Source organism: Acinetobacter sp. 18QD2AZ41W (genome assembly GCF_009829025.1).
Taxonomy (GTDB): Bacteria; Pseudomonadota; Gammaproteobacteria; order Pseudomonadales; family Moraxellaceae; genus Acinetobacter; species Acinetobacter pseudolwoffii.
In genome coordinates this window covers 1-115,343 of record NZ_WURP01000002.1, presented here as the reverse complement: position 1 = coordinate 115,343, position 115,343 = coordinate 1, and the positions used below count along the sequence as shown (strand labels likewise).

The 115,343-nt window shown below is 42.4% G+C and carries 114 protein-coding genes (1 of these 114 running past the window's edge); 56 read left to right on the top strand and 58 right to left on the bottom strand.

The window, feature by feature from the left end; translation table 11 throughout:
• A protein-coding gene (locus tag GVV58_RS03515; RefSeq protein WP_159516016.1) for an aldehyde dehydrogenase family protein crosses the window boundary here: on the top strand, positions 1-1,071 show its 3' portion. 378 nt of this gene lie to the left of the window's left edge; 1,071 of the gene's 1,449 nt are visible here — the last part of the coding sequence; the start codon falls outside the window, past its left edge; the stop codon is at positions 1,069-1,071.
• Between the two features lie 83 nt (positions 1,072-1,154).
• The gene (locus GVV58_RS03510; RefSeq protein WP_159516015.1) at positions 1,155-1,817 is read left to right on the top strand and encodes an SOS response-associated peptidase family protein; all 663 of its coding nucleotides are present in this window, start codon (positions 1,155-1,157) and stop codon (positions 1,815-1,817) included.
• 76 nt (positions 1,818-1,893) lie between these two features.
• Here GVV58_RS03510 and GVV58_RS03505 read toward each other — a convergent pair whose 3' ends face one another.
• Positions 1,894-2,358 carry a MarR family winged helix-turn-helix transcriptional regulator gene (locus GVV58_RS03505; protein ID WP_005097294.1) on the bottom strand — a complete coding sequence of 155 codons (465 nt, stop codon included), beginning with the start codon at positions 2,356-2,358 and terminating at the stop codon, positions 1,894-1,896.
• 739 nt (positions 2,359-3,097) lie between these two features.
• On the opposite strand from GVV58_RS03505, the gene GVV58_RS03500 reads away from it, so the two are divergent.
• The gene (locus tag GVV58_RS03500; protein ID WP_005097293.1) at positions 3,098-4,621 is read left to right on the top strand and encodes a TerC family protein; all 1,524 of its coding nucleotides are present in this window, start codon (positions 3,098-3,100) and stop codon (positions 4,619-4,621) included.
• 565 nt (positions 4,622-5,186) lie between these two features.
• Here the strand turns inward: GVV58_RS03500 and thiM are convergent.
• The 3 genes from thiM to GVV58_RS03485 form a co-directional block, all read right to left on the bottom strand.
• Positions 5,187-6,035 carry a hydroxyethylthiazole kinase gene (thiM, locus tag GVV58_RS03495; protein WP_171063326.1) on the bottom strand — a complete coding sequence of 283 codons (849 nt, stop codon included), beginning with the start codon at positions 6,033-6,035 and terminating at the stop codon, positions 5,187-5,189.
• A gap of 32 nt (positions 6,036-6,067) precedes the next feature.
• Positions 6,068-7,228 carry a hypothetical protein gene (locus GVV58_RS03490; protein WP_159516014.1) on the bottom strand — a complete coding sequence of 387 codons (1,161 nt, stop codon included), beginning with the start codon at positions 7,226-7,228 and terminating at the stop codon, positions 6,068-6,070.
• Between the two features lie 160 nt (positions 7,229-7,388).
• Positions 7,389-7,646 (bottom strand): hypothetical protein, encoded by a 258-nt coding sequence (locus GVV58_RS03485; protein WP_005097289.1) that lies wholly within the window; start codon positions 7,644-7,646, stop codon positions 7,389-7,391.
• 357 nt (positions 7,647-8,003) lie between these two features.
• Between GVV58_RS03485 and pepN the strand changes: the two genes are divergently transcribed.
• Together pepN and GVV58_RS03475 are read left to right on the top strand one after the other, a co-directional pair.
• A complete protein-coding gene (gene pepN / locus GVV58_RS03480; protein WP_159516013.1) occupies positions 8,004-10,610 on the top strand; it encodes an aminopeptidase N in 2,607 nt (868 codons plus the stop codon).
• 220 nt (positions 10,611-10,830) lie between these two features.
• Positions 10,831-11,040, top strand: a complete 210-nt coding sequence (locus GVV58_RS03475; RefSeq protein WP_005097285.1) for a hypothetical protein — start codon at positions 10,831-10,833, stop codon at positions 11,038-11,040.
• A gap of 34 nt (positions 11,041-11,074) precedes the next feature.
• On the opposite strand, the gene GVV58_RS03470 is transcribed toward GVV58_RS03475, so the two are convergent.
• Together GVV58_RS03470 and GVV58_RS03465 are read right to left on the bottom strand one after the other, a co-directional pair.
• Positions 11,075-11,521, bottom strand: coding sequence for a universal stress protein (locus tag GVV58_RS03470; RefSeq protein ID WP_005097283.1), 447 nt, complete (start codon positions 11,519-11,521; stop codon positions 11,075-11,077).
• Positions 11,522-11,656: 135 nt separating this feature from the next.
• Positions 11,657-12,100 (bottom strand): universal stress protein, encoded by a 444-nt coding sequence (locus GVV58_RS03465; RefSeq protein ID WP_005170452.1) that lies wholly within the window; start codon positions 12,098-12,100, stop codon positions 11,657-11,659.
• Positions 12,101-12,376: 276 nt separating this feature from the next.
• Between GVV58_RS03465 and GVV58_RS03460 the strand changes: the two genes are divergently transcribed.
• Entirely contained in the window at positions 12,377-13,366 is a 990-nt protein-coding gene (locus GVV58_RS03460) for an alpha/beta hydrolase (RefSeq protein ID WP_100329631.1), read from the top strand.
• An 84-nt stretch (positions 13,367-13,450) separates the two neighbouring features.
• Positions 13,451-13,798, top strand: coding sequence for an SMR family transporter (locus GVV58_RS03455; protein WP_005097280.1), 348 nt, complete (start codon positions 13,451-13,453; stop codon positions 13,796-13,798).
• 59 nt (positions 13,799-13,857) lie between these two features.
• On the opposite strand, the gene GVV58_RS03450 is transcribed toward GVV58_RS03455, so the two are convergent.
• The 4 genes from GVV58_RS03450 to GVV58_RS03435 all read right to left on the bottom strand — a co-directional run bounded on the left by GVV58_RS03450 (position 13,858) and on the right by GVV58_RS03435 (position 17,796).
• Complete coding sequence (locus GVV58_RS03450; protein ID WP_074383234.1) at positions 13,858-15,033, bottom strand: benzoate/H(+) symporter BenE family transporter; 1,176 nt, start codon at positions 15,031-15,033, stop codon at positions 13,858-13,860.
• A 75-nt stretch (positions 15,034-15,108) separates the two neighbouring features.
• The gene (leuE, locus tag GVV58_RS03445; RefSeq protein ID WP_005097277.1) at positions 15,109-15,765 is read right to left on the bottom strand and encodes a leucine efflux protein LeuE; all 657 of its coding nucleotides are present in this window, start codon (positions 15,763-15,765) and stop codon (positions 15,109-15,111) included.
• 73 nt (positions 15,766-15,838) lie between these two features.
• Positions 15,839-16,816: a transaldolase gene (gene tal, locus GVV58_RS03440; RefSeq protein WP_005170457.1), complete on the bottom strand. Its 978-nt coding sequence runs from the start codon at positions 16,814-16,816 to the stop codon at positions 15,839-15,841.
• A gap of 89 nt (positions 16,817-16,905) precedes the next feature.
• Positions 16,906-17,796 carry a LysR family transcriptional regulator gene (locus GVV58_RS03435; protein WP_005170459.1) on the bottom strand — a complete coding sequence of 297 codons (891 nt, stop codon included), beginning with the start codon at positions 17,794-17,796 and terminating at the stop codon, positions 16,906-16,908.
• 99 nt (positions 17,797-17,895) lie between these two features.
• Between GVV58_RS03435 and aceI the strand changes: the two genes are divergently transcribed.
• On the top strand, positions 17,896-18,327 hold the full coding sequence (gene aceI, locus GVV58_RS03430; RefSeq protein ID WP_100357946.1) for a chlorhexidine efflux PACE transporter AceI: 432 nt from the start codon (positions 17,896-17,898) through the stop codon (positions 18,325-18,327).
• 173 nt (positions 18,328-18,500) lie between these two features.
• Positions 18,501-20,696, top strand: a complete 2,196-nt coding sequence (locus GVV58_RS03425; RefSeq protein WP_159516012.1) for a beta-propeller fold lactonase family protein — start codon at positions 18,501-18,503, stop codon at positions 20,694-20,696.
• 57 nt (positions 20,697-20,753) lie between these two features.
• Here GVV58_RS03425 and GVV58_RS03420 read toward each other — a convergent pair whose 3' ends face one another.
• Positions 20,754-22,271 (bottom strand): acetyl-CoA C-acetyltransferase, encoded by a 1,518-nt coding sequence (locus GVV58_RS03420; RefSeq protein ID WP_159516011.1) that lies wholly within the window; start codon positions 22,269-22,271, stop codon positions 20,754-20,756.
• A gap of 240 nt (positions 22,272-22,511) precedes the next feature.
• On the opposite strand from GVV58_RS03420, the gene GVV58_RS03415 reads away from it, so the two are divergent.
• From GVV58_RS03415 to dnaX, 5 genes are all read left to right on the top strand, one after another.
• Positions 22,512-23,903, top strand: a complete 1,392-nt coding sequence (locus tag GVV58_RS03415) for a 3-oxoacyl-ACP reductase (protein WP_159516010.1) — start codon at positions 22,512-22,514, stop codon at positions 23,901-23,903.
• 148 nt (positions 23,904-24,051) lie between these two features.
• Positions 24,052-24,906, top strand: coding sequence for a MaoC/PaaZ C-terminal domain-containing protein (locus GVV58_RS03410; protein WP_005170469.1), 855 nt, complete (start codon positions 24,052-24,054; stop codon positions 24,904-24,906).
• Positions 24,907-24,965: 59 nt separating this feature from the next.
• Positions 24,966-26,231 carry a serine hydrolase domain-containing protein gene (locus GVV58_RS03405; protein ID WP_159516009.1) on the top strand — a complete coding sequence of 422 codons (1,266 nt, stop codon included), beginning with the start codon at positions 24,966-24,968 and terminating at the stop codon, positions 26,229-26,231.
• Between the two features lie 78 nt (positions 26,232-26,309).
• Positions 26,310-26,753 carry a copper resistance protein NlpE N-terminal domain-containing protein gene (locus GVV58_RS03400; RefSeq protein WP_034608473.1) on the top strand — a complete coding sequence of 148 codons (444 nt, stop codon included), beginning with the start codon at positions 26,310-26,312 and terminating at the stop codon, positions 26,751-26,753.
• 133 nt (positions 26,754-26,886) lie between these two features.
• Entirely contained in the window at positions 26,887-29,004 is a 2,118-nt protein-coding gene (gene dnaX, locus GVV58_RS03395) for a DNA polymerase III subunit gamma/tau (RefSeq protein WP_100355356.1), read from the top strand.
• An 8-nt stretch (positions 29,005-29,012) separates the two neighbouring features.
• Here the strand turns inward: dnaX and GVV58_RS03390 are convergent, their stop codons facing one another.
• Both GVV58_RS03390 and GVV58_RS03385 read right to left on the bottom strand, forming a co-directional pair.
• On the bottom strand, positions 29,013-29,447 hold the full coding sequence (locus tag GVV58_RS03390) for a thioesterase family protein (RefSeq protein ID WP_005170474.1): 435 nt from the start codon (positions 29,445-29,447) through the stop codon (positions 29,013-29,015).
• Positions 29,448-29,491: 44 nt separating this feature from the next.
• Complete coding sequence (locus GVV58_RS03385; RefSeq protein WP_100329602.1) at positions 29,492-30,652, bottom strand: iron-containing alcohol dehydrogenase; 1,161 nt, start codon at positions 30,650-30,652, stop codon at positions 29,492-29,494.
• Between the two features lie 120 nt (positions 30,653-30,772).
• On the opposite strand from GVV58_RS03385, the gene GVV58_RS03380 reads away from it, so the two are divergent.
• From GVV58_RS03380 to GVV58_RS03365, 4 genes are read left to right on the top strand one after another with little or no spacing between them, the layout of a single operon-like run.
• Positions 30,773-31,279 (top strand): low molecular weight protein-tyrosine-phosphatase, encoded by a 507-nt coding sequence (locus GVV58_RS03380; protein ID WP_005170478.1) that lies wholly within the window; start codon positions 30,773-30,775, stop codon positions 31,277-31,279.
• Between the two features lie 3 nt (positions 31,280-31,282).
• Positions 31,283-32,323, top strand: a complete 1,041-nt coding sequence (murB, locus tag GVV58_RS03375; protein ID WP_159516008.1) for a UDP-N-acetylmuramate dehydrogenase — start codon at positions 31,283-31,285, stop codon at positions 32,321-32,323.
• Between the two features lies 1 nt (position 32,324).
• On the top strand, positions 32,325-33,464 hold the full coding sequence (locus GVV58_RS03370) for a YdcF family protein (protein WP_100535329.1): 1,140 nt from the start codon (positions 32,325-32,327) through the stop codon (positions 33,462-33,464).
• A complete protein-coding gene (locus tag GVV58_RS03365; RefSeq protein ID WP_005097254.1) occupies positions 33,464-34,507 on the top strand; it encodes an alpha/beta hydrolase in 1,044 nt (347 codons plus the stop codon). Before GVV58_RS03370 ends, GVV58_RS03365 begins: the two co-directional genes overlap by 1 nt.
• A 63-nt stretch (positions 34,508-34,570) precedes the next feature.
• Here GVV58_RS03365 and GVV58_RS03360 read toward each other — a convergent pair whose 3' ends face one another.
• Both GVV58_RS03360 and GVV58_RS03355 read right to left on the bottom strand, forming a co-directional pair.
• Positions 34,571-36,241 carry an FMN-binding glutamate synthase family protein gene (locus tag GVV58_RS03360; protein WP_005097253.1) on the bottom strand — a complete coding sequence of 557 codons (1,671 nt, stop codon included), beginning with the start codon at positions 36,239-36,241 and terminating at the stop codon, positions 34,571-34,573.
• Between the two features lie 497 nt (positions 36,242-36,738).
• Positions 36,739-37,746 (bottom strand): WYL domain-containing protein, encoded by a 1,008-nt coding sequence (locus tag GVV58_RS03355; RefSeq protein ID WP_074383229.1) that lies wholly within the window; start codon positions 37,744-37,746, stop codon positions 36,739-36,741.
• A 239-nt stretch (positions 37,747-37,985) separates the two neighbouring features.
• Here GVV58_RS03355 and GVV58_RS03350 point away from each other — a divergent pair, with 239 nt between their 5' ends.
• From GVV58_RS03350 to GVV58_RS03330, 5 genes are all read left to right on the top strand, one after another.
• Positions 37,986-39,545: a circularly permuted type 2 ATP-grasp protein gene (locus GVV58_RS03350; RefSeq protein ID WP_159516007.1), complete on the top strand. Its 1,560-nt coding sequence runs from the start codon at positions 37,986-37,988 to the stop codon at positions 39,543-39,545.
• A gap of 22 nt (positions 39,546-39,567) precedes the next feature.
• Positions 39,568-40,170 (top strand): alpha-E domain-containing protein, encoded by a 603-nt coding sequence (locus GVV58_RS03345; RefSeq protein ID WP_005097250.1) that lies wholly within the window; start codon positions 39,568-39,570, stop codon positions 40,168-40,170.
• Complete coding sequence (locus GVV58_RS03340) at positions 40,167-40,946, top strand: transglutaminase family protein (protein WP_159516006.1); 780 nt, start codon at positions 40,167-40,169, stop codon at positions 40,944-40,946. Before GVV58_RS03345 ends, GVV58_RS03340 begins: the two co-directional genes overlap by 4 nt.
• A gap of 13 nt (positions 40,947-40,959) precedes the next feature.
• The gene (locus GVV58_RS03335; RefSeq protein ID WP_159516005.1) at positions 40,960-41,694 is read left to right on the top strand and encodes a proteasome-type protease; all 735 of its coding nucleotides are present in this window, start codon (positions 40,960-40,962) and stop codon (positions 41,692-41,694) included.
• 81 nt (positions 41,695-41,775) lie between these two features.
• Positions 41,776-42,207, top strand: coding sequence for a BLUF domain-containing protein (locus GVV58_RS03330; RefSeq protein WP_159516004.1), 432 nt, complete (start codon positions 41,776-41,778; stop codon positions 42,205-42,207).
• Positions 42,208-42,254: 47 nt separating this feature from the next.
• Here GVV58_RS03330 and alr read toward each other — a convergent pair whose 3' ends face one another.
• From alr to ppsA, 12 genes are all read right to left on the bottom strand, one after another.
• Positions 42,255-43,325, bottom strand: a complete 1,071-nt coding sequence (gene alr / locus GVV58_RS03325; protein WP_100535297.1) for an alanine racemase — start codon at positions 43,323-43,325, stop codon at positions 42,255-42,257.
• A gap of 48 nt (positions 43,326-43,373) precedes the next feature.
• Entirely contained in the window at positions 43,374-44,816 is a 1,443-nt protein-coding gene (gene dnaB, locus GVV58_RS03320) for a replicative DNA helicase (RefSeq protein ID WP_005097243.1), read from the bottom strand.
• 216 nt (positions 44,817-45,032) lie between these two features.
• On the bottom strand, positions 45,033-45,479 hold the full coding sequence (gene rplI, locus GVV58_RS03315; RefSeq protein ID WP_004645413.1) for a 50S ribosomal protein L9: 447 nt from the start codon (positions 45,477-45,479) through the stop codon (positions 45,033-45,035).
• Between the two features lie 9 nt (positions 45,480-45,488).
• A complete protein-coding gene (gene rpsR, locus GVV58_RS03310; RefSeq protein WP_005097242.1) occupies positions 45,489-45,716 on the bottom strand; it encodes a 30S ribosomal protein S18 in 228 nt (75 codons plus the stop codon).
• Between the two features lie 12 nt (positions 45,717-45,728).
• On the bottom strand, positions 45,729-46,115 hold the full coding sequence (gene rpsF / locus GVV58_RS03305; RefSeq protein ID WP_004278789.1) for a 30S ribosomal protein S6: 387 nt from the start codon (positions 46,113-46,115) through the stop codon (positions 45,729-45,731).
• A gap of 433 nt (positions 46,116-46,548) precedes the next feature.
• On the bottom strand, positions 46,549-47,427 hold the full coding sequence (cyoE, locus tag GVV58_RS03300; protein WP_005097240.1) for a heme o synthase: 879 nt from the start codon (positions 47,425-47,427) through the stop codon (positions 46,549-46,551).
• A 10-nt stretch (positions 47,428-47,437) separates the two neighbouring features.
• The gene (locus tag GVV58_RS03295) at positions 47,438-47,764 is read right to left on the bottom strand and encodes a cytochrome o ubiquinol oxidase subunit IV (RefSeq protein WP_005097239.1); all 327 of its coding nucleotides are present in this window, start codon (positions 47,762-47,764) and stop codon (positions 47,438-47,440) included.
• Complete coding sequence (gene cyoC, locus GVV58_RS03290) at positions 47,764-48,381, bottom strand: cytochrome o ubiquinol oxidase subunit III (RefSeq protein ID WP_005097238.1); 618 nt, start codon at positions 48,379-48,381, stop codon at positions 47,764-47,766. The genes GVV58_RS03295 and cyoC overlap by 1 nt, the downstream gene beginning before the upstream one ends.
• 4 nt (positions 48,382-48,385) lie before the next feature.
• On the bottom strand, positions 48,386-50,374 hold the full coding sequence (gene cyoB, locus GVV58_RS03285) for a cytochrome o ubiquinol oxidase subunit I (protein WP_005097237.1): 1,989 nt from the start codon (positions 50,372-50,374) through the stop codon (positions 48,386-48,388).
• Between the two features lie 3 nt (positions 50,375-50,377).
• Positions 50,378-51,481 (bottom strand): ubiquinol oxidase subunit II, encoded by a 1,104-nt coding sequence (cyoA, locus tag GVV58_RS03280; RefSeq protein ID WP_005097235.1) that lies wholly within the window; start codon positions 51,479-51,481, stop codon positions 50,378-50,380.
• A gap of 300 nt (positions 51,482-51,781) precedes the next feature.
• On the bottom strand, positions 51,782-52,576 hold the full coding sequence (locus GVV58_RS03275; protein WP_005170506.1) for an RDD family protein: 795 nt from the start codon (positions 52,574-52,576) through the stop codon (positions 51,782-51,784).
• Positions 52,577-52,976: 400 nt separating this feature from the next.
• Positions 52,977-55,355, bottom strand: a complete 2,379-nt coding sequence (gene ppsA, locus GVV58_RS03270; RefSeq protein ID WP_005097232.1) for a phosphoenolpyruvate synthase — start codon at positions 55,353-55,355, stop codon at positions 52,977-52,979.
• A 154-nt stretch (positions 55,356-55,509) separates the two neighbouring features.
• Here ppsA and GVV58_RS03265 point away from each other — a divergent pair, with 154 nt between their 5' ends.
• On the top strand, positions 55,510-56,346 hold the full coding sequence (locus GVV58_RS03265) for a pyruvate, water dikinase regulatory protein (RefSeq protein WP_005097231.1): 837 nt from the start codon (positions 55,510-55,512) through the stop codon (positions 56,344-56,346).
• A 233-nt stretch (positions 56,347-56,579) separates the two neighbouring features.
• Here the strand turns inward: GVV58_RS03265 and GVV58_RS03260 are convergent, their stop codons facing one another.
• The 4 genes from GVV58_RS03260 to GVV58_RS03245 form a co-directional block, all read right to left on the bottom strand.
• Positions 56,580-57,143, bottom strand: a complete 564-nt coding sequence (locus GVV58_RS03260; RefSeq protein WP_159516003.1) for a flavoprotein — start codon at positions 57,141-57,143, stop codon at positions 56,580-56,582.
• A 296-nt stretch (positions 57,144-57,439) separates the two neighbouring features.
• Positions 57,440-58,444 carry an LLM class flavin-dependent oxidoreductase gene (locus GVV58_RS03255; RefSeq protein WP_100355348.1) on the bottom strand — a complete coding sequence of 335 codons (1,005 nt, stop codon included), beginning with the start codon at positions 58,442-58,444 and terminating at the stop codon, positions 57,440-57,442.
• 154 nt (positions 58,445-58,598) lie between these two features.
• A complete protein-coding gene (locus GVV58_RS03250) occupies positions 58,599-59,051 on the bottom strand; it encodes a hypothetical protein (RefSeq protein ID WP_005097226.1) in 453 nt (150 codons plus the stop codon).
• A 232-nt stretch (positions 59,052-59,283) separates the two neighbouring features.
• Complete coding sequence (locus GVV58_RS03245) at positions 59,284-59,715, bottom strand: glycine zipper 2TM domain-containing protein (protein ID WP_005097225.1); 432 nt, start codon at positions 59,713-59,715, stop codon at positions 59,284-59,286.
• Positions 59,716-60,061: 346 nt separating this feature from the next.
• Here GVV58_RS03245 and prfA point away from each other — a divergent pair, with 346 nt between their 5' ends.
• Positions 60,062-61,150 carry a peptide chain release factor 1 gene (gene prfA / locus GVV58_RS03240; protein WP_005097224.1) on the top strand — a complete coding sequence of 363 codons (1,089 nt, stop codon included), beginning with the start codon at positions 60,062-60,064 and terminating at the stop codon, positions 61,148-61,150.
• The gene (prmC, locus tag GVV58_RS03235) at positions 61,150-61,968 is read left to right on the top strand and encodes a peptide chain release factor N(5)-glutamine methyltransferase (RefSeq protein WP_005097223.1); all 819 of its coding nucleotides are present in this window, start codon (positions 61,150-61,152) and stop codon (positions 61,966-61,968) included. The genes prfA and prmC overlap by 1 nt, the downstream gene beginning before the upstream one ends.
• Before the next feature lie 61 nt (positions 61,969-62,029).
• On the opposite strand, the gene GVV58_RS03230 is transcribed toward prmC, so the two are convergent.
• The 6 genes from GVV58_RS03230 to GVV58_RS03205 form a co-directional block, all read right to left on the bottom strand.
• Positions 62,030-62,857, bottom strand: a complete 828-nt coding sequence (locus tag GVV58_RS03230) for an ABC transporter permease (protein ID WP_159516002.1) — start codon at positions 62,855-62,857, stop codon at positions 62,030-62,032.
• A complete protein-coding gene (locus GVV58_RS03225; protein ID WP_159516001.1) occupies positions 62,857-63,828 on the bottom strand; it encodes an aliphatic sulfonate ABC transporter substrate-binding protein in 972 nt (323 codons plus the stop codon). The genes GVV58_RS03230 and GVV58_RS03225 overlap by 1 nt, the downstream gene beginning before the upstream one ends.
• 275 nt (positions 63,829-64,103) lie before the next feature.
• Positions 64,104-64,985, bottom strand: coding sequence for an IS982 family transposase (locus GVV58_RS03220; RefSeq protein ID WP_159516000.1), 882 nt, complete (start codon positions 64,983-64,985; stop codon positions 64,104-64,106).
• A 147-nt stretch (positions 64,986-65,132) separates the two neighbouring features.
• Complete coding sequence (locus GVV58_RS03215) at positions 65,133-65,486, bottom strand: hypothetical protein (RefSeq protein WP_159515999.1); 354 nt, start codon at positions 65,484-65,486, stop codon at positions 65,133-65,135.
• 240 nt (positions 65,487-65,726) lie between these two features.
• On the bottom strand, positions 65,727-66,608 hold the full coding sequence (locus GVV58_RS03210; RefSeq protein ID WP_159515998.1) for an IS982 family transposase: 882 nt from the start codon (positions 66,606-66,608) through the stop codon (positions 65,727-65,729).
• Between the two features lie 87 nt (positions 66,609-66,695).
• Positions 66,696-67,718, bottom strand: coding sequence for an AraC family transcriptional regulator (locus tag GVV58_RS03205; protein ID WP_180001141.1), 1,023 nt, complete (start codon positions 67,716-67,718; stop codon positions 66,696-66,698).
• A 137-nt stretch (positions 67,719-67,855) separates the two neighbouring features.
• Between GVV58_RS03205 and GVV58_RS03200 the strand changes: the two genes are divergently transcribed.
• The 3 genes from GVV58_RS03200 to GVV58_RS03190 all read left to right on the top strand — a co-directional run bounded on the left by GVV58_RS03200 (position 67,856) and on the right by GVV58_RS03190 (position 71,924).
• Positions 67,856-68,626, top strand: coding sequence for a 3-hydroxyacyl-CoA dehydrogenase (locus GVV58_RS03200; RefSeq protein ID WP_005097220.1), 771 nt, complete (start codon positions 67,856-67,858; stop codon positions 68,624-68,626).
• A 247-nt stretch (positions 68,627-68,873) separates the two neighbouring features.
• On the top strand, positions 68,874-70,010 hold the full coding sequence (locus GVV58_RS03195; protein ID WP_100355343.1) for an acyl-CoA dehydrogenase family protein: 1,137 nt from the start codon (positions 68,874-68,876) through the stop codon (positions 70,008-70,010).
• A 267-nt stretch (positions 70,011-70,277) separates the two neighbouring features.
• The gene (locus GVV58_RS03190; RefSeq protein ID WP_159515997.1) at positions 70,278-71,924 is read left to right on the top strand and encodes an AMP-binding protein; all 1,647 of its coding nucleotides are present in this window, start codon (positions 70,278-70,280) and stop codon (positions 71,922-71,924) included.
• A 255-nt stretch (positions 71,925-72,179) separates the two neighbouring features.
• On the opposite strand, the gene GVV58_RS03185 is transcribed toward GVV58_RS03190, so the two are convergent.
• Positions 72,180-72,710 (bottom strand): pyridoxamine 5'-phosphate oxidase family protein, encoded by a 531-nt coding sequence (locus tag GVV58_RS03185; protein WP_005097216.1) that lies wholly within the window; start codon positions 72,708-72,710, stop codon positions 72,180-72,182.
• A gap of 481 nt (positions 72,711-73,191) precedes the next feature.
• Here GVV58_RS03185 and GVV58_RS03180 point away from each other — a divergent pair, with 481 nt between their 5' ends.
• The 4 genes from GVV58_RS03180 (at position 73,192) to GVV58_RS03165 (ending at position 76,263) form a co-directional block, all read left to right on the top strand.
• Positions 73,192-73,962 (top strand): HesA/MoeB/ThiF family protein, encoded by a 771-nt coding sequence (locus tag GVV58_RS03180; RefSeq protein ID WP_159516161.1) that lies wholly within the window; start codon positions 73,192-73,194, stop codon positions 73,960-73,962.
• 58 nt (positions 73,963-74,020) lie between these two features.
• Positions 74,021-75,319 carry an AarF/UbiB family protein gene (locus GVV58_RS03175; RefSeq protein ID WP_005097212.1) on the top strand — a complete coding sequence of 433 codons (1,299 nt, stop codon included), beginning with the start codon at positions 74,021-74,023 and terminating at the stop codon, positions 75,317-75,319.
• A gap of 169 nt (positions 75,320-75,488) precedes the next feature.
• Positions 75,489-75,869: a dihydroneopterin aldolase gene (folB, locus tag GVV58_RS03170; RefSeq protein ID WP_074383219.1), complete on the top strand. Its 381-nt coding sequence runs from the start codon at positions 75,489-75,491 to the stop codon at positions 75,867-75,869.
• On the top strand, positions 75,826-76,263 hold the full coding sequence (locus tag GVV58_RS03165) for a 2-amino-4-hydroxy-6-hydroxymethyldihydropteridine diphosphokinase (RefSeq protein WP_100355339.1): 438 nt from the start codon (positions 75,826-75,828) through the stop codon (positions 76,261-76,263). Before folB ends, GVV58_RS03165 begins: the two co-directional genes overlap by 44 nt.
• A gap of 596 nt (positions 76,264-76,859) precedes the next feature.
• On the opposite strand, the gene GVV58_RS03160 is transcribed toward GVV58_RS03165, so the two are convergent.
• Positions 76,860-77,561, bottom strand: coding sequence for a VIT family protein (locus tag GVV58_RS03160; RefSeq protein ID WP_159515996.1), 702 nt, complete (start codon positions 77,559-77,561; stop codon positions 76,860-76,862).
• A gap of 277 nt (positions 77,562-77,838) precedes the next feature.
• On the opposite strand from GVV58_RS03160, the gene GVV58_RS03155 reads away from it, so the two are divergent.
• Positions 77,839-78,540, top strand: a complete 702-nt coding sequence (locus tag GVV58_RS03155) for a DUF1003 domain-containing protein (protein ID WP_074383218.1) — start codon at positions 77,839-77,841, stop codon at positions 78,538-78,540.
• A 142-nt stretch (positions 78,541-78,682) separates the two neighbouring features.
• Here GVV58_RS03155 and coq7 read toward each other — a convergent pair whose 3' ends face one another.
• Together coq7 and GVV58_RS03145 are read right to left on the bottom strand one after the other, a co-directional pair.
• The gene (gene coq7 / locus GVV58_RS03150; protein ID WP_159515995.1) at positions 78,683-79,318 is read right to left on the bottom strand and encodes a 2-polyprenyl-3-methyl-6-methoxy-1,4-benzoquinone monooxygenase; all 636 of its coding nucleotides are present in this window, start codon (positions 79,316-79,318) and stop codon (positions 78,683-78,685) included.
• A 3-nt stretch (positions 79,319-79,321) separates the two neighbouring features.
• The gene (locus GVV58_RS03145) at positions 79,322-80,641 is read right to left on the bottom strand and encodes an MFS transporter (protein ID WP_100535308.1); all 1,320 of its coding nucleotides are present in this window, start codon (positions 80,639-80,641) and stop codon (positions 79,322-79,324) included.
• A 174-nt stretch (positions 80,642-80,815) separates the two neighbouring features.
• Here GVV58_RS03145 and GVV58_RS03140 point away from each other — a divergent pair, with 174 nt between their 5' ends.
• The 4 genes from GVV58_RS03140 to GVV58_RS03125 all read left to right on the top strand — a co-directional run bounded on the left by GVV58_RS03140 (position 80,816) and on the right by GVV58_RS03125 (position 89,186).
• Positions 80,816-83,572: an autotransporter assembly complex family protein gene (locus GVV58_RS03140; protein ID WP_159515994.1), complete on the top strand. Its 2,757-nt coding sequence runs from the start codon at positions 80,816-80,818 to the stop codon at positions 83,570-83,572.
• A gap of 36 nt (positions 83,573-83,608) precedes the next feature.
• Entirely contained in the window at positions 83,609-88,132 is a 4,524-nt protein-coding gene (locus tag GVV58_RS03135) for a translocation/assembly module TamB domain-containing protein (protein WP_159515993.1), read from the top strand.
• 336 nt (positions 88,133-88,468) lie between these two features.
• On the top strand, positions 88,469-88,669 hold the full coding sequence (locus GVV58_RS03130) for a hypothetical protein (protein WP_005097200.1): 201 nt from the start codon (positions 88,469-88,471) through the stop codon (positions 88,667-88,669).
• Between the two features lie 313 nt (positions 88,670-88,982).
• Positions 88,983-89,186 carry a hypothetical protein gene (locus tag GVV58_RS03125; RefSeq protein WP_005097198.1) on the top strand — a complete coding sequence of 68 codons (204 nt, stop codon included), beginning with the start codon at positions 88,983-88,985 and terminating at the stop codon, positions 89,184-89,186.
• An 88-nt stretch (positions 89,187-89,274) separates the two neighbouring features.
• Here the strand turns inward: GVV58_RS03125 and xseB are convergent, their stop codons facing one another.
• Positions 89,275-89,469 (bottom strand): exodeoxyribonuclease VII small subunit, encoded by a 195-nt coding sequence (gene xseB / locus GVV58_RS03120; protein ID WP_005170556.1) that lies wholly within the window; start codon positions 89,467-89,469, stop codon positions 89,275-89,277.
• Positions 89,459-90,730 carry an exodeoxyribonuclease VII large subunit gene (gene xseA / locus GVV58_RS03115; protein WP_074383211.1) on the bottom strand — a complete coding sequence of 424 codons (1,272 nt, stop codon included), beginning with the start codon at positions 90,728-90,730 and terminating at the stop codon, positions 89,459-89,461. The genes xseB and xseA overlap by 11 nt, the downstream gene beginning before the upstream one ends.
• A 365-nt stretch (positions 90,731-91,095) precedes the next feature.
• Here xseA and GVV58_RS03110 point away from each other — a divergent pair, with 365 nt between their 5' ends.
• The 7 genes from GVV58_RS03110 to GVV58_RS03080 all read left to right on the top strand — a co-directional run bounded on the left by GVV58_RS03110 (position 91,096) and on the right by GVV58_RS03080 (position 98,731).
• Entirely contained in the window at positions 91,096-91,530 is a 435-nt protein-coding gene (locus GVV58_RS03110) for an I78 family peptidase inhibitor (RefSeq protein ID WP_100329581.1), read from the top strand.
• A 114-nt stretch (positions 91,531-91,644) separates the two neighbouring features.
• Entirely contained in the window at positions 91,645-92,004 is a 360-nt protein-coding gene (locus tag GVV58_RS03105; protein ID WP_005097193.1) for a hypothetical protein, read from the top strand.
• Positions 92,005-92,218: 214 nt separating this feature from the next.
• A complete protein-coding gene (locus tag GVV58_RS03100; RefSeq protein ID WP_005097192.1) occupies positions 92,219-92,488 on the top strand; it encodes a hypothetical protein in 270 nt (89 codons plus the stop codon).
• 297 nt (positions 92,489-92,785) lie between these two features.
• Positions 92,786-95,425, top strand: a complete 2,640-nt coding sequence (locus GVV58_RS03095) for a bifunctional aconitate hydratase 2/2-methylisocitrate dehydratase (RefSeq protein ID WP_074383209.1) — start codon at positions 92,786-92,788, stop codon at positions 95,423-95,425.
• A 462-nt stretch (positions 95,426-95,887) separates the two neighbouring features.
• Positions 95,888-96,109 carry a hypothetical protein gene (locus GVV58_RS03090; RefSeq protein ID WP_100357038.1) on the top strand — a complete coding sequence of 74 codons (222 nt, stop codon included), beginning with the start codon at positions 95,888-95,890 and terminating at the stop codon, positions 96,107-96,109.
• Positions 96,110-96,233: 124 nt separating this feature from the next.
• Entirely contained in the window at positions 96,234-97,457 is a 1,224-nt protein-coding gene (gene gltS / locus GVV58_RS03085; RefSeq protein ID WP_100357037.1) for a sodium/glutamate symporter, read from the top strand.
• 254 nt (positions 97,458-97,711) lie between these two features.
• Positions 97,712-98,731 (top strand): site-specific integrase, encoded by a 1,020-nt coding sequence (locus tag GVV58_RS03080; RefSeq protein WP_159515992.1) that lies wholly within the window; start codon positions 97,712-97,714, stop codon positions 98,729-98,731.
• Here the strand turns inward: GVV58_RS03080 and GVV58_RS03075 are convergent.
• From GVV58_RS03075 to GVV58_RS03005, 15 genes are all read right to left on the bottom strand, one after another.
• The gene (locus GVV58_RS03075; protein ID WP_004731408.1) at positions 98,724-99,017 is read right to left on the bottom strand and encodes a hypothetical protein; all 294 of its coding nucleotides are present in this window, start codon (positions 99,015-99,017) and stop codon (positions 98,724-98,726) included. The two genes, GVV58_RS03080 and GVV58_RS03075, sit on opposite strands and share 8 nt — an antisense overlap.
• Positions 99,017-99,331: a hypothetical protein gene (locus tag GVV58_RS03070; protein ID WP_159515991.1), complete on the bottom strand. Its 315-nt coding sequence runs from the start codon at positions 99,329-99,331 to the stop codon at positions 99,017-99,019. Before GVV58_RS03070 ends, GVV58_RS03075 begins: the two co-directional genes overlap by 1 nt.
• Complete coding sequence (locus GVV58_RS15525) at positions 99,324-99,743, bottom strand: hypothetical protein (RefSeq protein WP_216070543.1); 420 nt, start codon at positions 99,741-99,743, stop codon at positions 99,324-99,326. The genes GVV58_RS03070 and GVV58_RS15525 overlap by 8 nt, the downstream gene beginning before the upstream one ends.
• On the bottom strand, positions 99,743-99,985 hold the full coding sequence (locus GVV58_RS03060) for a hypothetical protein (RefSeq protein WP_159515990.1): 243 nt from the start codon (positions 99,983-99,985) through the stop codon (positions 99,743-99,745). Before GVV58_RS03060 ends, GVV58_RS15525 begins: the two co-directional genes overlap by 1 nt.
• A 130-nt stretch (positions 99,986-100,115) precedes the next feature.
• The gene (locus GVV58_RS03055; RefSeq protein WP_159515989.1) at positions 100,116-101,108 is read right to left on the bottom strand and encodes a recombinase RecT; all 993 of its coding nucleotides are present in this window, start codon (positions 101,106-101,108) and stop codon (positions 100,116-100,118) included.
• Positions 101,109-101,126: 18 nt separating this feature from the next.
• Complete coding sequence (locus tag GVV58_RS03050) at positions 101,127-102,107, bottom strand: lambda-exonuclease family protein (protein ID WP_159515988.1); 981 nt, start codon at positions 102,105-102,107, stop codon at positions 101,127-101,129.
• A complete protein-coding gene (locus GVV58_RS03045) occupies positions 102,104-102,343 on the bottom strand; it encodes a hypothetical protein (protein ID WP_159515987.1) in 240 nt (79 codons plus the stop codon). Before GVV58_RS03045 ends, GVV58_RS03050 begins: the two co-directional genes overlap by 4 nt.
• A gap of 343 nt (positions 102,344-102,686) precedes the next feature.
• On the bottom strand, positions 102,687-102,926 hold the full coding sequence (locus GVV58_RS03040; RefSeq protein WP_159515986.1) for a hypothetical protein: 240 nt from the start codon (positions 102,924-102,926) through the stop codon (positions 102,687-102,689).
• Between the two features lie 241 nt (positions 102,927-103,167).
• Complete coding sequence (locus GVV58_RS15595) at positions 103,168-103,695, bottom strand: hypothetical protein (RefSeq protein WP_252721252.1); 528 nt, start codon at positions 103,693-103,695, stop codon at positions 103,168-103,170.
• A 46-nt stretch (positions 103,696-103,741) separates the two neighbouring features.
• Positions 103,742-104,683, bottom strand: a complete 942-nt coding sequence (locus GVV58_RS03030; protein WP_159515985.1) for a sensor domain-containing diguanylate cyclase — start codon at positions 104,681-104,683, stop codon at positions 103,742-103,744.
• Between the two features lie 225 nt (positions 104,684-104,908).
• Positions 104,909-105,262, bottom strand: coding sequence for a hypothetical protein (locus tag GVV58_RS03025; protein ID WP_159515984.1), 354 nt, complete (start codon positions 105,260-105,262; stop codon positions 104,909-104,911).
• Between the two features lie 206 nt (positions 105,263-105,468).
• Positions 105,469-105,804, bottom strand: a complete 336-nt coding sequence (locus GVV58_RS03020) for a hypothetical protein (protein ID WP_159515983.1) — start codon at positions 105,802-105,804, stop codon at positions 105,469-105,471.
• A gap of 82 nt (positions 105,805-105,886) precedes the next feature.
• Positions 105,887-106,471, bottom strand: coding sequence for a hypothetical protein (locus tag GVV58_RS03015; protein ID WP_159515982.1), 585 nt, complete (start codon positions 106,469-106,471; stop codon positions 105,887-105,889).
• A gap of 15 nt (positions 106,472-106,486) precedes the next feature.
• On the bottom strand, positions 106,487-107,530 hold the full coding sequence (locus GVV58_RS03010; RefSeq protein WP_159515981.1) for a hypothetical protein: 1,044 nt from the start codon (positions 107,528-107,530) through the stop codon (positions 106,487-106,489).
• Positions 107,531-107,664: 134 nt separating this feature from the next.
• Positions 107,665-108,324: a S24 family peptidase gene (locus tag GVV58_RS03005; RefSeq protein WP_005171435.1), complete on the bottom strand. Its 660-nt coding sequence runs from the start codon at positions 108,322-108,324 to the stop codon at positions 107,665-107,667.
• 112 nt (positions 108,325-108,436) lie between these two features.
• Between GVV58_RS03005 and GVV58_RS03000 the strand changes: the two genes are divergently transcribed.
• From GVV58_RS03000 to GVV58_RS15425, 11 genes are all read left to right on the top strand, one after another.
• The gene (locus GVV58_RS03000; protein WP_005171434.1) at positions 108,437-108,637 is read left to right on the top strand and encodes a helix-turn-helix transcriptional regulator; all 201 of its coding nucleotides are present in this window, start codon (positions 108,437-108,439) and stop codon (positions 108,635-108,637) included.
• A gap of 56 nt (positions 108,638-108,693) precedes the next feature.
• On the top strand, positions 108,694-109,173 hold the full coding sequence (locus GVV58_RS02995; RefSeq protein WP_159515980.1) for a phage regulatory CII family protein: 480 nt from the start codon (positions 108,694-108,696) through the stop codon (positions 109,171-109,173).
• Between the two features lie 47 nt (positions 109,174-109,220).
• Complete coding sequence (locus GVV58_RS02990; protein ID WP_252721251.1) at positions 109,221-110,195, top strand: replication protein; 975 nt, start codon at positions 109,221-109,223, stop codon at positions 110,193-110,195.
• Entirely contained in the window at positions 110,192-110,935 is a 744-nt protein-coding gene (locus GVV58_RS02985; protein ID WP_159515979.1) for an ATP-binding protein, read from the top strand. Before GVV58_RS02990 ends, GVV58_RS02985 begins: the two co-directional genes overlap by 4 nt.
• The gene (locus GVV58_RS02980) at positions 110,932-111,408 is read left to right on the top strand and encodes a class I SAM-dependent methyltransferase (RefSeq protein WP_159515978.1); all 477 of its coding nucleotides are present in this window, start codon (positions 110,932-110,934) and stop codon (positions 111,406-111,408) included. The genes GVV58_RS02985 and GVV58_RS02980 overlap by 4 nt, the downstream gene beginning before the upstream one ends.
• A complete protein-coding gene (locus GVV58_RS02975; RefSeq protein WP_159515977.1) occupies positions 111,405-111,662 on the top strand; it encodes a hypothetical protein in 258 nt (85 codons plus the stop codon). Before GVV58_RS02980 ends, GVV58_RS02975 begins: the two co-directional genes overlap by 4 nt.
• Positions 111,659-112,069: a DUF559 domain-containing protein gene (locus GVV58_RS02970; protein WP_159515976.1), complete on the top strand. Its 411-nt coding sequence runs from the start codon at positions 111,659-111,661 to the stop codon at positions 112,067-112,069. Before GVV58_RS02975 ends, GVV58_RS02970 begins: the two co-directional genes overlap by 4 nt.
• Complete coding sequence (locus GVV58_RS02965) at positions 112,066-112,554, top strand: antiterminator Q family protein (RefSeq protein WP_159515975.1); 489 nt, start codon at positions 112,066-112,068, stop codon at positions 112,552-112,554. The genes GVV58_RS02970 and GVV58_RS02965 overlap by 4 nt, the downstream gene beginning before the upstream one ends.
• Before the next feature lie 703 nt (positions 112,555-113,257).
• Positions 113,258-113,725: a hypothetical protein gene (locus GVV58_RS02960; RefSeq protein WP_159515974.1), complete on the top strand. Its 468-nt coding sequence runs from the start codon at positions 113,258-113,260 to the stop codon at positions 113,723-113,725.
• 489 nt (positions 113,726-114,214) lie between these two features.
• Positions 114,215-114,397, top strand: coding sequence for a hypothetical protein (locus GVV58_RS02955; RefSeq protein ID WP_005171414.1), 183 nt, complete (start codon positions 114,215-114,217; stop codon positions 114,395-114,397).
• 610 nt (positions 114,398-115,007) lie between these two features.
• On the top strand, positions 115,008-115,181 hold the full coding sequence (locus tag GVV58_RS15425; protein WP_171502625.1) for a hypothetical protein: 174 nt from the start codon (positions 115,008-115,010) through the stop codon (positions 115,179-115,181).
• Positions 115,182-115,343 lie beyond the last annotated feature (162 nt).

Below are 115,343 nucleotides of genomic sequence, written 5' to 3'. Positions count from 1 at the left end.
GAACAGCTCGAAAGCAAAGATCCAGTACGGAAAAGTTTGGTCTTGCGTAAACCTTTAGGCGTGATTGCAGTCATCAGCCCATGGAACTTTCCATTTCATCTGTCCTTGCGTTCAGTGGCGACAGCGATTGCCTGTGGCAATACGGTTGTCTTGAAACCAGCCAGTGATACGCCGGTGACTGGCGGTACATTAATCGGGAAATTATTTGAAGAAGCCGGTTTGCCTCCGGGTGCATTGAATATTATTACCGGTGCTGGCAGTGAAATCGGGGATTATTTTGTCGAGCATTCAGTGCCAAAAATGATTTCATTTACCGGCTCGACTGAAGTGGGGAAAAGTGTCGGCAGTAAAGCTCTGGCCAGTTCCAGAATCAAACGTTTGGCACTGGAACTGGGCGGCAATGCACCCTTGGTGATTCTGGATGATGCCGACCTTGATCTGGCGGTTGAACTGACCTTGATGGGGCGTTTTATGCATCAGGGACAAATTTGCATGAGCACCAATCGGGTTGTTATCGATGCATCTATTCATGATGCTTATGTGGATAAGCTTCTGGATCGGGTCAAAATGATTCCAGTGGGCGATCCGAATCTGGAAGATACCATCATCGGGCCGATCATTAATCGGAGTCAGGTCAAAAAGCATCAACAGATCATTCAGACAGGCAGCGAGCAGGGCGCACAGCTGGTATATGAGGGCGGAATTGAAGGAAATCTGGTCTATCCGCATATTTTCATTAACGTCGCAGCCGATTCTGATTTAGCACAACAAGAAAGCTTCGGTCCGATTTTACCGATCTTAAAAGCACGTGATGAGGCCCATGCTTTAAATCTAGCCAATGCAACAGAGTTCGGTTTGTCCAGTGCAGTCTGTACATCAAATATCGAACGCGGCAGCGCTTTTGCGGCACAACTGGATATTGGCATGACCCATATTAACGGGATCAGTGTTGCAGATCAGTCTAATGCACCCTTTGGCGGCGAGAAAAACTCAGGACTAGGACGTTTTAATGGTCGCTGGATTTTTGAGGAGTTTACCCGGACACACTGGTTGACCATACCGAATTCATGATACTCAAATCTATATCAATATTACAGGTTTGGCTCAGACATCAGGTTATAATCGAGTGGTCGAATGATTTACATTAATCCGCCATGTGTGCCAACTTTAAACCTTTAAGCTTAGAACAATTGCATAATCTGGGGTTGCCCGAAATTCCCTTTGAATATCCGGAAGAGGTCTATCCCAATTATGCTACACCGCTGTTATTTCATTCAGCTCAAGGACTGGAATGGCGGTTGGTAAATTTTGGCCTGATTCCAAAATGGGCAGAAGATAAAAGTATAGCTACCAAGACCTATAACGCCAGAAATGAAACTTTATTGCAAAAGCCAACCTTTGCTGAAGCCACTGCCAAATGTCATTTTGGGGTCATTCCTGTTGCCGAGTTTTATGAGTCCAAATATTTTGACAATAAACCACAGCGTTGGGGTGTAAGACGTCAAGATGGTCAGGCGACTTTTATTGCGGCAGTATATGAGATTACACGAGTACAAGGGGAAATTGTACGATCTGCCAGCATGATTACGATGGATGCCATTGACCATCCGATGATGAAAGAATTTCATGAGCCTGGAAACATCAAACGTTCGGTGATCGTAATTCCACATGAGCGACTACAAGAATGGCTGACACTGAGTCATCCGGATATTCGGAGTTTTGTACACGGCTTTCCGGAAGAAGAGTTTGAATGTTCACATGTTCCCAAAGAAAAAATCAAAAAAGCCAGCCCACAACTGAACTTTTTTGATTCTTAGAAAGCTCCGGTGAATTATTTATTATTGAAAGTATGCCAATTCGCCAGCGTCTATTTAAAAATAAAAAGTAGGACTTTTAACGAGCCAGATTTTTAAAAATATGACGTAAACTTTCCATGGTTTTTTCAATTTGCAAAGGCGTCAAGCCTTCAAATGACTGCTCTAGTACTATATTGGTCAGATCATTGATCTTATGTGTCATTTGCATGCCTTTTTCGGTCAAAAATACCCGGGTAATTCGTGCATCATCTTCACATGAATAAGTCTCAACCAGACCTTCATCTTTTAAGCGATAAACGATTTTAGTGGTGGTCGACATTTTAGATACGACCATCTCTGATAAGTCGGATACACTCGCATGCGGTTTGGATTTTAAGGCAAGAAGGATACGGCGGCGCGAATTGTCTACACCATATTTTTTAAGTGCGTGATCGACATTAAGTACATATTGAGCATGAACCTGAGTAACCCAATAATAGGGAAAGTTTTCTAAATTAAATTCTTCCGTACACGGTAAAAATTTTGCATATTTCTTAGTCATGAAATGTTCCTTGTATTTATTTTTCTAGGGCCCGTCCATTTTATGAAAAAGTTTATGCATGTTTCAACCTTTATTTTAAAAATGTTAAAGAGATTGCACTTTTTAGTTTTTCTTAATAGCCCCAGAAGTCGAGCAGTTCTGCATATGCGCTGATTCAGGACAGAGAATGGCCATTTTAAATCGGATGAAAGGCAATAATATTTTGTGTAAAATTAATACTTAATTGTATATTTCTGAGGCGGAATCATTTTCCGCAATGGTTTGTCATTCGACAGCATGATTCGCTTATCGGCCAAAATGCAATCACTCTGATTTTAATCAACCAGACAATTTTGCTGATGGATCTATGCAGTTATGCGGAGGAATTTCCCCATCAAAAAATTCAAGCCCTATTTTAACTGATTGCTTTTTTAATCGGTATATATTTGATGGCTGAATTTTTAGTTCACTTTAAAAGTGGTTGAGCTAATGAATGGTAATTACTGCATATTTTTAATTAAAGTAAAATAATTTGTGAAGAAAAAATTAAGTTTAATGCGTTTTATACACACTGATTAATGAAAAAAGTCTAAGGAAAATCATAATCATGTAATTTTTTTATAAATTAATACATTACAAAATACTCAGTTTATGCATAATGGAATGGTCTTAAGTTACATAGGTTAAATTTAATGGATCCCTCGCCGTGCGTTGATCTTCCATCTCTATTTCTAGCTTACTCGAACGGGGTAGTTCTCTAATGGAATTTTTATTAGATCCCGGAATTTGGGTAGGTTTAATTACTCTTATTATTCTTGAAATCGTTTTAGGTATTGATAACCTAGTCTTTATTGCCATTCTGGCTGAAAAACTTCCTCCTGAACAACGTGATAAAGCTCGTGTCATCGGTCTTTCACTCGCATTATTGATGCGTCTGGGCCTGTTGTTTGCCATTGCTTGGCTGGTCACTTTGACTCAGCCGTTGATCACCCTGTTTGACTGGACCTTCTCCGGTCGGGACTTGATCTTGTTATTTGGTGGCTTGTTCTTGGTGTATAAGGCCGTCACAGAGTTACATGAAAAGATAGAAGGTAAGCCTGAAGTCAAATTGACCACTAAGGTGGTTTATGCAAGTTTCACTGCTGTTGTTGCCCAAATTGTTGTTTTAGATGCTGTATTCTCTTTAGATTCAGTGATTACTGCAATTGGTATGGTCGACAATATTTACGTCATGATGGCTGCAATGATTGTTGCGATGGGTGTAATGCTACTGGCATCGAAACCATTGACCAGTTTTGTAAACCGTCATCCAACTGTGGTGATTCTGTGTCTAAGCTTCCTGCTTTTGATTGGTATCAGTCTGATTGCAGAAGGTTTTGGTTTCCATATTCCAAAAGGCTATATCTATTCAGGTATTGGTGTCGCGATCTTGATCGAAGCGTTCAACCAGTTCGGCCAGCGTAATGCAGCAAAGCATGAATCTAAGATTCCTTTGCGTCATCGTACGGCTGATTCTATTTTGAAGTTAATGGGCGGCAAGCTGGAAACCACTGATACTGACAAAAATGAAGCTCAAGAAGCCTTTGCAGATGAAGAACGTTACATGATTGGCGGGGTATTGACCCTTGCAGAGCGTTCAGTCGCTTCGATCATGACACCGCGCAGTCAGATTTCATGGGTCGATCTAGAGGATAGCCCGGAACAGATCCGTGAAAGAATTCTATCTGTTCCCCACAGCCTGTTTCCGGTATGTCGTGGCAGCCTGGATAAGGTGATTAGCATCGTACGTGCCAAGGAATTACTGGATGTGCTGGAAGAACCGGAAGAGTTAAAAGCCCTGATCAAACGCCATCGTCCAATTTATATCTTTGAAAAGATGAAAGTTATTGATGCGATCAATACTTTGCGTACATCTAAAGGCTCTTTGGTCTTGGTGAGCGACGAGTTTGGTAATGTACAGGGTTTGATCTCACCACTAGATGTATTTGAAGCCATTGCCGGTGAGTTCCCGGATGCAGACGAACAACTTGATTTGGTCAGAATTGACGATTCCCACTGGATCGCTTCAGGTATGCTGGATCTGTATCAGCTTGAGCTTGAACTCGGCATGATTGATCTGATTGATGAAGATGCTGGTTATATCAGTGTTGCGGGTCTGATTCTGGATAAAACCAACAGTGTGGTCGAAGTCGGTACTGAATTGGATTATCAAGGTGTACAGTTCAAAGTCACTGAAATTGAAAGCAATCGTATCAAATCAGTCAGTATTCATTACGCGGCTTAAACACTTGCTTTGTTCAAATCTTGAAGGTCAGTTGCTCTAGTGGCAGCTGACTTTTTTTAATGCATCTTTTCTCAATTGTCCTTATTAAAACAAAGTGAGGTCATTGTTCAGACAGATTTTTTATCATTCGATGCAGACTATCACTCAAGTTGGATATTGAGCTGAATGGCTTGATATTGCACTAGAGTTTTAAGTCTAAAAGCCAGATTCGTAATGCAGCATAAGCAGAATCACATACTGGATATTGATCAATAGAGCCTGTTAATTAAAGCTTAAAAGTAACATTCAAATCCTGCTGAATAATTAAATTATAATTCACATGATTTCAGCTGGGATCATGTGAAAACAGATCAAACAAAAGTTTGATTCCTTTGGTGGAAATCGGTAGTTAAGTTATATGAAGCCTACTCAGTTAACCACCGATCATGCTCAAAATAGTTTCAGCGTAGGATTCAGAAGCAACCTATCTCTTCAGAAATTAGTAGAAGATGTGAGCGATGTACAGCTAAAAGTGGGGTGTCAGGTCTATGCAAACCTGCAAACACCCCTTAAAGCTGCTAGCAAACTAAACTGCTCCCGGCAAAATTTGAAAGTTGGCGTATTGTCGAATGCTTTCAGTATTAAGTTGATGGACTTCATCCAGAAAAGCCACATTAAAACGGCCAAGCTGTGGCGCACGTTCAAAAGCCCGTTGACCTGCAATTGCAAAATGCACATGTGCAGCGAGTGCCGCGATTGCGGGAGAACTTACAGCACTATAGGCTGCAATCAGTGCACCAAGTGCACAACCGGTGGCCGTGACTCGCGGTTGTAAATATGATCCGCCTGATACTTGTATTACCGGATAATCTCTGGAAATGATGTAATCAGATTCACCGGAAATCGCGACACAGTCACAATGCGCCAATAAGCTTTGTGCCTGTAAATAAACATCGGCACTATTGATGGTACTGTCCACACCTTTGGATTCGATCCGCTTGCCGGCCAAAGCACCAATTTCAGAGGCATTGCCCCGTAAAATTGTCGGATGGGAATTGAGTAACTGATCTACCGTATTCGAGCGCCAATGCAGTACCGTTCCATAACCAACCGGATCCAGTACCCATGGTTTTTTCAGACGATGTGCCGTTTCCGCAGCAATGTGCATGGCCTGTACTTGTTCGGTGGTCGGTGTACCCAGATTGAGATTGATCGCAGCTGCAATTTTGGCAAAGCTTTCGGCCTCAAAAGGATTATCGATCATGGCGGGGGAAGCATTGGCAGCCAGCACCACATTGGCCACATAATTACTGGCCACGGCATTGGTCATGATATGCACCAATGGCTGATGTTGCTGTAACTTTAACCATGCCTCGCAGATTTGATCCAGAAGCGTGTGCTGTAGTGCTTGCGTAGAAGTATTCATAATGATCATCTGTCAAAAAGTAATCTAAGTCGTATCTTCGCTCAGCGGGTAAAATAATGGTCCTGATGCTTACAGCTACGGCAGAACAGGCTGACATAGTCACTGGCATCATAATCCACCGAAAGCTCCTGTGAACCGCAGTGCATACAACGTTTCTGCGAATAAAATTTCAGGCGCGGTTCAATTTTATGCCATGAGCGCCAGACCGGCTGAAAGAAAATATTCTCATCATAACCCAGGAAGCGATAAAACAGGATTTCACTCATCTTGCTGAAGGCCAGTTGTGGCGGGCGTGGCAGGGTAGAGGTTTCCCATTTTTCCGTGACAGAACGTTCCCGATACTGTTGTAAGGTTTTTTTCAGCAGATTGGTATTAATAAAATTTTCATTGCGTGGCTTAAGCGCTTTTTGCTTATATAGATATTCCAGTGCGGTCTGTACCAGATAATAAATCTGCCCCACTGCCAAGACATCTAAAAGGCGATAGCAAAAGGTCTGAAAGCTCTGATTTCCGGCAATCTGCACATTCCAGCTACGACAGTAAAATTGCGCAAACTGAATGATCTCCTCATATAGCAGACAATACAGGGCATCTTTGACTTCATCTGCACTTTTAAAGGGCACACCTTGACTCAGGTTCTGATAAAACCAGTTGCGTAGTTGCTGGGTAATGCTGAACAGGCTCGGTTCAGAATAGCCATCCAGACGTACATTAATATAATAGTGCTGATTTTCCTGTTGCACATCTTTGGGAATTAAAATCTGTTCTCTGAGCATATTTTTGACCAGACAATGTTGAAACAGATAGTTCGGACTGATGGAAAAATAGCGAATTTGATGCCAGTCGATATATTCGCGGTGCTGGCTATATTCCTGTACTTGTTCATCTAAAATCGAAAGTAGAAACAGTTTATTGATAAAACTGAGCTGATTGAGCTCAGGAACCGGCCGGTCCTGTTTTTTATGATAGAGACGATTTTCCTGTAAACGGACTTCCTTGAGCATGCGTTTACGTTGGGCCAGACACTGTGCGCAATAACAATTATTTTTTTGATCCGGATGAAGCTGATGCTGGCAATGGCTGCATTCATGGTAACTCATCTCCTGATCATACTGTTCCGCCTCAATCCAATACATCGATGCCTTACATAGCGGGCAGTGGGTGCTTTCATCAAGCTGTTTTTGCAGAACACTGAATACCATGGGCGCGAGCAACTTTAGAATGGACGGGCATTTGATTATACACCGCTGATGCGAGGCAAATGTAGTTGACTGATGCTATTTTACGTCAGCAAAAAATATACGCGCACATGAAAAGAGCTACCGAAGTAGCTCTGATCTTAAAAACATGAAATGACGGGTTTTAGACTGGGCATGGTAAGGTTTCGTCTTGTTGTCCGCGATGTTTGGCGTGAATTAAGGCTTGAACTTTTTTAGATGGAACTTTCTTGGTACCGAGGGCATCGTAGCTGTTGAGAATGGCAGTCACTTCATGTGCCTGAAGAGGAATACCTTCACAGCTCATCAAGAGTGCAATGACTTTATGGTCAATATTGGCCTGATCCAGTGTTTGCAGGGTTTTGATATTTTCCATTCGTACAATATGTTTTTTTAAGTACATGGCTCACCTCATGGTTATCATTATTCTTTAATTTTAAGGGCGGGGAAATACAGCTTAACTCTAGCAAGAAGTGTGCTTATTTTTTAATCTGTATTTGTGAAGTGTAATTTGGATATCAATATATATCTTTAAATCAAATATTTATAATAATGTAAGAAATTATGATTCTGGCTGTTTATTTGGCATAGATATTTCTTAAGCTTAATCGAATGCTGCACAATTAGGCAAAATGCATTGAAAGTGGTGCGTACAATGCCCATATTAGAGCGAACAATACAAATGCACAGACAGCGTTTAAAACTTGGCGTATGATTTTGACATGAACAATGTCGAATAAGATAAAGATTAGGACAGGACATGAATATTGCGGCAAACCCGGTGATCGAAGCGGATCAAACCATTTATTTAAAAGACTACCAAAAACCCTCCTTTATCGTCGATTCTATCGAGCTGAATATTCAGGTCTATGCGGATCATACGCTGGTCAGCAGCAAACTGCAGATGCAGCGTCAAACTGCCGGTGATCTGGTCTTGCTCGGACGAGATCTGGAACTGCAATCGATTCAGTTAAATGGTCAAATACTCAATGCCAGTGACTACAGTCTGGATGCTGAGCAACTGCTGATTGCCAATGCACCTGATCAGGTATTGCTTGAAATCGTGGTGAAAATTCATCCGGAAAGCAATACTATGCTGGAAGGTCTGTATCAGGCCAGTTCAGATCTGTTTGTAACCCAAAATGAGCCAGAAGGTTTCCGTAAAATTACCTTCTATCCAGACCGTCCGGATGTGTTGTCGGTCTTTACCACACGTGTCGAAGCAGACAAGAAATATCCTGTTTTACTCGCCAATGGTAACCTGCTGGAAACCGGGGAAGTTGATGCCAACCGTCATTACGCCATCTGGCAGGACCCGACCAAAAAGCCAAGTTATCTCTTTGCCTGTGTCATTGGTGATCTGGCGGTGATGAAAGATTCCTATGTTACGTCAGAAGGCCGCAATGTGGCACTGGAAATCTATGCAGAAGAAAAAGATATTCCAAAATGCAAGATTGCCATGGAAGCGCTAAAACATTCCATGCGTTGGGATGAAGAGCATTATGGCCTGCCATATGACCTCGACAATTACATGATCGTGGCGACCAGTGCATTTAATATGGGTGCCATGGAAAACAAAGGGCTGAATATCTTCAATACCTCATGTGTGCTCGCCGATGAAGAATTTACCACTGATGCTGCGATCATGCGGGTACAGTCGGTGATTGCCCATGAATATTTTCATAACTGGACTGGTAACCGGATTACCTGCCGTGACTGGTTCCAGCTCTGCTTGAAAGAAGGCTTGACCGTGTTCCGTGACCAGTCTTTCTCGGAAGATTTACAGTCGGCTGCGGTACAGCGTATTGATGATGTGGCGGTTCTGAAGGCACATCAGTTCCCGGAAGATTCTGGCCCGCTATCCCATCCACCACGCCCGGATCATTTTGTCGAAATTAACAACTTCTATACCGCAACCGTGTATGAAAAAGGGGCGGAAATTAACCGCATGATGGCGACCTTGCTGGGCAAGGAAAAATTCCGCCAAGGTACCGATGAGTATTTCCGCCGTCATGATGGTCAGGCGGTAACGGTGGAAGACTGGGTGGCCGCGCTCACCGCAGGTTCAGGGGTGGATCTATCCAACTTCCTGACCTGGTATAACCAGCCGGGTACACCGAAACTTGAAGTAAAAGCCGAATATGATATTGAAATGCAAACTTATCGTCTTAGCTTGAAGCAAAGCCTGAAAACCCATGCCAAATATCCGAATCTGAAAGCGGTACCTATTCCAGTGGCTTTGGCGCTGTTTGATGCCGAAACCGGTGAGCAGTTAAAGTTGAACTCTGAAGCACTCTTTGAAAATGGCGTGAAAGATGGGGTGTATCTGTTTGATCAGGAACAAGCCACGATTGAATTTAGCGGCATAAGCAGCAAACCGGTGGTGTCCTTGTTGCGTAATTTTTCTGCGCCAGTCAATCTGGACTTTGACTATTCAGAACAAGAATTGGCCTTCCTGCTGCAATATGAGACCAATGGTTTCAACCAGTGGCAAGCCACTCAAACGTTATTAGAGCGTATCTTGCTGGATGATCAGCCTGCGGATATTTATATCGCGGCGATGCTGAATACCTTGCCGGGTGTGATAGAAAAAGATCCACTGTTGGCATCACGTCTGTTTGATGTACCGTCTGAAGGTTATTTGGGCAGCCGTATTGATCAGGACTATAATCCGGTCATGATTCAGGAAAAGCGTGAGGCTTTGCTGCATACGCTGGCACGTACCTTTGGTGAAACAGCCAAAGAGACGTATCTCGATCTGGATCCTGATCTGCAATCTGAATTCTCGCAAGCGATGGGTGTACGTGCTTTAAGAAACATCATGCTGACGATGATCGCCCGTCAGGGAGATGCATCTGCCTTTGATTTGGCCTATGAACAGTACCACACAGGTAATATGTCTGAACGTTTGGGCGCCCTGAAAGTTCTGGTCTGGAACGATGCACCACAAGCAGAAGAAGCTTTGGCAGACTTTTATAGCCGCTTTGAAGACGAAGCCCTGTCTTTAGATCAGTGGTTTATGGTGCAGGCAGCGCATCCAAAAGCAACCGATGCAACCATTGCCTATCTGACCCAGCATCCTGATTATGATCTGGCTGTACCAAACCGGATCCGTGCTGTGAGCGGTGGTCTGAACGCCAACCCGGTGAATACCTGGAGCTTTGGTGTGCAGCATTTTATTGGTCTGGCGAAATATCTAGATCAGAAAAACCCAATTGTGGGCTCACGTCTGCTGCAAGTATTGTCACGCTGGTACACCCTTGCTGAGCCGCAACGCAGTGAAGTCAAGGCGCAACTTGAAGTATTGAAGCCACTGGTCAAATCTAAAAATGTGTCTGAGACATTAAATAGTATGCTAAGCATATAAAATTCAGTCTGTATAAAAAAAACCGGATCATCAAGATCCGGTTTTTTTATCTGTTTTGATCTCAAATGGCCGGTTTAGATACATTTGAAATACGCTGATGCACTATGTGGCAACCAAAGCGTGTACAGTATTGCTATACCGACAAGAGTACTGATTTATTAAGCTGTAAGCAGGGGGTAAAAGGATCTTAGAGATCCACTTACTGGAGGTCATTTAAGATATGTTAGTGAAAATTGAAGATGGTTTTTATTTAAATAGCCAGCATATTATTGCCGTGCATGTCAGCAAGAATCCTGAAAATGGCTTACTTGAAATCTCGATTCAATATACGCCTCATTCTGTTCAGCAGGTCGGGGAATACAAGAAAGTATTTCAAAGCCAGCTTGATGCAGAAATCTTCTTGAGTGAGCTGAATCAAAAGCTTCGCTAAAAGCCTGCTCAGCTCAGGCTTTCATCAATACCTGTTATTGTCTGACCACCAGTACTGGAATATCAGAAAGTGCCAGCACATTTTGCGCCACACTACCCAGCATGAGTTTTTGCAAACCTTTACGGCCATGTGAACCCATAATAATGACATCAGTCGGTGATTCATTTGCAGCCTGTAAGATTCCTTCTGAAGGTGCCATACCATGCAGGATTTTTGTCGTGACCTGTATGCCTTCACGAACAAAGCTCTGTTTCAGGTCATTTAAGCGATCAAGCGCATTTTGTTCTGCATGCATAAAGTAATCTGTGACTGCTGGAGCAACTTTATAAAAATCTACGCCCTTAAAAGGGTCAACCGCAATGACACTGAGTAAGGTGACATGGCTATGAAATACTTTGGCCAGTTCGAGGGCATGTTCTGCGGCAGCATAGGAAATCGAGGACTCATCGAGTGCTACGAGAAGATGATCATAATTATTCATGGTGCTTCCTGATATTTATTATTGCAGTAAGGAAAATAGGATTTGGGTGGGTGAATCTCCATAACGTACGGTTTGGTTTGAAATCAAATATAGAAAACCGGGTAATGCGCACCTTGAAGATGCGCAAAGCTTTGATTATTTTTTCACGATCAGAACCGGAATTTCACTGGCACCTAAAACATCCTGTGCAAAGCTGCCCAGAATCATTTTCTGGAAGCCTTTACGGCCATGAGAACCCATAACAATCAGGTCTGCTTTTACTTCATCAGCAGTTTTGGCAATGTGCTCGGCATTGACCAGACCCGTGACGATCCGTGACTGAGCTTCAATACCTTCAGTCGCTGCAATCGCAGTGGCTTCTTTCAGGGCATTTTTGGCATTGGCATGCGCCTGTACAAAATATTCCTTCATGATAGATGAGCTGTAATAGAAATCAGCTTCAGTAAAAGGATCTTCTGCAATCAGGCTGATCAGGGAAAGCTGGCCACCAAATGCTTTGGCAATTTTTGCAGCATGTCGTACTGCGGAAAAAGAAATTTCTGAGCCGTCTACCGGAACTAAAATATGCTGATAGGCCATGATTTTTTTACTCCAAATGTTTATTGTTCGCTTCTGATTCATTGATAGCACAGTGACTCTACAGGTGCAATTGCAAAACCTAAAAAAATGAAAAAACTCATTAAATTACAACTATTATTCACATAAAACTGTAAAGAAATGGGCAAATAAATCCGAGCAAAAAACTGGGGATTTTCACCTCTGCTGCCAGAACGAACTGGATTAAGTTTTTGGTTTTTGAGCATTTCAGTTAAACTGCCTGCGCTTGATTTTTATCAATATAGGGAAATTGAAATTGTGAGATATATCGCGGTAAATCTTGTGCTGGTCAGCTCGATGATGTTAGCGGGCTGTCAGAATACCGTACAAAATAGCAGGCTAATTGCCAGTGCCTTCAATATGACTACGGGCCTACAACAAAAAGTGATGGATCGTTATGCCCCTAAAACTGTTCGGGTACAAAACAATATTGTGTACCAGCCGCTACAAGATTTAAGCTTCGATCTGTATCAACCGCAAAATATTCAGAATCTAGGCCCGAGACCGACCATTGTCTGGATTCATGGCGGTGGCTGGATTTCAGGTTCCAAGGCACATGCCCGCGGCTATTTTAAGCTATTGGCGGCGCAAGGCTATAACGTGATTTCTGTACAATATCAGTTTGCGCCGCAGGTGACTTATCCGAGTCAACTTCAGCAAATTAATCAGGCGTTGGCATTTATCAACACGCATGCCGAGAACTATCACATTGATGCAGCACAACTGTATTTAGCCGGAGATTCTGCCGGTGCCAATCTGGCCAGTCATTATGCCGCGTTGTTGACCAATCCAGAGTTTTCACAACAATCCAATTTTAGTCCAAATATTCAGCCAATGCAGCTCAAAGGCTTGATTTTGCATTGTGGTATTTACGATCTACAGGCCTTTGTGCAAAAAGCACCGGATGAAATCAAAATGGTCGAATGGGGCGTTTATAATCTGGTACAGGCTTATACGGGCGACCAGAAAGATGATGTCGAATTTTTAAAGCAGATTTCCCCGATCCAGCATATTTCAAATGCTTATCCGCCGGTGTTCATCAGTGGCGGTAATAAAGATTTTTTGACCGATACTCAATCCTTACCTTTTGTAGAGACACTCAAGGCCCGGAATATTGCAGTGACCGAGGTATTTTATCCGGAATCTAAAGCCTGGCTGATTCATGAATACCAGTTTTTTATGGGCAAAAAAGAGAGTCAGCAAACCTTTATTCGCACCCTTGATTTTCTGCACCAGCATTCATTGTAAAATAAGCATTATTTAAAGTTTAATTTTCTATTTTAATTGGCTTGTTATTCAAAGCATGAACACTGAAATTTTGGAGATGGAAAAATGAATCCTGTATCGTGGGCCTACCTGTTACTGGCACTGGCGATTGTCGCCGAAGTCACAGGCTCTACATTTTTAGTAAAATCTGAAGGCTTTAGCAAATTATGGCCGTCTTTGGCAGTCGTGGTTTTATTCTGTATTGCATTTTATTTATTGTCCCAAGTGATTAAAGTCATTCCATTGGGAATCGCTTATGCCATCTGGGCCGGTGTGGGAATTGTTCTGACTGCAATTGTGGGCTATGTACTTTTCAAGCAGACGCTCGATGTGCCTGCACTTATTGGCATTGCACTGATTATTTCCGGTGTACTCGTCATCAACCTTTTTTCCCAGACCGCAGGACATTCATAAAAGGCAGACATGATCGCTGCCCTTATTTGTCATTTTATTCTAATGATCAGTCATCAATTTTAAGTGACTTGAGGCTTGAGCTTAAATAGAAAATAAACCATTAATCCCAGTAGTAAGCCCCAAAAGGCTGAACCAATCCCGAAAAACTGAATATTGGATGCACTGAATAAAAAGGTCATCAGAGCCGCTTCACGTTCATGGCTTTGCTGAAAAGCCAGCGCGATATTATGCCCAATGGTGCCGAATAAGGCAATTCCGGCCAGAATGGTAATCAGGATTGCTGGAAATGCCATCAGGACACTGGTCAAGGTCGCTGCAAATAGTCCCATCAAAATATAAAACAGCCCACAACTCATGCCTGCAATATAGCGTTTCTGTGGGTCGGGATGAGCTTGAGTATCCAGACTCACTGCCGCACTGATCGCAGCAAGATTGACACTAAAGCAGCCAAAAGGTGCCAGTATCGCCTGACTTATACCGGTCCAGCCTAAAATACCGTTTACCTTGGGTGGATAGCCATAGCTTTTAATTACTGCCAGTCCGGGTAGATATTGCGAAGCCAGATTGATCACCAATAGTGGTAAAGCCAGCCCTAGAACAGCTTGTAGACTAAATTCAGGTTGGATCCAGACCGGCTGGGCCATACTCCAGTTTAAACTCGGGATTGTAAAATCGATAAAGAAAGGGCAGAGCGCAATTGCGGTAAATACGGTAATCACGATGCTATAGCGTGTGCTGATTTTTTTTGAGATCAGATAAATGGCCAGGACACTGAGTACAAATTTCCAGGACTGTTGCAGGCTACCAAATACTGAAATACCAAATTTTAGCAATACTCCAGCCAGCATGGCACTGGTTAAACTTTGTGGAATAAAATGAAAAATACGCTCAAAAATTCCTAAGAATCCCAGCGCAGCAGTCAACAGTCCACAAATCAGAAACGCACCAATCGCTTCACCGAGGCTGTAATGACCCGCAGACGCAATGATCAAAGCTAGTCCCGCCGTTGACCAGGCAGTAGAAACAGGATACTGATATTTCCAGGACAGCCACACACCAGAGATACCTATGCCGATTCCCAGTGCCCATAACCAGGAACTGATTTGTGCCGCATTGGCGCCTAAGCTTTGTGCAGCTTCAATCACCAGTACAGCAGAAACACTAATGCCAATCAGGCAGGTAATCAGGCCGGCAATGACCGCAGTAAGAGACAGATCTTGTAATAGTTTTGGCATCGTCCATGACACAATTTTAAAAAGCGTTTAAATCATACGCTTTTCACGTATTTAGACAATATCTGTTTCAAGCTTTTATAAGGTAGAGCTGGCTAGCTTCATCCCAAAACCACAGAATAAAATGCCGACTATGGCCACACAACTGGCTGTCAGTTTGTAATGCTGGTTGAAATAGGAGGCCAGTTTTACCCCTGAGAAAATCAGAATGGACAGATAGGTCATGCTAATCAATTGCAAGATCAAAGCCAATAGAATGAAAGTCAATGCCGGATAAGGATAGCGAGGATCAACAAATTGCACAAAAAATGACAGATAAAACAGAATCGCTTTTGGATTTAAAATACTGATGGTCAATGCAGTACGAAATGGCTGAATAGACGAAGCTTTAGCATCAGCCGCATTCATCTGCGGAATCGTCACTTTTTCTGTTGGACGAATGGTTTTATAGGCGGCAATTAATAACTTCATCCCCAGATAACTCAGGTAGATGGCGCCGATAATCTTCAAAGTAATAAACAGGATTGGAAAAGCATGCAATAAAGATGCAGCCCCCAAAGCAGTACATAAAATCAGAATCATGTCACCGGTATACACTCCCAGAGCACCTAAATAACCTGTCTTGATACCAAAACGTGAGGCAATGGACATGACATAAAGGGAATTGGGGCCGGGCAAGAGCACAATTAAGGTGGTACCAATGATAAAGGTACTGAGATCTGTAATACCAAACACGAAGAATTCGCACAAGAAAAAGCCGATGCGGCATTATAGCAACATCGGCTGGTAAAATTTCTAAGATTTTAGCTTAGCTTTCAACGGGATTGAGAAAGGTTTGACCTAATAGCGCAGCCAGTTGCTCACGCGCTTTGATGAAACCCTGAATACCGCCTTGTAACAGTTCACTGGCCATTTGATCCTGCTTCAGCTGTTCCAGAAATGCTGCCTGACTGATCGGACTCAGTTCACCCTGCACAGTAATAGCTGTCGCTGAAAGTTGCGGCTGAACTTTACGTTGATCATGGTTCAGTTCTGCCAGTAGATTTGGTGCAACGGTAAGAAGGTCACAACCGCTCAAGCCCAAGACCTGATCGATACTGCGGAAGCTGGCGCCCATAATTTCGGTTTGAATGCCATGGGCTTTATAAAACTCATAAATACTTTTAACCGATAACACGCCAGGATCTTTTTCGATTGGATAAGCATCCACACCTTCAGCCTTCTTGTACCAGTCCAGAATCCGGCCAACAAAAGGTGAAATTAAAGTAACTTTGGCATCAGCGCAGGCATGGGCCTGATGCTGGCCAAATAACAGGGTCAGGTTGGTATGAATGCCTTCTTCTTCTAAGGTTCTTGCGGCCTGAATGCCTTCCCAGGTTGATGCAATCTTGATCAGGATGCGATCGGAGTCAATCCCATACTGCGCATATAGTGCCAGTAACTCTTTGGCTTTTGCGATGGTGGCAGCAGTATCAAAAGACAGGGACGCATCGACTTCAGTCGAAACACGCCCTTCAATTAATTTCAAGATTTCAACGCCGAATTTGACGGTCAAAATATCAATGGTACGTTCAATTAGGGCATCATCCGCATAGCCTTCCTGCTGCGCCTGCTGATAGGCCGCTTCAATCAGGGCCTTGTTCTCAACTTGACTGGCCGCTGCTGTAATCAGTGATGGATTGGTGGTTGCATCCAGAGGACGAAATTTTTCAATTGCGCTCAAGTCACTGCTATCCGCCACAATTGTGGTCAAGTTTTTTAATTGGTCTAATGCGGTTAATGTCATTACGATCTAGTTCTATGGTTATTGCTTATGCATACTTTTATATCATAAACCCTGTATTTACCAAGTAGACTGAAGTGGTGTTTCTGTGATTATTTGCTACTTTTACGCTGATTTCGCAGATGATTAATCAAAAAATGAGCAGCTGTGCCCAAGTTGCTTTCCCGACTCCAGACCAGATCGATAAAATATTCAAACTTTGGGGTGAAATCGAGCAGATTCAGCACTTGCAGATTTTGCTGTAAATTCGGCTGTTTTTTTAGCATTTCCTGCGGGAGAACACCCCAACCCAAACCCTGTTGAATCATGCTACAGGCAGAATGATGATTGTCAGTGCGCCAGTAATGACGGGAATATAATAATTCAGGTTTAATATTACGGTCACGGCTCGCCACCACAATTTGACGGCTATTTAGAATTTGTTCAAAGCTGACCTGATCGTATTGACTCAGTACATGCTGCTTGGCTGCGACAGGAATCAAGACTTCACGCTTTAATTCCACAAACTGTTCACGTGCATCGAGTTGTTCCCGCTCAAACATTAATGCCAGTTGTGCGCTACCATCCAAGAGCATCTGTTGCGCATCTTCCTGAGGTGCACCAAAGACATTAATCTGAAGCTCGGGAAATTGCTGTTCCACCAGAACGACATAATCAGTCCAGCGCGTATGCAGTAATTCAGAAACGATGACGATATTCAGTTCAGACTCCAGGCCTGAACTTAGGGCAAGCGCATGCTGTTTCCACTGATTCATTTCGATTAACAGCTGTTCTGTTCTTTCATACAGTGTCTGTGCCTGCTCCGTTGGCACAGGTTCACGCCCAATACGCTGGAACAGTTGCAGATTCAGATCAATTTCTAAATTCGCAATTGACATGCTAATGGCAGAGGGAACTTTTCCCAATTTTCGTGCAGCTGCAGAGAATGAACCGGTTTCCATCACAGTTTTAAATACAGTGAGTTGTTCCTGATTAATATTCATGTAATCTTATCTATCAATTTTATTGAAATATTCTAACTCGATTAATCAGTTTAAAGAACATAATATGCGCGATTATTGATAAAAAACCGAGTAATGAAAATGTTGATTTCCAAAAGACGACTTGTGCATGCGCTTAGCTATGAAGTCATCCTGTTGGTGATCATTGTGATAGCTTTGAGTCTTATTTTTAATATGCCGCTAGAAGTCACAGGTGTACTGGGAATTGTGATGGCCGTGACCTCTGTCATCTGGAATATGCTGTTTAATCATTATTTCGAAAAATTTGAAGCGAAACGTCAACTGAAACGAACGATTCGAGTGCGTATTTTACATGCGATTGGCTTTGAAGGTGGTTTAATGCTCGCCACCATTCCAATGGTGGCCTATGCGATGAACATGGGGCTATGGCAGGCGATTGTGCTCGATTTTAGCCTGACCTTGTGTATTCTGGTATATACCTTCATTTTTCAGTGGTGTTATGATTCGATAGAAGAAATGCTTGGATATCAGCCTGAGCATCGAAAAATATAATAAGAAAAGCATAGAAAAAAATAAAGCACAGCTAATGTTACTTGTGCTTTATGTGGGGAATCTAGTAAACAGCAGTATTTCTTTGACACATAGCACACTTATTCGACTTGGTATTCATCTTAAACCCCTTTATAAGAGCAGAAGTTTTTATGCATTTGCATCTAAGGGGAATTATGAAGTTAAAATATAGCTTGTTGAGTTTAAGCATTGCCTTACTCATGACTGCTTGTGGCGGCGGTGGTGGTGAGAATGACAGCCATGCATCTAAGCCTGGGTCAGGTACGGTTGGCTCTAATCCATCAACAGGAAATAATGCTCAATTTACCAAAATTTCAGAATTTAAAGTCTTGGATGTGGGTTCGGAACTTACTGCTCAAGATTTCGGTTTAAGTACATGGAATCCTACAGCCCTGGTACGAACTGGTGATGTATTGTATATCGCCAATAGCCAATCAGAATCAAAAATTTTACGTTATGATTTAAAACAAAAACGTGCGCTGAGTGCAATTGACCCATTAAAAATTGAAGGCTTAGCAAAAAAATGGGACAGTCTTGCAGATATCGAAATCCATGCAGAACGCTTATATGTGGCCAGTTATGGTTCTAACCGTGTCGATATTCTAGATATTTCACAGCCTCAACCGAGCTTTGTGATGGCGCTAGGAACTGGCGTTTGGTGGGGCGATACAGTGAACCATGCTTTAGTTCACAGTAATGCTGTTACCGTAGATGACCGCTATATCTATGTCCCCGATATCGAAGGTCGTATTAATGTCTGGCGTCAAAGCGATGCTATTGCACAAAACCATTTAAAAGCGAAAAAGTTTGCTCGGCTCAGTCTTCCTGATTGTGGTCGTAACTGTAATGCACGTATGGAAGTCATGCGAGATCATCTGTATACCAGCCTTCCAAACGGTAAAACTTATGTGCATGACATTAACCAAATTCGTGAAAATGACACTCACATTGCACCTATTTTGACAGAGTCAAATCTTGCGACCCTTTTACACCGTCATGATGACGGTACTGTGTATACCGCAAGGAATGATGGTTCGATAGCAACATATCCTACTCAGGAATTTGGCTTAAAATCAATTCTGCCAAAGCACAATATCGACCAATTCAAAAAATATATCCTGAAAGGGCAAGCTGAAAGCAGTCATATCGAAAGAGCAGGTGATGTTGCGGTGTATGGCCAACAGTTGATTCATTTGTCTAATCAAAGGGTTAAGCTCTTGCCAATGGTCACATTACAGCAAAATAAGACCAAACAGCTGAGTTCTGCATTATTGTTGACTGAATTTAAAGCACAAAATCAAACACGTGTATTGCAAGATGGTGAATCTTGGGAGACGCTGACCAATAGTGCTGAACGTCATGTGTATATGAATCGGATTTTATCGGCAGAGCTGAGTAGCAACGCTTTAACGCTTAAAAGTTATAGCGCTGTTCCTGTTCGAAATTTACAAATTCGCGCCAAAATTCGTCATTCAGATGATTGGGTTATACTTGCAGATTTAGATGAGCTTACGCCATTTTCCACTGCAAAATTTAATATTAAATTGAATGATCAATCCCGCTTCCCACTTGCAGATGGTAGCGGTTCAATTCAGTTGACAGGTTTAAGTCAGACCACGCTGATACCAAGTGATATTTTCGATTTACATGTGACTTCTGAAACAGACGAGCATGTGAAAAAGCTCAATAAAATTCAGGCAAAATGGAAAATCTATTTTGGTAAATATGACGAACCAGGCAAATGGTGTCGAGTAACGCCTGTCTATGCGCGTGAATGGGTCATCATGATGACGAACTTAGCATACATGCTCAGTACCCCTGAATTTGAAAACCTCTGGTTTAATCATAAAGCAGTGATGGGCCATGATTTCTTTGGTAATGCAGGTCAAGTCGATGGGCCAAACGGTATTTATATGCCTGAAGACTATGTTCGTATCTACAAAGAGATTTTAAATCGTAACGAGATTAATCTTGGTATTACCAATATGGGTGGTGGTCTTGGTGGCGGTACCGTGCTGGGTGTCGATACTTGGCTATTCTATGGTCACTATCGTTTATCAGGTTTTCGTATTATTGCGCATGAATTCGGACATCATTGGGGGGGACATAATAGCGCATGGGCGATGTCATCACATGGCTTCGAGCCGATGGTGGATTGGTTGAACTTCTACTTCCAGCGCCGTCCTGGTTCACTGCCTTATATGGATCCAAATGTTAACGCATTCCACCTCACTCCCGATGCAGCGCTGTGCCAGGGGGTTAATCAAAACATTGTGAGGGGTGTAGCATCAACAGCACCTTGGAATAAAGTTGACGAATACTTTAAAAATAATCCAATGCCAATACAGTAGGTAAAAGGTATAAAAAAGCTCCTCAATCGAGGAGCTTTTTTGAATCAAGGTAGCAGCTTATTTTTCAATAATCGCTGTAACACCCTGACCACCGGCAGCACAGATCGATACCAGTACACGACCTGAACCTTTTTGAGCAATCAGTTTGGCTGCCGTCGCAATAATACGACCACCAGTTGCTGCAAAGGGATGACCGGCTGCAAGTGATGAGCCTTTCACGTTCAGTTTTACACGGTCAATTGAACCGAGTGGCGCATCCAGACCTAAACGCTCTTTACAGAATGCTGGATCTTCCCATGCCTTTAAAGTAGACAGCACTTGAGAAGCAAATGCTTCATGAATTTCATAATAGTCGAAGTCCTGAAGTTTTAGGCCCGCACGTTCCAGCATGCGAGGAACAGCATAAGCAGGTGCCATCAATAAACCTTCTTTCTTCTCGACGAAATCAACTGCTGCAGTTTCCTGAAAAGTCAGATAAGCCAAAACTTCATGACCATTGGCTTTTGCCCATTCTTCAGACGCTAGCAGAACGCAAGAAGCACCATCTGTCAGTGGGGTAGAGTTACCCGCAGTCATGGTACGCGCATCGCCCTTACCAAACGCAGGTTTAAGCTTCGCCAGTTTCTCGACTGAAGAATCAGCACGCAGGTTATTGTCACGCTCTAAACCCAGGAATGGCGTGATCAGATCATCAAAGAAACCTTCTTCATAAGCTGCTGCCATTTTCTGGTGTGAAGATGCAGCAAGTTCATCTTGCGCTTCACGGGAAATACCCCATTCCAGTGTGGTAATCGCCTGATGATCACCCATAGACAAGCCAGTACGTGGCTCACCATTTTTAGGTGCGTCCATCAATTCTTTGACATTAATTTTGGTCAAGGCTTTTAAACGGTCTTTGGCAGTTTTGGCAATGTTCAATTCAAGCAGCGCTTTACGCAAGCCGTCACCCAATGCAATGGGCGCATCAGAGGTGGTATCTACACCACCGGCGATTCCTACTTCAATTTGGCCCAGTGCAATCTTGTTTGCCACTAAAAATGCAGCTTGTAAACCCGTACCACACGCCTGCTGGATATCATAAGCTGGGGTTTCTGGTGCCAGTGCCGTATCCAGAACACATTCACGAGTCAGGTTAAAGTCACGGCTATGCTTCAGGACAGCACCTGCAACCACTTCACCGACACGTTGACCTTGCAGATTAAAGCGCTCTACCAGACCATTTAATGCTGCGGTCAGCATGTCCGAGTTAGAGGCAGTAAAATAGGCACCATTCGAACGTGCAAATGGAATACGGTTGCCACCAAGAATAGCAACGCGGCGAACTGTGTTTTGGCTCATATTATTATCCTGTTGAACAGAAGGCTGTGTTTTTGAAACTGAATCTGTTTGAGTTGATGTCGTCTGACTGCTACTGCTCGCTGTACGACGGGTACGCGGAGTTTTAGCCGGACTTTTAGCTGCAGCAGCGGCTGTATCCGTGTTTTTAGTGCTACGCTTAGCACGCGTTGATGATTTTGACACAGCTGGAGATGCGGAATTCTCGACTGCTGGATTTTCTTGAGTTGTTTTGCTCATAAGGCTTTTCCAAGCAAATTGATCGTCTTCTTGTGGCTTACATTAGCATAGATGAGTATATGCTGTATTGACTACAATGACATTGCAGACTGCGCTCAGGTCAAGTCATCTGCCAGATATCTCAAGTATGATTGGGTAGAATCTGGTAGATCTATTGCAATATAAGTATCTGGCATTATATTGAAGTTAAAGGATAACTTTAGATCGATCAAAAATTAATTTGTATGAGAGATAATAAACATGACTGATCAGTACCAAACTTTCGCAAAATCTCCTATTGGTAAATTTGTCATTAAAAATCTGGGCCTGCCATCCCCAATTTCCCTAGACCGTTTCGAGTCTGTAACGCCAGTGGTAAAAGGCGCTGTGTTATTCGGTGCTGCACCTGCGAGTGTATTGACCGGTTCTATTGCTCAGGTGTTGGCAAATATTCATGCCAATAGCTATGCAGGCAATAATGCGGAACTGCAACAGGCAGCAGCGAAATCGGGTCTGAACCTGAATGCATTTAATACTGGCGATAAAGAATCCAAATTTAAAGTGGTTATTTTTGATGCTTCTGGTATTGAAAATTCAGAGCAACTAAAATCACTTTATGAATTCTTTAATCCGATTGCGCGTCAGATTCAAAGTTCTGGTCGTGTGGTCGTGATCGGCACAACACCTGAATCTGCAAAATCTGTGAGTCAGGCCATTGCACAACGTGCGCTCGAAGGTTTTGTCAAATCTGTGGGCAAAGAATTTAAAAAGGGTATTGCAGCCAACCTGATTTATGTCGATGCAGGTGCCGAAGCCAATCTTGAGTCTGTGCTACGTTTTGCAATTTCTCCACGCTCTGCCTATGTGTCGGGTCAGGTTGTTCGTGTATCGGCAGCAGCACAAGTAGACTTGGACTGGAGTAAGCCACTGGCAGGAAAAACGGCAGTAGTAACTGGAGCAAGCCGTGGTATTGGTGAGGCGATTGCTCATGTGCTGGCACGTGATGGCGCACATGTGATTTGTCTGGATGTCCCACAACAGCAGGCGGATCTGGATCGTGTCGCTGGTGAAATTGGCGGCTCTACACTGGCGATTGACATTACTGCAGCCGATGCGGGTGAGAAAATCAAACAGGCGGCAGCGGCGCAGGGTGGTCTGGATATTATCGTGCATAATGCAGGGATTACCCGCGACAAGACTTTGGCCAATATGAAGCCTGAGCTTTGGGATCTGGTCATTAACATCAACCTGTCAGCAATTGAACGTGTCAATGATTACTTGCTCTGCAACGATGGTCTAAATGCAAATGGTCGCATTATCTGTGTATCTTCTATTTCAGGTATTGCAGGTAATCTGGGTCAAACCAACTATGCAGCCTCTAAAGCAGGTGTAATTGGTGTGGTGAAATTCACAGCACCGACATTAAAAAATGGTATAACCATTAATGCTGTGGCACCGGGTTTTATTGAAACGCAAATGACAGCAGCAATTCCATTTGCCATCCGTGAAGCTGGACGCCGTATGAACTCCATGAGTCAGGGTGGTCATCCTGCTGATGTGGCAGAAGCGATTGCGATGTTTGCCTCGACTGCCTCTTCAGGTTTGAATGGCAATGTGGTGCGTGTGTGTGGTCAGAGCTTGTTAGGGGCTTAATTTAGAATCCCCCTAAATCCCTCTTTGCAAAAGAGGGGACTACTCCTCCCTTTGTTAAAGGGAGGTTGGGAGGGATTTATTTAAAAAGATATTCTTCCTTCTTTTAAAAAGAAGGACGTCATAAAGATAAATATTCCAAAGGTTCAGTATGAATACTCGCCATTTTAGTCAACTTCCAAAACCTTATTTAGCCTATCCAAAAGTGATTCAGGGCTTGATTTTTAAAAAGCCAAAAGCTGAAAAAGTTCTACCGCAAGTTGAATATGTGGTGGATTCATTCAAGGTCGATCAAAAGCATCTGAAAGCCTATAATGAAGTTTGTGGTTTTAAAAATAATGGCTATATTCCAGCCATTTATCTAACAGTTCTTTCACAAAGCCTGCAAATGCATATGATGACGGCTGAAGCTTTTCCTTTTCCGGTTCTCGGTCTGGTGCATATCCGCAATCAGGTCAAACAGTATCGTAAAATCGGAGTCAATGAATCTCTCACATTGTCTTGCAAGTTTGGTGAATTGCAGCCGCATGATAAAGGTGTACAGTTTGATTTCATCACCACAGTAAAAGTCGGTGATGAAGTGGTGGTGGAAGCCTTGACCACTTATCTGTCCCGTCAAAAGAGTAAAGGCAAAGCTGCAGCCAAAATCGTCGAAAACAAGACACCCGATTATGAGCTGAATGCTGAATGGGAAATTCTGGAAAATACGGGTCGCCGTTATGCCATGACATCCGGCGACTTTAACCTGATTCATATTCATGCCCTAATGGCTAAGGCATTCGGATTTAAACAGGCGATTGCGCATGGTATGTGGACCAAGGCTAAAGCTTTGTCCAGCCTGGCATTGCCCGATGCCTATGAAGCAGATGTCTGGTTTAAACTGCCTTTATATTTGCCTTCCAAAGTGCAATTCTTGACCGCGAAAGCAGCTAATGATACGGAAATCCTGATTCGTAATAGCAAAAATCAGAAGCCGCATGTCACAGGAACTGTGACCGCAATTTAAAGCACGATAAAAGCCTGAACCTGATTTAGGCTTTTTTGTTTTTAAGGGATCAATATTCTATGGATAGAATCATGCAGCCACTCAAAGATTATTTATTTGCGGATACAGCCCATTACCAAGGAACGGTAAATGAAAATTTCCGTGACCTTGCTCAGCAGTTTAGTCGCCTACAGCATGCTCGCACAGAGCAGGGTGGTGCAGCACTTGTTGTCTATTTTCAGGGACAAAAAGTCATCGATATTTATACCGGGAAAAAATCGGAATCTGAGGCTTGGCAAACCGATACCATGTCGCTGTGTTATTCGACGGGCAAAGGTGTGCTGGCGACACTGGCACATATTCTGGCCAGTCAGGGCCTGGTTGATTATGACCAGCCTGTTGCAGAATATTGGCCTGAATTTGCGCAAAACGGTAAAGAAAATATTACTCTGGCGCATATGCTGAGTCATCAAAGCGGATTGTTTGATATCCGTAATATCATTGCCGACGCCACTGAAATGGCCGACTGGCCGCAGATGCTAGACCGAATTGCCGCGGCTGAACCACGTTTTCAAGTTGCAACAGATGCGGCCTATCAACCGCTGACCTTTGGCTGGCAGGTCGGTGGTGCATTAGAAAAAGCGACAGCTAAAACTTTAACTGAACTGATGCAGGCATATCTGGTTCAGCCTTTGATGTTGAATGGTGCTTATTTCAGTGTGCCGACCAATGAATTAGCTCGGGTAGCACTGCCGATTTTTAAAGCTAAAGCAGCCAAGTCTCAATCGCAGCCTGCGAAAAAAACAGGATCAAGAAAACCGAATCTGATGGAGCGGGCTTTGATTTGGAGTGGACAAGATCCGCAGGATTTTCAGGATGCGATGATTCCCAAAGGAATGAGGAATTTCAGTTTCTTTAGTGAGCAAGGCCTGCAAGCAATCATTCCATCCGCCAATGGAGTATTTACCGCAGAGAGTCTGGCAAAAATTTATGCCATGCTGGCCAACCGCGGCGAATGGCAAGGACAGCAATTGATCTCGCCTGAAGTTTTTCAGCGTCTCAGTCAGATTCAATGCAAAAAACGCGATCGAGTCATGCCTTTGCCGATGCACTGGCGATTGGGTTATCATCGGGTGCTTACTTTAGGTAAAGCTTCGCAAGGTTTTGGTCATATGGGCTTTAATGGTTCGGGAGCCTGGTGTGACCCTGAGCGCAATTTAAGTTTTGCCTATACCCATAATTTCCCGACAGGTTCATTGACCGGAGATTATCGTCTGTGGGGTTTGACACAGGAAACCTTACGCTGTGCTGATGCCGTCCTGACTGGATGTAAAGGTTGGCGCTAAATATCCCTGATTGGGGAGTTTAGTAAAGTCCTTAAAATATGTTATTTTGGCGTGACTCCCAGTCTGTGGTATGAAGTGATGAAAAAAGTGCTGATGATTCCTCTGGTCGCAAGCAGTGCCTTGTTTGGCTGCCAGGATCAAAACCAATCGACGGCAAATACTGCTATTGAGGCTAAAGCTCAGATTCCTGCCTGGGTCGGGAATTATCAGGGCACCACACCCTGTATGGGATGTTTTTCAAGTTGTGACGATTGTCCGGGTATGGCTGTTGCTTTGAGCTTGCATGATGATCGGACTTTTACGTTATCACGTGAAAGCTTGAGTGGGCATAACCCGATTGAAACCATTACTGGGCCGATTCGTTTTCAGGATGATACGCAACAAAAGATTGAACTGCTGAATGTCGATACCCGCAATCTGGTTTATGTGGATCTGAAAAAGCAGGTTCTGGAAATTCGTGAAGATCAAACAGGCAAACGCTACCAGATGCAAAGTGACTTTATCCTGTTTGAATCGGTCTGATTTTAAGAAAATATATGTTTTATATCCCTTTTTCAATGATTTTGATCAAGGGATTTTTATTGTTTATAAACCGGCATTCATTTCACTATTTACTAAAAAAACAGTATGCTTAGACCTGTAAAAAGGAGCATACATGTATCAAGTACTTGCGCGAAAATACCGTCCTCGTAATTTTAATGAATTGGTGGGGCAAAACCATGTTTCACGTGCTTTAACCAGCGCGCTCGAACGTGGCCGTTTGCACCATGCCTATTTGTTTACAGGAACGCGTGGTGTCGGAAAAACCACGATTGCACGTATTTTGGCGAAGTGCTTGAACTGTGAGACCGGTATCACCTCGACACCGTGTGAAGTCTGTGCGACTTGTAGCGCCGTCAACGAAGGACGCTTTATCGATTTGATCGAAATCGATGCGGCCTCACGCACCAAGGTTGAAGATACTCGCGAGCTGCTCGACAATGTGCCTTATGCACCGACTCAAGGTCGTTTTAAAGTTTACCTGATTGATGAAGTGCACATGCTGTCCACGCATTCTTTCAATGCTTTATTAAAGACTCTGGAAGAGCCACCTGCGCACGTCAAGTTCCTGTTTGCTACGACCGACCCACAAAAGCTGCCAATTACCGTAATTTCACGCTGTTTGCAGTTTACTTTGCGCCCATTGGCTGTTGATGAAATTACCGAGCATCTGGCCCAGATTTTAGGCCAAGAAAGTATTCAGTCGGATCAGGATGCCATCTGGCAAATTGCCGAATCTGCTCAAGGTTCTTTGCGTGATGCCTTGTCTCTGACCGATCAGGCGATTGCCTATGGTCAGGGTGCGATTCAGCATCAGGATGTCAAAGACATGCTGGGCTTGATTGACCGGACCATTATTTATGATCTGATTCTGGCGATTCACCAGAACCAGAAAGCACAGGTCAGTCAGTTGTTGCTGCAATTCCGTCAGCAGGCTTTGGATGTGTCACTGGTTTTAGATCAGTTAATTTCGACTTTGCATGAACTGGCTTTATTACAATATCTGCCTGATTTAAGTCTGAAATATAGTGCTGAAATCAATCAAAAGATCATGCAATTATCCGGTCTGATTTCGGCTCAGGATTTACAACTGTATTATCAAGTTGCTTGTAAGGGACGCGCTGATTTACAGTTGGCTGTGACTCAGGAACAAGGTTTTGAGATGACGGTGCTACGCTTATTGGCATTCCGACCCTTACAGCCAAGCGAGGTTCCAGTCGTTCATGAAGCCGCAACTCAACCAATAGCAGCTTCTCCTACACGTCTACAACAGCCCGTTCAGACACAATTGCAGTCTGAAACAGTCACAGCAAAAACATTTGAAGCGGAACCAGTGTTTGATGATTTCTCTCTGGACGATGAGACGGATGAGGAAGCTTATACGCCATCAATGCCTGAACCATCTTCAGATGATTTTCTCCATGAAGAAAAGTCCACTAATGATCATGCACCTGAGCCTGTTCAACAGGGAGTAATTCAGACAGCGATTGAGGAAGTACAGTCTAGTGATCAGATCGTTTTTGATCCAAATGACGACAAAGGCCTGTTTGGTTTTGATGAAATCGAGAGTAGCGTAGAAGCACCGGCGACAAGCAGCAGCTCGGATGATTTCCTGCTTGAAGAGTTTATTCCTGTAGATGCTGTTACTCATGTCGAAGCAGCACAAGAAATATCTGCTGATGAGGAATTTAGTCTTGCCTCACCGGAATTGGAACTTTCACAGGAAACGATTGCTCAGCCTGTGATTGAAGAAGTCGCTCCGATTCAGACTGCGCTACCGGATGACATTTCCCAAGATTTAAATACGCAGAATCTGATGCCACAGGATATTTTAAAAATCCCTGAGCAAATGTTAGAGGGTGAGTGGAGCGTCGAAAAATGGGAATACTGGTTCCGTAACAGCCAGCTTTCTCCAGCAGTGCAGGAACTGGCACAGTATGGTGTCATGAGCGGACAGATTAATGGCCAATCCGTTTTTCATATCCCTGAGCAATACCAGCAACTTTTGACACAACTGCAACATACTCTGGAAGCTGCTTTACAACAGCAGTGGCCGCAAACTCATTTCCAGGTGAAATTTGAAAGTGTGGACCAGCTAACACCCTATACCATGCAGCATCAGCGGAAGGCTCGTGCCTTTAAACGCGCTGAAGAGCTGTTACAGGCTGAACCTGCGGTACGTGACCTGTTGCAGCAGTTCGATGGTGAATTGCAAAATATTCAGCTGAAATAGACTGGATTTTAAGGCACAACAAATCGAGATAAGGCATCCCGCATTTCGGCTGAAATCGGGGTGCTTTTTCGTGTCTCACGATCGACAAATACATGAACAAAATTACCCTGAGCTGCAGCTGTATCCGAATTGCGTTTAAAAATGGCCAGATCGTAGCTCAGTGATGAATTTCCCATGCTTTCAATGGCCACGCCCACTTCAATAATTTCCGGATAAGACAGTTCCTGATTAAACTGGCAGTTGGAGCTGACCACCAGCCCAATCATCGGAGAGTATTTCGGATCAAAGGCCGCTTCCTGAATCAGCAGGGCATTGGCTGCGGTGTCAAAATAACTGTAATAAGTCACATTGTTGACGTGGCCATACAGGTCATTGTCTGCCCAGCGGGTCTGAATGGGCAAGAAAAAGGCATAGTGTTCGCGTTGTTTGATCGTGGCTTTCATCAGGATTCGCTCTCAGCTAGACAAGGCTTAGTGTGGAAATAGATTTAGGCATAAATCGCCTGGTAAATCTGGTAAGCGTCATCCAGCTTGAGTTCGCGTGGATTGTTCTGCAACAGCCGGCTTTGTTGCATGGCATCTTCTGCCATAACCATCAACATCTGTTCTGGTACATTTAACTGCTTTAATTTTAAGGTTAAGCCGCTCTGTATCAGATGATTATTAAAATGATCAATAAACAGATCGGTCAGTCCATCATGACAACCTTTACTGTGGGGATCTAACCAGGTCATCAATTCGGCATAGAGCTGTTTGGCTACAGGTGCATTAAATTTTAAGACTTCGGTCAGCACCAAAGCATTGCTATGTCCATGCGACAGATGAAAATGCCCACCGAGTGGATAAGCCAGCGCATGCACGGCGGCAACCGGTGCGTTGGCAAAGGCTTGTCCGGCCAGCATGGAACCGACCAGCATATTTTGACGGGCATCTAGATCATGACCATCTTGCAGAACACGTTGCAAATTGGCATTCAATAATCTTAAAGCCTGTTTGGCCAGCATATCCGAATAAGGATTTTTCTTGTGTTTTGAGGTATAGGCTTCAATGGCATGTACCATGGCATCGATTCCGGTGGCAGCGGTAATCTGTGCCGGCAAATTCCGAGTGAAAGTCGCATCCAGAATGGCAACATCTGCATAGAGAATGGGCGCGACAATGCCGGTCTTGGTCGTTTCACCTGTGGTGACAATCGAAATCGGCGTCACTTCTGAACCTGTTCCAGCCGTGGTCGGTACCAGAATTAAAGCTAAACGCGGTCCGGTGGCATTATCGACGCCATACAGATCGGACAGTGTCTGATGCTGCTCAGGATGCGCCAAAATCGCAATCAGCTTGGCCACATCCATCGAGCTGCCACCACCAAAGCCTAGCACCACATCAATCTTTTCCTGCTTTGCAAAAGCTGCTGCTTCAAGCACTACGTTATCGGGCGGGTCAGCCTGAACATCTGAGTAAATCACATAATCCAGACCGGCAGATTCAATAATATCCAGAATCGGCAGATGTAATTGCTGCTTCAGCATACCCGGGTCAGTCACCAGTAGAAGACGTTGATAACGGCCATTTTTTAGAATTTTAAATAATTCCTGAATCGTGCCTAGTCCGGCAATGATATTGGGGACGGTTTGAAACTGAAAACGATTCATGGCGATATCCTTGATTTTTTTATTGCAAATACGAGATTATTCTATGGTTGTGAGATAGGAATCAGTATATAAATAACTTAACATAAGAATCCTTAAAATAAAGTAGCTCTGAGGTTGTTTATGTCATCCAGAACGCCATACAAGGTGTTATGTGTTTGTTTGGGAAATATTTGCCGCTCTCCCACGGCAGAGGTGGTACTCAGACATTATTGTGATGAACAGCAACTGAATATTGTGGTCGATTCTGCTGGAACCAGTAATTATCATCCGGGCAAGGCCCCAGACCTGCGTAGCCAGCAGCATGCACTGAAACGTGGCTATGATCTGTCAACGCTTCGCGCACGTCAGCTGACCACGCATGATTTTATTGATTATGATCTGATTCTGGCAATGGATCTGGAAAACCTATCTAATATCCAGAATATACAGCGTCTGGCCGAAACTGAGTTCGGTCATTTACGTGCACGCGTTGCATTGATGAGTGAGCATGATCAGGATTATCCACAACAGGCCTTGCCCGATCCTTATTATGGCGAAGCGGATGGTTTTGAACGGGTGCTCGATCAGTGTGAGTCCAGCAGTCAGGCATGGGTTGAAATTTTCAAACAGAATGTACACAAGGTTTAAGCAATGCAGATTCAAACTCAGGTTCAACTTAAACCCTTTAATACCCTAAATTTAGAAGCCGTTGCTTCACACTATGCCCATATTCAATCGACCGATGATCTGCTGGCGGCACTGGATTTTGCTGAACAGCAACAGTTAAATGTGCTGATTCTGTCAGGTGGCAGCAATATGTTGTTGCCTGAACAGATTCACGCACTGGTTTTGCATATCGATATTCAGGGCATTGAGATGCTGGATGGCGATGATCAGTCGCAACGTTTACGCGTGGGCGGCGGGCAGGGCTGGCATGACTTCGTGCTCTGGACTACAGCACAAGGTCTGTATGGTTTACAAAATCTGGCCCTGATTCCTGGGCGTGTTGGTGCATCGCCGGTACAGAATATTGGCGCCTATGGCGTCGAAGTTGGCGGGTTTATCGATTCGGTTGCAGTCTATGACCGGCAGCTCAAACAGTTTGGCTCGATTAGCGCAGCAGATTGCCAGTTTGCCTATCGACATAGTATTTTTAAAGATGATCCAAACCGTTATGTGATTACCCATGTGACTTTTAAATTACTGAAACAGCCAGATTTGAAACTGAATTACGGTGACTTAAAGACAGCCGTCGGTGATACGCTTACAGCAGAAAACCTGCAACAGCAAGTGATTCAGATCCGTCAAAGCAAATTACCTGATCCGCAAGAATTTCCCAATGTGGGGAGTTTTTTTAAAAATCCGCTGGTAGATCAGCCGGTCTTTGACCAGATTGCGGCATCTTTCCCGAATTTACCCCATTACCAGCAAGCCAATACTCAAGTTAAACTGGCAGCGGGCTGGCTGATTGATCAGGCTGGCTGGAAGGGCAAACAGTTGGGGTCTGTCGGCATGTTTCATAAACAGGCGCTGGTCTTGGTGAATTATGGTCAGGCCTCTCTTACCGATGTGCGTAAAACTTATCGTGCAGTACAGCAGTCGGTCTGGGAAAAATTCAAGCTGCTGCTGGAACCAGAACCTGTATTGTTTGACCAAAATGGATTGATCCGTTCTCATCAGGATGAAAAATGATATGAATAAAACCCATTGGATGGTACGTTTGCTACAAGTGGTCACTGGACTGTTTGTACTATTCGGCTGTCTACTGGTGTTGGTTTATACCCCTTTTTACTCGCAAATGATCGTCAAGGGCTTAAACCAGTTTGTATCTTTAGAACTTAATGAAGTAGCAGCGCAAAGCCAGAAAATGGCAGCATTGAGCGAGCATGAAAATCTGGAACCTGGCTCCGATTTATGGATTGCCCGTCAGGCATATTTAAAGGTCATGGAAAAGGATATCCAACAAAACAATTCTGCCAACCTGATTCTGATTCAGGCACGTTATAAAGCGCTGCAACAGGTCATTGAAGAACATCAGCGTGAGCAGCAAAGTCAAAAGGCAGAGCAAAGTCCGCCTGCTCAAGTTCCATTATTATATTCACAAGTACCGACAGAGCCGGTTGATCCGACTGCAAATGTTCGGAAGTTGCTGGACTGGGACAGCAATGAAAACAAAGAACGTATTGAACAATATATTGAGTTCCTGAGTACGCATCCTATAGAACAAGAAGAGGCTAGCTCGGTACAAGAAACCGCTGAAGAGGAAATTCAGCAGGACCTGGCTTTACTACAAGATCAGCAACAAGTGAAACCGGCGAATAGCTCCCAGCCTTATGCCATTGTGGTGTTGGGTGGCGGTTTAACGCTAGATGAAAAGGGTGAAGAGATTGTGGTCAATCACTATACGCGTTTACGTCTGGAAACCACGCTGGCGGTAGAAAAACATTATCAGTTACCGATTGTGCTGAGTGGTGTAGAAGCGCCGTATATGCAGCGCTGGTTGAAAAACCACGATGTTGATGCCAAATTGCTGGAAGATCGCAGCATGAATACCTGTGAAAATACCCGTTTCAGTTCATTATTATTACAAAAGAAAGGTGGAGCACCGACTGTGATTCTGATTACGGATCGTTATCATATGCCACGGACCCGCCGTTTATTTGCTTTAAATGGCATACAAACCATTCCGGTAGAGGCACCGATGCCGAAGCCTTTGACACGATGGCGTCCAAGTGCGCAAAATTATGATCATAGTCGTCGTGCCAATTATGAAATGTTGGCGACCATGCGCGATATGTGGTTTGGATCTAGTGACTGTCGGGAGGTGCCATAATGTCTGATATCCCATTTTTAAATCCCACGATCCTGAAGCAACTTGATTTACCCATCCCAAGCCGGGATATAACGCCACAACTCTTGCCGCCGTTAAACCTGAATCGTAGTGATGAGCCGCCAATTGATCTGCAATCCTATCGCAAGCTGTATGGCTTTGATTTATTGGACTGCAAACACTGGCAAGGCTATGTACAGATGCCATTGTTTAAATTGCATGTACAGGTATTTGAGCCAAACCTGGAAAATACCCGCTTTGACAAGATTCAGGGCACTGCTTTCTTGCTGCATGGTTATCTGGAACATAGCGGGATTTATCAGCCGATTGTCAAAGAGCTGCTGGAGCAAGGTTTTAGTGTGCTGACCTATGATCTGCCCGGACATGGTCTGAGTGATGGTTCACCTGCCAGCATTCAGAATTTTGATCATTATCAGCAGGTTTTGCATGCCGTACATCGCTATGTACAACATGCCGCGCAATTGCCCAAACCTTGGGTCGGCATTGGACAGAGTACCGGTGGTGCAATCTGGATGCATCACTTACTCGAATTTGCACAGCGCCGCGAAAATCCTTTTGTAGAACGGGTTTTGCTGTTATCGCCGCTGATTCGTCCTGCGAAAACAGCCTGGTGGCATAACTCGGTCGGGCTGGGCATTATTAGCCGGATCAAGCGTGAAGTTCCCCGGCATTTCAGACGCAATAACCATAATCCGGAGTTTCTGCGTTTTATCCGGCTTAAAGATCCGTTACAGCCGCGGATGATGGGTATGGACTGGATTCTGGCGATGTCGCGCTGGATGCTGGAAATGGAAGCGCGTCCGGCCTGTCGTATTCCGGTCTGGCTGGCACAGGGTGCACAGGATCAGACCGTAGACTGGCGCTATAATATCGAATTTATCCGACGTAAATTCCGTCTCCAGACCTTACTGATGCTGGAAGAAGGTTCGCATCAACTGATCAATGAACGCGCGGATATTCGTGCTGCATTGACCGGCTTGATTCCTGCCTTTCTACATGCACAGGGCAGTAAAACCTATTATTGATCTACAATTCAATGTGAAAAAAGGCGTTTGATTAAACGCCTTTTCTAATTTAACTGTATTGAGTTAAAATTTATCCAGTTTAGCCAGGTTCCACATCCGGAAGTAGAAGTTCTCCTCATCCTTATTTTCACAGGATAATAATTCTCCCTCTTTCAACCAAAAATGAATCTGCGCAAAGTTCTTTATTTCGTGATTATTCACACGTTGTGCCAAGTGATGTGCCTTAATCGCCGAAGGGTGTTTCAGGCCTGCAGAAGCAATCAGTTCAGACAAGGCGTGTAAGGTGTTTTTATGATAATGAAATACGCGCTCTGCTTTGGTGGGCACATGTAAGGCCTTTTGACGATCTTTATCCTGTGTGGTGACACCGACAGGACACTGGTTGGTATGACAGCTTTGAGCCTGAATACAGCCGACGGCAAACATAAAACCACGTGCCGAATTCACCCAATCTGCCCCAATCGCGAGCGTGCTGGCAATATCAAATGCACTAATAATTTTACCACTTGCACCAATTTTGATTTTATCTCTTAAACCTGCACCAACAAGGGTATTATGCACAAATAGTAAACCTTCTCTTAGGGGTGCACCGACAAAGTCGATTAACTCAATGGGTGCAGCGCCCGTTCCACCTTCAGAGCCATCGACGACGATGAAATCGGGATAAATCTGGGTGTGCAGCATGGCTTTGACCATACTCATAAACTGCCAGGGCTGCCCCAGACATAGCTTGAATCCGACCGGTTTTCCGTTGGAAAGTTCACGTAATCGTTGGATGAAATTCATCATTTCAATCGGGGTGCTAAAGGCGGGATGACTAGAGGGTGATACGCAATCATGTTCACGGCTGATGCCCCGGATTTGGGCAATTTCTTCCGAGATCTTGCTTTTAGGTAAAATACCGCCATGTCCGGGTTTAGCCCCTTGTGATAACTTGATTTCAATCATTTTTACTTGCGGTAATTTGGCTTGTGCCGCAAAGCGTTCCGGATCAAACTGTCCATCTAAGGTACGGCAGCCAAAATAACCACTGCCAATTTCCCAGACCAGATCGCCCCCATATTCAAGATGATAGGGGCTGATACTGCCTTCACCGGTATCATGGAAAAAATCACCTTTTTGAGCGCCGAGATTCAGCGCACGGATTGCATTGGCACTCATACTGCCAAAGCTCATGGCTGAAATATTTAAAATGGAAGCAGAGAAGGGCTGTGTACATTGCTCATTGCCGATCAGGATACGGAAAGTTTGTGGATCGGCCACCTTACATGGCGTCAAAGAGTGACTGACAAATCTATAATTGTCTTCATAGACATTGAGAATTGAACCGAAAGGTTTATCTGAATTTTCATTTTTCGCCCGCTGATACACCAGACTACGTTGCATACGGGAAAAGGGCAGTGCATCGCGGTCGGCTTCAATAAAATATTGACGAATCTCCGGACGAAATTCTTCGAAGATAAAGCGGAAATGTCCCATGATGGGGTAGTTTTTAAGAATAGAATGCTTGTTTTGCAGTACATCATACAAACCCAACAGGCTCAGGAGTATACTCAGAATCCACAGGGTATTCACCAAAGTTTGCGGCATAAAATAATAGATATAACGCGGCGAATAACCGATATGGAATGTGGTAAAAATCACTGCAATCAGAATGCAGGCAAACCAGACTGAATGGCGAGAAAAGAAAGTATTGAGCAGCTTGTGCCGTACTAATTGAGCAGGGTTAGCCATTGTAAAATTAAGTCCCTATTTCTACTTCTATAGGGCTTTATGATGTGCAGAGCCAGGTATCTTATGCAAGCATAGAATTGTTATTCAATTTTATAAACTTGCCAAAAATCATACCCAGACAGGCAATCAATCAGTAGCAATTGCAGATAAATTTTGCGGAAAAATTCCTATAGAAAAAATATGCAAAGCACATATATTCTATTTATTTCACAGGCAGAGTGAATGCTTTTATAGTCGATTTATCACCCATACAGGAGTTATAAACCATGACAAAAAAATCCATTCGCTTTAATAATGCCGAACTGGCTTGCTCATGTCTCAGTTCTGTTTAAATATTGAGGTTTCATCCAATCTGCATTTCGGGGTATTAGAGAAAAGCAGGTTGGTACAGCGGTAGACCACCAGAACAATCATAAAAATACAAGCATAATTCTCCAATCCCCAATCTGGGGATTTTTTTATTCTGGAATTATTAAAGCTGAATGAAATCCATTTGGTTAAGGGTTTTCCTCATCCATCTGGCTAACTGCATTGGACACCATACTGGGTTCAATATGTTTAATCTTTTTACCAAAGCTGCGCAGCCACCACACCAGTTGTGAAGTAAAAGGAACCGTTGCACTAATCAGCGACATACCATTGTCCAGTTTTTCAATCTTCTGATCTTTACTGAGCTGACTTTCCTCAAAATAATGTGCATCCGATTCCGACATGCTCAGTTTTAGAATGACATTTTCAGTAGGGTGATTGAAATCCACCCGGAAGCCCAATGCACCAGAATCGATATAGTCATCAATATCAAAATTCACCGGATGCAGGGCACGTGAATTGAGAACTACTGCCGATTTAAAACGGTGCAGGGCAAAGGTCTGAATATCAGATTTGTCATGACGGGTACAGACCAGATAAATGATGGAGCCTTTTTGCACCAAAGCCAGTGGATTGAGGATATAAGTCTTTTCTTCGCTGTTGTGACCGCGGCCCTGATAGACACATTCCAGCTGTTTGTCCTGCAACAAGCCTTCATATACCGCCTGCTGTGCAGTCTTATCCACGAACGGTGGAATGAGCGGTTGGGTGGCAGGCACAATCCGTACCCGATTAATCCATTGGCGGACATTGTTTTGCGAGGACAGACTGCGGCGTGCCAGATCAAACCAGGGATTCATTTCTTCGATCAGGCTCGGTGGCAGCAAATGTTTTAAATGTTCTTCGACCATCATAAAGGTGACCGCCTGTGAGCTGGTCATATGCGGCAAGCTTTGCAGCGGTGCATCTGAGCGCCAACGCCAGCCTTGTGGTGTGGTCTTGCTGCTTTCGATTGGAAAGCGCTGCGCAATCTGGTTCAGGTCACGCTGAATGGTACGCAGGCTGATATCAATTCCTTCGCGATTCAAGATTTCCTGTAATTCACGTGTTCCCATCCATTTGCCGGTAGAAAGACGCGACAAGATTTGCCATTGGCGATACAGGCTATTCGAGGTTTCTTTTTCTTGTGCTGACATAATTTATTTTGCTGGCGATAAAGAGGATGGGATTTAGGCTTAGACTAACACAATAAAAAAACTCTCATTTTTTCGCAAGTCTTTCTGCGCAACAATTGTCCTACAAACTAAAAACAACTTGGTAAGAAATGGCATTGAGTTCAGGGCGCATTTATTAGATTAATGGTAGTTGCAATATAGGTTCAATGGCATGGATATTGCTTTGATTTAATTATAATAGATGATAAGACGAGGTTTGTATGCTTAAAGGAAATCGGGATACAAATGTAATTGAAAAAATTGATAATTTTAGTTCCCCAAATCTTGGGAAAAATTTTATAGAGGCTAAAACAGCAACGGTATCGACTACAGCAAATCCACAACTTTTATTTCAACAGTTGTCTTCAAAATTCTTTAATGAAATGCAGGATGAGCAAGTCATGTCCAGTCAGGCAAGTCAAAGACTGGAAGAATGGTTATCCCAACACACGCTGGATGAATTGAATGCTCTGAATCAGGTGGCAAAAGAACATTTTTTACATCATGGCATTAGCTTTACGGTTTACGAAGATAAAGAGGGGGTAGAGCGAAGCATTCCTTTCGATATCATTCCACGAGTGATTGACCGCAAACAGTGGAATATGGTGGCTCTGGGGTCGGCACAACGCGTGCGCGCACTGAATCTGTTTTTACATGACATTTATCATCAACAGGATATTTTAAAAGCCAATATCATTCCTGAACTCCAGATTTTGACGCATGAGGCTTATCAGCCGCATATGTATCAACATAGCCTGAAAGGCAGGATTTATAGCCAGATTAGTGGCATTGATGTAATACGTGATTCCAAGGGCAAATTTTATGTCTTGGAGGACAATCTTAGAACGCCATCGGGTGTCTCTTATATGCTGGAATGTCGTAAGATTAGCCAAACGCTGATGCCGAAAATATTTGAACAGTCCAAGATTGCTGGAATTGAGCAATACCCCCAGCTTTTAAAAGAAATCCTGATCGAAAATGCCCATGTCGACAAACCCTTTGTCGTAGTGCTGACGCCAGGGCGTTTTAATAGTGCTTACTATGAGCACGCCTTTCTCGCAAGAGAAATGAATGTACCGTTGGTAACATCACGTGATCTTTTTGTTGATGACTCGAAGGTTTATGTAAAAACTATACGTGGTCGCCAAAGAGTCGATGTTATTTATAGACGGGTCGATGATGCTTATCTCGATCCATTATGCTTTAAACCGGAGAGTACCCTGGGTGTACCTGGCTTAATGTCAGCTTATTTACAAAATAATGTCCTGATTGCCAACGCACCGGGTACAGGTGTCGCAGATGACAAATCGATTTATCCATATGTCGATAAAATGATTCATTTTTATTTGGGTGAACAGCCAATACTAAAAAATGTTCCGACGTATCAATGTCGTAATCAGCAAGATTTAAGCTATGTGTTGGCCCATCTGGACCAGCTGGTGGTAAAAGAAGCTCAGGGTTCGGGTGGTTATGGCATGCTGATTGGGCCACAGGCTTCGAAACAGCAAATTGAATTTTTCAGGGAGAAAATTTTAGCTGCGCCGCATTTGTATATTGCGCAGCCAACTTTGGACTTATCGGTTAGTCCGACTTTGACCAATTTTGGTATTGCTGAACGTCATATTGACTTGCGCCCATTTGTCTTAAGCTCGCCTTACCGTACTGAAATTGTGCAGGGTGGCTTGACACGTGTAGCGATGCAGCCCGGTTCACTGGTGGTGAATTCATCACAGGGTGGCGGTATTAAAGATACCTGGGTAGTCGACAATTTACATTCATAATATTCCAAAGAAGGAAAATGTCATGGTTTTGCTGAATAGCAATGCACAACATATTTTTTGGTTAGGGCGTTATTTATCTCGCACTCATTTTTTATGTGCGCGCTTTCCATTTTTAGAAGACGAAGCAGCTGTGGCCTATGCCCATGCTTTTTGTTTACCCGCTTTTGATGCCAGTTCCTTAAATGAATTGGTACTAGATTCAACTCAGACCGCATCTTTTAGCCAGCAGTTTAAAGTGGCTAAAGATAATATTCAGGAACTACGCGGAGTATTGTCTGCATCAGGCTATGCAGAACTAATGAAACTGATCAAAACTGCAGACAAAAATGCTGGTTATATTTGTGAAGTGGTGACTGAATGTGAAGATATTCTGGAAGCTGAATCTGCCGATATTTTTCTGTTCTTTAGCCTGGGACAATGTGTCGAACAGCTCGATCATCAGTTACGACTCGGTGAAGAAACCAGTACGACACTGTGCAAGATCGATGATGTAGTCAGAATTCTAGTGGAAATGGGCTGGGGTGACCTGGAGCAATACTGGGAACAGTTGCGTACAGAACCGAACCGGATTCAGTTCTATCAGTTTAGCGACCATATCCATCAACTGTTTGAGGCAGATGTATGAAATTGATGGTGAATCACCAAACGCATTATATGTATACAGCTGAGGTGAGGAACAGTATTCAGTACATCAAAATGATGCCTTCGAGCAATGCGCATCAACGGGTGCATTCCTGGGATATTAGTGTACCGGGGAATAAAGAAATCCGAAAAGATGCCTTTCATAATCTGTGGATGACCTGTAACCAGCGCGAACCTTATTATTCCTTAACGATCATGGCGCAAGGGATTGTCGAGCTGAATCCCGCGCATCAGACTGGACTGAATGATTCAATCAATCCCAATATTTTTTTACAGCCGACCGAATCAACGCAATGTAATGCAGCAATGAAAAATTTTGCACAAGCTCATGTCCCTGCATTAAGCCGTCAACATCTGATTGAACTGGCACAGGCCTTGCTGGAACATGTCCCTTATATTTCCAATAGCACCTCAGTGCAAGGCTCTGCCATAGATGCCTTTGAAGCACGTCAGGGGGTCTGTCAGGATCATAGTCATATTTTCATTGCCATGTGCAAATATCTAGGTTTACCTGCCCGATATGTGTCTGGCTATTTATATGCACAAAATGCTTCGCATCTGGCCAGTCATGCCTGGGCAGAGGTGTTTGTAGAGCAGACATGGTATTGTTTTGATGTGAGTAATCTGCTGTTTAGTCCAAGCTCGCATATTTATGTGGCCATTGGGCGGGATTATTGGGATGTAGCACCGGTACGCGGTGTGAGGGAGAAGGGCGGAGTGGAATCCATGCATTCCATTGTTCAGGTACTAGGATGTTAATAAGGACAAAAGAATGACGTATTGTTGTGCGCTACGTTTAGAGCAAGGTATGCTTTTTATCAGTGATACCCGGACCAATGCCGGAGTAGATCACATTTCTGTATTTCGAAAGTTGTATACCTTTGGTATTCCTGGGGAACGTATGATCGTCATACAGGCATCCGGAAACCTGGCAACCACACAAGCCGTAATTGGTCATATCAAAAATCAGCTCGAACTGAAGCAGGAACCCAATATCTTGAGTCTGCACACCATGTTTGATGTTGCTGAGCTGGTGGGAAGCATGCTGAAAAAAGTGATTGCGAATGTTACGAGCGATATTTCGGAACAAAGCAATTACTATTGTAATCTGCTGGTCGGTGGACAACTTAAAGATCAGGATATGCAGCTTTATCATGTCTATCCGCAAGGGAACTTTATCTGTGCCACACGTGATACGCCATATTTCCAGATTGGTGAAAGTAAATATGGCAAGCCGATCCTGGATCGTGCGCTCACTTATGATATGCCGCTGGATGAAGCTTTGCGCTGTTCCCTGATTTCATTTGCATCGACCCTACGTTCCAATGTATCGGTCGGTATGCCACTCGATGTGCTGGTCTATAAAAAAGACAGTCTGATCATGCCAAGAGGCAAGCGTATTGCCGAAGATGATGAGTATTTCACGGCAATCAGCCGGCAATGGTCAGAGACCTTGAAAAAAGGATTGGCAGAACTTCCAGTTCCCTCTAATGAGTATTTCTTATAAAAACCTATCGTGATTCAGGTTTTTCGCGTACAGTGTTAACTTCTATGCGGTTCAGCATAATAAAAATAGAGAAGTTAGCGCATGTACCAATTTTGTTACGCCAGTAAAAGTACTTCTCCCAAAACTGACTTACTTGAAGATTTGGCGCATATCCTGAAAGAAGCTCGTGATTTTAATTATCAGCATCAAGTGACAGGTGTACTGTATTTCGCAGATGGTCATTTTTTTCAATGTCTGGAAGGTGAATGTCTCACTTTAAAAAGTCTATTGGTGGAGCGATTAAATAAAGATCCACGCCATCAGGATATTAAATTATTTGAGACCAAGGAAATTGAATATCCAAGTTTCCCGGACTGGTCCATGAAATATATTTCCAAACGCAGTCAGATCCAGCAATTCTGTCGGGAAATGGGATTTGATGACTTTAATCCTTTTGCCTTTCAGCAACATCATGTCGATGCTTTATTAGAGAAATTGAGTTTAGAGCAGGCTGAAGAACAAAAATCAGCTTAAATAAAAAGCCCAACTTCTGTTGGACTTTTTTGGCTCTGAGGATCAACTCAAATAACTTTACGTAGCGGACGATGACTGAGTCTGCATAACAGTTCATAACCAATGGTGCCATTGGCTTCAGCAACCTCATCGACCAAACGGGTATTCCCCCAAAGTTCGACTTGAGTGCCAGGTTTTACCTGCATCGCAGTTACATCAATCGCGATCATGTCCATTGCTACACGACCAATGACACGCGTTTGCTGGCCATTAATCGCCACATAGTTCTGTTTCGGGAAAGCACGAGGGTAGCCATCACCATAGCCAATTGAAACAATCGCAAGTGTCATGTCTTGCTCAGCTGTAAATGTTGAACCATAACCGACATGCTCACCTGCCTTGATATGGTTGAGCGCAATCACTTCGGCAGTAAAGGTCATGACTGGTTTTAAATCCAGATCATGCACATCACGATCTGCAAATGGAGTCGCGCCATAAAGCATGATCCCGGGACGGACAAAATCAAAATGCAATTCTGGATATTTATAAATGGCTGCTGAGTTACAACATGAACCCATCAATGGTGCACAGTCATTTTTAATTTCTAAGAATTGACGGATTTGTTCATCATTCAGCGGGTGATCAGCATCGGCATTGGCAAAATGCATCGCCAAAACACAAGTAAAACCTTCAGCTTTGAGTTGATTGATCACGTCTTTAATTACATCAATTTTAAAGCCAAGACGGTTCATCCCGCTATTCAGCTTGACCCAGACTTTCAGGTCTTTGGCGATATAAGCATCTTTATGTGCCAAGAGCCAATCGACCTGTGCCTGCTGATGCACAATCACTTCAATATTCTGATCAATCACGATTGGCATTTCGTCTGCAACAAAAACACCTTCGATGAGCGTGATCGGCTGTTGATAACCCAATTCACGAATTTCCAGGGCTTCTTGTAAGCATGCGACACCAAAAGCATCGCTTGCACTTAAGGCTGCTAGGCAGTCTTTAACTCCATGTCCGTAAGCATTGGCTTTGACCATACTGACGATTTTAGCGGTTGGGGCAAGTTGTTTGACACGGTTTAAATTATATTGCAGTGCTGCACTGTCAATATAAACTGTAGCTTGGCGCACCCTAAATTACTCCTGGAGGGACGATGGAAATCTGATGATTGAGCTTGTTTACTCTTCATCATCATACTGAGCATAAAACTCAGGTGAGAGATTACTAAAACGGGTATATTGACCTTCGAAAGCCAGACGTACCGTACCAATCGGGCCGTTACGCTGCTTACCAATAATAATTTCAGCAGTGCCGGCTTCCTTTGATTCCTTGTTATAAACCTCGTCGCGGTAAATGAACATGATCAAATCGGCATCCTGCTCGATTGCACCGGATTCACGTAAATCGGACATCACCGGGCGTTTATTGGGGCGGTTTTCCAGGGCGCGGTTTAACTGGGAAAGTGCAATCACAGGGCACTGCATTTCTTTGGCTAAGGCTTTTAAACTTCGTGAAATTTCCGAGATCTCGCCGACACGGTTGTCGCCCATACCGGGTACTTTCATCAACTGAAGATAATCGACCATGATACAGCCGAGTTTGCCACCATGCATTTTGGCAATACGACGGGCACGGGAACGTAATTCAGTTGGTGGCAGGGCAGAGGAATCATCGATATACAGGTTTTTTTCCTGTAAATGCACAATGGTACTGGTCACTTTTGACCACTCATCGCTGTCCATTTTGCCTGAACGCAAATGCCCCTGATGCACACGGCCAAATGACGAAATCAAACGCATGGCAATCGAATCCGCTGGCATCTCCATAGAATAGACCAGCGCCGGCAGGTTGTTATTAAATAAAACGCTTTCGACCAGATTCATGGCAAAAGTGGTTTTACCCATGGACGGACGCGCTGCGACAATAATCAGGTCGCCGGATTGCATGCCTGAGGTTTTATTATCCAGTTCCACAAAACCTGTGGTTAAACCGGTAATGCTACCTTCCATTTGTGATAATTCATTCAATTTATCAAAAACATCGGCAACGACAGAGTTAATCGGTTTAGGCCCTTGCGCCTTGGCATTGTTATTATGTTGTTCTGCAATCGAGAAAATATTGGTTTCAGCCAAGTCCAGAATTTCACTGACGGTACGGCCTTTGGTGTCATAGGCATTTTGTAAAATTTCAGAGCTGACTTTAATCATGCTGCGCAGGGTGGAGAATTCTTTAATTTTGCCTGCATAGGTTTCCAGGTTGTAGAAACTCGATGGCGAGTCTGCCATGAGCTGCATCAGATATTCTTCACCACCAATGGCATCCAGCAAGTTCTGCTTGATCAGCCAGTCATGCACCAGTACCGCATCATAGGGTGAGTTTTCTTTAGAGAGTTGATCAATGGCGCGGAAAATATATTTATGTCGGGTCGCATAAAAATCATTTTCAGTCAGCACATCACCGACCTGTTCAAAAGATTCGGCAACGGTCATTAATGCAGCAAGTACGGCTTGTTCAATCGCTAAATTGTGCGGTGGAGTACGAAATTCCTTGAGATTGCTGTTCTCAGTACTGATTTCGATATTAGCGCTGGTCGGCTTTTTGCTGGCATTCGCCTGTGACATATAAATCCCTGATTTTAAATACAATGGTTAAACATTATCGGAGATGAATAGCTTTTATTCACTACGACATGAAATCATACGCGTTCTGAAATCAAATGCGAAGGGTAAATTTTCATTTGTATGGGTAATAAAATAATTTTTAAGCAGGAGATACCTGTCATTTTTTTATAGATAAAAAAAGAGCATGCTTTCGCATGCTCTTTTTGAGGCGAGAAATTACTCAGCTACGATAGTAACCAGAACTTCTGCAGTAACATCATGGTGCAATTGGATTGCGATGTTAAATTCGCCAGTGTGACGAAGTGCGCCATTTGGAAGACGTACTTCTGCACGGTCTACTTCTAGACCAGCATTTGTCAACGCGTCAGCGATGTCACGAGTACCGATAGAACCGAATAGTTTACCTTCGTCACCAGCTTTCGCAGTGATTACGATATTTACTTCGTTCAATTGGTCAGCACGTGCTTGAGCAGCAGCTAAAACATCAGCTTCAGCTTTCTCAAGTTCAGCACGACGAGCTTCAAAAGCAGCAGTGTTTGATTCTGTTGCAGCAACTGCCATACCTTGTGGGATAAGGAAGTTACGGCCATAACCAGCTTTAACTGATACTTTATCGCCTAGTTTACCTAGGTTTTTAATGCGTTGTAATAAGATAATATCCACAGCTCAACCTCACTTATGATTGTCAGTGTAAGGGATCAAAGACAAGAAGCGAGCTTGTTTAATAGCTAGCGCCAATTGACGTTGGTAACGAGCTTTAGTACCTGTAATACGGCTAGGAACAATCTTGCCGTTTTCAGTGATGTACTGTTTTAAAGTGTCGATATCTTTGTAGTCGATGTACGTAACGTTCTCAGCTGTAAAGCGGCAGAACTTGCGACGACGGTAAAAACGTGCCATGTTATGTTCTCCTTAAGCTTCAGCAGAGTCTTGAGCGTGTTGTGCTTCTTCACGTTGAGCTTTACGCGCACGTTTTTCTTCAGCACTTTTCGCCAATAGTGACTCTTCAGTGATTGCGTTTTCACGACGGATGATAAGGCTACGAATGATTGCATCGTTATAACGGAACAATTCTTCAAGCTCATCAAGAGTAGTCTGACCACACTCAACATTCATAAGAATGTAGTGAGCTTTGTGGATCTTGTTGATTGGGTAAGCCAATTGACGACGGCCCCAGTCTTCAAGACGGTGGATTTGACCTTCAGCTTCTTTGATGTGAGTTAGGTAGCGTTCTACCATACCAACGACTTGATCGCTTTGATCAGGGTGTACTAAAAGTACGATTTCGTAATGACGCATTGTCAGCTCCTTACGGTTTGGACAGCCCCAATTTAAGTAAATTGAAGCAAGGAGTCACAACCAAGGTTGTGTCGCAGTGTTTGCGAAGGGTGAATTGTAGAGATTTTCGAGGATAATTTCAACCAGATAAGCCATTTTTGTGAAATTATATCTATTGCCAGATTCTCTTATCAAAAAATCGTTATATTTTTAATCAGGCTTAAACTGCTTAAATTTATTAAATATACTGTTGATCATATCAACCGACTCTTTCTAGGCAGGAATTGGCCTAAACCTATGAATGTGACTCTAAAACAAAAATGAGTGAATTTCACAGAAGATAAGAAAGGAGGGGACGAGCGCTTAAAGCTGAAATTTTGATTCTGCAAACAGATGCTCGGAGTGGGGGGATAAAATCAAAATAAAAAAAGATAGAGGCGAACTCTCTATCTTTTTAAAAAAATACTATCTGTGTAGATGGCGCAGTTGAAGTAAAGCTAAATACAATACTGATCACGGTAATCAGGATGACAGAGAACAGAAAATATTTCTTTGCCCAAAGCTGATCATTTTCAGCTTTAAATCCAATGACACCGATATACAACCAGTAAATGCACAATAGATTTAAAATGACTGCATACAACCAATTGGCATAGCCATATACAAATAATGCATTCATGGTCAGGGTGAATAACACCACATACAAAAGTGATTCGATCTTGGTACGATGAATCGAGCGCGCCACAGGCAAAATGGGAATGCCTGCATTTTTGTAATCATCAAAGCGGTAAACCGCAATTGCCCATGAGTGAGGCATTTGCCACAACGCATAACCTAAAAAGATCAGTAATGCACCCAGGTCAAATTGATTGGCCACAGCGGTATAACCAATGACAGGCGGAGCTGCACCAGAAATACTGCCGACTACAGTTTGATGAATTGTGGTTCGTTTTGTCCATAGGCTGTAGAAACCAACATATACAACAAAACCAATCACCGCGAAAAGAAAAGCGTACGCATTTACCCAGAACCATAAAATGCTAAAACCAATGAGGCCTAAGACCAGAGCAAAAGCCAGGGCAACAGGTTCAGAGATGGTTTTGATGACCAGAGCACGATTTTGTGTGCGCTGCATTTTTTGGTCGATGTCCTGGTCAATCACGTTGTTGACCACACATCCTGATGCTACGACAAGCGTAGTACCGAGAAGGGTAATAAGCAGGAGAAGGAAATCTACAGAACCTTGAGTGGCTACGAAGTAGCCACCCAAAGTGGTAACAAAGTTACCGAAGAGAATTCCTGGCTTAGTCAGGAATAAATACTTTTTCAACATGACGACCAGTTTAGATCATCATGTTGTAGTGTAGGTAATTCATGATCCATACAGAACCTACTAAAAGAATAGCGATGGTTAAGATGGTATACACGAACGCAATCACGTTCCAGCGTTGCTCTGAAGAAGAGTTCATATGCAGGAAGTAAATTAACTGCACAAGAATCTGAGCAACCGCAGTAATCGCAATTACTGCAATCAAGATACCGCGTTCAAAACCGCCTGCCATCACCATACCGAATGGAATTACGGTAAGGATGACAGAAAGTACGAAGCCAATTGTATATTGCTTAACGTTACCGTGTGATGCACCAGCTGAGTTGTGATCGTGACTCATTACAGAACTCCCATCAAGTAAACTACGCTGAATACACAGATCCAAACGATGTCAAGGAAGTGCCAGAACAAGCTTAGGCAAGCTAGACGACGCGTGTTTGCAAGAGTCAAACCATATTTCTTGATTTGAACCATTAACACGATCATCCAGACTAGACCAGAAGTTACGTGAATACCGTGCGTACCTACCAAGGTAAAGAACGCAGATAAGAACGCACTTGTGCTTGGACCGTGACCCGCATGAACTAAGTGATTGAACTCATATAGTTCCATGCCGATGAAGATAGCACCGAATACCCAAGTAATCGCTAACCAAGTCAGTACTTTTGCAACGTCTTTTTTGTATGCAGCAAGAACTGCAAAACCAAAGGTTACAGAAGAGATCAAGAGAGCGAAGGTTTCAGTCAGAACGAAACCTAAAGAGTCGCCAAACAGGTCTCTCGCACTTGGAGTACCCACAGGAATGTGGCTACTTAAAACAGCGAACGCAATGAAGAGTGTACCGAACAGGACAAGGTCACTCATCAAGTAAGTCCAGAAACCAAAGACGGTGATGTCAGTATCATCGTGATGATGCTCATCGTGTCCGTGGTTATCGTGATGAAGTACTTCAGCCATTGTCTTAGTCCTTCTTCAAGTGTTTTTCAAGAATCGCATAGCGTTCGTTTTCAATACGCTCAACTTCAGCAGCAGGAACATAGTAATCCACTTTCTTGGTGAAAGAAGACACGATGAAGCTAATGATAGAAGCAATGAACGTAACAACTACTAACCACCAGATGTGCCAGATTAAACCGAAGCCCATTACAGTGATGAACATCGCGATAACGAAACCAGCAGCACGATTCGTTGGCATATGGATATCTTCATACTTCGTTGGTTTTGCATATGCAACACCATTTTCTTTCTCAACCCAGAAAGTATCAATACCATTGATCTTTGGAAGATGAGCAAAGTTATAGAACGGAGCAGGAGAAGATGTCGACCATTCAAGCGTACGACCATCCCATGGATCGCCAGTCAAATCTAGACGTTGGTCACGTTGTAGGAAACCAACCACAATTTGCATCACGAAACATACAATACCAAGTGCAATCAGAACTGCACCAAACATTGCAATATTTACATACGGATCCCAGTCTGGGTTGTCAAATGTATTCAAACGACGAGTCATACCCATGAAACCAAGGATATAAAGTGGCATGAATGCAAAGTAGAAACCGAAGAACCAGAACCAGAATGCTGCTTTACCCCAAGTTTCATTCAGTCTCCAACCGAACATTTTCGGCCAGTAGAAGATGATACCTGCGAACATCGCGAATACTACACCACCAATAATTACGTTATGGAAGTGAGCAATCAGGAATAAAGAGTTGTGTACCAGGAAGTCCGCTGGTGGAACTGCCATCAATACACCTGTTAAACCACCGATACCGAAAGTCACAAGGAAGCCAAGTGTCCATAGCATTGGGGTAGTGTAAACAATACGACCCTTGTACATGGTGAACAACCAAGAGAAGATCTTCACACCTGTAGGAATCGCAATAATCATGGTCATGATACCGAAGAACGCGTTAACGTTGGCACCTGCACCCATAGTAAAGAAGTGGTGAACCCATACAACGAATGACAATACTGTGATTGCTACTGTTGCATACACCATGGATTTGTAACCGAACAATGCTTTGCGCGAGTAAGTCGCAACAACTTCTGAGTAAATACCAAATGCTGGTAATACCAAGATATACACTTCTGGGTGACCCCAAGTCCAAATCAGGTTTACATACAACATTGGGCTACCACCCAGGTCATTTGTAAAGAAGTGGAAATCGAAGTAACGGTCAAGCGTTAGCATTGCAATTGTTGCAGTCAACACCGGGAAAGCCGCAATAATCAATACTGCTGTACATAAAGATGTCCAGGTAAAGATTGGCATTTCCATGAGTTTCATGCCAGGCGCACGCATTTTGATGATGGTAACAAAGAAGTTAACACCCGTTAATAGCGTACCTAGACCTGAAATTTGCAGTGCCCAGATGTAGTAGTCCATACCTACGCCTGGAGAATATTCGATACCTGACAGTGGAGGGTATGCCATCCAGCCTGTTGCAGCGAATTCACCTAACGCAAGTGAAACCATCATCAGACCCGCAGCGCCGGCAAATAACCAGAAGCTGAGTGAGTTCAATAATGGGAATGCAACGTCACGTGCACCGATTTGAAGCGGTACAGAGATGTTCATTAAACCAACTACAAGACCCATTGCCACGAAGAAGATCATGATCACGCCATGCGCGGTAAAGATCTGGTCGTAATGCTCAGGGTGTAAATAACCTTCGCCGCCACCTTTTGCAAGGAACTGCTGAAGACGCATCATGATCGCATCGGCGAAACCACGCACCAGCATGATCACAGATACGAAGATATACATGATACCAATTTTTTTATGGTCTACAGATGTGAACCATTCGTTCCACAAGTAGCCCCATTTTTTGAAGTAGGTAATACCAGCAACAACTGCGATAGCACCCAAGATCATCATTGCAACAGTTGCCAATACGATTGGATCGTAAGGAATTGCATCTGGACCTAACTTACCTAAGAAGCTCATGTCTTATTCTCCTTGAGAAGCAGTCGCATGTTCACCTGCTACATGAGCTTCAGAAGCAGATGCTTCCTGAGCAACAGCATCAGTCGCTGCAGCTTCTACAGGAGCTGTATGATCAGCACCGTGGTAGTTACTCATATAGTTGTGAATCACAGATTCAAACAAACCAGACTCGACAGAAGAATAATAAGTCACAGGATGTGGCTGAGTCTTATATGGGCCTTCTGCTTGTGCAGTTTCAGCAAGTCGTTTCTCTAAATCTGTTCTTGCATTACGAACCATTGCATCAATTTGTTTTTGTGAACGGTTGCCGTCACGTAAGGTCGCAAATTCAGCTTGGTCTAAAACAGTTTTTTGAACTGCAACAGGATTTACTGAAGTACCATTACCTGATTGAACTGCAGCAACCCATTCAGCGAATTGAGCATCAGTCACAGAATGTGCACGGAAGCGCATTTGTGAGAAGCCATAGCCTGAATAGTTTGAAGAGAAACCACGATAACCTTCAGCTGGACTCGTTTCATCAGCTAAGAAGTTAAGGTGAGTTTGCATGCCTGCCATTGCATAAATCTGACCACTTAACGCCGGGATGAAGAAAGAGTTCATCGTGAAGTTAGACGTGATACGAAGGCTTACCGGAGTTTTCTCTGGGAAACGCAATTCGTTAATTGTTGCAATGTTTTGCTCAGGATAGATGAAGATCCATTTAAATTGTTCAGCAATAACTTGAACAGTTAATGGTGCTTTATCTGCTTCAATTGGACGGTATGGGTCATACTTGTGGGAACCCCACCAAGTTAACCAAGCTAAAATACCAATAATAATGACAGGAATACCCCATACCACAATTTCAATCGCAGTAGAGTGTGTCCATGTAGGTTTATAGTCTGCGTCTTTATTCGATGCACGATATTTCCAACCGAACCATAATGCCATGATGATTGATGGAATAACCACCAACAGCATTAAGTAAATCGCAGTCATCATCAGGTTACTTTGACCTGCTGCAACTGGACCTTTAGAGTTCAGAAGTACCATATCACCACCACACCCGGTCAAGAGTGCAGTCATCGCAGATAAAGACAATACAGCTAAAATCGTTTGTCTCATTTTACAACCTCGGTGAAGAGTCCCATTCCCTAATTTAATATGGGATAGCGATTAAAGTGCACATGACGAAAAAGGCTGATTTTTACAAAACATCCTATTAATCATAATACACCGCTACGTTGTAGGGCATTATGCCTGAGATTGACGAACTAAGCTATATCTAAAGCCGCTTTAAATGCCTGTAATAAAAACCGATTTTGTTGCTCGGGATTTAGGAATATTTATAGGAATTTTATTTCAATTTCAAGGTTATGTAAGAAAGAATGGGATGAATATCATCCCATTTTAAGTGATTCAAAATTATTGTTTTACCACTTGAGTTTTTGCCAGTTTATCGTGTAGGGTCTGACGTTTTTTACCCAATCCGAAGGCCCAGTCAATCATTAAACTCAAGGGCATGAAGATGATATTCAGAAATATAAAGAATACGCTACGAATGGTGAAGGCACGTAATAAGCTAACTTTCTCACCAGATTCAGCATCTACAATTTTGATTTTCGTCATTTTTTTGCCAATACTTTGCCCAGATTTGGCAATAAGGTAGGCTTGAATCACCAGCATGATCAGTAAATAGACCGCAGTTGCAATCCAGGCTTGTTGAGAAAACATCTCAAACATCTGGGTTTGCAGTTGCTGCGCCATGGTAGGATCAGCATCACTGTTGAGTATCACATTCATGAACTCTTGGTTCAATTCTGCAAAGCGGACTTCCTGTTCAGGGGTGAAGAATCCAGTCAGAATAAAAGTCGCTGGTAACCAGAGTAACACGTCTACAATTTTGGCCAGAATACGGCTGGGAATACTGGCAAGTGTATTTTTTTGCGTAGTTGCTTGGGTGCGTGGTTGCGTACCAGACACTGTTATAGGCGGGTTGTTCTGGAAAGGCGTGTCAGGTGTTGCGGTTGGTGCGACATAACCCTCAGGTTGATATACCGATTTTCCCTGGGTAAGCTCACCTAAAGCTTTCCACTCTGCCATGCCTTGATGCCATGCCAAATCAGTTAGCATGACTTGCTGATTGGCAAGCATTTGATTTAATTGCTCGAGCGTATATGGACCAGCTTGTTGATTGTTTCGTGCCAAGTAAATCTGCATATAGACTGAATCTCAATATATAAATTTGAACTGATAATAGGTTGAATTAAGATTGTATTGAATTCTATTTTGAAAACAAACACCATCTTATCGTTAAGATTATAGATAAATTGAGTATTTTCAATCCTATTTATGAAGAAAATGCTTCAAATCAAAAACAGTGTAACAAGGATCGGGTGGTTTGAGTGCATCATTCAACATATCCGATTCGCTTTAATTATTGCCCTTTAAAAATGATTTTACTGTTGGCATTTGTTTGTCATTACAATTTGAATGTGGAGAAACAAAATACAAAAACTTATATTTTTAAAACTTTCAGAAGAGCGTTTTGAAATATAAAAGAATATTCATCCCATAAAAAAAAGACCCTGCGAAAGGGTCTTTTTTTATTTAAAATCTATTATGCAGTTGCCACTTTTTCTTTAGCCAGGAAGAACCAGGTATCCAGGACTGAATCCGGGTTTAAAGATACAGACTCAATGCCTTGTTCCATGAGCCATTTCGCAAGATCAGGATGGTCTGAAGGACCTTGGCCACAAATACCCACGTATTTGCCTGCACGGTGACATGCCTGGATTGCAAGAGCAAGAAGCGCTTTTACAGCAGGGTCACGTTCGTCGAACAAGTGCGATACGATACCAGAGTCACGGTCTAGACCAAGCGTTAGCTGGGTCAGGTCGTTTGAACCGATAGAGAAACCATCGAAGTGTTCAAGGAATTGATCGGCCAACAATGCGTTGGTTGGTAATTCACACATCATGATCACTTTAAGACCATTTTCACCACGTTTAAGACCGTTCAATTCCAATAACTCGATCACACGTTTTGCTTCAGCCACAGTACGCACAAATGGAATCATGATCTGTACATTGGTTAAGCCCATTTCATCACGAACTTTTTTCAATGCACGGCATTCAAGCTCGAAGCAGTCACGGAAGTTGTCAGACACGTAGCGGCTTGCACCACGGAAGCCCAGCATCGGGTTCTCTTCTTCTGGCTCGTACAACTTACCGCCGATCAAGTTTGCGTATTCATTTGACTTAAAGTCAGACATACGCACGATCACTGGTTTATCTGCAAATGCAGCAGCAAGAGTAGAGATACCTTCAACCAGTTTTTCTACATAGAACTCGATTGGAGAAGCATAACCAGCAGTACGCGCCATCACAGCAGCACGTGTTTCACGTGGCAAGCTGTCAATATTCAACAATGCTTTAGGATGCACACCGATCATACGGTTGATGATGAATTCTAAACGTGCAAGACCAATCCCTTCGTTTGGAATTTGCGCGAAGTCGAATGCACGATCCGGATTACCGACGTTCATCATGACTTTGAACGGAAGAGCAGGCATTGATTCGATCGAGTTGGTTTGGATTTCGAAATCCAGCGCACCTTCATAGATGAAGCCCGTATCACCTTCAGCGCAAGACACAGTCACTTCCTGACCGTCAACCAGTACTTCAGTGGCATTACCACAGCCTACAATCGCAGGAACACCAAGTTCACGTGCAATGATTGCAGCATGACAGGTACGACCACCACGGTTGGTAATAATCGCAGCAGCACGTTTCATCACTGGTTCCCAATCCGGGTCAGTCATGTCAGATACCAGCACGTCACCGTCTTGTACTTTGTCCATTTCTTTGATTGAAGTCACGATACGGACTTTACCAGAACCGATACGTTGACCGATTGAGCGACCTTCACAGATCACAGTACCACGTTGTTTGAGGAGATAGCGCTCCATGGTGCCGACATTTTCACGGCTTTTTACTGTTTCAGGGCGTGCCTGAACGATGTAGATTTTTCCATCATCGCCATCTTTTGCCCACTCGATGTCCATTGGAGAACCGTAGTGGTTTTCAATGATCAGCGCTTGTTTGGCAAGTTCTTGGAGTTCTTGGTCGTTTAGAGCGAACTGTTGACGCTCAGCTTTTTCTACATCTACGACAACCACTGATTTACCTGCAGAAGCTTCTTCACCATAAATCATCTTCTGGTGTTTAGAACCCAAGTTGCGGCGTAAAATCGCGTGTCGGCCTGCATTTAACAGCGGTTTAGAAATATAGAATTCGTCAGGGTTGACTGCACCTTGAACGACCATTTCACCCAAACCATAAGACGCGGTAATAAACACTGCATCACGGAAGCCTGATTCAGTGTCCAGGGTAAACATCACACCTGCAGCACCCGTTTCAGAGCGAACCATACGTTGGATCCCTGCTGAAAGGGCAACCACGTCATGCGCGAAGTTTTGATGGACACGATAAGAAATTGCGCGGTCATTATATAAAGATGCAAAAACTTCTTTGATCGCGATAAGCACGTTATCAATACCGCGAATATTCAAGAAAGTTTCTTGCTGTCCAGCAAAAGAAGCATCTGGTAAATCTTCTGCTGTCGCTGATGAACGAACGGCAACCGCGATATCAGGGTTGCCGTTAGAAAGTTCTGCAAATGCTGTACGAACTTCTTGTTCTAATTCAGAGGTAAGTGGAGTATCCACAATCCATTGGCGGATTTTTGCACCGGTTTCAGCAAGAGCATTCACATCATCCACATTTAGTGCTGCAAGCTCTGCATTAATTTTAGCGTTTAGGCCACTTTGCTCGAGAAATTCACGATATGCTTCAGCTGTAGTTGCAAAGCCACCTGGCACCGATACACCAGCATTGGATAAGTGGCTGATCATTTCGCCCAAGGATGAGTTTTTCCCACCCACGAGTTCAACGTCGTGCTTCCCTAATTTTTCCAGACCAATTACGCGCGCTTCCAAAGTTGTTACTCCACTTTTGCAGTATTAATCACTATCTTGGCATGAGAGTATAGCAAATCATCTAGGTTTTTGATTTTACTAAGCGACAGTCATGTAAGATCGGTTTACTATAAAGATTATATAGCACTAAGACAAATGGTGGAGGAGAATTTTAATGTCAGAAGGTAAACAAATTCAGCGTAGTGTTTTCTTTATCTCGGATGGCACGGCAATTACCGCTGAAACGCTTGGACACTCACTATTAGCGCAGTTTCCAAATGTAAAGTTTGACATTCATATTATCCCTTATATTAGCTCTGAAGAAGCCGCAACCAGTGTGGTTGCAGAGATCAATGCGCGTGCTCTGCAAGACGGTGAAAAACCACTGGTTTTTGATACTTTAGTCGACCCTTATGTGCGGGAGATTATTAATACCGCAAATGCCGTAAATCTTGATGTATTTGAAGGACTTATAAGTAAGTTGTCGGATGAGTTGCAGGTGTTGCCTACAACTTTAGTCGGTCAAACCCATGCGGTGACTGATACTGCCTCCTATAAAGCCCGTATCGATGCGGTACATTTTGCCTTGGACAATGATGATGGCGCGCGTACGCGTCATTATGATAAAGCCGATCTGATTCTGATTGGGGTGTCGCGTTCGGGTAAAACACCTACCTCCATTTATTTGTCTTTGCAATTTGGTATTCGGGTGGCCAACTATCCACTAACAGAAGAAGATCTGGACGATAATCGCTTGCCAGCGGTACTGCGTCCGCATAAAAACAAGCTGTTTGGTCTGATGATTGATGCAGACCGTCTCGTCGCGATTCGCACTGAACGTAAGGCCAATAGTCGTTATGCCAGCTTTAGCCAGTGCCAGATGGAGCTGCGTGCCATTGAAGGAATCTACATTTCGGAAGGAATCAAGTACCTGAATGTCTCTGAAATGTCGATTGAAGAAATCTCGACACGTGTCTTGCAAATGACGGGTTTAAAACGTCGAATTGGCTAAAAAGCCAAACAGAGCCAAACTTTGATTTGGCTCTGTTTTATAGCTAAAAAATACCAATAAGTGCTTATTTATAGAAATAATATATGATTTTTATAAATTTAAAAAATATCAAGTATCATAATTAAAAATACAAAAGAGCGTTATTTAATCAATTTGTTGAATAAGTACACTATTAATCCTGGGTGTAGAGTTCTAGATTTCATCAATTTTTCATGTTGAGTTGCCAACGTAGCTTATTCTTCTGCTAAATAAGTATGAATAATAATATCGACCTGATGCTGATCTCCATTGATACAGCAAATACTGTTTTCAGTAATTTTTAGGATTGGCCAGGTAATCAGCTGACAATTTTCCCGCTGTAGCGCGGCATAATAATGATCTGACTTGAGATAGGTGCTAGGAGAAGATGCAAGATTTGGCATTAACTGGCGTCTTAGCCACAGGTTTTGTACCTGATTTTCCAGAAATCTGAGGGAAAGCAGACTCTTAATCCGGTTGTTAAATAGACGACGATTTTTACCAATTAAAGGATGATTAATAATGCGTTGCAGAATGCGGTCTGAACCTGGCAGCACAAAAGCAGGATTAATCTGAAAAACTTTCACCGAACCGGCATGTTGACTAATTTTATCCAGCTGGGTAACGGTAAACTGGTCTGTACCAATAATTGCAATATCTTTGTTTGAATAATCCAGTTTCATAAGCTCGGAAGAAGCGATATTTATTCCGGTAAACAGCTGGAAATGTTCGGGATGATTTTCAAAAATGCCAGCGTGTAGATCTTGCTTGGTGGCCATTAGACTTCCTTGAATTTATTTAATAATTGATTTTCTTTGTCTTAGATATAAACAAAAACCAGAAGCAGGGTAAAGGAGAAAATTTAACTTAGACAGTCATCTATTTGACAGAAATACAGCGGCTTATTTTTTCTAAGTCAGGAGATATAAATATGATTAAAAAGCGGTGGTGTTAAGTAAGAGAGAAGAATGAATAGAAAAAGTTTGGATGACGGTGTTGAACAGATTGTTGCTATTTTATTTGAAAGTTATACAACATCTACCCATTGCTGAGAATAGGTAGATGTCGCTTTCATTTATTGCCCGTTTTTAAGCTGCATCAACAGCTCAAAGTTATGCAGACGCTTGTCAGTGTCATAGATGTCACAAGTGAAGATAAACTCATCGACATCATATCTGGCCAAAAGCGATTCCAGCCCAGCTTTCACAGTTTCTTTGGAGCCGACCTGTGCCATGGCAAAGAAATTATCAACCGACATTTTCTCGGCAGGTGACCATAGACCGTCCATTGAATCTATCGGCGCTTTCAGTTTTAAGGTCTGACCACGAATCAATGACAAAACCCGCTGATAGGCACTGGTCGCGAGGTATTCTGCTTCTTCATCGCTATCTGCCACACAGGTTGGGACACCCATTGAGACATAAGGACGTTCCAGATATTCGGAAGGCTCAAAGTTTTCACGATACAGCTGAATCGCCTGACCGAGCATACGCGGGGCAAAATGTGAAGCAAAAGAATAAGGCAGGCCCAGTTTTGCTGCAAGTTGTGCACTGAACAGACTCGATCCGAGTAGCCAGACCGGAACATGCGTGCTTTGACCGGGAGTCGCAACAATACGCTGATTTGGCTCTGGATCTTTAAAATATTGCAAAATTTCCAGAATATCTTGCGGGAACTGATCTTCAGTTTCCTGACGGCCACGGCGCAGGGCACGCATGGTCATCTGGTCAGTTCCAGGAGCACGGCCCAGACCGAGTTCAACACGATCTGGATATAAGGTCGCTAAAGTTCCGAATTGCTCAGCCACCACCAGCGGCGCATGATTCGGGAGCATAATCCCGCCTGAGCCTAAAGTTAAGCTTTTGGTGTTCGCCAGTAAATAGCCTAAAAGAACGGCTGTGGCTGAACTGGCAATGCCATCCATATTGTGATGTTCTGCCAGCCACATTCGGCTATAACCCAGTTGTTCTGCTGCCTGGGCAAGCTCCAGCGCGTGGTTCAGCGCGAATTGAATAGTCTTATCGTCACGAACAGGAACCAGTTCGAGGATAGAGAACCGGGTATCGTTAAGTGTACGCATCGTATTACTCTTAAATAGACATGACTAAAAGCATACGACTTTGCATTGTATTTGTATATCGAAAAAAATCGATATAAGTGTAAACGAAAATAACAGGCAAAAAAATAAGCATCCGAAGATGCTTATTTAAGGAGGGAAGCTAGAGAGTGCAGCCTTAACGACGACGGTTGTTATAGCGATAGTCATTCGTGCGGTAGTTTTTTGAACTGTAGCGACGGTCATAGCGGTCATCATAACGGCGATCCTCACTGACTTTTTTACCCAGTGCTGAACCACCCGCAGAACCTAGTGCTGCACCGATATAACCGCCATTGGTACCCGCCATATTTCGGCCGACTGCATAACCTGCACCACCACCCAGGGCACCACCGATAATTGCACCATTACGGTCACGCTTGTTTGCTGCAACTGCTGCACCAGCACCACCACCAATTGCCGAACCGATGGTTGCACCGGTTGTACCACCCATTTTATTACCTACTGCCGCACCAACAACACCACCAAGTGCTGAAGCTAAGGCGGTATTGGTTGTATTACCCGCATTGGCTGCTGTCATACCCATGGCTGAGGTTGCTACGACAGCGATCATTAGAGATTTATAGTTCATGAGTACACCTTTTATATATCTAGCTGTATTTGTTGATAAGATCAATTTAATCTAGCAAGCGTCAAACAGCATGAAGGCAATGTTGGCGAATTGTGATTTTTATCTCCTTAATTTATTCATGATTTTGAGTGAATAATTTTATGTATTACATGAATTTGACTGTGTTTGAAAAGCATAAAAAAAGCACCCGAAGGTGCTCTTAATGACGAATGTCTGAGGTCTAACGCATTGATCAGTTATAACGGTAATGACGTTTTTTCTTGTAGTGGCGTGATTTGGCTTTTTCTGCAGTTTTGTCTTTGGAAATCTTGTTACCTAATGCAGCACCACCGGCAGCACCCAAGGCTGAACCGATATAACCGCCATTGCTGCCGCCCATGTTTTTACCTACGGTATAACCTGCACCGCCACCCAAAGCACCACCGATTGCAGATTCAGTACGGTTCTTTTTGCTACTTGCCACTGCTGCGCCGCCTGCACCACCTAAGGCTGCGCCAAGTGTAGCGCCAGTATTGCCGCCCATGTTTTTACCTAGGGCTGTACCTGCAACACTACCTAAGGCACTTGCTGCTGCAACACGTGCTGTACTGTCTGCATGTGCATTTACCGCCATCATTGAACCAGCAGCTAAAACTGTACTCATTAAAAGTGCGTTGAGTTTCATGTCATCACTCCGTGTCCATTAACAGGACTGTATTTATTTCGATGTGGAAAATGTAACAAATCATGCCCAGAATAATATGAAGATGTTTCTCCATAATTTACTGCTTTATTTGATGAATTGTAAAATCTGCAAGAAATAAGCATAAGATCGATTATAAAAAAGGCAATTCCACTATTTTTAATCTTATTTGTTAACAAATGCTGCCGAGAGAGAATGATAGCGGCGTGGACTTACTCAATAATGATGTTCATTAGAAGCCAGAATCGTTAAACTAGGCGCAATTTTTTGATTTCGCTGTGCTAAATCGGTTTTTAGTTGCAGCCTATGTTTTGAGATTTTTTAAAAAATGAAAGAATCGTTACGTTTACGATTAGACCAACTCTCTGACCGCCACGAAGAGCTGACAGCATTATTGGCTGATATAGAAGTAATTTCAGACAATAAACGTTTTCGTCAGCTGTCGCGTGAGCATAATGACCTGACAGAAATCACCAGCGTTTGGAGCAAGTACAGACAGGCTGAAGAAGATATTGAAACAGCTCAGGCCATGTTGTCGGACCCGGACTTTAAGGAAATGGCACAAGAGGAAATCAAAGAAAATAAAGCTTTGATTGAAGCGCTTGAATCAGACCTGAATATTCTGATGATTCCAAAAGATCCAAATGATGCCAACTCTGCTTATCTGGAAATTCGTGCCGGAACCGGCGGCGATGAAGCAGCGATTTTCTCGGGTGATCTGTATCGCATGTATAGTAAATATGCAGAAAATCAAGGCTGGCGTATTGAAATCCTGTCAGAAAATGAAGGTGAACACGGCGGTTATAAAGAAGTGATTTGCCTGATCAATGGTGACGGTGTATATGGTCGCTTGAAGTTTGAGAGTGGTGCGCATCGTGTACAACGTGTGCCAGCAACCGAATCGCAAGGTCGTGTACATACGTCTGCTTGTACCGTTGCGATCTTACCGGAAGTCGATGTCGATACTTCGGTAGAAATCAATTCCTCGGATTTGCGGATTGATACTTACCGTGCCTCAGGTGCTGGTGGTCAGCATATTAACAAAACTGATTCTGCGGTACGTATTACCCATTTACCGACAGGCACGGTAGTGGAGTGTCAGGATGAACGTTCGCAACACAAAAACAAAGCCAAAGCGATGGCACTTTTGGTGTCTCGTTTAGAAAATGCCAAACGGGCTGCTGCCGATGCTGCAACCTCTGAAATGCGTCGTGATCTGGTTGGTTCAGGGGATCGTTCAGAACGTATTCGTACCTATAATTACCCTCAAGGTCGTATGACCGACCACCGCATTAACCTGACTTTATACAAGCTGGATGCGGTCATGGAAGGTGATTTGACCGAATTGCTGGACAGCCTGCATCGCGAATATCAGGCCGATCAGTTGGCCATGCTTGCACAGCAGAATGGTGGATAATGAATATTTTACAAGCGCTGGCTTTACGCGGTGAAGCTGAAAGTTATGAGCGTCAGGAAAATGCCTGGTTGCTGGAACACATCACCAAGATTGATTCATTTGATCTGTTGATGAAAAAAGATCAGGAATTGACGCCTGAGCAGGAACAAGCTTATAAGGATGGTCTGGCACGAATTGCTGCCGGTGAACCTTTGGCTTATGTCACCGGTTCACAACCATTCTGGACTTTGGATCTGAAAGTCAGCAAAGATACGTTGGTGCCGCGTCCTGATACTGAAGTGCTGGTTGAAACCGTGTTAAAGTTAGATTTGCCTGAAGATGCCCGTGTGGTGGATTTGGGTACAGGCACAGGTGCAATTGCCTTATCGCTTGCATCGGAGCGTCCTGAATGGGTGATTGTTGCATCAGATATTTATGCGCCTACGCTTGAAGTAGCCAAATATAATGCAGAACAACATGATATTGAGAATGTAGAATTCGTTCTGGGTTCGTGGTTGAAACCATTTGGCCGTCAGTTCTTTGATGTGATTGCTTCAAATCCGCCGTATATCGATCCGGATGATGCACATATGCAGCATCTGGCGACCGAGCCGCAACGTGCACTGGTTGCGGATAAAAAGGGCTTGGCTGATTTGGAAGACATTATTATTCAGGCCAAAAAGCATTTAACCGTCAATGGCTGGGTGGTGCTTGAGCATGGTTATGATCAGGCTGATGCCGTGCAGCATCTATTTAAGCAGGCCGGTTATAAAAAGGTCCGTACCGTAAAAGATTATGGCGGTAATGATCGGGTGACTTTGGGCCAGTGGCCGCATTAATTTTAATCCTTCTTTATGAAAAGAGCGACCGATCTGGTCGCTTTTTTAGTTGCCTTTCACTTTATTTGCTTTTAATCACATCACGCCAACGTAGTAATCGAGTTTCCAGTATTTTCATTAGCTTATCTGTAATTTTTCCTAAAATTGCCAATAAAATAATCGCAATAATCACGATATCGGGTCTGGATGTTTCCCGGCCATCACTGAGTAAATAGCCGATACCTTGTGTTGCTGCAATCAGTTCTGCAGCAATCATAAACATCCAGGACAGACTTAAGCTATTCCTTAAACCTGTCAGTATGCCCGGGGACGCAGCCGGCAAAACAATTTGCTGAATCTGCTGCCAGTATTTCAGACGATACACTCGTGCTACTTCAATCAGTTTACGATCGACGCCCTGAATGGCCGCCACAGTATTGGTATAGGTGGGAAAGAAAGCACCAATCGCAATTAAGGTAATTTTTGAGGCTTCATCAATCCCCAACCAAAGCAGTAGCAGGGGAATCCAGGCCAAACTTGGAATCGATTTAATTGCAGAGAAGGAGGGTTCCAGAAACTCTTCTGCCTGTTTATTCAGACCCACGAAAATGGCAAAGATTAATCCTAGACCACTCCCGATCGCAAAGCCCCAAATTACCCGCCAGGTACTGACTCCGATATGTTGCCATAAATCGCCTTCTACCAGTTCAGCCAAAGACTGAAGCAGACTACTCGGTGCAGGCAACAGATAAGGTTCAATAACACCGCTGCGAACCAGTAATTCACATAGAACGATTAAAATGACAGGGAGTGCCAGACCTTTCAGCATCGAAAGACTGCGCGACAGAAAAATCGACTTGTGGGCTTGATGCTGCACGAGTTGTTCCGAGATGCTTTTAGGTAAAGCCATTATTTGCTCACAACCTTTTGTGCATATTTTGTCTCAAGCAGCTGGGACACCACTTGATTGACATTGGTGCCTTTACGCACCAGATTTTCTTCGGTCAGAATCGTGCCAGCTTTTTGTAAGGCCTTAATATGTTTGGTATTAGGGATATTTTGATCAAGATTGGTGCGGCTGAGCTGCAGTTTGACAACGTTTAATGGCAGTTTTGTTTCACGTGCCAAAAGTTCAGCCAGTTTGTCCGGATTGGCTTTGGCCCATTGGCGTGCCTGTTCATAGGCTTTAAGCACGGCTTCAATTGCTTCCGGGCTTTGTTTGGCAAAGTTTTCCTTTACACTTAAAACGCTATAAGAATTAAAGCCCACATTGCGATATAGCAGTTTGGCACCTGACTGTACTTGTGCAGAGGCCATTAGTGGATCTAAGCCAGCCCAGGCATCGATCTGTTTACGTTCTAGTGCGGTTTTACCATCCGGATGCTGTAAATGTACCAGTTGAACATCACCTTTACTGAGGCCGACAGTATCCAGAGCTTGCAAAGTGAACAGGAATGGATCGGTACCTTTGGTTGCTGCAATTTTTTTACCTTTTAGGTCTTTCAGGGATTTTATCGGCGAGTCTTTTGCAACGACCAGTGCAGTCCACTCTGGTTGGCTTTGTACATATACAGTTTTAATCGGGCTGCCATTGGCACGACTGAGGACGGCAGCCAAACCTGCAGTCGAAGCAAAATCGACACTGCCACTGTTTAAATACTCTAGAGAACGATTACTGCCTTGGCTAAATACCCATTTGATTTGTGTTTTCGGAAGTGCTTTTTCTAAAAGTTTTTGCTCTTTTAGCACCAGACTGGTCGGAGCATAATAAGCATAATCCAGTTTTAGCTCTGCCGGAATGGCTGCGAACGTTATACCACTGATCAGGGAAGAAGAAACTGTCAGTACCACCAATCTTGTGGAGATCAATATTTTTTTCATGCTTATCTCAAAGTCATCATAATGAATTTTTCGACATAAATAGCGGGTGTTGAGTGAAGATGCAAAAGAGAAAAACAGATAAGAAAATCAAAAAATAAAATATTTAAAAAATCTTATTTAAGTGTTTGAAATTATAAAAAAATTAGTAGGGTTACTAACTAAGGAAAACTTATATGAAATTCTTTAAAATCTAGCATCAAACCGAATAAGCTGAATTTTATGTAAAACAAGGCAATAAATATAGAAAATAAATTGCATCAAGATAAACGCCACTCTCAACTTTTAATTAAGTTTTCCAACTGTAAAGGAGGACTACCTAATTGAGAATTTAAAACGACTGAAATTGTATGTGAAAGAATTTTTCGAGTGATACGATGAGATAAATGCCATAGATCTCTAGCCCTGACTTTTTGTATATTAAACTGCGCTGTTAGTTGTCCTATAACTGTTTCAATTTTCCTTCGGGCATTCATTAGTATTCTCATAGCTTCTTTCGGTCGATGATCAACCATATTTTTTCTAAATGGTGTTTGTAAGTCAACAGACTGTAAATCATAATATTTTTTTAGTTCAGGTCTTAAATACCCTTTATCAGCGCCAAGCAAACTATGAATATTCTGTGTAATTTCAGGTGCAACATCTCGTTCATCGCAGTTTGCTGGAGCAAAAGTATAATCTGTAATCATTCCTGGGAAATTAATCACAATATGTGCTTTAAAACCATAATATTTTTCTTGTTTAGCTGCACAATAACTGAAGCCAGCATCGGTTTTAAAATTTCTGTGTTTTTTTGCTCGAGCATAGCGACAAACAGGAATAGGAAAACCATCAATAAAATGAATATTATCGTGCATAAAGGTTTTTCTAATCTTGGTCATAATTTGCTGATTGACTTGCCATAAATTTGCATAGTGTTTACAGAAATTAGGATAAGAACCTAATTTTGGAAACCAGTCTAAGTAATTGTGTTTAAAATATTTCCAGATATTTTTATCAGAATCCAATCCTAAAAATTTACCTACAATTTGTATAGTCATTATTTCAATATCGGTTAAAGCTGGAGGAAATCCTCTCGTTCTTAATGGCTTTGTGACGATAAGTGAATAGCAAGAATCTATGAATAAATACACAGAAATGATAAATTCGTAAATGGACATAACACGAGGTAGTTTTCTTGGTCGAAATCTAAATTGTGTTATGTCCTTTTTATTTCAATAGTCTAGAAAGTTGAAATTCGCGTAAGATAAATGAATAAGTATAAAAAAAGCGATACATCTGCATCGCTTTTTTGGGGTTGGTTCAATTTAGACCGGATAGTCTTGAAGGCAGTCATAGACTTCGACTTGATCTAAGCCACCGGTTTCCATTGCCAGACAAAGCGCTACAACTTTCACGGTATCTGCCAAGTATTGTTCATCTTTGAGCGCAATACCTTGTTGCAGGGCGACAATGCGATCTGCCGAAATTTCTAAGGCTGCCGCAGTTTCAGTTGCATCAACACGGTTAAAGAACTGAACCACAACATCTTTAAGCGCTGAGTCAGAGGCACTTAAAATAGCTTGATTAAGCTGTTCAGAGATTTGATCAGCTGAATGAACTAAAGCATTGGCGAAGTTTTGAACAAGATTCTGTTCAAGAACATCAGTCATCTTTAACATGAAAATACCTTCAACTTAGGAGAGAATTTGGGAGTACAGCCAATAGCAAAGTGCTATAAATTGAGTGAAAAGTAAGCTATTTTCAGGTGAATTGCAAAGCTTTCTGGATGACTGTGTAGTCCTGCTAATATATGCTGCAGGGCTTGAAATTTATAATCACAGTAAAAATATGAACTTAAGTTTCAATAAAATTTTATTAATATTTTTTAAGTATTAGTTTATATAAATTATATGCCAATCTCAACTTAAAATGAGTTTTTCGAGTTGAATTGGCGAATGGCCAAGCTTCTTATTCAAAACAACGCAGACGGTGTGTGACAGAATCTTTCTGATAAAGCGATGTGATAAATGCCATAAATCTTTTGCTCTTACTTTTTGGATATTAAAGCGATCTACCAACTGGCCAATGACGGTCTCAATTTTTCTTCTAGCCTTCATCAACACTCTCATTGATTCTTTAGGTCTGAGATCAAGCATATTCTTTCTAAATGGTGTCTGTAAATCAACATATTGAAATTTATAGTATTCGATTAAGCTTGGTCTTAAATAGCCTTTATCTGCTCCCAATAATCCATGAATGTGTGTTGTAATTTCTGGTGCAATATCACGCTCATCAACATTCGCCAGGGCAAAAGTGTAGCCTGTGACCATACCATCAAAATTAATCACGATATGTCCCTTAAAACCATAGTATTTTTCCTGTTGAGCTGCACAATAACTAAAGCCTGCATGTTCTTTGAAGTTTTTATGTCTTTTTGCTCGACTATAGCGACAGACAGGAATAGGAAATCCATCAATAAAATGAATATTATCCTGACCATAATATGTAGTTAAGCGAGCTATGATTTTCTGATTGATCTGCCATAAGTTTGCACAATGTTTACAAAAATTAGGATATGACCCCAGTTTTGGAAACCAAGCTAACCAGTTGTTTTTAAAATACATCCAGATACTTTTATCTGTATCCATTCCAAGGAATTCACCCACAATTTGCATTGTGATAATTTCAATATCGGTAAGAGCAGGTGGAAAGCCACGAGTTCTGAGTGGTTTATTAACAACAATTGGATATAGCTCATCTATAATTAAATAGACAAAGATGATAAATTCTTCAATGGACATAACTGTAATTTTATTTTCTTGGTCGAAATTAAAGTGAGGTTATGTCCTTCTCATTTCAATGACTTAAAAAGTTGAGATTGGCGTTAATTATCTAATATTGTTTTGACGATAAGCTCCCGGACTGACTCCAGTCCATTTCTTAAAGGCACGATGAAAGGCGCTGGATTCCTGGAAGTTGAGCTGGTCACTGATGTCTTGCAAGCTTTGCTCAGTACGCGTCAATAATTCGATTGCGGTATCCCGGCGTATTTCATTTTTTAATTGCTGGTAGCTGACCCCTTCGCTTTTTAAACGCCGTTGCATGGTCGCCTCGGACATATTCATTTTTGAGGCAAGATCATTCAGTTCTAGCCATTCTGACGGTGAAACTTGCAGAAGCTGTCTGCGAATCTGGGTGCTGAGTGCATAAGGATTTTTAAAACGCACCAATAAATTGTGAGGCGTTTGTTGAATAAACTGATACCAGGATTGAGCATCCTGCTTAATCGGCAGTTGCAGATAGCTTGCATCAAACTGCACATAGTTTTCATTGGCCTGATATTCAATCTGTTCACAAAAACGGACTTTATAATCAAAATCATCGAGTGGTGCAGGACATTTTAATTGAATCTGATTCAGCAAAATCCGTTGTCCACTTAACCAGCAGATCAAGGTATGAATCAGCATCAGATAGGTCGCATAACTAAACATGCGTTTTGTAGATTTTAAATCATAAATCACGATATAGGCATAGTGTTCCTCAACGAGAAGCGTGCTTTGCAGATCGTCCAGAATCAAGTTGAGAAATTGCAAAATGTGTTGTAGCGCCTTTTCCAGTGTATCTGCCTGCATAAGCATTTTTGAAAGCAATTTAAAGCTGCCACGGCGCATGGCATGACTGTCCATGCCAAAAAATTCGTCATTCATGCTGTCTGCAAGCACTGTCCATAATTGGGCAAACTGGCTTACCGACACGCGCGCTTGAGGTGCATTGAGTACTTCGGCTGGAATATTGGCTTTTTTCAGAATAGTAGAGATATCAAATTCTAATCGTTTGGCATCGAGCAAGGCTTCCTTGACCAAGTCGATCGAAATAGTCCCTTTGCTATATTCCAGTGCAGGCTTATGCATGTTCAGTGTGACATCCTCATTTTTATTGTCCAAATACCTCAGGCAAGATGCAATATTTGGAAATTGTACAGAATAAAAACTCTGTTTACTCTGCATATTAAGTCGTATCTCAAATAGAAAATTATCAGGGAAGAAATATGAAAATTCAGGGAAAAGTCGTTGTGATTACCGGGGGAGCATCGGGTTTGGGTGCAGCGACAGCCACGCATCTGGTTGCACACGGTGCCAAAGTGATTCTGGTCGATATGAATCAAGAGCAGGGTGAGGCATTACAGCAACAACTGGGTGAGCAGGCTGAATTTGTACAGCTAGATGTCACCGATGAGCAGGCCGTAGAAACGTTCTTTGCACATGTCGAAAATGCGTATGCTCAACTGAATGGTTTGATCAACTGCGCAGGTATTGCACCTTCTGCCAAAGTGCTGGGGCGTAACGGTATTCATGAATTGGCGATGTTCCAAAAAGTGCTGAATATTAACGTGAATGGCACATTTAATATGCTACGTCATGCAGCGGCGTTAATTGCAAAATATGAACTGCAATCTGGTGAAGAAGAGCGTGGCGTGATTGTAAATACCGCTTCGGTCGCCGCTTATGATGGTCAAATTGGCCAGACCGCTTATGCTGCTTCCAAAGGTGCAGTGGTGGCGATGACTTTACCTTTGGCTCGTGAACTGGCACGTGAAGCCATTCGAGTGATGACCATCGCCCCGGGCATTATGGAAACCCCGATGCTAAAAGGTATGCCGCAAAATGTTCAGGATGCTTTGGGACAAATGGTGCCATTCCCATCACGTTTGGCTAAACCTCAGGAATTTGCCCAGCTGGTGGGGCATATTTTTGAAAATAGCTATTTAAATGGTGAAGTGATTCGTCTGGATGGCGCGATTCGCATGCAGCCTAAATAAGTCTTCGATTTATATAGGACATGATGATTTGCACAGCTGCCAGTTTCTCATTGAATTTAAATGACTTTGTTTAAGCATGCATTTTCTTTTGAAGGATCAAAAGAAACAAAAATCCTTTGCGAAACTGAAGATACATCCCTGTATCTCAGTTTCGCAGGCGACATCCATGCCGCCTTAACTGACGTTCCAACGATCTCAATAGTAAAAAGCTTGAAGTAAATAAAATAGATATAGAAAGGGAAGTTCAATGATTTTAAATGATGAACAAAAAATGATTCAGGACATGATGCGCAATTATTCGCAGCAGAAACTGAAACCAACAGCGGCCTTACGCGATAAAACAGCACAATTTCCTGCACAAGAACTCAAAGAACTGGGTGAGCTTGGCGCACTGGGTATGACCGTTGCTGAAGAATGGGGCGGTGCAGGTCTGGATTATGTTTCTCTGGTTTTGGCACTTGAGGAAATTGCCGCAGGAGATGGGGCAATTTCGACTATTATTAGTGTGCAGAATTCTTTGCCTTGTGGGATTACCCAGCGTTATGGCACCGAAGCACAGAAACAGCAGTATTTAACTAAACTGGCCACCGGTGAATGGCTGGGTTGTTTCTGCTTGACAGAACCTCAGGCCGGTTCAGATGCCAGTTCTTTAGAATGTAGGGCCGAACGTGATGGCGATGAATGGGTACTTAATGGCACCAAGCAGTTTATTACCACGGGCAAACATGCACAGATCGCATTAGTCTTTGCTGTGACAGATAAATTGGCAGGGAAAAAAGGCATTTCATGTTTTCTGGTACCGACCGATGCACCGGGTTATATCGTGTCACGCCTAGAGGAGAAAATGGGTCAGCATTGTTCCGATACCGCGACGATTGTTCTGGATAACTGCCGGATTCCGGTGGAAAACCTGCTGGGTCAGGAAGGTGAAGGCTACAAAATTGCCTTGTCCAATCTTGAATCTGGTCGTATTGGTATTGCAGCACAATCAGTCGGGATGGCTCGGGCTGCGCTGGATGCAGCGGTGGAATATGCCAATGAACGTAAAGCCTTTGGTGTAGAAATTGTGCAGCATCAGGCAGTGGCTTTCAGGCTGGCAGATATGGCGACACAAATTGAAGCGGCACGTCAGCTGACCTTGCATGCGGCAACTTTAAAAGATGCTGGTTTAGCCTGCTTAAAAGAAGCCTCAATGGCAAAACTGTTTGCATCAACCATTGCAGAACGGGTCTGTTCCGATGCGATTCAGATTCATGGTGGCTACGGTTATGTCTCTGATTTTCCAGTAGAGCGTATTTACCGTGATGTGCGCGTGAGCCAAATTTATGAAGGTGCATCGGATATTCAACGTTTGGTGATTGCGCGTGAAGTCTGTCAACGTTGATTTTGATTAAAAAATAGATTTTGGTCGATATTCAAATCTGGCATTTCGGTTGATGGATATGGAAATTGCCAGGATCAAGCAACCCTGATTAGCTAAAGACAGACAGTACGCAGAAGATAAATAAAGCAGCATGATTCATGTCTTAGTCATCAGGCATGAATTAGATGTGAAGAAACTATGCTGATGGAATCAGCAGGAACAACAACGATAAGTGGACACACTCAGGCAAGGTCGCCTGAAAAATACAACAGGATAGAGGTTGTCGTCATGAAGACACTAGAACAAGCATATGTTGATTTCAATTTTGAAAATATGGTTCAGGAACATCTGGCTGGAAATGCAGAGTCCATCAATGCCTATACTGAATGTTGTGGACGTTACCTTGGCCAAAACCGAACCGCACTGATCTGGGAAGGCAAAAATGGTCAAACAGAGCAGTGGACATTTGAACAATTGGCAACTGCTTCAGGACAGCTGGCCAATTATATGCATTCTCTGGGTTTAAAAGCAGGAGATTGTATAGCTGGACTACTGCCAAGAACACCTGCACTCTTAATTACTATTTTGGCCACCTGGCGGATCGGTGCTATCTATCAGCCTTTGTTCACTGCCTTTGAAAGTAAAGCAATTGAGCATCGTATGAGTACAGCCGCTACTCAACTGATTGTCACCGATCAAGAGCAGCGCTTGAAACTGCATGATCTGAATATTCCAAATATTCTGACCGTACATCAGGCAGTGGCAGATCATTATCCGGATGCTGACTTTTGGACCGAGTTAAAGCAGCAGTCAGAAGAGTTTGAGCCAGTGAGTGGCCAATTTAATGATATTTTTCTGATGATGTTTACTTCAGGCACCACAGGCTTGGCAAAATCGGTTCCTGTACCTTTAAAAGCGTTGTTGGCCTTTAAAGGCTATATGCTGCACGCCGTAGATCTGCGAGAAGAAGATTCCTTCTGGAATCTGGCAGATCCAGGTTGGGCCTATGGACTATATTATGGCATTGCGGGCCCGCTCAGTTTAGGTCATAGCATCATTATGGATGAACGTGGATTTAGCGTCGATAATGCTGTACATATCATTGAGAAATATAAAGTCAGTAACCTGACTGGCTCGCCAACTGCATTCCGGATGTTCTTTGGCTTTAAAGAAAAATTTGATGCAGGCATCAGTTCGCATTTGCGTGTGGTCAGTAGTGCAGGTGAACCGCTTACGCCTGAAGTGATCCAGTGGTTCAATCATGATTTAAATGTGAATATTTATGATCAATATGGACAGACTGAACTCGGTATGGTGATCGCCAATCATCATGGCTTGGAGCATCATAAAAAAGTGGGTTCAGCTGGATTTGCGATTCCGGGGCATCGCTTTGCGGTATTGAACGCAGAACATCAGGAAGTCGAAAAAGGCGGGATTGGAATCTTGGCAATTGACTGTTCGGCTTCACCCTTGATGTGGTTTAAAGGCTATGCCGGTCATAATCGAAAGTCTTTTGTCGGGCAGTATTATTTAACCGGTGACACTGTAAAACTGAATGAATATGGCGGTATTGATTTTATTGGACGTGCGGACGATGTCATTACAACCTCAGGCTATCGGGTGGGGCCTTTTGATGTAGAAAGTACCTTGCTGGAATGTGAAGAAGTGCTTGAATCTGCAGTCGTTGGTAAACCAGATCGAGAACGAACAGAAATTGTAAAAGCCTTTGTGGTACTTAAACCAGCCTATCCAGCCACTGAAGAACTCATGCTGAAGCTGCAAAGCTATGTGCGTTCACGCCTATCCAAGCATGCCTACCCAAAAGAGATTGAATTTGTCGAGTGTTTACCTAAAACATCGAGTGGAAAAATTCAGCGAAATTTACTCAAACAGCAGGAAATTGCCAAACTTCAAGAAATGAAGCGAGTCAGTTAGTTTTTAAAATTAATCTGTTAAGTAAGTGCCAAAAGGCTGCCATGGCAGCCTGTGGTTTTTTGACAAAATACAGCATTTTCTAGTTAAATTTTAAATTAGAGATAGGACTGATTTTTACAAGATTTTATTTTCAAAAGTACGAATTAAATTAAGCGAAATACATGGTTGATGTAATTACATTGAAATTATGACAAGGTTTAAGATTAAATATATCAAAAATTTAGCCTCTTAATCTTAAGAGGCTAAATGTATCCATTACCAAATATTGGTTTGTAAATTTACTTTTTGGTGTTCCGCATGTGGCTCACCCGCTTCACCGGTAACGCCACCTTTTAAAGCTTTAAAGAGCTGGGTGACTTTGTTGTCGGTCACATTCCAGTATTCAGCGCTGACCGCTTCAGCAATCAGTACCCGTACAGTCGGATCATCCTTGCCATCAAACCAGTTTTCTGCCCATGGATTCCACAACTGTTCAATCAGAATACGATCGGTACTAATCTGGGCATGGGCACTGATTGACACATAAATACCATCTGATGGTTTTGCAAAAGACAATCCAATTTGACCACGGCCTGTTTCTGCTGCTTTGACCAGATCATTGGTATTACGCAGGATGAAATATAAATTTTGACGTTCATTCATCTGTTCGGAGTTCAGCATGGTCATTGGCTGGGAATGGATTTCATGGGTGTCAGTTAAATGGCTGATCATGGTGTAACGGACATCCTTGATCAATTCCCATAATTTTTCACGATTATCATGTTGAGTATTGTTATGCTCGGTCATGTATGTTCTCCATACGATTTTATGAAAACTTGAAAAGATTGCTTGGTATTTTCAGATTAATCATATTTAGAGACAGATGCCTGAGGTCTCACTGAACTCATACATTTTTATACGCAAATGCAGGCAGAGACTACAGAATCGCTAAACAAGGCAACTTAATGTACAGGGTAATTTAATAGCAAAGATTTTAATAACAGCAGGTCTGACGCCTTTTATAAACTGGAGAGCCATTTGCCGGAACTGTTTAATTGAGGTGATTCAAAAAAATCATGCCAAGCCCTAGTGGCTGCAGCTTGATACCGAGCGTTTAGCTGATATGCTATTTGGCTCAGCGATGGCCAAACCATTTATTGATGTGCTGTGAATTGACTGTGAAATTGATCTTCCAAAGATTTTTAGCCTTCAGAAACATCAGTAAAGCCAATTTTGCGATCATTGTTAAAAATTTTCGAAACAAGGAAAGACGTTGTCTACATTTAATATGGATGCCATATCCCCAGAATTCGAACTCACCGATGCTGAATTACATTTGTATAGCCGTCAGATTCTCTTAGATGACTGGGATATTGACGCTCAAGAACGGTTAAAATTTTCTAATGTCTGCATTGTTGGTTGTGGTGGAATTGGCTGTGCACTGGCAGAACTTTTGGCACGTGCCGGTGTAGGAAAAATTACCCTGATCGATCCAGATACGATCGAGATGAGCAATTTACAGCGACAACTTACATTTACACCGCAGGATCTTGGACTTTACAAAGCAGAAATTCTGGCGAAACGACTGGGCCAAATTAATCCAAACGTACAGGTTGAATATATTAATCAGGCCTTAACGGCTGAAAATGCAGTCAGTGTGATTCGGCATCAGGACTTGGTGCTGGATGGTTGCGACCAGTTTGCGACACGTTATCTGGTTAATCAGCGCTGTGTAGAACTGAATGTACCTTTGTTGAGTGCCTCGGCGATTGGCCTGCAAGGGCAACTTTTTATGCTCGAAGGGGATTCGGCCTGCTATGCCTGCCTGTTCCCACCCGAGAATCAGGCCGATGAAAGTCTGCGCTGTGCAGATTCCGGAGTACTGGCGACCACGCCTAACGTGATGGCCAGCTTGCAAGCCCATCATGCCTTGTTATATCTGGGTTTGGGATTGATGCCACTCAGACAAAAACTGCTGTTATGGGATGGATTGAGTTTTAAGCAGCGGATTCTCGCTTTCGAAAAAGATACAGATTGTCCGATCTGTCAGGCAAGATAAGCCTGCAAATTAATATTTTTTTGCTACACTGCATGTAATTAATTTTTCCTAAGACATTATGAAAAACAATATCTGGTTAGATGGAATACGTTCAGTTGCCCGCATGGGAGAAACAGCGGTCGTTGCGGCAAAGGCGGGCTTTAAATATGCTACTGAAAAGCCAAGCAATGCCAAACTCATGCGGGAGACTTTTGAATCTCTGGGTTCAACTTATATCAAGCTGGGGCAGTTTATTGCCAGTACGCCGTCTCTATTTCCGCGTGAATATGTAGAAGAATTTCAGGGCTGTCTGGATCAGACTCCACGCTTGCCGTTCAGTTATATCCAGCAAGTGTTGGCCTCTGAATTTGAAGGGCGTAATCTGGATGAGATCTTTGCCTCGATTGATGAAACGCCATTGGCCTCTGCGTCTATTGCACAGGTGCATGCGGCCAAGCTGGTGTCTGGCGAAGATGTCGTGATTAAGGTACAAAAACCGGGTGTGGAAACCATTTTATACACCGATTTAAATGTACTGCACTGGGCGACCAAAGTGCTGGAAAAAGCCGTGCCCAAAGTCAAATTCGCTTCGCTGGCCGATATTGTTGATGAAATCAAAACCCGGATGGTACGTGAAGTTGATTTTATCGAAGAAGCACAGAATCTGGATGATTTTGTCAATTATCTGAATATCACCAATAATAAGGCAGCGACTGCACCTAAGGTTTATCATCAGTATTCGACCCGTCGTGTGCTGACCATGCAACGCTTGTATGGTGTGCCATTGACCGATTTTGAAGTGGTCAAAAAAGTATCCAAAGATCCATCTCAAGTACTCATTACCGCAATGAACACCTGGTTTGGCAGCCTGATGATGTGTAACAGTTTCCATGCCGATCTGCATGCAGGCAACCTGATGCTGCTCGAAGATGGCCGTGTCGGTTTTATCGATTTTGGCATTGTTGGCCAGCTCAAACCTGAGGTATGGACGGCATGTATGGCATTTATGGATTCATTGCAACATACCAATTATGAGTTGATGGCACAGAACATGCTGAAAATGGGTATGACTGCTGTGCAGATTGATACCAAAGTTCTGGCAGCGGATCTTGAGCGTTTATTCAGTGGCGTATTGATGGCAGACCCTCAGGAGCTGTTAACATCAAATCCGGCTGATCTGAACGATATCATGATGGATATGGTGGCTGTGGGTGAACGTCACGGCATCCGCTTCCCGCGCGACTTTGCTTTGCTGTTTAAGCAAATGCTGTATTTCGACCGTTTTATGCGAATTTTGGCACCATATACCGATATCTATGCCGATCAGCGTTTGCAAATGATTCAGGACATTGATCCGAATTTACTGTTAAAGCATTAATTTAATCCCTCCCGACCTCCCTTCCTTGCGCGAATTTTAAAGCAGCGCTTTAAAATAGCTCAGGGAGGAGTGTTTCACTGCTTGATAAAGTATAAGCGATAAAAGTTCCTCTTTATAAAAGAGGGATTTAGGGAGATTAGTTGTAAATATCATATTCTCGAGCAATCCAATGGACGCCATTATTATTGAAGGTTTAAAGGTTGAAACAGTCGTGGGCTGCTTTAACTGGGAGCGTCAAATTATTCAGCCTTTAATGCTGGATTTGACCATTCAAACCGATTTAGAACAGGCATCAAATTCAGATGCTCTTGCAGATACGCTGAATTATGCAGAAATTTGTGAGATTTCAGCCAAGGTCATTCAAGAAGCTCAGCCTGAATTGATTGAACATGCAGCAAAGTTAGTGCTGAATGCACTTTTTACTACCTTTACAGCAATTGAATCGATTAATATTACGATCCGTAAGCCTGCCATTATCGCGCAAGCCAATTCTGTAGGGATACGTCTTGAACGCCACCGAAACGATTTTCGCTCTAGCATTAGCGAGTAATTGTCATCCTCAGCAACATTTTCAAGCTGCACAGCAAGGTATTTCTGAATGGGGAGAAGTCCAGTTCTCTCCCATTTATAGGATTCCTTGCCGGGATGGCATCGGCGCCGATTACTGGAATGCGGCATGTCTATTAAAAAGTTCGGTGTCGAGTGCAGAAATTATTGAGCTGCTTAAACAGCTGGAACAGGCATCAGGGCGGACACGTCCATCGCATCAAATTACCCTGGATGTAGATCTGATTGCCTGGGGATCAGATCTTCGACATATGCAGTTTAATGAAAAAAAATTGCCCCTGGCTTTGGATGTAAAAGTTCCCATGTTTGATATCTGGCAAGACCCTGTATTCGAGCATGAGTTACATTGTTTCCCAAGAGTTGAACAGCTGATTTAAATCAAATCACCTAATTTTTTGCTGATGTAATTTATGCAATACGAATATTTAAAAGCCTGATCAAGCAAGATCAGGCTTTTTTTATGATGCAGTTTTTTGTTTTTATATGAAAAGAAAAATTCAGATAAGATGGCTCAGGTGGAGTTTAGGAATCATTTAAACATGAAAATATGAGAAATCTTGGCTTATGTTATTTTAATTTTTGGGATCCTTTATGTGATCCAATGAGGATTTCATGGTTTTCCGACAAGGAATTCATATGTGATTGATTTGAAGCTCTGGAATTTATTCTAAGATCAGTAAAAACCCTCAAAGCAGTAAAAATGCATCATCGCGCTTTTACTTTTTCTTGTTATAAAAAATAATCAGCAATACGATAATGATCACCAAGATGGCAAGAATGATCGTAGTTTCCATAACAATACCTCTCAGACATAGATCTTAAGGTTTAAGCGTCTAAATTAAAACTGAACGTAAATTAAAATAAACTCAAGTTTTGTTAGAGCCGTTAGTTTTTCGAAAAAACATTTTTCAGTGATGTTAATAGAAGAACCGCTCAATCCTATTCTGTATTTAACTAAAAAATAAACCCATATTTAGGCAACAGACACATTAAATAATGATCCGATCCACGCACTGAATAACATGGCGATAATTCCCCACAGCATCACCCGAACTGCACCTCTCCAGACGCTCACTCCACCGGCATAGCTCGCCAGTGCACCCATCATCCCCAAACTTAAAACGCCAATCAGCATGACGCCTTTATCCAGATAGTGTTCCGGTAGAATCATGATTGAAATTAAAGGAAATAATGAACCTACCGTAAATGCCATAGCCGAAGAAAATGCAGCGAGAAAGGGCTGAGCCGAGGTATGTGCTGAAATACCAATTTCATCCCGGGCATGGGCATCCAAGGCATTATGGTCGGTCAACTGTTCAGCGACCTGTTGTGCCAAAGCGGGTTCCAGACCTCGTTGTATATAAATCGTTTTGAGCTCATTTAATTCATGGGTGGGATGGCGTTGCAGTTCGCGCTCTTCCATGAGTAGATCATTGGTTTCAATATCTTGCTGGGATTTTACTGAAATATATTCACCAGCTGCCATTGATGCGGCGCCAGAAATCAATCCGGCAACACAGGTTACCAATAAAATTTCAGTGGATGCTCCACTGGCTGCGATACCCACCACCAGACTGGTGACCGAAATAATCCCGTCATTTGCCCCCAGTACAGCTGCACGAAGCCAGCCCGCACGTTCGATATAATGTTTTTCAAGATGGTATGAATGGCACACAATGAAGCCCTTTTTTATTATCATTATGATTATAGTAAATTTAAGTCATGTATAGATAGTAGGATTGAATCGATCTGAAAATTACCTTGAATGATCAGATCATAGTGCGCTTGGTTAAGTATTTTATCAATCCAAAATAAAACCGAGGTGAAATTCATTTATTCAAAAGACCAGACGGACTTGATATATAATTGATATCCAAGGGATCAAATTTATTTAATAAAAACAATTATATAAAAATTATAGCTGAGTGAGCTGGTTTAAAAAGAGAATTATCATGAAAGAAAAAAATGAGAGCCATAAATGTTTGGTGTGCGGCAAGCACTTTCTTCTGAAAGATCTTACTCCGATGGGAACGGTCAGAAAAGTCATTACTGAAGAGATTGGCAAGGATATTCCAGTCTGGACGCCGCAAGATTATATTTGTCAGACAGATCTAACCCGCTATCGCATGCAGTATGTACATTCATTATTAAGTTTGGAAAAGGGTGAGGTCACAGATCTTGAGGTCGAAGTGATTCATAGCATGCATCAGCATGAACTGATCACCAAAAATGTGGAAACAGCATTAGAGCAAAAGTGGACTCTGGGCGAAAAGCTCGCCGATAAAATTGCAACTTTTGGCGGAAGCTGGACATTCTTAATTTGCTTTGCAATTTTTCTGGGTCTGTGGATTACGATTAATACGGTTGTTTTGGTAACTCAACCTGCCGATCCTTATCCCTTTATCCTGTTAAATTTAATTCTGTCCTGTCTCGCGGCAATTCAGGCACCGGTCATTATGATGAGTCAGAATAGACAAGAGGCAAAAGACCGTCTACGTTCTCAAAATGATTATCAGATCAATTTAAAAGCCGAACTGGAAATCCAGCATTTACATGAAAAACTCGATCATCTATTAATGCATCAATGGGAAAGGCTGGCGCAAATACAGGAAATCCAGCTGGATTTACTCTCGGAAATGAGCAAGAAGTATTGAAATGAAAAGCTGTGGTATTTCTCATATTTTATATGGATTGTAAATAAAGGATGATCGCATATCTTTAGCGAATAAATTTAGATCAAAATTTGAGACACATTAAAAAGCCCACAATGCGTGGGCTGAGATCGGATCGATCTTTTTAAATAAAATAACTGGTCTTGGTCATGAGTTTGGAAATAGCTGTCATGGTGATTTTGACCGGAGCAGGCAGATCTACACCGCCTGCCTTCAACGCTGTATCCCGATGATGCAGCTCATCTTCATTCATCTGTTCCAGAATGCGCCGAGAACGCTCATCTTGCGGCGGCAACTGACTGATATGATGCTGCAAATGCATGCTCACCTGACGTTCAGTTTCTGCGACAAAACCCAGACTGTATTTATCACCGGCAATTCCGGCCAGCGCGCCCATACCAAAGGACAGGCCGTACCAGACCGGATTGAGCAGACTGGTATGGCTATCCAGTTCTTTCAAGCGGTCTTCACACCAGGTCAGATGATCCTGCTCCTCAATCGCTGCCTGTTCCATTTCACGACGAACATTCGGAAGTTTTGCCGTCATGGCCTGACCATGATAGAGCGCCTGTGCACACACTTCACCACTATGATTGACCCGCATCAAACCTGCCACATGACGGGCATCGCTCACCGTCAATTGTGTTTCTACCGGTTGGGCTGGATTTTCACGTTGTGCCGATGTCGTGCCCGGGACGAGACTGCGTAATGCCTGATCAAAAGAATGAATCAGCTTGTCGACACCTGTATATTGACGCATGAATTAATCCTCCAAGGGTGTTTTCGCGGTTTTGATCATGGGTTTGAGTCGGAAAAGCAGCCATAGGGTAAACAGGCCGCTCAACACTGCGGTAATACAAAAAAGTACTTTAAGATCAAGCTCTAAAATACTTAAAATAATAATCGAAAATATAGCAGAAGATACCATGAAAACGGCATTCAGAATGTTATTTGCTGCAACCACACGCGCACGATGTGAGCGGGGAGAATGCGCCTGCATCATGGCATAAAGCGGTACGATATAAAAACCGCCACTAATCCCGAGTAAGGTCACTGCCAGCATCACATGGTAATAACTCCAGCCTTGCTGAAACACATCAGCCAGACCGATTAATTCACCGGTACGTGCTGGAACAAAGGCCAGACTCGCGGCCAGATATAGGGCAAAGATCACCAGACCGATTGCGCCAAAAGGCACCATCTTGATATTGACCTTGCTGCCGCCAATTTTACGGCATAAATATGAACCTAGCCCGATTCCGACAGAAAAGAAAGTTAAGAGCAGGCTGGCAACATTTTCAGAGGCATGCAGATTTTGCAAGGTCAGTTGAGGGATTTGAGTCAGATAGGTTGCGCCGTAAAACCAGTACCATGAGTTGCCCAATAAAATGGTAAAGACTAATGGCAAACCCTGAGCATATTTTAATGTTTGCAAGCTGGTACGGAAAAAATTCCAGTCAATTTGCAGTTCTGGTGCAGGGATATTTTGTTTGAGAATATAACGACTCGATCCATAACCAATCAGGGCGATCACAACGACTGTTAAACTGATCCAGATCAGATTACCAGAAGATGCAGCAATGACCGCACCACCCAGAATCATACCGAATAAAATTGCCAGCGATGTTCCGGACTGAAACAGGGCATTGCCAGACATCAGCTCATTGGGTTTTAGCACTTCCGGTAAAATGGCATATTTGATTGGGCCAAAGAAGGTGGACTGGGTTCCCATCAGGAACAAGGCAAATAACAGAATCCAGAGATTGCCAAGCAGGAAACCCACCGTTCCCAACAACATAATCACAATTTCCAGAATCTTTAAATAGCGAATCAGCTGTGAACGTTCGTATTTATCGGCAATTTGTCCGGCGGTGGCTGAAAAAATAAAATAAGGCAGGATAAACAGCAAAGCAGCCAGATTATTCAAGGTGCTGATGCTGGCCGATTGTTGCTGAATCCAGCCGTAGGTGATGACTAGGAGTAACGCTTGTTTAAATACATTATCGTTTAATGCACCAAAAAACTGCGTCAGAAACATCGGTAAAAAGCGCCGAGAAGCTAACAAATGTTCATTTTTGTTCATATAGAGCGTGCTACATTAAGTTTTATTAAGAAATGTCAGTTATGCGTAAACATTGAGAAAAATCATGTAAGATACTTTCAGCCATGTAAAGGTAAAAACCAATCAATTAAGCTCTTTAGCTTATATTTTTCGGTCAAATAATCAATTAAAGAATGTATTCGTTTCGAGTTTGCCATGCCTGCAAAGAAAAAATTTAAAAAAACGATGCTTCATCGCAGTATGGGGTCGCTTATACCACTTCAGAGTGGGGCACAGCTGTGTATGAGCATTTTTTTTATGATGTTATCCCATCAGAGCATGGCACAAACCGAACAGCCTGAAACACCTGTGGCCATTTCTCAGGCAGAAATGGTAGATGAACTGTCCAAAGAAGCGATGCGACAGGGACTGGTCACATCTGAAAATGAAGCCACCGAAAAAATTGAAGAAGCGATACAGCCGGAAGCATCTGTCGACAGCATGTTGATGCTGGAGCAACAGCAAAATGCAGGCTCCGGTCTGGACGTATTTACACCGATCCAGTTCGATGATCTGGAAGAGCTGCCGATCCAGTCCATTGACCAGAACATGGCGAATGAAATTTATCGTGAGGCCGAGCAAGCCAAGCAGGAAGCACAAAATTATCGCAATACCCAGACCGCTGAAACAGTCGTAGCAGATATCAGTCAGCAAGAGTTACTTGAAATCAATCAGGCACCTGTAAATGTCGACCAGTTGATGCAATCGATTCAGGCAGACAGCCAGATTATTGTACAAAATAATGAAGCCGGCATGACTTTGCCAGAAGTAACGGGGCCACTTGTTGCTGAAGATGAGAAACGTCCCAATATTTTTAAACGACTATTTTATAAAATCCGTCCGCCACGTCAGATCATGACCGCGAGAGTTCCGCGAATTAGTGCGGATGTGGTGATTATGAACGGCGAAGGTATTGCGCAAAGCAATGGTATGCTGAATCGTAGAGCTGAGCCTGAAGGCTATCTGAATTTAAGAAATAATGTCAAAGCCAAACTGTCCAGTTTTACCCAGGAGTCTTTTGGCGACTTTAATTCCGCTTTGCCACAACTGCGAACCTTGTCCCGACAGGCGGCACAGGCAGTCGGTTATTACAATGCCCAGTTCAGGTTTGAAAAAATCTCTGATAGTCGCGTTCGGGTTTTTGTCACCCCGAATGAACCTGTGCTGATCACTACACAAAATCTGGAATTTAGCGGAGCGGGTGCGGAACAGCCGCAATTCCAGGTCATCAGTCTTTTGCCTGAGCAGGAAGAGGGCGATATTTTCAATCACGGCAATTATGAACAGACCAAACAACGGATTAATACTGCCGCCAATAACAACGGTTATTTTGATTCATACTGGCGCTTGCATGATGTCAAGATTTCACAGCCACAAAATACGGCCGATGTAAATCTACGTTTCGAGACAGGCGAGCGTTACAAGCTGGGCAATGTCGAGTTTAGAATGAGTGATCCTGAAAAGGAATTTCCGCTGGATCGTGATGTACTCGAAAGTCTGGTCACCTGGAAAGATGGTGCAGACTATACCTTCTGGCGAGTGAATAGCCTGGCCAATAACCTGACCAACTCGCGCTATTTTAACTATACCCTGGTGGACGCAATTCGCCCTGATCCGGTTGACAGGGAGCTGGAGCTGGCACCGGATATTCAAAGCCTGATAGAAGAACAGAAACTTTCTGAAGATCAGGCGACTGCGACACAGCCTGATCGCTCAGTGGCATCTGCTAAAGAAGTCACTCAAAATGTCGTCGATGAAGACCAGTTTGCCGGTAGCCGCGATCAGGAAAATCCAAATTTAAGAAGCTTGCGGGTCGAGCAGCAGACCAAAGAAAATGAGCAGGAGCGTTTAAAGGCACAAGCGCGGGAAGAGAAGAAAGTTCCAGTGATTGTGACTTTAAATGCAGACCGTTTAAACAGTGCTGAACTGGGTCTGGGTTATGGAACAGATACCAATATCCGTCTACGTGGTCAGTACCGCCGCGCCATTGTAAATAAGCGCGGACATTCTTTTGATGCCAACCTCGAGTTGTCCGGTATCCGGCAGTCCATCGATGGTCGTTATAACATTCCTTATCACCATCCGCTGAATGATTATGTCAGTATTGTCGGTGGTTATGAGCGCGAAGAACGTGATGGCGTGGCTCAAGGTGAAGGTCTGCAAATTGAATCGGCAGTGCTGGGTGTAGACCGGATTATTAAAAACCCGCTGGGTAACTGGCAGCGTACTTTTGGAGCGCGTTACCGTCTGGATCGCTTGAAGCAGAATGGTTCTGTTGATTTTAACCAGATTCCGGAAGCGTTTCGCTTTAATACCGAAGATGAACAGCAGTCGTTACTGGTCGGTTATGAAGTTTCACGTACCGATACCGATCGTCGGGTCAATCCGACCAAGGGTTTCAAGCAGACCTACAAAGTCGAGCTGGGTAGTGAGGCGTTATTGTCTGATGCAGATATGGCGATTGTAAATGCAGGCTGGCGTTTTATCTATTCATTGGGTGAAAATGCAGATCATCAGTTTGTTGGACGTGCCGATGCCGGTTATATCTTCACTGAAGATTTTGCCAAAGTGCCGTATAACCTGAGATATTTCACCGGTGGTGACCAGAGCATTCGTGGTTTTGATTACAAGAGTCTTTCTCCGGAAATTGAAGGCTTTAAAGTCGGTGGTCAGGCCTTAGGGGTTGCTTCCTTAGAGTATAACTATCAGTTTAGGGAAGGCTGGCGTGCTGCGGTTTTTGCAGATGCCGGAAATGCTTATAATAAAGAGTTCAGTAATCCGACCGAATATGGTGCGGGTGTGGGGATACGTTGGGCCTCACCGATTGGACCGATTCGTATCGATGTGGCGACTGGATTGTCTGATGACAATCACCCAATTCGTCTGCATTTCTTTATTGGTTCGCAGTTATAAAACATCATTTTTTAAAAATAGTTATTTGGGTACATCATGGTCGAGAACCAACCACAGCCAGAACAACAACCACAAGATAGCGTTGTGCCGAAAAAGCGCCGTATATTGAGAAGTATCCTGTTGTCGGTACTTTTCTCACTCATTTTCCTGCTCTCTGTGCTGGCGCTGCTGTTTTCGACCAATCAGGGCAGTAAGTTCCTGCTAGATCAGGTATTACAACGCCAGCAAATTATTCATTATGAATATGAAGGCGGAAATTTATGGCGTGGAATTATTCTTAAAAATGTGCTGGTCAGCCTGAAACCGGTCGATGTCAAAATTGATCGTGCTGATGTAAAACTGGGCTGGCGGGCGATCATCAAAAAAGAAATTCATCTGAATGAAGCAGATGTCCGTAACCTGCAAATTATTAATAAAACTCCGTCTAGCAGCGAACCTTTCAAGTTCAATGCCATCCGTTTGCCTTTTGTGCTGCGCGTCGATCATCTGCTCCTTGATCATCTGGTGATTAAAACCCAAACCACGGCAGTTGATTTTTATAATATCGAATTAAATGATGCGCTCTGGTCTGGTACCGAATTAAACTTTGAAGATTCCCGCATGGATATGGGTTATCTCTCGGTGCGTGAAGCGACGGGTAAAATGCAGTTTGAAGGCAAATATCCACTGGATGCCCGCGCAATCGTCAATCTGCCTTCTTTAAGAGACAGCTTGAATATTCATGATATTCAGGTTCGGGCGCGTGGCACGCTGGATACGATTCAGGCAGGCGTAGCGACCAATACACCCGATTTATTAACCGGTTGGGCCATCGTACATCCAATGCGGCCCCAGGTGCCGATGCGTGGCGAGTTAAAATTTAAGGATTATAACTGGCCGATTCTGACTGAGCAGAAACTGTTTACGAAAGACGGGATTGCCGAGTTCAATGGAGATATCGATCGCCTGGACTTGAACGTCCGTACCGACCTGATCGGTGAAAATATTCCACAAGGCCAGTATAACGCGGTGATGTATACCGATCTGGTCAATCAGCTCAATATTACCGATCTGAATGGCCAGCTGATGAAAGGTGCGGTTAGCCTTGCCGGGACAGTGGGCTGGAACGAACAGGTAAGCTGGGATCTGAACGGACGATTAAACGGAATTGATCCTAAGCATGAACGTATCCCGCAAGTCGTACAAGACTTTTTACCACCTAGCCTGGATGGCAATATTGCCTCAAAAGGCAATCTGGAAAATGGCCTGCATCTGACGGCGCTGGTAGATTTTGACCGTTATGAAACTTGGAATATCAAACTGGATCAGAATCCGGTTAAAGACAATAAAGCACAACCGATTCTTCTGGATGTTGCCTGGCAAAATATCGACCGCGCCGTACCCTATGTCGGCTGGCTCAGCAGTCAGTCTGGCGATGTGAAACTGGCACTGGTCGAAGGCCAGCAGAATATTCATGTGGCAACCAAAGTCGAACAGCACGAACAAGGTCTTCTGCCAGCAGGCATGTATCAGGCCAAACTGGATCTGAAAAATAATATTCTAAATGTGCCGAGCTTCAATTATAGCGCCAATGCACAGGCAGGTAGCTTAAGCGGTCATGCGCGAATTGAACTGCCACAAGAAAAACGCCAGTTGAAATGGACTGCATTATTAAACGCCAAGGACTTAAATACCCGAAGTCTGGCTGCGGCTTCACCGATAGACCGTTTAAATGGCCAGATCAAGGCCAATGGCTATGCACAACCCAATCAGCAGATTATTAAACTGTCTAATGTAGACCTGACTGGGCGCCTGGCAGAACAGAACGAAACAGTACGTCTGACCGGTAACAGTACCATTGCTTTATTATTCCATAATGAAAAAGCCGGCGGTGGTTTTAGAGGCTATGCAGTCAATTATGATGGGGCTTTAAATGCCAGTCAGTTGCAAGCCAGTCAGGGAATCCTGAAACTGCGTGTTTCAGGTACACCAGAAGTATTGAGAGTCAATGAATTGCGTCATGATGGTATCGCTGGCAAGATTAATGCCAATGGTCTGGTGAATCTGGCAAATGGTATTGACTGGGATATTAACGCTTCATTAATCCGCTTTAAGCCGCAATATTTTAATGCCAACCTGAAAGGCGAGTTGTCGGGCAATGTAAAAACCCAAGGGGTTTGGTCAGATGCCTTAAAACGCATTCAGATCCAGCGTTTGAATCTGGCCGGTATGTTAAATAACAAGCCGGTACGAGGCACAGGTAATTTATCAGTCATTATTAATTCAAATCAGCGTGGTTTTGTTCCAGAGCAGTTTGAAGCCAATAACCTGTTCCTGTCTTATGCCAGCAACCAGATTCAGGCCACCGGCAATGCGCAGAATCTGCAACTCAAAGTCAACGCACCAGCATTGTATGAGTTATATCCGGGCTTAAGAGGTCGTGCGCAGGGCTATATCAATATGCAGGCGCAGCCACGTTTGCAGGCTTCGGCAAATCTTTCGATTGATAATTTTGCCTTTAAAAACCTGATGAGTGTGCAAAAAATTCGTGTCCGCGGGCAGTTGCCGACCTCGCAGACCACAGCAACCTTATTAACTGCCACAATGGATCGCTTGCGTAGCGGTTCACGGGAAATTGTACGCGGGGAAATATCACTTGCCGGTACTCGTGCGGCGCATATCCTTAAAGTTCAGGCAGAAAATAAACTGTCAAAATTCTTTGTGCAGCTGGCCGGTGGCTTTAATGCACAAAATAACTGGCTGGGTCAGATTCAAAAAGGTGATTTTGACTCTTTGCGTGCTCATTTAGTACAGCGTCAAAATGCGGCAGTGATTTATAATGCGGCCCAGTCTGATCTGTTTGTCGGTGCACATTGCTGGATGAGTCAGCAAAGCCAGTTGTGTTTTGATCAACCGATTCGGGTCAATAAAACCCGTGGCAGCGTATCCTTTGTGACCCAAAACCTGGATCTGGATGATTTCAGTGCATTCCTGCCTGAAGGGCTGGCATTGACCGGTAAAGTGAACGGTTATGCCAAGGCAGCCTGGGCGCAAGGTGCTAAACCAAAAATCGATGCGCGTCTGGTCACCCGAAGTGGTGTGGTCGGCTTATCTTCGGAAGACCCGGATTATTTAGGTTCTACCCTAAAATATGATGAAGTGGGTCTGGTGGCAAAAAGTGTCGCAGAAGGCTTACAAGTTCGACTGGATGTAAAAACTCCGGATATCGGGACAGGGTATGCCAATGTCATTATTGATCCATATCGGGACAGTAAACCGATGCGTGGCGAAATTGCCTTTAATCAGGTACAGCTTAAAGTCTTTAAACCCTTTATTCAGGACATCCGTAATCTGGATGGCACCTTGTCCTATGCCGGAAAAGTGAGTGGAACCTTAACTGATCCTTTGCTGGAAGGTGAGGTTCGAGTCAAAGATGCTTCGATCAGCATGATCTCCTTGCCGGTGAATCTGACCAATGTGCAGTTGTATTCATCGATACGTCAGAATTCTGCCAGTATTAATGGTGCATTTAACAGTGGTCGTGGCGTGGGTAAATTGACCGGTTCAGTCGACTGGAAAGGTGATCCGCGAGTGCAGTTAAAACTGCAAGGTGAAAATCTGCTGATTCGTCAGGCACCTTTAATTACTGCCGTGGTTACGCCCGATTTAACTTTGGACATGTATCCATTCAATAAAAAGCTGAGTCTAAGTGGTACGGTTGATGTGCCACGTGCACTAATTTCTATGCCTGAAGCCTCAGAACCTGTGGTTGGACTTTCTTCAGATGTACGTGTCGTGCGTGAAGGTGATGACCAGCTGGCTATTCTCAAATCTGCCCGTCCTTGGGATATTCGGGCTGATGTGGCGGTTTCTCTGGGCAATCAAGTGATATTCCAGGGCTTTGATAGCCGTATTCCGCTATTGGGCCGGGTCAATCTGTCACAGCGGGGTCTGGAAACTGCGATGCGTGCCAATGGTGCGATCGGGGTATCACAGCGGGTGAAAATCGAAGCTTATGGTCAGAGTCTGGATCTGAACCGTGCCATTGCCCGTTTTAATGGTGAGTTGACCAATCCGACGCTGGATGTTGATGCCAATAAGTCGGTTCAGGGAAGTACGGTCGGGGTACGGGTGACGGGCACTGCTTCAAGTCCAAATATTCAGATTTATAATGATGCTGGCTTGTCAGAGCAGGAAGCTTTAAATGCCTTGATTACTGGTCGTATCAACGAAGGTGCATCCGGTTTAAGTCAGGCTGAAGGATTCAGATCTGATGTGAATAATACCATTGCCGCAGCAGGTATCAGTCTGGGCCTGGGTGGAACCCGCGCGCTCACCAACCAGATTGGACGGACTTTTGGCTTGAGTGGTTTGGCACTAGATGCACAAGGGACAGGGGATGATACCCAGGTGTCGGTGACCGGCTATATTACCCCTGATTTATATCTTCGTTATGGTGTTGGGGTGTTTACCCCGGTGAACAAGCTGACTTTACGTTATCAGGTGAATCAGCGTCTTTACTTGGAAGCGAGTCAGTCCTTAGAACGTGCAATTGACTTGTTCTATAACTGGCGTTTCTAATCATAAGGACAGATAAATATTTTTTAAATGATTGCTAGATTTCATTAGATATCTTTAACTGATCAAAAAATGTTCAATTTATTCATATTTAAATAGATGCTGAAAATACCCTCATCCTTCTGGGATGAGAAGCACTGCTTCGCAAGAGGATGAGGGTATTTTATTTATAATGATTAAAAAATGACTTATCAAAGAACGCTAGTATCTATTGATATGTATCTGGCTTGAAAACCGCAATATAGACCCGGTTACACAAATGATCATGCTTGACCCTTGAATGAAACGATCAAATGTTTGAGCATGATATTTTCTGGGTTATAGAAGTGATGGATCGCCATGATAGATGAAGAAAAGCCGTTAAACTTCGATGATGACAATGAGCCTCAAGATTTCGAAGATGAAGAGTTTATCGATGATAAGAAAGAGGATGAGCTGTACAACACGATTACCAAAGATGGTTCAAGTGTTGATCCTGCAGATGATGGCACGCGGCATATTCGCCCTGAAGATGGTAATCCCATAGAAGTTGAAGAGTAAAGAAAAAAGTCCAATTCAATATTGGGCTTTTTATGTTCGTGATTTTCTTTGTCATGAAGTACAGTGCTTTGGGTATACACCTGTAGAAGCAATGAATATCAGAATTTAAGCGCAATGGGCTGCAAAAAAGTTGTGAAATATGGCTGAAATTATGTTTCTGTTACATCCTTAAGAAAAATGAATGAAGCAATAAATCAGCGCTAAAATATAAAAAATCAATCAAATCAGATCATAATAAATTGAAAATCAATAAAGCCTTAATAAAATTAGGTGTATATTGAAAGTACAATTTCACTCATCAGAGTATGTTCGCATGGCGACTAAATTTATAATCCGTTTTGCAATGATTCTATTCGCTGTACTTATTTTGACTGCGCTTTCGATTCAATTTTTCTTTGATCCAGAAGTGACTGTGGTTTTATGGATCTTCGCTGTACCCTTTATTCTGGGGGTGCCAATTTTAGCCTCTGTCGTATTGGCAAGTAATGAGGAACTGGATATTCATAGCGTAAATTAAATTGAAAAAAGCCCTCATTTTTTGAGGGTTTTTTATGATATAAAGATGCTTAAATAGCCTAAGCTAATCAACTAGAGTCATTCAATCACTAATCTTTAAATGTGTCATTTAGCGCACTTTGCACCGCTTCAACACGTGCCTTGCAGGCTTTATAGGCGCTCATGGATTCTTCCACGATTTTCATCAGATTATCAATGTCCGGTTCTTGCTGAGATTCGAGCAATTCCGCATTCTTTTTCAAGATGTCATAGCCTTGCTGGAAGCTTAAAGTATCATGAGTCATGGGGAAGTACCTGTATAAGTTGTGCTGAAAAAATGCCATCCTGCAGTTCTACCTGAACCGGATCGCTGGGCTGAATCTGGTTGATAGAACCCACCACATGTTCTTGCTGACGTACGATGGCATAACCTTTCGATAAAACATGTCGTGGGTTTTGCAATAGCGTTTCCCGCATCAGGGCATCTAGCTGCTGATTGATTAGTTGGGTATGTTGCTGAGCCAGACTGGAGGTATTGGCCTTGATCTGTTGCAGACGTTGCAGGGCATCCATAATTTGGCTGTTGGCCAGACTTTGAATGAGTTTTAAGAATTGATCATTCTGATTTTGGTAGGCCTGAATTTGCTGTTGAGATAAACGCTGAATCCGCTGTAAATAATTCAAGACATCTTGTGTGAGTTCGACTATATGATTGCGAATTCCGGCGATGACTTTACTCGGAGTATCAAAGGAGCGATGCGCAATCTCATCCAGAATGGTGTGGTCTTTTTCATGTCCGATGCCCACCCAAATCGGAACCGAGCGTTTACAGAGCAGGGCAGCCAGATCATAATCATTTAAATAAGCCAGATCATTGACTGCTCCGCCACCCCGAATAATGACGATTAAATCTGGCGCAGTGTCATAGGTTTTCGCCCATTGTTTCAGAGCTTGTGCCAGACTCTGCATAATGCTTTGCGGGGCAGAATTTCCCTGAAAAGTCGCAGTGTGATAGATAAACTCGCAAACTTGCGCACGATGTAGTGCATCGGCATCTTTTCTGAAATCTCCGAGACCTGCTGCGTTTTCGGGAGCAATCACTAAAATTCGGTTCAAATCAAAAGGGCTGGGCAGGTTTCTATTACGCTGAATCAGCCCTTCAGCGCTTAGCCTGTCAATAATCTGCTGATAACGCCGGGCAATATCACCCAAGGTATAACCCGAGTCAATCTCGACGATATTTAAAGAAAAACCATATTGTGGATCAAAATTGGCTTTGACTTTAATCAGAACTTTGAGATCACGACTTAATTCAATCCCGCTTTCACGTTCAAATTGAGTGACAATTTTCTGGGCGCTAAATTTCCAGATGGTGGCTCGGCAACTGGCAATGACCTGATCGCTATCAGCCTCTTTTTCTGCCAGTTCCAGATAATAATGACCTGCTTTGATACTAAGGTTACGAATCTCAGCTTTGACCCATACCGGCGTATCGAAAGTGAGTTTGACCACTTCCTGAACTGTCGCAAGATATTCCTTGAGGGAGAGTTGGAGATCGTCTGTCATGCCAGTAGAAAGTTTAAAATTCAATCAAATAGTAAATCAATCTGGCAAAGATCACAAATCTAAAAATGCAGTTATTTAAACTTTATGTAATGACATTGTGTTGATAATGGAATGAAGAATTACTTAATTGAGAACGCTAAATTAGTATTCGTCTCAATTTAAACAGATTCCACGCATCTCTAGCTTCAGCAATCAAATAGTTGGCAAGATAGCAATACTGAATTTAGCAATACTGAATTTAGCAATACTTTTATTCTTAAACTTTATTGAAGGTGTTTGATTAACAATGTACACAGACTTGTGCCTAGAAAAGGTATGGAAATATGCTAAATTAGTGCAGAATTATTGAAGAAGAATACACGCTCATGAAAAAAACAATGCTGTTCGGTTTGCTGGCGGTTGCTTTAAGCGCCTGTACCACTACACCACAATCAGAAACGGAAGCGCCCAAAATAGGTATGCCAAATCCGGCGAGCACTTATTGTGTCAATCAGGGTGGCAAGCTTGAAATACGTAATGAAAGTAATGGCCAGGTTGGATATTGTCATTTAAAGAATGGACAGGTGGTAGAAGAATGGGAGTTGCTGCATATGAACCAGCCTAAATGTATTACCGATCAGGCGATGACATTGGTTGGTCAGTCCAACCTGACTGAAGCGCAAATCAAACAGAAAACCCAGGCGCAGATTGTACGTATGGTCGAGCCGGGCCAAGCAGTCACCATGGATTATCGTGAAGAGCGTGTGACAGTAACTGTAGATCCTGCCAGCAAAAAAATTCTTCAGGCTTCATGCGGTTAATCATTTAAAAAACAAAAGCCCATTGATGGGCTTTTTTAAATTTAGAGTCATACTGGCATTTTAAATGACAAATCTTCCCCGATCTTTTATATTGCCCCTCGGAAGGAGAAACTCATGAAAAAGTTATTGGCTTTATCGTTTATGCTGGCTCTGGCCGGTTGTGCCGAGAAGAAACCCTTAACCCCTGAAGAGCAGTGGCAAGGTTATTGTCGAAGTGTGGGAAATGCCGCGCGAACCATTATGCTGGATCGTCAGAATGCGATTGAGAAAGAGAAAGCAATCGAGCATGCCCTCAAGATCGATGATGAAACCACCAAAGGTTTTATTCTGAACATTATTGATGAAGTCTACGCACTTCCAGCCGAAGAGATTAAGGCAGATGTAAAAGCAGCCCGTGAAAAAGTCCGCGCTGAGTTTACTGAAAAATGTATTGCCACGCCGCATGATGAATTACCAGATTACAAACCGTTCTAGGGAACGGTTTTTTAATGGCTGAATCAGGCATAGCAACATCTCTTTAAAAAAAGTATCAACCCGAATAAAAGACAAAAAAACCTCTACTTAATAATAAAAAAATAGCCTAAGCAAAATGTACACTTTGTGACAATTTCTAAATCTAAAATATAGAAATACTTATCTTTATATTGAATAATGAATTTAACTCCAATTACCCGAGGAGTAACACAATATGCAAGTCGTCAGATATTTACATCATTCTGATCTGCTCTTAGAAGATGAACATGGTGTAGTCATTATTGCTGGTAGTCGCTATGTCCTGAGCGTAGGCGACAAAGTATTTTTAAAGAAGGTGCTAGAACAAGAAAAAAAGCTGTATCAGGTGGATATTTCCTTTGCCAGCAATAATCACAGCACGATGTGTGAAGATGAATGCGTGGTGAAATTCAAAGGCTGCCGGGATTCATATCAGCAATATTTAAACTCGACCACTGTACACTAAGGTGGAGTATCTTTTTAACTTCAAATCAGGCAACATCATGGTTGCCTTTTTTATGCATTAAATTCAGTTAAAAGGGCCTGCTCATAGGCTTGTTTCTTGAGATCTGATCTAAAAGTGATTATTGAATAATCATTAAGAGCATCATTTAGTTATAAAATAACGAGCATCACAAAGAAACACTTGAGTTGCATTAACTTTTAACTGGAAATTTAGTAAAATTTCGGAGTCCATATTATTTGTGAAGCTTGGAATAAGCAGGAATTCATAAGTAATTTTTTAAAAAAGAGGAATAACACTGTGCTAGAAGCTTACCGCCAACACGTTGAAGAACGTGCCGCACTCGGAGTCCCACCGAAGCCACTTGACGATGCCCAAACCGCTGCATTAGTTGAACTACTAGTTAACCCGCCAGCTGGTGAAGAAGCATACTTGGTAGATTTGCTTGAAAACCGTGTACCAGCAGGTGTTGACCAAGCTGCATATGTAAAAGCTGCGTTCCTGGCTGCATTGGCAAAAGGCGAAGCAACCTCTCCACTTATTTCTAAAGAACGTGCGGTTTACTTGCTAGGTACTATGCTTGGTGGTTATAACGTAGCGCCTTTAGTTGAACTTTTAGACAACGCTGAACTTTCTGAGCTTGCTGCTGAAGCGCTTAAGAAAACGCTTCTTGTATTTGATGCATTCCACGATGTCGCTGATAAAGCAAAAGCGGGTAACGCAAATGCACAAGCTGTTATGCAGTCTTGGGCTGATGCTGAATGGTTTACTTCACGTCCAGACGTTCCTGAAGAAATCAAACTGACAGTTTTCAAAGTCACTGGTGAAACGAATACTGATGACTTGTCACCTGCACAAGACGCTTGGAGCCGCCCGGACATTCCATTGCACGCAAATGCAATGTTGAAAAACGTACGTGACGGAATCAACCCGGAAGTTCCTGGTGAAGTTGGTCCATTAAACCAAATCAAAGAATTGATCGCGAAAGGCAACCAAGTTGCTTACGTAGGTGACGTTGTTGGTACAGGTTCATCTCGTAAATCTGCAACCAACTCTGTGCTTTGGTTCTTTGGTGATGACATTGCTCACATCCCGAACAAAAAAGACGGTGGTTACTGCCTAGGTTCTAAAATTGCGCCAATTTTCTTCAACACGATGGAAGATGCGGGTGCATTACCGATCGAGATCGATGTTGGCAACATGAACATGGGCGATGAAATCGTTCTTAAAATCGATCATGCTGCTGCGAAAGTTTCTGCATCTAAAGACGGTGCTGTAATTGCTGAAGCTGATCTTAAAACACCTGTACTTCTAGACGAAGTTCGTGCTGGCGGTCGTATTAACCTGATCGTTGGTCGTGGTTTGACCACTAAAGCACGTGAAGCTTTAGGTCTTCCAGTATCTACGTTGTTCCGTACTCCGGTTCAACCTGCTGCAACTGGCAAAGGCTTCACTCAAGCACAGAAAATGGTTGGTCGCGCTTGTGGTCTTCCTGAAGGTCAAGGCGTACTTCCAGGTACTTACTGTGAACCTAAGATGACCACTGTTGGTTCGCAAGATACCACTGGTCCAATGACGCGTGACGAATTGAAAGACTTGGCTTGCCTAGGTTTCTCTGCTGACCTTGTTATGCAGTCTTTCTGTCATACCGCTGCGTATCCAAAGCCAGTTGACGTTCAAATGCAACACTCGCTTCCTGATTTCATCATGAACCGTGGTGGTGTGTCTTTACGTCCAGGTGATGGTATTATCCACTCTTGGTTAAACCGTATGCTTCTTCCGGATACTGTGGGTACTGGTGGTGACTCGCATACTCGTTTCCCAATCGGTATTTCGTTCCCGGCGGGTTCTGGTCTAGTAGCTTTTGCTGCAGCAACTGGTGTTATGCCACTTGATATGCCTGAATCTGTACTTGTGAAGTTCAAAGGTAAAATGCAGCCTGGTATCACACTACGTGACCTGGTACATGCAATTCCTTACTACGCAATTCAAGCGGGTGACTTAACTGTAGAGAAGAAAGGTAAGAAAAACATCTTCTCTGGTCGTATCCTTGAGATCGATTTGACAGAAATGGAAACTGACCTGACTGTTGAGCAAGCATTCGAATTGTCTGATGCTTCTGCTGAACGTTCAGCTGCTGGTTGTTCGATCACGCTTTCTGAAGAGAAAGTTGCTGAATACCTTCGTTCAAACATCACTATGCTTAAGTGGATGATTTCTGAAGGTTATGGCGATGCGCGTACGATGGCTCGTCGTGTTGAGAACATGGAAAAATGGTTAGCGAATCCATCACTTCTTAAAGCTGATGCGGATGCTGAATACACGAAAGTGTATGAAATCGATCTAGCTGACATTAAAGAACCTGTTCTTTGCTGCCCGAACGATCCAGATGATGCAAAACTTCTTTCTGACGTTCAAGGCGTGAAAATTGACGAAGTATTCGTTGGTTCTTGTATGACAAACATTGGTCACTTCCGTGCGACTGGTAAATTGTTAGAGAAAGTTCCAGGTGGTGCATTGTCAACTCGTTTGTGGATTGCTCCGCCAACGCGTATGGACGAACATCAGTTGATGGAAGAAGGTTTCTATAATATTTATGGTAAAGCTGGTGCGCGTACTGAAATGCCAGGTTGTTCATTATGTATGGGTAACCAGGCACGTGTAGCTCCGAACACAACTTGTGTATCGACGTCTACACGTAACTTCCCGAACCGTTTAGGTCAGGGGGCTAACGTTTACTTGGCTTCTGCTGAACTTGCATCTGTTGCTGCTGTATTGGGTAAATTACCAACTCCAGAAGAATACCAACAATATGCAGCTCAAATTGATAGTATGTCAGCTGACATCTATCAATACTTAAGCTTCGACAAGATGAGCGAATATACTAACGCTGCTGCGAATGTTGATACGAAGAAAATTGCTGCTGCTCAATTGACTTAATGAGCTAGGATTAAGAAAAGCCGAAAGGCTTTTCCCTAGCGCAAGAGCAAATCTATGATTTGCTTTGTTAATTAAGTAATAAGCGGTATAAAATAAGGGCTGATTTGTCAGCCCTTATTTTTTTTATGAAAATAAGAAATTAAAATTAGAACTCAAAAATTAGGTATGGAAAATAATAGAGAATTTTTTAAATATGATGAGGCCTTAGAGTCATTAATAAATAAAAAATTAATACGTGATATTGGTAATAAGGGGGAAATATTTGAATTGATACAGAAAGGGTGGGAGTTGACATCTAATTTAAATTTTGCAGCATGAAATTCTGTATCTTTTCACAACTTCAGAATTAAATTTTTGAGTATGTCCAATATTGAAAAACTTTTATTGGTAATGCTTTACACTTTATCCAATAAATCGTTTAATCCCCACATTGAAAAATGATTTAGCAAGTTGACCTAAAACATGCCTAAACAATCCCGATTCCTCTGTATTGGCGGTTTCCTTAACGGAACCCAAGTTAAAGACCAAGGCGATAGCTTTGTCTGTGTCGAAAAGTCTAAAAATGTGACTTACTATAAAAAAGAAATTTTACATCCAGATGCTTGGAATCATGATTATTACGTCTGTGAAAGCACCACAGATCAGCAAGCGCGCAACTGGGTTTATGATATTCCATCACGTTAATTGCGTCTATTCAGGCTATAAATTAAACAATTATTAGAAACAATAACTTGCATTACATTTCTGTGATTGATTTTTCATCTCTCTTTCCCAAAACTGTATGAAAATAAAGCCAATAGGGAATGTTATGACTTATGAAATAGATGCCTTTGGCACTCTAGTAATTGCTGTTTTTTTTCTTTTTATTGGGCGGTATCTTGTTAGTAAAATTAGCTTCTTTAGGAACTATAACTTACCTGAACCTGTAATCGGTGGTTTAGTCGCAGCGATTACGGCCTTTATTTTCTATAAATTGTTTAATATCAGTGCCACATTTGACGCACAGATTCAAACCATCCTGATGCTGATGTTCTTTACTTCTGTTGGCTTAAGTGCAGACTTTTTGAAACTGAAAGAAGGCGGAAAATCGCTCCTGATCTTTCTGGTCTGTGTCATTTTATTTGTAGTCGTGCAAAATGCGGTTGGTATGAGTTTAGCCACAGTGCTTGGACTTGACCCATTGATCGGGTTGATTGTTGGTTCTGTCACCTTAACGGGTGGTCATGGTACCGCCGGTGCCTGGGGCGAGGTTCTGGAGACTCAATATGGAATCCAGGGAGCAGTTGTTCTCGGTATGGCAAGTGCCACATTTGGCTTGATTATTGGTGGACTTGTAGGCGGTCCAGTTGCCAAGTTCCTGATTAAACGCAACCAACTGGCTGATACGGTAGCACAAGAGACCAATGAACAACAGCTCGAATCGCACATTAACACCGCACCCTTTGAGTATCCAAAGAAAACCCGATTGATTACATCCAGTAATGCCGTGTCGACTTTGGGGATGTTTGCCCTGTGTATTTTTGTCGCCAATCAGATGACAGACTTCAGCCAGGGAAGATGGTTTGAATTGCCCACTTTTGTATGGGCTTTAGGCACAGGTGTGATTGTGCGTAATGTCTTGGAGCATGTGCTGAAAGTCGATATCTTCGACCGTGCAATCGATGTATTTGGCAATGCGTCTTTATCCCTGTATTTATCTATGGCTTTACTATCACTGCAACTCTGGTTACTGGCCGATTTGGCAGGTCCGCTCATTACCATTTTATTGGCGCAGACAGCGGTATTGATTTTATTTACCGCAATTGTGACCTTTAGAATCATGGGCAAAAATTACGATGCAGCAGTATTAGTGGCAGGGCATTGTGGTTTTGGTATGGGGGCAACACCGACAGCGATTGCCAATATTCAGGCGGTGACCAATAGCTATGGTCCATCACATAAAGCTTTTTTAATTGTACCGCTGTGTGGTGCATTTTTTATTGATATTGTGAATGCTGTGGTGATCCAAAGCATCATTGCATTTTTCGGCTAAATGTTAATACGTTTTTAAAATCATACATGCAATAAAAAGCCCCATGGTTAAGTGCTATCCCAAATAGCTGAATTATAATAATATTCTATGGGGTTATTTAATAAAACTATATAAAACAACAAATTAAATAAAAATGAATAACATGATCTACCTTAAAAACTTCTTCTTAAATCCATTCTAATTGAACATATTGGACGTTTTGGACGAAAAATAAGTTAAGATGAAAGACTATTTACGCCAAGATTACGCCAGAAATGAAACTACCAAAAGCAAGGAAACGTGGAGAGTCATACCGTATTGAGCTGATGTTTAATGGTAAGCGCATCAGTGCTACGCGAGATACCGAAAAGGAATGTGAGCAATGGGCTATGCTCAAAATTCTAGAATTAAAAACTGAGCAAAATAAAAATCAAAGCGAAGTCAAACAACATTATCCATTTTCCGCATTAATGCATAAGTACTATGAGGAAATTGGAAGGCATAAGAAATCTAGCCGAACCATTAGAATCTCAATCAAGCAGTTTCTTGATACCTATCCTGTTATCTCGGAAATGTCAGTGCACGACATTACCCCACAAATTCTGACTGACTGGCGCAACTCAAGACTAAAAAGTGTGAGTGTTGGTACTGTGCTTCGTGATATATCTTTGTTTTCAGCTATCTTCACTTATGCCCAGAAAGAGCTTTTCCTTATTGAAAGCAATCCGTTCTCCATGGTTAGCAAACCATCTCAGCCAAAATCAAGAAATCGACGCATAAGCAATGCTGAAATTGATTTGGTGCTAGAAGCTCATAATTATGAGAGAGGGCAGATCCCAACCGAGATACAGCATTTTATCGCTTGGGCTTTTCTTTTTGCTATTGAAACAACTATGCGGCAAGGGGAGATTCTTTCTATTAAAAGGTCGAATATCCATAAAGACTATATTCACCTGCCTGACACCAAGAATGGCCACTCGCGTGATGTGCCATTGATGGATAGTGCGAAAGAGTTATTAAAACTAATCCCAGATAATGGGTCTGACAAGCTAATTGAGATAAGCAGCAGCACTTTTCAAAATACGTTTAGCAAAAGAATAAAGAAGGCGAATATCAAGGAACTACATTTTCATGATACCCGACATGAAGGGATTACCAGATTGGTTAAATTAAGAAAGGTGCCAATTGAGATTCTAATGAAAATTACCGGTCACAAGACTGCCGGTATTTTGATTAATACTTATTATAATCCCACAGCAAGCGAAATCAGTGAGATGCTGAACGGGTCTAATTGACCCGTTTTGATCCGCGTTTATTTCTTTGTGGCTTTGATAGGATCATCATGGCCACCTTGGTTTCATAAAGATGCTTACCTTCAGTTCCTTGGTTATAGCCTTCAAGTTTTTTGATGATTGTGGTTTTGGTTAATCCATATTTTTCAACCAACCACGACACTGGAACCAAAGCGGGCAAATCCTCCATCTTAAGTTGAACAATTTTCCCACCAAAGATGCTCTGTCCAAGATAAAGCTGAGGCTCGACATCAGCTTCAACCGTAATGGTGTACTTAAGTGCTCCCATCAGCTCACTTCTCCCAAAACCTTCACCACTCCAAACCGATCGTGCTTTGCGATGTAGCTGCTCAGCATGTGGTAATACAGGTCAGCATTACTATTAATCTCAAGAATCACGCCAGTACCATTGCTCACGCGCTGTCTTAAGGTTGCTTCCAGCTTGCGAACAAAGTCACTGTGCAAGTGATGTGACTCACTCGCAATGTGGTACAAAGCACCCGTTTCACCTGCATCCAAAGCCAAATTAAAAGGCTTGTCCTTGTGCAGCTCGTCAATGATGAAGTTGGCCACAGCAATGTTTGTTTGTTGAATTTCAGTCATTGGCTGGCTCCCGTGGTTCGATTGCTGGATCATTGCCCAACACAGACCAATGTGTGATTAATTCCTGGTTGAGTGCGTCACCATCTTCTATAGATGAGAAGCCCCAAGGTGACTCCCATTTTGCGACCAATTGTTGGTTCATAATAAAGATCTGGTACGGGCCATCAATGCGAGGCGATTCAACTGTGTAATCTTTCCACTCCGGCACCGCTTGGGTTTTGGCTTCCTTCCAGGCGGACCAACTAAAAAGAAGTGCTGTGATTAATTTTCCACACTTCTTTTCAATGTCAGCAGGAACATCAGTACGTTTGATGTATGCTCCAAATTCAAAGAAGGTGTATTGCGCAACATGCTCAAGACGTTTAAAGCATTCAGTCTGCTCAAATTCAGTTTTTAATTTTTCGATATCCATCACGCCACCTTCACATCTAAATAATCAGGGTTATCCAGGTGTTCTTCATATTCATCGAATAGCACCTGACATGCCGCATTACCTGTTAAATCTTTCTTTAAGAGCACGTAACTCAGTGTCTTGCGTGTGCCTTTGCCGCTAAATGTCGAGCTGCCATCCGCAAGTTCATTTTTGGCATAACCCAATTTTTCTAGCCAAAGCTTAAAGCCAACTTCATGCTTCTTTTTAATTCTGAAGATCATCTGTACCCCCAGGTGTTCGCAAAATTTCGAAGGCAATCATCAATACCGAATAGGTTGATGTTGTGGTAAGTTCTAACCCGACCTTTGTGCTGCACAAGCAGCACGCGGGTCATAGAAGAGTAGGAATAACTCATGGCGTTAGCGCCGCTTCTTGTGCTTCATACGCTGAATTAATCTGACTGATCTGCTCCTCAGTCATCTGAGCCGTGAAGGGCTCAAAGCGTGAAGCCATAATTGCGTTAAGTGATTCCAGATCGGTCGTGTTGCTGATCTCGTTAATTACTGACTGAATTGATTCATCGGGAAAAGCCTGGGCAGCTTTTAGCTCTTTACGCTTGGCTTTAAACACTTCGCCGATTTCAGACTTAGCTGGCTCACCTAAATTCAACTCAGCAATGTCAGCACCGATCTGATCGAGTTCCTCAAGAGAAGTGGCGTTATCAATACGCTGGTAGTACGGGGTTAGGTCAATTTCTGTAGCCACCGACTCGACAGCATCTTTCTTTTTGGCCATGCGCGCTTTCAGCGATGACGATCCGCTATTTGCCTTCGTTGTACTGGTTTCTGGTGCAGTGGGAGTAATATCAATTTCCTTATCTTTTTCCTCCTCAGCAATTGCCATACCCTTGAGCACATCTGGAAAAACATCACGTAGGGCATAAGAGCGAGCACGTAGCTTCAACATGCGTTTTGGATACTGCGTCCAAGGCCCCTGTTTACCTGATAGACCTGCCTTTTTCGCATCCTCCATTGTGAATACTGAAGCAACTGGTTCTTCATTTTTCCGCTTCACAGTTACAGTGGCTTTTTGACCATCTTCGGAAATTTCCTCGCGGATGAAATCGAGCAGACCGGATCCACGAACAAGGGCAAGCATTGCATCACCCCAGATAGAAGGGCGACCATTAATCACGGCAATGTTTTGCATAGCTTGTAATGGCTGCAAGCCAATTTCAGCACCCCATTGCATAGCAACAAGAATGTTCCCAGGCTTGCGCTGGTAGTCCTTCGGCACAATGTCAGACTCGGCAAGGATGCCGGCAATCTGCATTGCTTCTTGCAGGTTGTTCGGAGTTAAGAAATTAACGGCAGCGTTTTGGCCTGTTTTAACAATTGAGTTCATATTCTTCTACCTTAAATTTTAATTAATGCGCAGCACGCGAGTGCTTGAAGTCTTCACAAATTGTTCGTAAATATCCGGGTGAGCGGCTTTCAGCGCTTTGCTGTCCAGTGTGTTACGTTCTTGATATTTGAATGTTGCTAAACGCTTTTCTTCAGCAATAATCATTTCCGCATCTTCCATGCGTGAGCAGATTTGCAGCTTCATGCCATCCAGTTCAGCACTAGCCTCTTTGATAGTTTTATTTAGATCCTTGTACTCAGCGACCAGATTGGCAAGCTCATCATCCGCCTGCAATGCCTGATTAGGATTATGAGTAGACCAGCGATGCAGAACATCATCAAACGTGGTTGGAGCTGGTGGTACGTCAGCCTGAACATGCTCATTCCAGAACTTTGAGCATTCATCTGTGAGCATTTCAAACAGCTCAGGATCGAATGCGACCTGATAGCTACGGAACTTCTGACCACCGATCAGCACACCCAAGCCACACATCGAAGCGCCTGTAATACCCATGTACCACTGCACTTGCGTCAGGTAGTAATCTGGCACCTGTTCAGACTGCTCATCACCCCACAATTTAGCCAGGTACTGGTTAGCAGTCTTGCATTCTAGAATACGGTCAGTGGTCAGCTTTCCATCTTTGATACGGACATTACCTGCAATTTCTGGATTGATAATGGCACGGTCAATATTGGCACGCATCCAGTCATGTTCAGGGTGAGCAATCGTTGCATTAACACGCTGTACCTTTACGCCGTTTCGTTTGGCGTACTCCTTTGCCACAATGTCTTCAAGCATGTTGCCCCAGTAGGCCGGTTCGCTGGTGCTGTCTTTCAGTTCAGAGCGACCGGTCTTGTCCAGCCAAAGCTGATACGGTGAGCTATATTTGCTTAAGCCCAAGATTGCCGCCACATCAGAACCACCAATACCAAGACGACGTGACTGCAACCATTCTTGACGAGCATCTTCAATGCTTTGTAAATTTACTTGAGTATTCACTTTACACCTCCAAGAGCTTTAACAATCGCTTCAGCTTGATAAGCAGCTTCCTGATCGGCTGCATAGGTAAACATTGCAGCTAGACCAATGAAGATAGAGATGAGAAGCAAGAAGGCAGAGAAGTTGCTCAACCAATGCGGTTTAGATGCAGGCTCTGGATGTTGATACAGCTTTTCAGAAGTCATGCTTGATGGCTTGAATTCCGGTAAGTTGCTTTGAATCGGCTTTTTGTTCATAATAATTTCACTCACAGTTATGTTGTGGGTCACGCCTCAGGTGGTTCGCAGCACGCTGAGGTTTTTTGTTGTCTGCGATATAAATATCGCATTTCCGATATTTATAGTCAATAGGAAAACCGATATTAATATAGAAAAACCGATATTTTTAATTTGAACTATGTTTTAATAGATAAAAGAAAACCCACACAGGGTGGGGTGGTTGGAGTCTTTAAAATGATTGGTATTACAAAAAAGGGAAAGTTAATGACAATTAATGTGAACTCATCAATTACAGGACATCAATTTATTGGCGTTGTTATTACTGATCCACGTAAACTTGATGAGAGTTGTGCGAATATTGCTAATCATTTTTACAGCAAAGATCACCAACAACTTGATAAGTTAGTCCTAGAAGCTTTACATACAAATCAGAGTCACCACCATTTGTTGAATGAGCAATCTTAATTACTTCAAACATATTGCTTTCACCATCTATTTCTATATCAATCCATTCACCAATGCGGGGGTGGGTTTTAAACTCCCTTGCATAGAGGGATTTAGGTTTGTTTCCTGAAATGTCAATTACAGATAACTCAAACATCTATTTCTCCACCCGATCCAAGAGCCGCTCGGGTATGCGGCAAGGTAATTGTTATGAATAAAAAATTCTAATGTTGTCGTTCTTCTTTTAGGCTGTGGCCCTTGTCGCATATATTTTTCACTTTGATGTGCTGACTTATATATTTGTTTTCTCTCTTTGGTTGGCAGCAATCTTTTCTAGTTTCAACATCAAGAAGATTATTCAAGACAGCAAGAAATGGAATATAAGGCAACCACTTTCTTTATTTTATCAATTGAATAATGCCTGTTATTGCTGCAATGAAGGCTAGAACTACACCCAAATAAACCGTCCAATGTGGCTTGCTAGCTTCTTTAATTTGCCTACTCAGAATTTCATTACTAATGAGCTGAATGATGGGCTCGCGTATTAAGCCACTATGGCTTTCACCACTTAAAAACTTGTGCAACTCTTCTGTGGGTAGTTCTTTAATTTGATTTATTGTTAGTTCCAGAAAGTTAAAGTCTACTGGCTTAATAAGCTTGACTGGATCAGCATGCTTTGTTTTTGTATTGCGAAGTTGATCTTGCATAGCTTGCGATGCCGCTGGTCGCCAATGTTCATCAGCTCGCGGTCCTTTGCTGTGTTTTGCTAGAGCTTCAAGTTGTCTGGTTCTTTCAAGCATTGCCTGCTGTAGCTTCTCAGAACCATCTTCATTATTCACTATTTGCCCGTTCAGCTTCTTTAATAGCTCAGGAGTTAAAGTTCCGAGCTTTATTGGGCCTTTATTCTGTCCATCTACTTCTTTCAATGATCACCCCCATAAAACACCCAAGCCGCATATAGCGGCTTTTTATTTAATACTTCAATTTACTCATGGCTTTATTATGGTACATGTTTTCATCCGCCTCTATTATCGCAGTGTAGAGACTGTATGCTGGATTGCGCATTGCAAGGCCAATTGCTGCACTAATTCCATCTTTTGTAAAAGCACTCTGAATTCTTGATACAAGTTTCTCAGCATGCTCTAGGTTAGTTTCAATAGTCATTACAGCAAACTCATCACCACCTAATCGAGCGACAATATCATTATTGCGTACAGTGTTTTTGAGAGTTAAAGCCATTCTTTGAATCAGTTCGTCACCTGCAGCATGCCCCAAATTATCATTGGTGATTTTGAGATCATTAAGATCAATCATAAGTACAGCAGTAGGGTGACCATATCGCTTGCAGCGCTCTTCTTCTTTAGCAATAAGCTCATCCCAGGCACGACGATTAAAAAGTCCAGTCATTGGATCAGACAACGCTTCCATTTCAAAACGTTCGGCTTTACGTATATGCTCATCTGCTTTTAATTCAGCTTGAATCGTATAGCTAAGCACTTTCGCTATCAGCTCAAATAATGGAGCATCTTCAATAAGAACTTTAGGTTGAGGCTCAGGATCAATCGCACAAAGAGTGCCGAAAAGAGAACCATCTTCTTTAAAAAGAGGCTGACCAATATAAGCCTTAATGGTGATAAGTTTATTTATAGGTGCATCTGTGTACGCTTGGATATCAGGCGAATAGGGAACAACACGAGGTGCGTTATTTTGTATCATTTGCGCGCAGAAAGAGTCAGCCCAACGGAATACTTGTCCTGGCTTAACGTCATAGCCATTATCTTCACTTAGTAGTACGATCCAGTCATCACCTTCAGTACGGGTAATCATCCATAACTTAAATCCAAATCGTTGGGATAAGAATTTTAATATAGCTTGGCCAGCTTCTTCGAAACTCTTAAAGTTAATATTATTCACTAAGTTAATCCATTATTTACACTAAGAGAGATATGACAAAACACAGTTTGTAGACTACAGCGCCGTATATTGTGACTTTAAACTAATTAGCTCACTAATTATTCAAAAATGTAATTCACTTTACCTAAAATTACTGCCAATATCATTGGCTAATAACTAGTATTATTACTTTATTTAATAAAAAGAAAACCCACCGCTGGGGTGGGTCGTCCTGCAACAATAATCTTATTTTTTGTATTCAGTAATACTAATAGGTTTGTCTTTCATAAACTCTACAATACCCTCACCAGCTTTGAAGTGAATTGAAACGCCGTCATCATTGGCCAAACGCATACCACTTCCTGAAATAGCTCGTTTAAGGTGATAAATCTTGCCAGAATTATCTGTCATTTCTGCGGTTTCAAAATTATCTGAAGATTTCAATTCGATTGTAAGATCCATTGGACCAGTAAAATTAATTACTTGAGTTTCAGCTGCAGTATTGCTCACAACTTTTTCTTGCTCTACTTCGTTTTTTGGATTTGAAGTACAGCCAGTAATCACTAATCCTAACAATGCTGCGCCTAACAAATATTTCATTGAGACTTACCTTTCTATTTATGAATCATAGGTATCTTTATACTAATTGTTATAATGTAACATTTAAATACAAGGTTACACTTACCTTACATAAAGAAAAACCCGCGGATAGCGGGTTAGTGATGCTTTACTTTGTTATTACAGACCTGGCCATGAGAGGTCTTAAGTTCAATATATAGATTTAATATTTCAGAAGTAAGAAAGCTTTAGCATTGAATGGCATCTTTCTCTTTGTAGTGATCCAAAACCAAATCCATATCAGCCAAAAGTGCAGTTTCAGAGTATTCACCAGGTGATAGCTTCAACAAGTTAGGCATATAATTTTTTTCATACTCGCGCGGGTAGTCTCTGCATAAAATTTTAATTCGCACATCTTGTGTAGTGAACTCTGAGTCTAACTTTTCTATGTACTTACTAAGAATATTATCTGAGTTCTCAAGTGCTGTTGTGGTTGTGATTGGATCTATATGTTTACTAAGTTGCTTCTCACACCCAGTGAAAGCTAAAGACAAGAGTAGGGTAGTTAAAGTTATTGTTTTCATGGTTTGATTTTATTTTTATTGGACCTAGAATTATATATAGAATACTCATAAAAGAAAACCCACTATGAAAGTGGGTTTTCTTTTATGGAAGGTGAATGCGATCACCTAAATAGTACAAGCAATAAAATGTAATAAAGACTAGTTGGAATAGAAAAACAAATAGTATGAATGAGATTATTAAATATGACGATAGGAATAAATAACTATTTGTAATAACAATATCCAAACTAAAAAAATATTTAATAATAGCTCCAAATATTAATAAGACTATACTTAAGAATGTCAAATATGAAAATGACTGAGCTAGAAAGCGGCGTCTAGTCATTTTTTTTCTATCTTTATCTATTGGTGTACTACCCACCATATCCTTATCCATGCCCGGGTTATTAAATGTAGAAATTGCCGCTAAGGCAGCAATGTAAAAGCCAGGCATAGTTTGTAAAAAATTTAAAATTACATTAAAAGCATCATTGTTAAATAGGATTTTTTTACAAGAGTTTAAGCATGTAAAATTTAAATGATAGACTGTAAATAATACTAAGCAGACTATTAACGAGAAAATTAATGGAAAGATCCAGTCCATTCGATCTTTTTTCTTATTTTCATCAGGATTATCTTTCCAGCTTATCCATAAATAGTCACATGGCCTTAAAATTTCCCTACTCATGCTCCACCTCTTACATTATAGAGCTTTAAGTTTTGAAAAAACTCTCAAGCATAAAGAATGATTAATTTCAGGTATTTCCTTCCACTCTATGTGTGTGAAAGTCTTAGGATCTACTGTTATAGTTTTTGCTAAAGTCATATCTAAGGATTCTGATGGAGTATATGTAAATGAAACTATTTTACCAGCATCATTTTCGTAACGTATACGATACTTATGTTCTGCTAATGGAAGTGGTTGTTCAGATTTAAATACCTTATTCCATAAACCAGATAGCTCATGCATAATGGTTGTTTGAATTTCACCTGAATCTACAACTTCATCTGGAATAATTAGAGGATCCACATCAAAGTGAAATGAACTTGATTTAGGCTTAAAAGTTGAGTGGTGATCAGTTGTAGTTTCCTGAACAGTATGTATTAATTCTAAATCATTAATTTTACCCTGCTTAAATGCATTAAGTACCTCATCACTAAAAATATTTTCTAAATTACATTTGATTTTTTTTGGTAGTTTTGTAAATGTACCGTCTTCCTCTTTAAAACCTGACGGGTGTTCTTCTGAGAAAAGATTAATAATATCCTTATTGCTTTTATTATTTTCATAAATATATTCTAAAGCTCTATCTAGTAATACTCTTAATAAGTTTGGGTTTATATGAGATCCTCGTTCTCTTTCTATAGCGAGAAGGCCCGTAAGAAAGTCTGGGTTTGATTTGATTGTTATATGAACTCTTGCATCGTCACCCTCTGTTTTTCCTTTATTTGTAAGTCTAGTTTTTCCTGTTTTACTATCAGTATAACTTCTATTTCTTGCATTTAAATCAGAAACTATAACTAATAGTTTAATAATTTTCTTATCTTCATCTAGCTCAATTATTCTTATTCTTGATATTAAAGTACTATCAAGTAGAGGGTAACTATATTCACTATATTTGTATTTAGAAATAGTTTTAAACAGTTCCCATATATTGATTGGCTGTTGTGGTTCATCAAAATCTTTATTGAATCTTTTTGCATCAAAACGTAGCTCATGCACAGAAAATAAAACTGGCTTACTCATTATTACCCCTGACTAACGAATATATAATTTTCAATATATATAATTAATTTAAAAAATTATTAATTTTAAAATATTTTAAATACTGAAATTTCCAAATCCCACAATTAATTAACCCAAGCCGCATATAGCTGTTTTTAATTCTTTCTAACTCTTGGTCTTGCTCGATAAACATAACGAACGCAGTCAACTACCTGACCTACAAAAAGGCATTGCTCATCTAACTCAATAATATTTGGCTTAAATTCTGGGTTTAGAGCTTGAAGGTATCTTTTACCATTTGTCTCGATAACCAGTTTCTTGAAAGTAGCATCGTCACCTCGACGAACTACAATAATGTCACCAGACTGCATATCCCCATAATAAGCATCTGGATCCACAACGATGTAATCACCTTCCATGAAATCAGGGAAGTTACTCAAGCCTTGGACTTTAAGAAAGAAGCAGTTTGAGCATTCATCTTCTGGCAAAGGTAACCATTCAGTTACTTCGCTCATATCGACTGCTGCAACATTGGTAAAACTACCAGCCTGAACCCAAGATAGAACAGGGGCCATACGGGCTTTGACTCGCACAGCATTAGCAGGCTCAACTTCCCCTGTAAGCCCTTTTTTAAGCTCTTCAGCAGTAACTCCAAGGGCATTCGCTAATTCCAAAATAAACCCAGTTGACTTGGCGTTACCAGTTTCTAAATCAGAGATAACTGATTGTTTAACTCCTGATTTTTTAGCTAACTGTGTTTGGGTCATTTTTTTCGCTTTGCGAATTTGTTTTAAATTCTCCCCCAAAGTTGCCATGCATATTTCCTTGATTACTGATATCGGAATTGTGATACAAATACTTATCGGTTTGGCTATTGTTTAAATATCGGAAAACCTATATATTTGTTGAAAATTATCGGAGGTTCTTATGAATCAATGGCAAACAATGATCTCTGATTTACGCAAACAGGGATTAACACAGACTCAAATCGCTAACGAAATTAAATGTTCACAGAACTATATAAGCAATCTGGAACACGGTATTTGCGGTAAGCGTCTTTCCTACGATAAGGGCAGAAGTCTTGAGAAGCTTTGGAAAAAGACTTGCTCATCAAAGACAGCCGCTTAAACCAATTATCAATCAATAAATTTTTTAAAGAAACGTGAACAAAAACAGGTATTCACATGATTCTAAAGAAAGAAACAAGAATAGCGATTCACCAGATGATTAATCAGTCTGAAGGATTTGATCCAAAGGATATTGCTCAAGTCACTGGTGATGCGCACAAGACGATTTGTAACTACGGTAATCCAAATATGGAAAACCATGATCCAAGTCTTAAGAAGTTTGAGGCGATCATGCTTTTGACCCAAAACCCAGTAGTTCTGAAGGTTTGGGCGCACATGCTTGGTTTTGTGCTTATGCCGGCAGGCGGTGAAGGCTCACATCGCCAAATGACTATCGTTGAAGCATTGCTTCAAATGAATTCTGAAACCGGAAAAGCCAATCAAAAGGTTTATGAAGTTTTAGAGGATGGAATGGTTACGCCACAAGAATATGCGGAAGCGAGCGAAATTCTTAATCGCATCATTGAAAACGCTAAAGCAGCGGATATGGCTTTAAACAAGCAAATGCATAAATTCACTCAAAAAGAAAAAGCCTGACGGTCTAGGTCAGGCTTTTTAATTCAAAACTTTGGAAGGCATTGAATATGAAATCAAATTTAGCACATAAGCAGGGGATAGACAACGATATTTCGTTACACCCATCCACTGCTAAAAAATTAGAGCGACAAGCCATGTCGAAAAAAGATGATGGGTATTCACCCTTGCCTAATTTCATCTGTGACGAAGGTTATCTAGCTGTATTAAGTGGGGATGCTGTCAAGTGCATCGTTCTACTTAATCGTCACATCAAAGGATTTCACTTGGATCAAAAGTCAATCGGTGAAACCTTGGTAATGAAGATCACTGGAATTAAGGACAAGCGAACTGTACGTAAATGTATGGCTGATTTAGCTAAATACCAATTGATCAGCATCACTAAAACACTGGGTAAAAGTAGCTCTTACACCCTGACTTTAGATGATCGTATTTCTATTGAAGCAGTAGCATCGAATGTAACTACATCTAATGCGGTTACATCAAATGTAGTTACATCTCATGTCACCACACCAGTAACATCAAATGCTACTACACCAGTAGCATCAAATGTCACCACCACTAGTGACATCAAATGTCACTCTGTAAAAGAAATAGATTTAAAAGAAAATATTAAAGAAAACTTTAAAGAGAGAAACGCGCAAGAAAATTCAGATGCTCAAGTGTGGAATCCAAATCTTGAAACACTGAGTTCGATTCTCAAAACCACCAAACATTCACACCGTGTTTCTGAAATTCTTAGTCTGGAAGATTTTCAATTTCATCTTGGAAACTTCAACACACACCATGAGAAAAACTTTCAACTGACTGACAATCAAAAACACCGAAAGTTTGCACAGTGGATTATTCAAGAGTTTGAAAGAGTCTTGGAAAAAGCTGAACGCAAAAACAAACAATCATCTGGTTACACACGTTCTGAAAAACCAAATTCTAATCTTGACGTGAATACAGCCTGGGCAGACCAAGCATCGCAATATCACGAACCAGTGGATTCACCAGTCCATATTCCGGAGGACTTTGTATGAACGCAATGTCGATGTTGACTCAGGGATTAAAACAAACACAAGCGATCTGCTCGAAACACAAAACCGCCATGGTACAAGCAGGCCCTTTTCAGAAGTGCCCACAATGCGCTGTTGAGTTCCATGAAGAACAACTCGCACAAGCACAGGCTGAAATTGATCGTACCGTACGTGAAAAACACTTTGCTGGGGCAATGCTTCCAGAGCGTCATGCAACATCAGGTTTTAAGAATTACCTGGTCAAACATGCTGGACACCAGAATGCATTGAATCAGGTCGTTTCTTTTGCCAAGAACATGATCAATGGCCACAAAAACAACTTTGTGATGGTAGGGCCTACAGGCACCGGTAAAACCCATCTGAGTTGCGCTACGGCTCGGACATTGCTCAACAAGGGCAAGTATGCGCGTTACATCACCAGTGAGGATATGGCGCAGCGAATCATGAATGCATGGGAGCAGCCGGACGCTACAGAGAAGTCTGTGATTTATGACTTCACCCAGTATGACCTGTTGATCCTGGATGAATATGGATTGCATGACCGCGATAAACGCCGTGAGCTGGTTCATAAAGTTTTGTATGCACGCTATGACCGTATGAAGCCAACCATGCTGATTTCGAATCTCACATTGGCTGAGCTTCAAAAGGATCTGGGTGATCGTCTTTGGTCTCGTTTCCAGCAGGGCGGCCTAACCTTGGTGGAATGCAATTGGGCAGATCAGCGTGTAGGGGGTGAGATGTGAATCAACCAATTTTAGATGTGTGCTGTGGATCCCGAATGATGCACTTTGATCGCCAGAATCCAAATGTTGTTTATGGTGATATTCGAACCGAAAGCCATACGCTTTGTGATGGTCGAGCTTTGGAGGTCTCACCTGATATTGAAATAGATTTTCGTGATATGCCATTTGATGATGGTCAATTTAATTTAGTTGTGTTTGATCCACCTCACTTGGTTCGAGCAGGTAAGCAGAGTTGGCTTGCTCTTAAATATGGGAAGTTGAACAAAGACTGGCGTGAAGATATTCGGAAAGGATTTGAGGAGTGCTTTCGCGTGTTGGCCACCGGTGGAGTTTTAATTTTTAAGTGGAATGAAACTCAAATTAAAGTTAGTGAGATTTTAGAGTTGACCGATCAAAAACCAGTATTTGGTCATATCAGTGGTAAGCGTGCAAATACTCATTGGATTACTTTTATGAAGTGGGGGACAGCATGAACACACCCACCATCCAGCGGTTTGAAGAAATCAAAGACATCCTGGTGTACGTGGCTTTTTCAAAACATGAGGTCACATCAGCAGAGCTGGAAGAACATGTATGTGACAAAACCCGAGCAGCCTTAAATCAGAAATTGCGAGGACTAGTCCAGGCGGTTTACTTGGCATTTAGATGTAATCATTGCACAAGACTGTATGTTGCCACTGAAAAGACTAAACAGCTATTTGGAGTGCGTGATATGGGTGAGGTATGACCAGCTACTCAATCGCTGAATACAAGAAAATGGTGAAAGCCACCAGACCGAAAGGGCGCTCTACACGCCCTAAGGTTAAAGGTGAAAAAGTATCAAATGAGTTTGAAGCGAAGCTGGCCACAGAACTAAAGACTTTAAAAATAGATTTTGAGCAAGAATTTGAGTTTCACCAGGTACGGAAGTGGAGAGCAGATTTTCACTTGGTAGGCAAAAAAATACTGGTAGAGGTTGAAGGCGGGATCTGGAGTGGAGGAAGGCATACCAGAAGTAAGGGGTATGTCGGGGACATGGAAAAATATAACGCAGCAACAATGCTTGGTTATCAAGTAATACGGTTTAGTACAGATCAAGTGAAGTCAGGTCACGCGATCCAGCAGATAGAGAAGATGGTAGGGGATTTGGGATGAATGCAGCAGTAACGATTATGCAGGCAATGGATTGGACTAAGTTTAGTGCTGAGGATTGGTTTCGTCAGTTTGGGGCTTGGATGAATGGGGATACTGAAACCATGGTAGTCATGGTGAAAACTATGCCTACTCGACGAATTACCCAGGAACAGCGTGAACGTCTTCTGGCAATGTACATGAGTGATAAAACGCTTAAGGATCGCTTATGCACTCAGCGCCGTGGTATTCGTTGTCAGATTGATGACAATGAAGCGCGTGCAATTCAGCGAGTGATTATTGAATTAAAAACTATTGAAGATGAAATTGTTCAGGAATGGATATCAACATTATGGTCGCACTATGTGATGGGCAATTCATTGCGTGATATTGCTGAAAGTAACGACACATCAGTACTTCAGATCCGACAAGATCTGAAGTGTGGATTAGCTTTTGTGAAATGTTGCCATCCTCACTTAACTTTTGATATGTTTAAAAAAACCGTTTGACTGTGCGCACGGGGTATGCGATATTCGTGATATTGTGATCGAAGTGTACGTTAAAGCACTAGATTGATTTAAAAGCTCGCCAATGGTGGGCTTTTTTTGTACTAATAGATGTGATAAATTAGATTTAAGGCGGTAACTGCCGATGTGGGTCAGTTTAGCAAGTTCATCTTGTGACACTCCCGCCGTTGGAAATGTTACTATGAAGAAGCTCATCGAAAGGTGGGCTTTTTTGTTTCTATAGTCTTTTAAAATTAGAATAAGAAAACGAACTGCAAATACACTTTTTGTACATCGTAATGAGAAGTGTTGATTTATCTTCAATGGGCTTAGTTAACCCGTTGGATTGCTATGGTCCAGGAGATGTTTGACTTTATTTATGATGAAGTTCTAAAGGAGTATGAGCCATCAACATATGAAATAGTCAATAAGTTAAAGTTTTTTTCAATAGCTCTGCGATTATTTGCAGAACTCATGGATGAAGATGCATTCATTGAAATCAATACCTTGACTGTCATATTTAAATGCAGGTCTGGATCTACATGTTATTGGGTATTTGATATGCCTGAAATACGGAACAAAAAGCAGTTCGTTGAGTATCTGTCTTCTGAATTAAATAAATTGTGATGGTGGTTCAAGACTCAAAGAATGTAAGTCCTTTCGTGTTAAGGTGTTGTTATCTTTCCCACGTGAAAGAGCATGAGTCATGGAACTAATTTTTCTTATTGTTATTATCCTTTTTATAACAGTATTTGTAATGGTTAAACCCACCCATAAGAAGTCTGGTGGAAAATTTAGAGAGATGACTAAAAATAAGTTTAGTCATCAGATTTCCGGTGCAATTAACTTCCAACAACCCATAATTGAAATAGTTGGTCCAGAACTTGAAGATTCTGTTAGCAAAGTCGTTAATGCTCTTCTTATCATGGATACCACAAACACAGAATATACCTATGCAATTATGGTGATTGTAAGTGATATTCAAGTTGGTTATTTAAGTGATGAAGATGCTGAAAAGTTTCTGAAGATTTTAAAAGATAAAAATTTATACGAAGATACTGGAATTGAAGTAAAGGCACTTATCTATGGGGATTGGGGCAATGCTGATCAAATTGGAAATTTTAAAATCAATTTAAATCTTCCTAAAAATTTTGAAGACTCAGAAATTAAGTAATCGGATTTGCTAAGTGAGTCTCCTTTGGGGGATTTTTTATTATTTAAAATTTATTTCCTAACAAGAAAAGCAACCAAAATTAGACAATGAAAAACAATTTCTTAATATTCTCTATACTTTCTGATCAAAGCCTTGGTGCTATATTGTTCTTGCGATAAGAAGAAGATGCAATACGAAGAAAGTGACTACAGCACTGGCCCACTTATTTGACGAGTAAGTGGGCTTTTTATTGCCTAAATAAAATGATTTTTACTGTTGATTAAAAAATAAATTTAGATAGAATCGTGGCCTAGATTCTATCGCTGTAGTTTCTTTCCAATTTCAGCCTCCTTTTCCCAAAGGAGGTTTTTTTTGCCTATTTTTCTTATGTCATGTGTTGCTATATTGTTTGATAGGTCACATTTAATAGTGAATTGATACAAGCATCTATAATGAAAAAACATAATATTCTGATAGATTAAAATTACAACAAAAAGTCTGGAGGTTTGTATGACACGTATACCAAACGGAACACAGGTTATTCATCATATCTCACTTTTCGATCATGCTTACTATAAGGAAGAGAATGGAGTCTTAAAGGTTTGGAGCAAGGGAGAGTGGATAGAGGCACTGATACCCAGTATTAATGAAATGATTGATAACGGTTTTGAATTAGAAGTTCTTCACAGCTAATTGTTATGCAGGCGATGAGCAAGTACTAACTTGTTATTTACCATCTACGATCACTCCACTTTTCAGTGGGGCCTCCAACATTTGGGAGAAAAATATGCGGCAACTCTTAAAGCAGCTATTATGCTTTCATCACTACACTTATGAGTCGGATATTTTTATTCAGGTAGAATGTTGCAAGTGTGGTAAGCATAGAGATGATTACACAAATTAAATAAAGTAAATTTAAAAGAGGTAAGCCTGTTCATGAATTTGATCAGGCTTTTTTAATTTATAGAGAAAAGTATGCTCCAATTTATATTCTGCTTATTTGGCCTGCATGGTGTGACTGAAATTAATTGTGATGAACAGAAAGAGTGTCGTCATTGTTTGAAAGAAGTTGAATAACAATCACTCAAGCAAAGAGCTGTTTCATAAAGCTGTAATATTTAAGCAATATAGTTGCTCTGCAAAAGAAGAAAGACGTTGTGACGCAAGTCAAGCCCGTTTAATTGGAGAGAGTTAAACGGGTTTTTTATTGAAATATATTGCTATTTTCCTTTTGTCGAACATATTACGACTCAAACCCCGTCATTAATTTGTCGGGGTTTTTCTTTTCTTATTGGTGGTACCCATGACAGACAAAGTACAAGCTAAACAAGACTTAGAATTTTGCAGTACTGAGCTGTCTAAGTATCAAAACCTCAGTCGATCCGGCCTGACACGTAATGAGCTGCTGGCAATTGACGGCATCATGATTAAGCTTAAAGAGCGCATTAAGAATTTGCGTGTGGCTTTATATGCGTGATATCGGATGATTTGAAGTGGTGTTATCAATGATATGATCTCTAAAAATATCAACGAGATCTTTATTATGAATAAGAATTTTTTTTCTCTGTACACGACAAATTTCACAGAACCCTTATCCTATCAGGATTCTGCTTTCTTAAAATTGCCAAAATTTCCTTAA

Excerpts from the sequence above, each read along its gene's own strand:
- GVV58_RS03140 (WP_159515994.1), top strand. The coding sequence starts at position 80,816 with ATGCCTGCAAAGAAAAAATTTAAAAAAACGATGCTTCATCGCAGTATG.
- GVV58_RS03385 (WP_100329602.1), bottom strand. The coding sequence starts at position 30,652 with ATGAATCGTTTTCAGTTTCAAACCGTCCCCAATATCATTGCCGGACTA.
- dnaX (WP_100355356.1), top strand. The coding sequence starts at position 26,887 with ATGTATCAAGTACTTGCGCGAAAATACCGTCCTCGTAATTTTAATGAA.
- GVV58_RS03125 (WP_005097198.1), top strand. The coding sequence starts at position 88,983 with ATGGCGACTAAATTTATAATCCGTTTTGCAATGATTCTATTCGCTGTA.
- GVV58_RS03350 (WP_159516007.1), top strand. The coding sequence starts at position 37,986 with ATGCTTAAAGGAAATCGGGATACAAATGTAATTGAAAAAATTGATAAT.
- cyoB (WP_005097237.1), bottom strand. The coding sequence starts at position 50,374 with ATGAGCTTCTTAGGTAAGTTAGGTCCAGATGCAATTCCTTACGATCCA.
- GVV58_RS03390 (WP_005170474.1), bottom strand. The coding sequence starts at position 29,447 with ATGAAAGCCACGATCAAACAACGCGAACACTATGCCTTTTTCTTGCCC.
- GVV58_RS03195 (WP_100355343.1), top strand. The coding sequence starts at position 68,874 with ATGATTTTAAATGATGAACAAAAAATGATTCAGGACATGATGCGCAAT.
- GVV58_RS02995 (WP_159515980.1), top strand. The coding sequence starts at position 108,694 with ATGATTCTAAAGAAAGAAACAAGAATAGCGATTCACCAGATGATTAAT.
- GVV58_RS03180 (WP_159516161.1), top strand. The coding sequence starts at position 73,192 with ATGGATGCCATATCCCCAGAATTCGAACTCACCGATGCTGAATTACAT.
- GVV58_RS03020 (WP_159515983.1), bottom strand. The coding sequence starts at position 105,804 with ATGAAAACAATAACTTTAACTACCCTACTCTTGTCTTTAGCTTTCACT.
- GVV58_RS03220 (WP_159516000.1), bottom strand. The coding sequence starts at position 64,985 with ATGTCCATTTACGAATTTATCATTTCTGTGTATTTATTCATAGATTCT.
- GVV58_RS03510 (WP_159516015.1), top strand. The coding sequence starts at position 1,155 with ATGTGTGCCAACTTTAAACCTTTAAGCTTAGAACAATTGCATAATCTG.
- GVV58_RS03230 (WP_159516002.1), bottom strand. The coding sequence starts at position 62,857 with ATGGCTTTACCTAAAAGCATCTCGGAACAACTCGTGCAGCATCAAGCC.
- GVV58_RS03500 (WP_005097293.1), top strand. The coding sequence starts at position 3,098 with ATGGAATTTTTATTAGATCCCGGAATTTGGGTAGGTTTAATTACTCTT.
- GVV58_RS03450 (WP_074383234.1), bottom strand. The coding sequence starts at position 15,033 with ATGCCAAAACTATTACAAGATCTGTCTCTTACTGCGGTCATTGCCGGC.
- GVV58_RS03485 (WP_005097289.1), bottom strand. The coding sequence starts at position 7,646 with ATGTACTTAAAAAAACATATTGTACGAATGGAAAATATCAAAACCCTG.
- GVV58_RS03215 (WP_159515999.1), bottom strand. The coding sequence starts at position 65,486 with ATGTTAAAGATGACTGATGTTCTTGAACAGAATCTTGTTCAAAACTTC.
- GVV58_RS03090 (WP_100357038.1), top strand. The coding sequence starts at position 95,888 with ATGCCTAAACAATCCCGATTCCTCTGTATTGGCGGTTTCCTTAACGGA.
- GVV58_RS03380 (WP_005170478.1), top strand. The coding sequence starts at position 30,773 with ATGTCATCCAGAACGCCATACAAGGTGTTATGTGTTTGTTTGGGAAAT.
- rpsF (WP_004278789.1), bottom strand. The coding sequence starts at position 46,115 with ATGCGTCATTACGAAATCGTACTTTTAGTACACCCTGATCAAAGCGAT.
- GVV58_RS03370 (WP_100535329.1), top strand. The coding sequence starts at position 32,325 with ATGAATAAAACCCATTGGATGGTACGTTTGCTACAAGTGGTCACTGGA.
- GVV58_RS03055 (WP_159515989.1), bottom strand. The coding sequence starts at position 101,108 with ATGAACTCAATTGTTAAAACAGGCCAAAACGCTGCCGTTAATTTCTTA.
- GVV58_RS03475 (WP_005097285.1), top strand. The coding sequence starts at position 10,831 with ATGTTAGTGAAAATTGAAGATGGTTTTTATTTAAATAGCCAGCATATT.
- GVV58_RS03130 (WP_005097200.1), top strand. The coding sequence starts at position 88,469 with ATGATAGATGAAGAAAAGCCGTTAAACTTCGATGATGACAATGAGCCT.
- GVV58_RS03185 (WP_005097216.1), bottom strand. The coding sequence starts at position 72,710 with ATGACCGAGCATAACAATACTCAACATGATAATCGTGAAAAATTATGG.
- GVV58_RS03070 (WP_159515991.1), bottom strand. The coding sequence starts at position 99,331 with ATGACTGAAATTCAACAAACAAACATTGCTGTGGCCAACTTCATCATT.
- GVV58_RS03435 (WP_005170459.1), bottom strand. The coding sequence starts at position 17,796 with ATGAATATTAATCAGGAACAACTCACTGTATTTAAAACTGTGATGGAA.
- GVV58_RS03245 (WP_005097225.1), bottom strand. The coding sequence starts at position 59,715 with ATGAAACTCAACGCACTTTTAATGAGTACAGTTTTAGCTGCTGGTTCA.
- cyoC (WP_005097238.1), bottom strand. The coding sequence starts at position 48,381 with ATGGCTGAAGTACTTCATCACGATAACCACGGACACGATGAGCATCAT.
- GVV58_RS02975 (WP_159515977.1), top strand. The coding sequence starts at position 111,405 with ATGAACACACCCACCATCCAGCGGTTTGAAGAAATCAAAGACATCCTG.
- GVV58_RS02960 (WP_159515974.1), top strand. The coding sequence starts at position 113,258 with ATGGAACTAATTTTTCTTATTGTTATTATCCTTTTTATAACAGTATTT.
- GVV58_RS03080 (WP_159515992.1), top strand. The coding sequence starts at position 97,712 with ATGAAACTACCAAAAGCAAGGAAACGTGGAGAGTCATACCGTATTGAG.
- GVV58_RS03105 (WP_005097193.1), top strand. The coding sequence starts at position 91,645 with ATGAAAAAGTTATTGGCTTTATCGTTTATGCTGGCTCTGGCCGGTTGT.
- xseB (WP_005170556.1), bottom strand. The coding sequence starts at position 89,469 with ATGACTCATGATACTTTAAGCTTCCAGCAAGGCTATGACATCTTGAAA.
- GVV58_RS03470 (WP_005097283.1), bottom strand. The coding sequence starts at position 11,521 with ATGAATAATTATGATCATCTTCTCGTAGCACTCGATGAGTCCTCGATT.
- GVV58_RS03000 (WP_005171434.1), top strand. The coding sequence starts at position 108,437 with ATGAATCAATGGCAAACAATGATCTCTGATTTACGCAAACAGGGATTA.
- GVV58_RS03425 (WP_159516012.1), top strand. The coding sequence starts at position 18,501 with ATGAAGTTAAAATATAGCTTGTTGAGTTTAAGCATTGCCTTACTCATG.
- GVV58_RS02970 (WP_159515976.1), top strand. The coding sequence starts at position 111,659 with ATGACCAGCTACTCAATCGCTGAATACAAGAAAATGGTGAAAGCCACC.
- GVV58_RS02990 (WP_252721251.1), top strand. The coding sequence starts at position 109,221 with ATGAAATCAAATTTAGCACATAAGCAGGGGATAGACAACGATATTTCG.
- gltS (WP_100357037.1), top strand. The coding sequence starts at position 96,234 with ATGACTTATGAAATAGATGCCTTTGGCACTCTAGTAATTGCTGTTTTT.
- thiM (WP_171063326.1), bottom strand. The coding sequence starts at position 6,035 with ATGATCATTATGAATACTTCTACGCAAGCACTACAGCACACGCTTCTG.
- coq7 (WP_159515995.1), bottom strand. The coding sequence starts at position 79,318 with ATGCGTCAATATACAGGTGTCGACAAGCTGATTCATTCTTTTGATCAG.
- GVV58_RS03135 (WP_159515993.1), top strand. The coding sequence starts at position 83,609 with ATGGTCGAGAACCAACCACAGCCAGAACAACAACCACAAGATAGCGTT.
- GVV58_RS03200 (WP_005097220.1), top strand. The coding sequence starts at position 67,856 with ATGAAAATTCAGGGAAAAGTCGTTGTGATTACCGGGGGAGCATCGGGT.
- GVV58_RS03275 (WP_005170506.1), bottom strand. The coding sequence starts at position 52,576 with ATGCAGATTTACTTGGCACGAAACAATCAACAAGCTGGTCCATATACG.
- GVV58_RS03155 (WP_074383218.1), top strand. The coding sequence starts at position 77,839 with ATGAAAGAAAAAAATGAGAGCCATAAATGTTTGGTGTGCGGCAAGCAC.
- GVV58_RS03490 (WP_159516014.1), bottom strand. The coding sequence starts at position 7,228 with ATGGTATTCAGTGTTCTGCAAAAACAGCTTGATGAAAGCACCCACTGC.
- murB (WP_159516008.1), top strand. The coding sequence starts at position 31,283 with ATGCAGATTCAAACTCAGGTTCAACTTAAACCCTTTAATACCCTAAAT.
- GVV58_RS03045 (WP_159515987.1), bottom strand. The coding sequence starts at position 102,343 with ATGAACAAAAAGCCGATTCAAAGCAACTTACCGGAATTCAAGCCATCA.
- pepN (WP_159516013.1), top strand. The coding sequence starts at position 8,004 with ATGAATATTGCGGCAAACCCGGTGATCGAAGCGGATCAAACCATTTAT.
- GVV58_RS03420 (WP_159516011.1), bottom strand. The coding sequence starts at position 22,271 with ATGAGCAAAACAACTCAAGAAAATCCAGCAGTCGAGAATTCCGCATCT.
- GVV58_RS03330 (WP_159516004.1), top strand. The coding sequence starts at position 41,776 with ATGTACCAATTTTGTTACGCCAGTAAAAGTACTTCTCCCAAAACTGAC.
- GVV58_RS03405 (WP_159516009.1), top strand. The coding sequence starts at position 24,966 with ATGGATAGAATCATGCAGCCACTCAAAGATTATTTATTTGCGGATACA.
- GVV58_RS03505 (WP_005097294.1), bottom strand. The coding sequence starts at position 2,358 with ATGACTAAGAAATATGCAAAATTTTTACCGTGTACGGAAGAATTTAAT.
- GVV58_RS03360 (WP_005097253.1), bottom strand. The coding sequence starts at position 36,241 with ATGGCTAACCCTGCTCAATTAGTACGGCACAAGCTGCTCAATACTTTC.
- GVV58_RS03340 (WP_159516006.1), top strand. The coding sequence starts at position 40,167 with ATGAAATTGATGGTGAATCACCAAACGCATTATATGTATACAGCTGAG.
- GVV58_RS15425 (WP_171502625.1), top strand. The coding sequence starts at position 115,008 with ATGACAGACAAAGTACAAGCTAAACAAGACTTAGAATTTTGCAGTACT.
- GVV58_RS02965 (WP_159515975.1), top strand. The coding sequence starts at position 112,066 with ATGAATGCAGCAGTAACGATTATGCAGGCAATGGATTGGACTAAGTTT.
- GVV58_RS02955 (WP_005171414.1), top strand. The coding sequence starts at position 114,215 with ATGACACGTATACCAAACGGAACACAGGTTATTCATCATATCTCACTT.
- GVV58_RS03295 (WP_005097239.1), bottom strand. The coding sequence starts at position 47,764 with ATGAGTCACGATCACAACTCAGCTGGTGCATCACACGGTAACGTTAAG.
- GVV58_RS03040 (WP_159515986.1), bottom strand. The coding sequence starts at position 102,926 with ATGTTTGAGTTATCTGTAATTGACATTTCAGGAAACAAACCTAAATCC.
- GVV58_RS03190 (WP_159515997.1), top strand. The coding sequence starts at position 70,278 with ATGAAGACACTAGAACAAGCATATGTTGATTTCAATTTTGAAAATATG.
- dnaB (WP_005097243.1), bottom strand. The coding sequence starts at position 44,816 with ATGTCACAGGCGAATGCCAGCAAAAAGCCGACCAGCGCTAATATCGAA.
- aceI (WP_100357946.1), top strand. The coding sequence starts at position 17,896 with ATGTTGATTTCCAAAAGACGACTTGTGCATGCGCTTAGCTATGAAGTC.
- GVV58_RS03265 (WP_005097231.1), top strand. The coding sequence starts at position 55,510 with ATGTCAGAAGGTAAACAAATTCAGCGTAGTGTTTTCTTTATCTCGGAT.
- cyoA (WP_005097235.1), bottom strand. The coding sequence starts at position 51,481 with ATGAGACAAACGATTTTAGCTGTATTGTCTTTATCTGCGATGACTGCA.
- GVV58_RS03465 (WP_005170452.1), bottom strand. The coding sequence starts at position 12,100 with ATGGCCTATCAGCATATTTTAGTTCCGGTAGACGGCTCAGAAATTTCT.
- prfA (WP_005097224.1), top strand. The coding sequence starts at position 60,062 with ATGAAAGAATCGTTACGTTTACGATTAGACCAACTCTCTGACCGCCAC.
- GVV58_RS03410 (WP_005170469.1), top strand. The coding sequence starts at position 24,052 with ATGAATACTCGCCATTTTAGTCAACTTCCAAAACCTTATTTAGCCTAT.
- cyoE (WP_005097240.1), bottom strand. The coding sequence starts at position 47,427 with ATGTTGAAAAAGTATTTATTCCTGACTAAGCCAGGAATTCTCTTCGGT.
- GVV58_RS03060 (WP_159515990.1), bottom strand. The coding sequence starts at position 99,985 with ATGATCTTCAGAATTAAAAAGAAGCATGAAGTTGGCTTTAAGCTTTGG.
- prmC (WP_005097223.1), top strand. The coding sequence starts at position 61,150 with ATGAATATTTTACAAGCGCTGGCTTTACGCGGTGAAGCTGAAAGTTAT.
- GVV58_RS03455 (WP_005097280.1), top strand. The coding sequence starts at position 13,451 with ATGAATCCTGTATCGTGGGCCTACCTGTTACTGGCACTGGCGATTGTC.
- folB (WP_074383219.1), top strand. The coding sequence starts at position 75,489 with ATGGACGCCATTATTATTGAAGGTTTAAAGGTTGAAACAGTCGTGGGC.
- GVV58_RS03250 (WP_005097226.1), bottom strand. The coding sequence starts at position 59,051 with ATGAACTATAAATCTCTAATGATCGCTGTCGTAGCAACCTCAGCCATG.
- xseA (WP_074383211.1), bottom strand. The coding sequence starts at position 90,730 with ATGACAGACGATCTCCAACTCTCCCTCAAGGAATATCTTGCGACAGTT.
- GVV58_RS03355 (WP_074383229.1), bottom strand. The coding sequence starts at position 37,746 with ATGTCAGCACAAGAAAAAGAAACCTCGAATAGCCTGTATCGCCAATGG.
- GVV58_RS15525 (WP_216070543.1), bottom strand. The coding sequence starts at position 99,743 with ATGGATATCGAAAAATTAAAAACTGAATTTGAGCAGACTGAATGCTTT.
- GVV58_RS03010 (WP_159515981.1), bottom strand. The coding sequence starts at position 107,530 with ATGAGTAAGCCAGTTTTATTTTCTGTGCATGAGCTACGTTTTGATGCA.
- GVV58_RS03005 (WP_005171435.1), bottom strand. The coding sequence starts at position 108,324 with ATGGCAACTTTGGGGGAGAATTTAAAACAAATTCGCAAAGCGAAAAAA.
- rpsR (WP_005097242.1), bottom strand. The coding sequence starts at position 45,716 with ATGGCACGTTTTTACCGTCGTCGCAAGTTCTGCCGCTTTACAGCTGAG.
- GVV58_RS03015 (WP_159515982.1), bottom strand. The coding sequence starts at position 106,471 with ATGAGTAGGGAAATTTTAAGGCCATGTGACTATTTATGGATAAGCTGG.
- GVV58_RS03365 (WP_005097254.1), top strand. The coding sequence starts at position 33,464 with ATGTCTGATATCCCATTTTTAAATCCCACGATCCTGAAGCAACTTGAT.
- GVV58_RS03345 (WP_005097250.1), top strand. The coding sequence starts at position 39,568 with ATGGTTTTGCTGAATAGCAATGCACAACATATTTTTTGGTTAGGGCGT.
- GVV58_RS02985 (WP_159515979.1), top strand. The coding sequence starts at position 110,192 with ATGAACGCAATGTCGATGTTGACTCAGGGATTAAAACAAACACAAGCG.
- GVV58_RS03175 (WP_005097212.1), top strand. The coding sequence starts at position 74,021 with ATGAAAAACAATATCTGGTTAGATGGAATACGTTCAGTTGCCCGCATG.
- GVV58_RS03335 (WP_159516005.1), top strand. The coding sequence starts at position 40,960 with ATGACGTATTGTTGTGCGCTACGTTTAGAGCAAGGTATGCTTTTTATC.
- GVV58_RS03205 (WP_180001141.1), bottom strand. The coding sequence starts at position 67,718 with ATGCATAAGCCTGCACTGGAATATAGCAAAGGGACTATTTCGATCGAC.
- GVV58_RS03100 (WP_005097192.1), top strand. The coding sequence starts at position 92,219 with ATGCAAGTCGTCAGATATTTACATCATTCTGATCTGCTCTTAGAAGAT.
- GVV58_RS03110 (WP_100329581.1), top strand. The coding sequence starts at position 91,096 with ATGAAAAAAACAATGCTGTTCGGTTTGCTGGCGGTTGCTTTAAGCGCC.
- GVV58_RS03260 (WP_159516003.1), bottom strand. The coding sequence starts at position 57,143 with ATGGCCACCAAGCAAGATCTACACGCTGGCATTTTTGAAAATCATCCC.
- GVV58_RS03225 (WP_159516001.1), bottom strand. The coding sequence starts at position 63,828 with ATGAAAAAAATATTGATCTCCACAAGATTGGTGGTACTGACAGTTTCT.
- GVV58_RS03025 (WP_159515984.1), bottom strand. The coding sequence starts at position 105,262 with ATGAAATATTTGTTAGGCGCAGCATTGTTAGGATTAGTGATTACTGGC.
- GVV58_RS03415 (WP_159516010.1), top strand. The coding sequence starts at position 22,512 with ATGACTGATCAGTACCAAACTTTCGCAAAATCTCCTATTGGTAAATTT.
- GVV58_RS03400 (WP_034608473.1), top strand. The coding sequence starts at position 26,310 with ATGAAAAAAGTGCTGATGATTCCTCTGGTCGCAAGCAGTGCCTTGTTT.
- GVV58_RS03075 (WP_004731408.1), bottom strand. The coding sequence starts at position 99,017 with ATGGGAGCACTTAAGTACACCATTACGGTTGAAGCTGATGTCGAGCCT.
- tal (WP_005170457.1), bottom strand. The coding sequence starts at position 16,816 with ATGACATTAACCGCATTAGACCAATTAAAAAACTTGACCACAATTGTG.
- GVV58_RS03145 (WP_100535308.1), bottom strand. The coding sequence starts at position 80,641 with ATGAACAAAAATGAACATTTGTTAGCTTCTCGGCGCTTTTTACCGATG.
- GVV58_RS03210 (WP_159515998.1), bottom strand. The coding sequence starts at position 66,608 with ATGTCCATTGAAGAATTTATCATCTTTGTCTATTTAATTATAGATGAG.
- GVV58_RS03255 (WP_100355348.1), bottom strand. The coding sequence starts at position 58,444 with ATGCGTACACTTAACGATACCCGGTTCTCTATCCTCGAACTGGTTCCT.